Annotated in this window: 98 protein-coding genes, 5 tRNA genes and 1 other RNA gene; 36 read left to right on the top strand and 68 right to left on the bottom strand. The window is 33.4% G+C overall.

The annotated features are described in order from the left end of the window. Nucleotides 1-6,341 (bottom strand): DUF7507 domain-containing protein (locus V1468_RS13080; RefSeq protein WP_331810680.1); only part of this gene is annotated, 6,341 nt, incomplete at its 3' end. Between the two features lie 472 nt (nt 6,342-6,813). Here V1468_RS13080 and V1468_RS13085 point away from each other — a divergent pair. After that, a complete protein-coding gene (locus V1468_RS13085; protein ID WP_331810681.1) occupies nt 6,814-8,403 on the top strand; it encodes a peptide chain release factor 3 in 1,590 nt (529 codons plus the stop codon). 140 nt (nt 8,404-8,543) lie between these two features. Continuing rightward, nucleotides 8,544-8,774 (top strand): (4Fe-4S)-binding protein, encoded by a 231-nt coding sequence (locus V1468_RS13090; RefSeq protein ID WP_331810682.1) that lies wholly within the window; start codon nt 8,544-8,546, stop codon nt 8,772-8,774. A 328-nt stretch (nt 8,775-9,102) separates the two neighbouring features. On the opposite strand, the gene V1468_RS13095 is transcribed toward V1468_RS13090, so the two are convergent. The 26 genes from V1468_RS13095 to V1468_RS13220 form a co-directional block, all read right to left on the bottom strand. Further along, nucleotides 9,103-9,420, bottom strand: coding sequence for a DUF3467 domain-containing protein (locus V1468_RS13095; protein ID WP_076617118.1), 318 nt, complete (start codon nt 9,418-9,420; stop codon nt 9,103-9,105). A 94-nt stretch (nt 9,421-9,514) separates the two neighbouring features. After that, the gene (gene rpoC / locus V1468_RS13100) at nt 9,515-13,816 is read right to left on the bottom strand and encodes a DNA-directed RNA polymerase subunit beta' (RefSeq protein ID WP_331810683.1); all 4,302 of its coding nucleotides are present in this window, start codon (nt 13,814-13,816) and stop codon (nt 9,515-9,517) included. A 76-nt stretch (nt 13,817-13,892) separates the two neighbouring features. Beyond that, nucleotides 13,893-17,705, bottom strand: a complete 3,813-nt coding sequence (gene rpoB, locus V1468_RS13105) for a DNA-directed RNA polymerase subunit beta (protein ID WP_331810684.1) — start codon at nt 17,703-17,705, stop codon at nt 13,893-13,895. A gap of 122 nt (nt 17,706-17,827) precedes the next feature. Beyond that, a complete protein-coding gene (rplL, locus tag V1468_RS13110; RefSeq protein WP_278003926.1) occupies nt 17,828-18,205 on the bottom strand; it encodes a 50S ribosomal protein L7/L12 in 378 nt (125 codons plus the stop codon). Between the two features lie 60 nt (nt 18,206-18,265). Then, a complete protein-coding gene (rplJ, locus tag V1468_RS13115; RefSeq protein WP_243472579.1) occupies nt 18,266-18,787 on the bottom strand; it encodes a 50S ribosomal protein L10 in 522 nt (173 codons plus the stop codon). 19 nt (nt 18,788-18,806) lie between these two features. After that, the gene (gene rplA / locus V1468_RS13120) at nt 18,807-19,496 is read right to left on the bottom strand and encodes a 50S ribosomal protein L1 (RefSeq protein ID WP_243472580.1); all 690 of its coding nucleotides are present in this window, start codon (nt 19,494-19,496) and stop codon (nt 18,807-18,809) included. A gap of 10 nt (nt 19,497-19,506) precedes the next feature. After that, the gene (gene rplK / locus V1468_RS13125; RefSeq protein WP_243472581.1) at nt 19,507-19,947 is read right to left on the bottom strand and encodes a 50S ribosomal protein L11; all 441 of its coding nucleotides are present in this window, start codon (nt 19,945-19,947) and stop codon (nt 19,507-19,509) included. Nucleotides 19,948-20,015: 68 nt separating this feature from the next. Continuing rightward, nucleotides 20,016-20,561: a transcription termination/antitermination protein NusG gene (nusG, locus tag V1468_RS13130; RefSeq protein ID WP_076617136.1), complete on the bottom strand. Its 546-nt coding sequence runs from the start codon at nt 20,559-20,561 to the stop codon at nt 20,016-20,018. Between the two features lie 18 nt (nt 20,562-20,579). Further along, nucleotides 20,580-20,774: a preprotein translocase subunit SecE gene (secE, locus tag V1468_RS13135; RefSeq protein ID WP_331810685.1), complete on the bottom strand. Its 195-nt coding sequence runs from the start codon at nt 20,772-20,774 to the stop codon at nt 20,580-20,582. Between the two features lie 44 nt (nt 20,775-20,818). Further along, nucleotides 20,819-20,891, bottom strand: a tRNA-Trp gene (locus tag V1468_RS13140). A gap of 64 nt (nt 20,892-20,955) precedes the next feature. Continuing rightward, nucleotides 20,956-22,143 carry an elongation factor Tu gene (gene tuf / locus V1468_RS13145; RefSeq protein ID WP_243472584.1) on the bottom strand — a complete coding sequence of 396 codons (1,188 nt, stop codon included), beginning with the start codon at nt 22,141-22,143 and terminating at the stop codon, nt 20,956-20,958. Between the two features lie 68 nt (nt 22,144-22,211). After that, nucleotides 22,212-22,283: transfer RNA gene (locus V1468_RS13150), tRNA-Thr, on the bottom strand. 55 nt (nt 22,284-22,338) lie between these two features. Continuing rightward, nucleotides 22,339-22,411 (bottom strand) — tRNA-Gly (locus V1468_RS13155). A 76-nt stretch (nt 22,412-22,487) separates the two neighbouring features. Further along, nucleotides 22,488-22,570 (bottom strand) — tRNA-Tyr (locus V1468_RS13160). A 53-nt stretch (nt 22,571-22,623) separates the two neighbouring features. After that, nucleotides 22,624-22,697: transfer RNA gene (locus tag V1468_RS13165), tRNA-Thr, on the bottom strand. Nucleotides 22,698-22,807: 110 nt separating this feature from the next. Next, a complete protein-coding gene (locus tag V1468_RS13170) occupies nt 22,808-23,116 on the bottom strand; it encodes an HPF/RaiA family ribosome-associated protein (RefSeq protein ID WP_331810686.1) in 309 nt (102 codons plus the stop codon). Nucleotides 23,117-23,191: 75 nt separating this feature from the next. Further along, nucleotides 23,192-24,082, bottom strand: coding sequence for a tyrosine-type recombinase/integrase (locus tag V1468_RS13175; protein ID WP_331810687.1), 891 nt, complete (start codon nt 24,080-24,082; stop codon nt 23,192-23,194). A gap of 107 nt (nt 24,083-24,189) precedes the next feature. Continuing rightward, nucleotides 24,190-25,356, bottom strand: a complete 1,167-nt coding sequence (locus tag V1468_RS13180; protein ID WP_331810688.1) for an acyl-CoA dehydrogenase family protein — start codon at nt 25,354-25,356, stop codon at nt 24,190-24,192. Nucleotides 25,357-25,371: 15 nt separating this feature from the next. After that, a complete protein-coding gene (locus V1468_RS13185; protein ID WP_331810689.1) occupies nt 25,372-26,253 on the bottom strand; it encodes a ComEA family DNA-binding protein in 882 nt (293 codons plus the stop codon). Between the two features lie 12 nt (nt 26,254-26,265). Then, nucleotides 26,266-27,942: an alanine/glycine:cation symporter family protein gene (locus V1468_RS13190; protein WP_331810690.1), complete on the bottom strand. Its 1,677-nt coding sequence runs from the start codon at nt 27,940-27,942 to the stop codon at nt 26,266-26,268. 86 nt (nt 27,943-28,028) lie between these two features. After that, entirely contained in the window at nt 28,029-29,060 is a 1,032-nt protein-coding gene (locus V1468_RS13195) for a potassium channel family protein (protein WP_331810691.1), read from the bottom strand. A gap of 3 nt (nt 29,061-29,063) precedes the next feature. Continuing rightward, nucleotides 29,064-29,291 (bottom strand): PspC domain-containing protein, encoded by a 228-nt coding sequence (locus V1468_RS13200; RefSeq protein ID WP_331810692.1) that lies wholly within the window; start codon nt 29,289-29,291, stop codon nt 29,064-29,066. A 13-nt stretch (nt 29,292-29,304) separates the two neighbouring features. Beyond that, on the bottom strand, nt 29,305-30,576 hold the full coding sequence (locus V1468_RS13205) for a DUF2851 family protein (RefSeq protein ID WP_331810693.1): 1,272 nt from the start codon (nt 30,574-30,576) through the stop codon (nt 29,305-29,307). Nucleotides 30,577-30,604: 28 nt separating this feature from the next. Further along, nucleotides 30,605-31,450, bottom strand: a complete 846-nt coding sequence (locus V1468_RS13210) for a T9SS type A sorting domain-containing protein (RefSeq protein ID WP_331810694.1) — start codon at nt 31,448-31,450, stop codon at nt 30,605-30,607. Nucleotides 31,451-31,573: 123 nt separating this feature from the next. Further along, nucleotides 31,574-32,554: a PLP-dependent cysteine synthase family protein gene (locus V1468_RS13215; protein ID WP_331810695.1), complete on the bottom strand. Its 981-nt coding sequence runs from the start codon at nt 32,552-32,554 to the stop codon at nt 31,574-31,576. A 68-nt stretch (nt 32,555-32,622) separates the two neighbouring features. Next, on the bottom strand, nt 32,623-33,855 hold the full coding sequence (locus tag V1468_RS13220; protein WP_331810696.1) for an ABC transporter permease: 1,233 nt from the start codon (nt 33,853-33,855) through the stop codon (nt 32,623-32,625). An 11-nt stretch (nt 33,856-33,866) separates the two neighbouring features. Between V1468_RS13220 and V1468_RS13225 the strand changes: the two genes are divergently transcribed. Then, the gene (locus V1468_RS13225) at nt 33,867-35,129 is read left to right on the top strand and encodes an exo-beta-N-acetylmuramidase NamZ family protein (protein ID WP_331810697.1); all 1,263 of its coding nucleotides are present in this window, start codon (nt 33,867-33,869) and stop codon (nt 35,127-35,129) included. On the opposite strand, the gene V1468_RS13230 is transcribed toward V1468_RS13225, so the two are convergent. The 6 genes from V1468_RS13230 to V1468_RS13255 all read right to left on the bottom strand — a co-directional run bounded on the left by V1468_RS13230 (nt 35,126) and on the right by V1468_RS13255 (nt 39,428). Next, complete coding sequence (locus V1468_RS13230; protein ID WP_331810698.1) at nt 35,126-35,557, bottom strand: hypothetical protein; 432 nt, start codon at nt 35,555-35,557, stop codon at nt 35,126-35,128. The genes V1468_RS13225 and V1468_RS13230 overlap by 4 nt on opposite strands. 155 nt (nt 35,558-35,712) lie before the next feature. After that, nucleotides 35,713-36,624, bottom strand: a complete 912-nt coding sequence (locus V1468_RS13235; protein ID WP_331810699.1) for a glycerophosphodiester phosphodiesterase family protein — start codon at nt 36,622-36,624, stop codon at nt 35,713-35,715. Then, nucleotides 36,587-37,081, bottom strand: a complete 495-nt coding sequence (locus V1468_RS13240) for a hypothetical protein (RefSeq protein WP_331810700.1) — start codon at nt 37,079-37,081, stop codon at nt 36,587-36,589. The genes V1468_RS13235 and V1468_RS13240 overlap by 38 nt, the downstream gene beginning before the upstream one ends. Nucleotides 37,082-37,126: 45 nt before the next feature. Continuing rightward, nucleotides 37,127-37,975, bottom strand: a complete 849-nt coding sequence (locus V1468_RS13245) for a sterol desaturase family protein (protein WP_331810701.1) — start codon at nt 37,973-37,975, stop codon at nt 37,127-37,129. Nucleotides 37,976-37,979: 4 nt separating this feature from the next. Further along, the gene (locus tag V1468_RS13250; protein WP_331810702.1) at nt 37,980-38,885 is read right to left on the bottom strand and encodes a hypothetical protein; all 906 of its coding nucleotides are present in this window, start codon (nt 38,883-38,885) and stop codon (nt 37,980-37,982) included. 48 nt (nt 38,886-38,933) lie between these two features. Further along, nucleotides 38,934-39,428, bottom strand: coding sequence for a YkgJ family cysteine cluster protein (locus V1468_RS13255; RefSeq protein ID WP_331810703.1), 495 nt, complete (start codon nt 39,426-39,428; stop codon nt 38,934-38,936). A gap of 56 nt (nt 39,429-39,484) precedes the next feature. Here V1468_RS13255 and V1468_RS13260 point away from each other — a divergent pair, with 56 nt between their 5' ends. Continuing rightward, nucleotides 39,485-40,189, top strand: a complete 705-nt coding sequence (locus tag V1468_RS13260; RefSeq protein WP_331810704.1) for a class I SAM-dependent methyltransferase — start codon at nt 39,485-39,487, stop codon at nt 40,187-40,189. Here V1468_RS13260 and V1468_RS13265 read toward each other — a convergent pair whose 3' ends face one another. The 3 genes from V1468_RS13265 to V1468_RS13275 all read right to left on the bottom strand — a co-directional run bounded on the left by V1468_RS13265 (nt 40,190) and on the right by V1468_RS13275 (nt 45,752). Further along, nucleotides 40,190-40,861, bottom strand: a complete 672-nt coding sequence (locus tag V1468_RS13265; RefSeq protein ID WP_331810705.1) for a hypothetical protein — start codon at nt 40,859-40,861, stop codon at nt 40,190-40,192. It abuts the gene before it with no gap. 90 nt (nt 40,862-40,951) lie between these two features. Next, nucleotides 40,952-42,679, bottom strand: coding sequence for a TonB-dependent receptor (locus V1468_RS13270; protein WP_331810706.1), 1,728 nt, complete (start codon nt 42,677-42,679; stop codon nt 40,952-40,954). 49 nt (nt 42,680-42,728) lie between these two features. Beyond that, entirely contained in the window at nt 42,729-45,752 is a 3,024-nt protein-coding gene (locus V1468_RS13275) for a tetratricopeptide repeat protein (protein ID WP_331810707.1), read from the bottom strand. A gap of 219 nt (nt 45,753-45,971) precedes the next feature. Here V1468_RS13275 and V1468_RS13280 point away from each other — a divergent pair, with 219 nt between their 5' ends. The 3 genes from V1468_RS13280 to V1468_RS13290 are packed head-to-tail and all read left to right on the top strand — an operon-like array spanning nt 45,972 to nt 48,478. Then, nucleotides 45,972-46,655, top strand: coding sequence for a cell division ATP-binding protein FtsE (locus tag V1468_RS13280; RefSeq protein ID WP_331810708.1), 684 nt, complete (start codon nt 45,972-45,974; stop codon nt 46,653-46,655). A 3-nt stretch (nt 46,656-46,658) separates the two neighbouring features. Then, complete coding sequence (locus tag V1468_RS13285; RefSeq protein ID WP_331810709.1) at nt 46,659-47,552, top strand: glycosyltransferase family 2 protein; 894 nt, start codon at nt 46,659-46,661, stop codon at nt 47,550-47,552. Nucleotides 47,553-47,554: 2 nt separating this feature from the next. Continuing rightward, nucleotides 47,555-48,478, top strand: coding sequence for a glycosyltransferase family 2 protein (locus V1468_RS13290; protein WP_331810710.1), 924 nt, complete (start codon nt 47,555-47,557; stop codon nt 48,476-48,478). Here the strand turns inward: V1468_RS13290 and V1468_RS13295 are convergent. Both V1468_RS13295 and V1468_RS13300 read right to left on the bottom strand, forming a co-directional pair. Beyond that, the gene (locus V1468_RS13295) at nt 48,463-48,906 is read right to left on the bottom strand and encodes a sugar 3,4-ketoisomerase (RefSeq protein ID WP_331810711.1); all 444 of its coding nucleotides are present in this window, start codon (nt 48,904-48,906) and stop codon (nt 48,463-48,465) included. The genes V1468_RS13290 and V1468_RS13295 overlap by 16 nt on opposite strands. Then, entirely contained in the window at nt 48,885-49,976 is a 1,092-nt protein-coding gene (locus V1468_RS13300; RefSeq protein ID WP_331810712.1) for a glycosyltransferase, read from the bottom strand. Before V1468_RS13300 ends, V1468_RS13295 begins: the two co-directional genes overlap by 22 nt. A gap of 37 nt (nt 49,977-50,013) precedes the next feature. Between V1468_RS13300 and V1468_RS13305 the strand changes: the two genes are divergently transcribed. Both V1468_RS13305 and V1468_RS13310 read left to right on the top strand, forming a co-directional pair. Further along, nucleotides 50,014-51,159 carry a glycosyltransferase gene (locus tag V1468_RS13305; RefSeq protein WP_331810713.1) on the top strand — a complete coding sequence of 382 codons (1,146 nt, stop codon included), beginning with the start codon at nt 50,014-50,016 and terminating at the stop codon, nt 51,157-51,159. A gap of 9 nt (nt 51,160-51,168) precedes the next feature. Continuing rightward, nucleotides 51,169-51,996, top strand: coding sequence for a glycosyltransferase (locus V1468_RS13310; RefSeq protein ID WP_331810714.1), 828 nt, complete (start codon nt 51,169-51,171; stop codon nt 51,994-51,996). Between the two features lie 20 nt (nt 51,997-52,016). Here V1468_RS13310 and V1468_RS13315 read toward each other — a convergent pair whose 3' ends face one another. From V1468_RS13315 to V1468_RS13335, 5 genes are read right to left on the bottom strand one after another with little or no spacing between them, the layout of a single operon-like run. Continuing rightward, a complete protein-coding gene (locus V1468_RS13315) occupies nt 52,017-53,294 on the bottom strand; it encodes an O-antigen translocase (RefSeq protein ID WP_331810715.1) in 1,278 nt (425 codons plus the stop codon). Nucleotides 53,295-53,305: 11 nt separating this feature from the next. Further along, nucleotides 53,306-54,613: an O-antigen translocase gene (locus tag V1468_RS13320; protein WP_331810716.1), complete on the bottom strand. Its 1,308-nt coding sequence runs from the start codon at nt 54,611-54,613 to the stop codon at nt 53,306-53,308. Further along, entirely contained in the window at nt 54,614-55,717 is a 1,104-nt protein-coding gene (locus V1468_RS13325) for a DegT/DnrJ/EryC1/StrS family aminotransferase (protein ID WP_331810717.1), read from the bottom strand. It abuts the gene before it with no gap. Then, nucleotides 55,714-56,691 (bottom strand): GNAT family N-acetyltransferase, encoded by a 978-nt coding sequence (locus V1468_RS13330; protein ID WP_331810718.1) that lies wholly within the window; start codon nt 56,689-56,691, stop codon nt 55,714-55,716. The genes V1468_RS13325 and V1468_RS13330 overlap by 4 nt, the downstream gene beginning before the upstream one ends. 58 nt (nt 56,692-56,749) lie before the next feature. Then, nucleotides 56,750-58,516, bottom strand: a complete 1,767-nt coding sequence (locus V1468_RS13335; protein ID WP_331810719.1) for a hypothetical protein — start codon at nt 58,514-58,516, stop codon at nt 56,750-56,752. Between the two features lie 126 nt (nt 58,517-58,642). Here V1468_RS13335 and V1468_RS13340 point away from each other — a divergent pair, with 126 nt between their 5' ends. Continuing rightward, entirely contained in the window at nt 58,643-59,605 is a 963-nt protein-coding gene (locus V1468_RS13340) for a glycosyltransferase family 2 protein (protein WP_331810720.1), read from the top strand. A 14-nt stretch (nt 59,606-59,619) separates the two neighbouring features. On the opposite strand, the gene V1468_RS13345 is transcribed toward V1468_RS13340, so the two are convergent. Both V1468_RS13345 and typA read right to left on the bottom strand, forming a co-directional pair. Beyond that, nucleotides 59,620-59,859 carry a uroporphyrinogen decarboxylase gene (locus V1468_RS13345; RefSeq protein WP_331810721.1) on the bottom strand — a complete coding sequence of 80 codons (240 nt, stop codon included), beginning with the start codon at nt 59,857-59,859 and terminating at the stop codon, nt 59,620-59,622. Between the two features lie 68 nt (nt 59,860-59,927). Further along, nucleotides 59,928-61,727, bottom strand: coding sequence for a translational GTPase TypA (gene typA, locus V1468_RS13350; protein ID WP_331810722.1), 1,800 nt, complete (start codon nt 61,725-61,727; stop codon nt 59,928-59,930). 600 nt (nt 61,728-62,327) lie between these two features. Between typA and V1468_RS13355 the strand changes: the two genes are divergently transcribed. After that, entirely contained in the window at nt 62,328-62,846 is a 519-nt protein-coding gene (locus V1468_RS13355) for a hypothetical protein (RefSeq protein ID WP_331810723.1), read from the top strand. A 68-nt stretch (nt 62,847-62,914) separates the two neighbouring features. Further along, nucleotides 62,915-63,727, top strand: coding sequence for a 3-deoxy-8-phosphooctulonate synthase (gene kdsA / locus V1468_RS13360; protein WP_331810724.1), 813 nt, complete (start codon nt 62,915-62,917; stop codon nt 63,725-63,727). 1 nt (nt 63,728) lies between these two features. Here the strand turns inward: kdsA and V1468_RS13365 are convergent, their stop codons facing one another. Both V1468_RS13365 and V1468_RS13370 read right to left on the bottom strand, forming a co-directional pair. Next, nucleotides 63,729-64,106: a DUF1801 domain-containing protein gene (locus V1468_RS13365; protein WP_331810725.1), complete on the bottom strand. Its 378-nt coding sequence runs from the start codon at nt 64,104-64,106 to the stop codon at nt 63,729-63,731. After that, a complete protein-coding gene (locus V1468_RS13370) occupies nt 64,107-64,469 on the bottom strand; it encodes a hypothetical protein (protein ID WP_331810726.1) in 363 nt (120 codons plus the stop codon). It abuts the gene before it with no gap. Nucleotides 64,470-64,581: 112 nt separating this feature from the next. Between V1468_RS13370 and V1468_RS13375 the strand changes: the two genes are divergently transcribed. The 7 genes from V1468_RS13375 to V1468_RS13405 all read left to right on the top strand — a co-directional run bounded on the left by V1468_RS13375 (nt 64,582) and on the right by V1468_RS13405 (nt 71,357). Beyond that, nucleotides 64,582-65,190, top strand: a complete 609-nt coding sequence (locus tag V1468_RS13375; protein ID WP_331810727.1) for a hypothetical protein — start codon at nt 64,582-64,584, stop codon at nt 65,188-65,190. 53 nt (nt 65,191-65,243) lie between these two features. Continuing rightward, a complete protein-coding gene (locus V1468_RS13380) occupies nt 65,244-65,537 on the top strand; it encodes a winged helix-turn-helix domain-containing protein (RefSeq protein WP_331810728.1) in 294 nt (97 codons plus the stop codon). 6 nt (nt 65,538-65,543) lie between these two features. Next, entirely contained in the window at nt 65,544-66,302 is a 759-nt protein-coding gene (locus tag V1468_RS13385) for an oxygenase MpaB family protein (RefSeq protein ID WP_331810729.1), read from the top strand. Nucleotides 66,303-66,351: 49 nt separating this feature from the next. After that, a complete protein-coding gene (locus V1468_RS13390) occupies nt 66,352-67,728 on the top strand; it encodes a DUF4153 domain-containing protein (RefSeq protein WP_331810730.1) in 1,377 nt (458 codons plus the stop codon). Between the two features lie 373 nt (nt 67,729-68,101). Then, the gene (locus V1468_RS13395) at nt 68,102-68,500 is read left to right on the top strand and encodes a ribosomal maturation YjgA family protein (RefSeq protein ID WP_331810731.1); all 399 of its coding nucleotides are present in this window, start codon (nt 68,102-68,104) and stop codon (nt 68,498-68,500) included. Beyond that, complete coding sequence (locus V1468_RS13400) at nt 68,463-69,122, top strand: DUF1361 domain-containing protein (RefSeq protein ID WP_331810732.1); 660 nt, start codon at nt 68,463-68,465, stop codon at nt 69,120-69,122. The genes V1468_RS13395 and V1468_RS13400 overlap by 38 nt, the downstream gene beginning before the upstream one ends. A 135-nt stretch (nt 69,123-69,257) precedes the next feature. Then, nucleotides 69,258-71,357 (top strand): M48 family metallopeptidase, encoded by a 2,100-nt coding sequence (locus V1468_RS13405; protein ID WP_331810733.1) that lies wholly within the window; start codon nt 69,258-69,260, stop codon nt 71,355-71,357. 1 nt (nt 71,358) lies between these two features. On the opposite strand, the gene V1468_RS13410 is transcribed toward V1468_RS13405, so the two are convergent. Beyond that, the gene (locus V1468_RS13410; RefSeq protein WP_331810734.1) at nt 71,359-72,567 is read right to left on the bottom strand and encodes an NAD(P)-dependent oxidoreductase; all 1,209 of its coding nucleotides are present in this window, start codon (nt 72,565-72,567) and stop codon (nt 71,359-71,361) included. Between the two features lie 171 nt (nt 72,568-72,738). Here V1468_RS13410 and ssrA point away from each other — a divergent pair. Next, nucleotides 72,739-73,136: a transfer-messenger RNA gene (gene ssrA, locus V1468_RS13415) on the top strand. A 59-nt stretch (nt 73,137-73,195) separates the two neighbouring features. Here the strand turns inward: ssrA and V1468_RS13420 are convergent. The 14 genes from V1468_RS13420 to V1468_RS13485 form a co-directional block, all read right to left on the bottom strand. Then, a complete protein-coding gene (locus V1468_RS13420; protein ID WP_331810735.1) occupies nt 73,196-74,572 on the bottom strand; it encodes a sugar porter family MFS transporter in 1,377 nt (458 codons plus the stop codon). A 10-nt stretch (nt 74,573-74,582) separates the two neighbouring features. Continuing rightward, a complete protein-coding gene (locus V1468_RS13425; protein WP_331810736.1) occupies nt 74,583-75,344 on the bottom strand; it encodes an endonuclease/exonuclease/phosphatase family protein in 762 nt (253 codons plus the stop codon). A 71-nt stretch (nt 75,345-75,415) separates the two neighbouring features. Continuing rightward, a complete protein-coding gene (locus tag V1468_RS13430; RefSeq protein WP_331810737.1) occupies nt 75,416-77,269 on the bottom strand; it encodes a family 43 glycosylhydrolase in 1,854 nt (617 codons plus the stop codon). Nucleotides 77,270-77,360: 91 nt separating this feature from the next. Then, nucleotides 77,361-79,085: a sulfatase family protein gene (locus tag V1468_RS13435; RefSeq protein WP_331810738.1), complete on the bottom strand. Its 1,725-nt coding sequence runs from the start codon at nt 79,083-79,085 to the stop codon at nt 77,361-77,363. Then, entirely contained in the window at nt 79,085-79,972 is an 888-nt protein-coding gene (locus V1468_RS13440; RefSeq protein ID WP_331810739.1) for an alpha/beta hydrolase, read from the bottom strand. Before V1468_RS13440 ends, V1468_RS13435 begins: the two co-directional genes overlap by 1 nt. Nucleotides 79,973-80,045: 73 nt before the next feature. After that, nucleotides 80,046-82,646, bottom strand: coding sequence for a glycoside hydrolase family 2 TIM barrel-domain containing protein (locus V1468_RS13445; RefSeq protein WP_331810740.1), 2,601 nt, complete (start codon nt 82,644-82,646; stop codon nt 80,046-80,048). A gap of 12 nt (nt 82,647-82,658) precedes the next feature. Further along, on the bottom strand, nt 82,659-85,001 hold the full coding sequence (gene bglX, locus V1468_RS13450; protein WP_331810741.1) for a beta-glucosidase BglX: 2,343 nt from the start codon (nt 84,999-85,001) through the stop codon (nt 82,659-82,661). 3 nt (nt 85,002-85,004) lie between these two features. Then, nucleotides 85,005-85,790 (bottom strand): carboxylesterase family protein, encoded by a 786-nt coding sequence (locus V1468_RS13455; protein WP_331810742.1) that lies wholly within the window; start codon nt 85,788-85,790, stop codon nt 85,005-85,007. Between the two features lie 9 nt (nt 85,791-85,799). Continuing rightward, nucleotides 85,800-87,143 (bottom strand): glucoamylase family protein, encoded by a 1,344-nt coding sequence (locus V1468_RS13460; protein WP_331810743.1) that lies wholly within the window; start codon nt 87,141-87,143, stop codon nt 85,800-85,802. Between the two features lie 10 nt (nt 87,144-87,153). Continuing rightward, nucleotides 87,154-88,527 carry a glucoamylase family protein gene (locus V1468_RS13465; protein ID WP_331810744.1) on the bottom strand — a complete coding sequence of 458 codons (1,374 nt, stop codon included), beginning with the start codon at nt 88,525-88,527 and terminating at the stop codon, nt 87,154-87,156. A gap of 113 nt (nt 88,528-88,640) precedes the next feature. Then, complete coding sequence (locus tag V1468_RS13470) at nt 88,641-90,362, bottom strand: LamG-like jellyroll fold domain-containing protein (RefSeq protein WP_331810745.1); 1,722 nt, start codon at nt 90,360-90,362, stop codon at nt 88,641-88,643. An 11-nt stretch (nt 90,363-90,373) separates the two neighbouring features. After that, on the bottom strand, nt 90,374-91,909 hold the full coding sequence (locus tag V1468_RS13475; RefSeq protein WP_331810746.1) for a RagB/SusD family nutrient uptake outer membrane protein: 1,536 nt from the start codon (nt 91,907-91,909) through the stop codon (nt 90,374-90,376). 12 nt (nt 91,910-91,921) lie between these two features. Beyond that, nucleotides 91,922-94,936 carry a SusC/RagA family TonB-linked outer membrane protein gene (locus V1468_RS13480; RefSeq protein ID WP_331810748.1) on the bottom strand — a complete coding sequence of 1,005 codons (3,015 nt, stop codon included), beginning with the start codon at nt 94,934-94,936 and terminating at the stop codon, nt 91,922-91,924. Between the two features lie 250 nt (nt 94,937-95,186). Next, nucleotides 95,187-97,979, bottom strand: coding sequence for a LuxR C-terminal-related transcriptional regulator (locus V1468_RS13485; protein WP_331810749.1), 2,793 nt, complete (start codon nt 97,977-97,979; stop codon nt 95,187-95,189). 169 nt (nt 97,980-98,148) lie between these two features. Between V1468_RS13485 and msrB the strand changes: the two genes are divergently transcribed. Together msrB and msrA are read left to right on the top strand one after the other, a co-directional pair. After that, on the top strand, nt 98,149-98,607 hold the full coding sequence (gene msrB, locus V1468_RS13490) for a peptide-methionine (R)-S-oxide reductase MsrB (protein WP_331810750.1): 459 nt from the start codon (nt 98,149-98,151) through the stop codon (nt 98,605-98,607). Then, entirely contained in the window at nt 98,600-99,136 is a 537-nt protein-coding gene (gene msrA, locus V1468_RS13495) for a peptide-methionine (S)-S-oxide reductase MsrA (protein WP_331810751.1), read from the top strand. The genes msrB and msrA overlap by 8 nt, the downstream gene beginning before the upstream one ends. Nucleotides 99,137-99,142: 6 nt before the next feature. Here msrA and V1468_RS13500 read toward each other — a convergent pair whose 3' ends face one another. Then, complete coding sequence (locus V1468_RS13500; RefSeq protein WP_331810752.1) at nt 99,143-100,504, bottom strand: NAD-dependent succinate-semialdehyde dehydrogenase; 1,362 nt, start codon at nt 100,502-100,504, stop codon at nt 99,143-99,145. A gap of 97 nt (nt 100,505-100,601) precedes the next feature. On the opposite strand from V1468_RS13500, the gene V1468_RS13505 reads away from it, so the two are divergent. Next, a complete protein-coding gene (locus tag V1468_RS13505; RefSeq protein ID WP_331810753.1) occupies nt 100,602-101,330 on the top strand; it encodes a nitroreductase family protein in 729 nt (242 codons plus the stop codon). Here V1468_RS13505 and V1468_RS13510 read toward each other — a convergent pair whose 3' ends face one another. From V1468_RS13510 to V1468_RS13530, 5 genes are all read right to left on the bottom strand, one after another. Further along, complete coding sequence (locus V1468_RS13510) at nt 101,331-103,295, bottom strand: protein-disulfide reductase DsbD family protein (protein WP_331810754.1); 1,965 nt, start codon at nt 103,293-103,295, stop codon at nt 101,331-101,333. A 131-nt stretch (nt 103,296-103,426) separates the two neighbouring features. Beyond that, nucleotides 103,427-103,837 carry a rhodanese-like domain-containing protein gene (locus V1468_RS13515; protein WP_331810755.1) on the bottom strand — a complete coding sequence of 137 codons (411 nt, stop codon included), beginning with the start codon at nt 103,835-103,837 and terminating at the stop codon, nt 103,427-103,429. A gap of 29 nt (nt 103,838-103,866) precedes the next feature. Then, on the bottom strand, nt 103,867-104,181 hold the full coding sequence (locus tag V1468_RS13520) for a rhodanese-like domain-containing protein (RefSeq protein WP_331810756.1): 315 nt from the start codon (nt 104,179-104,181) through the stop codon (nt 103,867-103,869). 125 nt (nt 104,182-104,306) lie between these two features. Further along, on the bottom strand, nt 104,307-104,918 hold the full coding sequence (locus V1468_RS13525) for a thioredoxin family protein (RefSeq protein ID WP_331810757.1): 612 nt from the start codon (nt 104,916-104,918) through the stop codon (nt 104,307-104,309). Nucleotides 104,919-104,925: 7 nt separating this feature from the next. Continuing rightward, complete coding sequence (locus tag V1468_RS13530) at nt 104,926-105,474, bottom strand: TlpA family protein disulfide reductase (protein ID WP_331810758.1); 549 nt, start codon at nt 105,472-105,474, stop codon at nt 104,926-104,928. A gap of 102 nt (nt 105,475-105,576) precedes the next feature. On the opposite strand from V1468_RS13530, the gene V1468_RS13535 reads away from it, so the two are divergent. From V1468_RS13535 to V1468_RS13595, 13 genes are all read left to right on the top strand, one after another. Further along, entirely contained in the window at nt 105,577-106,032 is a 456-nt protein-coding gene (locus V1468_RS13535; RefSeq protein ID WP_331810759.1) for a MarR family transcriptional regulator, read from the top strand. A gap of 59 nt (nt 106,033-106,091) precedes the next feature. Beyond that, entirely contained in the window at nt 106,092-106,724 is a 633-nt protein-coding gene (locus V1468_RS13540; RefSeq protein WP_331810760.1) for an NAD(P)H-dependent oxidoreductase, read from the top strand. Between the two features lie 22 nt (nt 106,725-106,746). After that, complete coding sequence (locus V1468_RS13545; RefSeq protein ID WP_331810761.1) at nt 106,747-107,316, top strand: YceI family protein; 570 nt, start codon at nt 106,747-106,749, stop codon at nt 107,314-107,316. A gap of 259 nt (nt 107,317-107,575) precedes the next feature. Continuing rightward, the gene (locus V1468_RS13550; protein WP_331810762.1) at nt 107,576-108,976 is read left to right on the top strand and encodes an anthranilate synthase component I family protein; all 1,401 of its coding nucleotides are present in this window, start codon (nt 107,576-107,578) and stop codon (nt 108,974-108,976) included. Between the two features lies 1 nt (nt 108,977). Then, nucleotides 108,978-109,544, top strand: coding sequence for an anthranilate synthase component II (locus V1468_RS13555; RefSeq protein ID WP_331810763.1), 567 nt, complete (start codon nt 108,978-108,980; stop codon nt 109,542-109,544). Nucleotides 109,545-109,671: 127 nt separating this feature from the next. Next, nucleotides 109,672-110,664 (top strand): anthranilate phosphoribosyltransferase, encoded by a 993-nt coding sequence (gene trpD / locus V1468_RS13560; RefSeq protein WP_331810764.1) that lies wholly within the window; start codon nt 109,672-109,674, stop codon nt 110,662-110,664. Further along, on the top strand, nt 110,661-111,446 hold the full coding sequence (trpC, locus tag V1468_RS13565; protein ID WP_331810765.1) for an indole-3-glycerol phosphate synthase TrpC: 786 nt from the start codon (nt 110,661-110,663) through the stop codon (nt 111,444-111,446). Before trpD ends, trpC begins: the two co-directional genes overlap by 4 nt. Then, entirely contained in the window at nt 111,443-112,093 is a 651-nt protein-coding gene (locus V1468_RS13570; RefSeq protein ID WP_331810766.1) for a phosphoribosylanthranilate isomerase, read from the top strand. Before trpC ends, V1468_RS13570 begins: the two co-directional genes overlap by 4 nt. 116 nt (nt 112,094-112,209) lie before the next feature. Next, complete coding sequence (gene trpB / locus V1468_RS13575) at nt 112,210-113,397, top strand: tryptophan synthase subunit beta (protein WP_331810767.1); 1,188 nt, start codon at nt 112,210-112,212, stop codon at nt 113,395-113,397. Between the two features lie 96 nt (nt 113,398-113,493). Next, the gene (trpA, locus tag V1468_RS13580) at nt 113,494-114,264 is read left to right on the top strand and encodes a tryptophan synthase subunit alpha (protein ID WP_331810768.1); all 771 of its coding nucleotides are present in this window, start codon (nt 113,494-113,496) and stop codon (nt 114,262-114,264) included. Between the two features lie 98 nt (nt 114,265-114,362). Then, nucleotides 114,363-114,506: a hypothetical protein gene (locus V1468_RS13585; RefSeq protein WP_299096232.1), complete on the top strand. Its 144-nt coding sequence runs from the start codon at nt 114,363-114,365 to the stop codon at nt 114,504-114,506. Nucleotides 114,507-114,561: 55 nt separating this feature from the next. Continuing rightward, nucleotides 114,562-114,777 (top strand): hypothetical protein, encoded by a 216-nt coding sequence (locus V1468_RS13590; protein ID WP_299096233.1) that lies wholly within the window; start codon nt 114,562-114,564, stop codon nt 114,775-114,777. A gap of 57 nt (nt 114,778-114,834) precedes the next feature. Continuing rightward, nucleotides 114,835-115,287, top strand: coding sequence for a tRNA (cytidine(34)-2'-O)-methyltransferase (locus V1468_RS13595; RefSeq protein WP_331810769.1), 453 nt, complete (start codon nt 114,835-114,837; stop codon nt 115,285-115,287). Nucleotides 115,288-115,343: the final 56 nt, after the last annotated feature.

The raw sequence follows: 115,343 nt of genomic DNA on the forward strand, positions 1-115,343 counted from the left end.
TATTCTACCGTATCCCCTAAACTTGCTCCGACTGGGGCAACGTCATTGGTGATCGCTACGGTCTTAACCGCCTCGATACTTGGGGACTCTATTCCGTTAACAGTTTCACTCTCATCATTATCAACAGGTGTATCTCCTGAACCATCATTTGTTGTATCAGCAGAACCATCAGCTTCAGCTGTATTTGTATATGAACCATTATCTAAATCTGTTTGTGTTACTGTGTGGGACACTATATATGTCCATGTTTCACCAACATCTAAAACTCCATCATTATTACCTGGAGCATCTACACCTCTAACTGGTGCTGCATCTGCTGTGGCATCAACCATTGTAGGACTGTAAACATCAACATTACCACTATTAGTTAATGTTATTGTATAATTAATCACTTCACCTACAGCACTATATTCTGTTGTTGAAGGATTTCCGTCTATATCTGCAAATGTTTTAACGGTTGTAATGCTAGGATTGATAACACAACTTGTTGCTATACCAGGGTCTGTAACAGCTGCATTAGTTCCTATAGAATAATCTACACCTGTTTCAGTAACTAAACCATTATTCGCATCTACTGAAGCAGGATCTGGCTCTCCAAATTGTCCACCATCTGAACCTGAAACAAATGGGTTGTCATAAGCTTCATTTGCATCTGGACACCCATCACCATCACTATCTGTATTTTGAAAATCGTAACTTCCATCAGATAATGTGTCTACAGGAGCGGTTGCCTCAGCAGTATCGTCTGCACCATTTCCATCACCATCATTGAAACCTGTGTCATTAGAGTCTAAAATTCCATCATTATTAGTATCTAAAGCTCCATTTCCAGCTTCATCAATATCATAGATTCCATCATTATCAGAATCTAAATCAAAGATATCATCAACACCATCTCCATCTGTATCTAAACCAAGACAATATTCAAATTCATAGAATTGTAATTCTACATCACCTACACTTCCATCTTGTTTACCAACTGTAACAATTATCTCTGTAACTGGACCTTGAACTTCAATTTGTATACTATTGAATGGTGCATTAGCATTTGCAGAAGAACCAGTAACAGCACTTTGTCCGTTAATAGTTAAGTTTGCACCTACATTAATATCTGAAATATTTACTGGTATATTCTGAGCACCATTGGTTGCAACAAAATCAGCTCTATCAAAGTCATCTATTCCACCTACTTTGAAGTTTACATTGTAAACAGGTTGAGTAAATGTAAAGTAATAATTTACAACTTCACCATTTGGAAAATCTGTACCATCTGGTATTGTATTAATGTATTCTCCATCAGGAGCAATAGCACCATTATTCTGGCTAGATACTCCTCCATTCCATGCAACACCACCTCTTAATTCATATCCAAAAGTTACACTTGCTCCATTATATGGGAATAAATTTGGGATATACTCTGGATTAAAATTAGAACCTGTTGCATCTGCAAAAGTTTGTCCCAAAGCTACTGGACCTGAAGAACAATCTAGTTCATATATATCTAAAATTCCATCGTTATCATCATCTGCGTCACAGATATCTGAAACGTTATCACCATCGTTGTCATCGTTTCCTGAAATAGTAGCATCACATGGGTTACATGCAGGTGAAAGTAATGGATTGGTAACAGCAGTATTTGTACCAATACTGTAATTGATTTCACCTTCTACTACTAAACCATCTGCATCTACATTTGCTGGATCTGGCTCACCAAATTGTCCGTTATCCGAACCTGCTGCTGTGACATTACCATATGCTTCATTTGCATCTGGACATCCATCACCATCACTGTCTGTGTTTTGATAATCGAAACTACCATCATTTAAGGTATCTATTGGTGTAATTCCTGTTCCTGCAGTTGAAGGTATACCTGTTAAAGGATCTACAGCGCCATCAGCCATACCATCATTATTTGCATCTACTCCACCTACTTCATCTACATCATATATACCATCATTATCTGAATCTAAATCTACAATATCATTAACACCATCTCCATCTGTATCTACAGCCACACAATATTGCATTTCATAGAACTGTAATTCTACATTATCTGCTTCATCTCCATCTTGCTTACCAACAGTAATTACGATTTCTGTTACTGGTCCATCGACTTGTATAGCTATGCTATTAGCTGGAGCATTTGCATTTGCTGATGCACCTGTAACTGCGCTTTGACCATTAATTGTAAGGTTTGCTCCTACATTAATATCAGAGAGATTAACCGGTACATTTTCAGTACCATTAGTTGCAAAAAAATCAGCTCTATCAAAATCATCAAGACCGCCTAGTTTAAAATTAACATTATAAACCGGTTGTGTGAATGTGAAATAATATCGAACGACATCGTTTCCTGGATAGGTTGTACCATCTGCAATTGTATTTATATATTCTCCATCTGGTAATATAGCAGGATTATTTTGGCTTGTAACACCACTAAGATTCCATGCAGATCCACCATATAGCTCATAGCCAAAAGTGACACTTGCACCTCCATAAGCATAAATGTTAGGAACATATTCTGGATTAAAATTTGACCCAGTATTATCAGAAAAAGTCTGACCTAAGGCTAATGGTCCTGAAGCACAATCAATATCATTACTATCTAAAATACCATCATTATCATCATCTTGATCACAATAATCACTAACTCCATCACCATCGGTATCTAAGTTACCCGAAGCTACGGCATCACATGGATCTATATATTGAACGACAATGGTTGCTATTGCAGAATCACATACGGTATTGTCTGCTTGTAAACATATTGTATATTCAACAAAATAAGTTCCATCAGGTGTATTAGGCGGTACAACTATAGTACCGTTATTATTAATATTAACACCTGTCATACCACCATCATTACTTATGCTAATATTATTTGAGATATTACTATTTGTAGCAGCAACACCATTAGCTAAATCTGTACCGCTTCCATTATCTGCAAATACACTTGGTGTTGTTGAACCAGGTATTAAGCTATTTATAGGAGTCGCTGAAAAATCATCATCATTAGCTATAATTGTAAAACAACCTGCAATAGTTGAATTATCTGTAACCGCAGAATTTGTTCCTAAAGAATAATCTACTCCTGCTTCTGTAACAAGACCGTCTCCGTCTACTGATGCTGGATCTGGTTCACCAAATTGACCATCATCACTTCCTGCTGCTGTATTAGTACCATAAGCTTCATTAGCATCTGGACATCCATCTCCATCACTATCTGTGTTTTGGAAATCGTAACTTCCATCACTACCTGTATCTATAGGTGTTGTAGCTTCTGCTGTATCATCTGCACCGTTACCATCTCCATCATTAAAACCAGCATCACTACTATCTATAACACCATCTCCATTTGTATCTAAAGCGCCATTACCTGCTTCATCTACATCGTAAATACCATCGTTATCTGAGTCTAAATCTAATTGGTCTGGAATTCCATCATTATCAGTGTCAATTGATACACATTCTAAGTAAACACCAAAAGCAAATCCTTGTCCTCCTTGACCTACTTGTCCTGCTACATTAATTGTTACCGTCAAATTTGATGTGTTGTTACTTCTTAAGATTGGTACACCTGCGCCTGTATTATTATACTCTACTATATTTGTATTAACACCTGATATATTATAACCTGTACCAAAAACACTTTCTATGAGCTCCCAATTTTCTCCATCCGTCAGGATACGTTGAAATTCTTCATCAGGAAAAGCAATATTGTTGGTCTCTTCGGTATCAGCAAAAATAATGTCAGGACTATACGTAAATCCATCTGCAGAAACAGCTGTAAAAGCAATATCAAATCTTATGTCGTTATTATCACCAGGACCTCCAAAATTAGCAAATATTGAAGCACCTGCTAAGTTGTAGTCAGTTTGTAACCTAGCACCACCAAAAGTATTAAAATCACTTAAAAAATAATCTGACGGACCATTACCATTATCTGCACCATAAGTAGCAGACTCGGTAATGTTTAAATCTTCAACATTACTAATTACCGCAGTAATAGTTCCACCATCTGGTAAAGTAAGTATAGCTGTATCACCATTATCTATACCATCGGCTAAATCGGTACCTGTCCAACTTAGCCAGAAAATTTCTGATGCAAAATCACCTGATCCAACTGTTGAGTTACCCAAAGTTATCGGTGTACAATTTTGTTCGAAAACATCTAGAATTCCATCATTATCATCATCCTCATCACAGGCATCGCTAATACCATCACCATCTGTATCTGTATTTCCTGAAGCCAAAGCATCACAGGGATCAACAAAGCTTCCGTTAATGGTAATTATTAAATCTGCTGTTGATGTGCTTCCTGAATTATCAATAGAATCTATTAACGTATAAGGAATAGTGTCTACTAGTGTTGAACCTACAGGCAGATTAGCTACTGTAGAATTAAAAGGATCTACATCATACGTATAAGAACCATCTGAGTTAATAGTAATAAAGCCATACGTTGTTGCTATAGTGGTACCAACATTTGTATCGACACCAAAAACCTCTGAAACGCGAGGCACATCTGTAGCTTGCCACAATAAATCGGTTATTGCCGCTATTTGTGTACCTTGATCTGGTACAGTAACATCTGGACCATAATTATATTCTAAAACAACCTGATCTACAGCACTAGGAAAGAAGAAATTAATATTACCATGTGCATCGTCTGCAGGTACAGAGCCTGTACCGTGAAATGTATTACTTGTCTGAATAACAGAACCTGAGACTTGAGCATTATAAGTTACTGGAACACCACCTAAAGTTGCTGTAACAGTTATTTGATCTTGCCATGTATTGTTCTGAGAATAGTCTATATCTGAGGCAGTAAAGGATAGACTTACCACAGGATTATCAAAATCTATAATTGTTGTTGTTGATGCCACTGGGTTTGTTGCACCATCAATAACATAACCAAAATATCCTGTATGACCACCATTTGTTGCTGTTTGATACACTACTTGGTTTTGATCCGCTACACCAATATTATCTGGATCTGTTGAAGTAAATGTAATGGTGATACCAGTAGTTGCATCTGTTCTACTTTGACCATCAACAGGTGTAGATATATTCGCAAAAGGACCAGTTGTTGTAAATTCGTTTTCCCATATAAAATTGGCAAAAGGTCTATCTGTATTATCTGGACCATTCCCATCATCATCTGTTATAACATTACCATTTGCTGAAGGCATTGACCCTACGGTTACTGAGTTGTTATTATCAGTAGCTACAGGAGGTTCTGTAACTCCATTAATTGTTATAGTGATGTAGCCGTAATCGATAAAACCTAAATCATCGGTAACAGCGTAAGAAATAACATCCTCTAAAATTTCACCATTTCTTATCCCTATTACAGCTATATTATTAACATCAACCTGATATGAATAGCTTCCGTCACTTAAAACAGTGATTTCCCCGTATGTAGAGGAGAATGGATTATTTACTGCTGCAGTATAACCATTTACTTCAAAAATGGATAGAACATTTCCTGGACCAGATGAGGCGTCAGTATCATTAGACAATAAATTTCCTGTAACTGGTACTACTGCATCTGCTGCAATAGCATCAGTATCATCAACTGCTAGCGGCTCATAACCTACATTAATATTAGACTGAGCACTAAGTGAATTATCTGGATCTGTTATAGTGACTGTCATCACTCTAACTCCCTCTGTTAAAGGTGTATCTTGATGACCGTAAAGAAAACCTGTTAAAAAAGTATTGAAATCTGCTACTGGAATTGGATTACTACCAACTTCAGTAATTATAAATTGTGTGTTTGTTGGATGTGTAACGGTAAATGTAGTTCCACCAGCAACTACAGTTGCCGTGACACCTGTGCTTCCTAAATCATAAAGCGTATTAAAAGTACCTGCAGGTTGATCAAATAATGCTACCCATTCTCTAGTGCCATCAACTGCACCAGTAAAATTTATCTCTGCCTGCGTAAATGTTCCAGTACTTGTTGACACAAATGCACCTGGCTCTACAGTTGCTCCTACCAACCCAGGTGTTGGCCCTGTATATATATTTGCATCAGTACCTGCTCCTGCCCCATTAAGGTCTACTGTAGTGACTGCTCTGTAAGCTAATTGACCAGATGATGTTTGAAATCCTCCATAAAAGCTTTTGAGACTTTTTCGTATTCTAGCTTGGTCATATTCACCATCACAAAAATTATGAAAATTACGTTCATAATTTATTGTTGGAATCTGACTAGATGTATTAGAATTTACCTGAGCATTAATCTCAGTATCAAACATGAAAAGAGCAAAAACAGACACAAGTAAAAACTTGTTTAATAAATTTTTGCCAAATGAGAATCGGGTAGAGATTTTCATATTATTATATAGTTTTAGTATAATTCAATTTTATTTGATGCAATTACAATTCAATTTTATCGATTAAAAGCAAATATATTCGACAAAATGTAAATAACAAATTATTTTGTAGGGTTTTTCTATTTAAATAAACCCCTTTAATTTAATATATTATTTAATAACATTCTAAAATGTCTACTATCATCTATAAAAATTCTAAATAATTAAGAGAAGAGATTCGCTATTAATCAACCTCAAATTTTATTTAGCAAGTACTTAAATCCAAATTTCTGTGAATGTGAAAAACATTCTAAAGAAACATTTGATTTTCTTTCGAAATATAATTACAAAATTACCAAATAGTTAAACTTCTATTTCTCTTTTAGCTGAACGACCATTATTTTAAGTTGAGTGGAAAGCACTATTCGATGAATGGTAAATTTTTAGCTTCAAAATATGAAGTAATTACTATTTTTGCACCTTTAATCAATATATGAGTTTTAAGGAAGAAATAAATAGGCGAAGAACATTTGGAATTATATCACATCCAGATGCAGGTAAAACTACTTTAACAGAAAAACTGCTCCTTTTTGGTGGTGCTATACAAGAAGCTGGGGCTGTAAAAAGTAATAAAATAAAGAAAGGGGCTACGAGTGACTTTATGGAAATAGAACGTCAACGTGGTATCTCTGTTGCTACATCGGTGTTAGCTTTTGAATATAACGGCATTAAAATCAACATTTTAGACACACCAGGCCATAAAGACTTTGCTGAAGATACCTTTAGAACTTTAACAGCTGTAGATAGTGTTATAGTGGTTATTGATGTTGCCAAAGGTGTTGAGGAACAAACCGAAAAATTGGTTGAAGTTTGTAGAATGCGCAACATTCCGATGATTGTTTTTATTAATAAACTAGATCGCGAGGGAAAAGATGCTTTCGATTTGTTAGATGAAGTTGAACAAAAACTTGGTCTAAAAGTTACTCCTTTAAGTTTCCCTATTGGTATGGGTTACGATTTTAAAGGCATCTACAACATCTGGGAAAAGAATGTTAATCTTTTTAAAGATGACAGCAAACAGCATATAAACGATACTGTTGAAATTTCTGATTTAAATTCTGAAGAATTAGATGAACTTGTTGGTAATAAAGCAGCACAAACTCTAAGAGACGAGATAGAATTAGTAGAAGGCATTTATCCTGAATTTGATAAGGATGCTTATTTAAAAGGGAACTTACAACCTGTATTTTTTGGTTCTGCCTTAAATAATTTTGGTGTACGCGAATTGCTAGATTGTTTTGTGGAAATTGCACCAAAACCAAGACCTAAGCAAAGTGAAGAACGCCTTGTACAACCTGACGAAAAACAATTCTCTGGTTTTGTGTTTAAAATTCATGCCAATATGGATCCAAACCATAGAAATAGGTTAGCATTTGTAAAAATCGTTTCTGGGGAATTTAAACGTAATACTCCATATTTACATGTAAGACATAACAAGAAACTTAAATTTTCTAGTCCAAACGCCTTTTTTGCTGAAAAGAAGGAAATTGTGGATATATCTTATCCTGGTGATATTGTTGGGTTGCAAGACTCTGGAAACTTTAAAATTGGAGACACATTAACAGAAGGTGAAGTGCTTAATTACAAAGGTATTCCAAGTTTTTCACCAGAACATTTTAGATACATTAATAATGCTGACCCAATGAAGGCTAAGCAACTTTATAAGGGTATTGATCAGTTAATGGATGAGGGTGTTGCGCAGTTGTTTACATTAGATTACAATGGTCGTAAAGTCATTGGTACTGTTGGAGCGCTTCAATATGAAGTTATTCAATATAGGTTAGAACACGAATATGGTGCTAAATGCACTTATGAAAACCTTAATGTACATAAGGCGTGCTGGGTACATACAGACAATGAAAAGAGCGATGAGTTTAAGGACTTCTTAAGAGTGAAACAACGTTATTTAGCTAGAGATAAGCAAAATCAATTGGTCTTTTTAGCCGATTCGATGTTCACCCTACAAATGACACAACAAAAATATCCGAGTATTACTTTTCATATGACATCTGAGTTTGAATAAAATGTAAGAAAGTTTTTCATTTTAGTTAAATTATAATGTTTTTTGTCGATATTTTTTGCGTTTAAACGATGTTTTGATTACTATTGGATAGTAATAATTTTATCTTGTAATAAGATTAACCCCAAACTAATCTACTTATTATGGATGTAAATGCAAACATTTTCAGTAACAAGGAAATTACTGTAACCTATGAACCAAGTTGTTGTGTAAACGCTGGTATTTGTGCTAGACAACTTTCTGAAGTGTTTAGAAATTCTGTGATTCCATGGATTGATTTAGATGCTGCAAAAACAGATGTGATTGTAAACCAGATTAAGAAATGCCCATCTGGTGCGTTAAAGTATCATCTTAATCAAAAAGATGTAGCTTAAGACTTACTTTATAAGTAATAAAAAATCCTTGCAGTGTTTTAATGCAAGGATTTTTTATTTTCATTAGATTTTCTTGTCTAAAACAGCTAAAAACTAATTTAAAGCGATTTAAGACATTTAAAATAAAATTCAATACTATCTGATATAAATTCTTTTAAAAGACACTTGAAGCAATAAAATAAACTGAATTACAATTGTTTTTATAAATACAAAACACTCCTTAAATAGAGGTATTCAATAAACCATTATACCTGACCTGTTGGTCCGAAATTTAGTGGAATTGGTAGTTGCTCCCCTAATAAATGTCGAGCAACCTCAAACTCTCAATTTAAGCCTGACCTGTTGGTCCAAAATTTAGTGGAATTGGTGGTTGCTCGTAATCTTTGATTTCACCATGAGCTTTTTCAAATCGCGCTACATTATCTCCTAAAGCTTTAAGTAAACGCTTAGCGTGCTGTGGTGTTAAAATTATTCTAGACTTTACCTTACTCTTAGGTGTACCAGGCATAATACTCACAAAATCAACTACAAACTCTGAAACAGAATGATTAATTATTGCTAAGTTAGAATATGTACCCTCAGCAACCTTTTCGTCTAACTCTATATTTATTTGTCCTTTTTTTGGATTCTTTTTTTCTTCTGACATATGTATTTAATTTAAAATTAAAAAGCCTTCAAACTTTTAAAGAATGAAGGCTTTTATTTATTTAGAGTCCTACCTTCGTAGGACAAACAAACTTCTAGTTAAAGTTCATTTCTTCTTTAGCTTTCATCATTTGGTCAAATTCTTCTTTAGAACCTACAATAATGTTATCGTAATCTCTAACACCTGTACCAGCAGGTATTCTGTGTCCTACAATTACATTTTCTTTAAGTCCTTCTAAAGTATCAACCTTACCATTTACAGCGGCTTCGTTAAGAACCTTAGTAGTTTCCTGGAACGATGCTGCAGAAATAAATGACTTAGTCTGTAATGAAGCTCTTGTTATACCTTGTAAAATAGGTGTAGCAGTCGCTGGTTGAGCATCTCTGGCAGTTACAAGATTTTTATCTTCTCTACGCAAGATTGAATTTTCATCTCTTAACTGACGTACAGTTACTATTTGACCTGATTTTAAATTCTCAGAATCACCAGCATCTTCAACGACTTTCATTCCGAAAATCTTATCATTTTCTTCTATGAAATCTGATTTATGAACTAACTGATTTTCTAAGAAAATGGTATCACCAGAATCAATAATTCTAACTTTACGCATCATCTGTCTTACAACAACCTCGAAGTGTTTATCGTTAATTTTTACACCTTGTAAACGATATACTTCTTGTACTTCGTTCACTAAGTATTGTTGTACAGCTGCTGGGCCTTTAATGTTAAGAATATCGTTTGGCGTTACAGAACCATCAGATAATGGCATACCTGCTTTAACAAAGTCATTTTCTTGAACAAGAATTTGACTTGATAACTTCACTAAGTACTTCTTAATCTCACCTAATTTAGACTCGATAATAATTTCACGGTTTCCACGCTTAATTTTACCAAATGAAACAACACCATCAATCTCACTTACAACTGCTGGGTTAGATGGATTACGTGCCTCAAATAACTCAGTTACACGAGGAAGACCACCTGTAATATCACCAGCCTTAGCAGATTTACGTGGTATTTTAACTAAAATCTTACCTATTTCAATCTTATCTCCATCGTCAATCATGATGTGTGCACCAACAGGTAAGTTGTAAGAACGGATAGTTTCACCTTTAGAATCTTCAATTAATAAAGTTGGAATTAACTTCTTATTTCTAGATTCTGAAATTACTTTCTCTTGGAAACCTGTTTGTTCATCAATTTCTACTTGGTAAGTTACACCTTGCTCAATGTTTTCATACTTCACTTTACCAGCAAATTCTGAAATAATTACACCATTATATGGATCCCACTGACAGATTACATCACCTTTCTTCACCTTATCGCCAGGCTTAACGAAGATATGAGAACCGTAAGGAATATTATTTGTACTTAAAACAATACCTGTTTTAGCATCAGTTAATTTTAATTCTGAAGTTCTAGAGATAACAACATCAACTTCGTTTCCTTCGTTATCTTTTGATTTTACAGTTTTAAGATCTTCTATTTCAGCAACACCGTCAAACTTAACTGTTAATTTATTTTCTTCTGAAATGTTACCAGCAATACCACCTACGTGGAATGTACGTAATGTAAGCTGAGTACCAGGCTCACCAATTGACTGAGCGGCAACTACACCAACAGCTTCACCTCGTTGTACCATTTTACCTGTAGCAAGGTTGCGACCGTAACATTTAACACAAATACCTTTTTTAGCCTCACAAGATAATGGAGAACGTACTTCTATAGATTCGATTGCTGAATCACCAATTTGTTTAGCAATTGCATCATCAATATGTCCGCCTGCTTCAACAATTAATTCTTCAGTTAATGGATCGTAAACATCGTTTAATGATGTTCTACCAACAATTCTCGCTTCTAATTTTTCTACAACTTCTTCATTCTTCTTAAGTGCAGAAACTTCGATACCTCTTAATGTACCACAATCTTCTTCGTAAACAATAACATCTTGTGAAACATCTACCAAACGACGTGTTAAGTAACCTGCATCGGCAGTTTTAAGAGCCGTATCTGCAAGACCTTTACGAGCACCGTGAGTAGAGATAAAGTATTCTAAAATTGAAAGTCCTTCTTTAAAGTTTGAAAGAATTGGATTTTCAATAATTGAACCTCCGCCTGAAGTAGACTTTTTAGGCTTTGCCATTAATCCACGCATACCTGTTAACTGACGGATCTGTTCTTTAGATCCACGAGCTCCAGAATCTAACATCATAAATACAGAGTTAAATCCTTGTTGATCTTCACGGATACGTTTCATAGACAATTCTGTTAATTCAGCATTTGTCGATGTCCAGATATCAATTACCTGATTATATCGTTCGTTATTAGTAATAAGCCCCATGTTATAGTTACCCATAATACCATCCACCTGCTTGTTGGCAGCGTCAATCATAGCATGCTTTTCTGCAGGTATGATAATATCACCTAAACTAAATGATAATCCACCTTGGAAGGCAAACTTATAACCTAAAGTCTTAATTTCATCTAAGAACTCAGCCGTTTCTGGTACAGAAGTAACTTTAAGGATATTACCAATAATATCTCTTAAAGATTTCTTAGTTAATACCTCATTAATATAACCTGCTGCTTCAGGCACTTTTTCATTGAAAAGTACACGACCTACAGTGGTCTCAATAATTTGGTTAGTTAACTCGCCTTCTTCGTTAAAATCTTTTGTTCTTACTTTAATACCTGCGTTAAGATCTACTTTCTTCTCGTTGTAAGCAATAGTTACTTCTTCTGGAGAGTAGAATGTTAGTCCTTCACCTTTTACAGTAAAATCTTTATCAGTCTTACGTAACTTAGTCATATAATAAAGACCAAGTACCATATCCTGAGAAGGTACTGTTACAGGCGAACCATTTGCAGGGTTTAATATATTGTGAGAAGCCAACATTAATAATTGTGCTTCTAAGATTGCTTCAGGTCCTAATGGTAAATGCACCGCCATCTGGTCACCATCGAAATCCGCGTTAAATGCCGTACACACTAATGGGTGTAACTGAATCGCTTTACCTTCGATAAGTTTTGGCTGGAAGGCCTGAATACCAAGTCTGTGAAGCGTAGGAGCTCGGTTTAGTAATACTGGATGTCCTTTAAGAACATTCTCTAAGATATCCCAAACAACAGGCTCTTTTCTATCTATAATTTTCTTTGCAGATTTTACAGTTTTTACAATACCTCTTTCAATTAATTTTCTAATAATAAAAGGCTTGTAAAGCTCTGCTGCCATATTTTTTGGCAATCCACACTCGAATAATTTTAATTCTGGTCCTACAACAATTACAGAACGTGCAGAGTAATCAACACGCTTACCAAGTAAGTTTTGACGGAAACGTCCTTGCTTACCTTTTAATGAATCTGATAAAGATTTTAATGGTCTGTTAGAATCTGTTTTTACAGCAGATGATTTACGTGTGTTATCAAATAATGAATCCACAGATTCTTGTAACATACGCTTCTCATTACGTAAAATCACTTCTGGTGCTTTTATCTCAACCAATCTCTTAAGACGGTTGTTACGGATAATTACACGACGGTAAAGATCATTTAAATCTGAAGTTGCAAAACGTCCACCATCTAATGGCACTAATGGTCTTAATTCTGGTGGAATTACAGGAACAGCCTTCATGATCATCCACTCTGGTCTGTTCTCTCTATTTTCGTTAGACTCTCTAAAGGCTTCAACAACTTGAAGACGCTTTAAAGCTTCTGTTTTACGTTGCTTAGATGTTTCGTTATTAGCTTTGTGTCTTAACTCATAAGACAACTGATCTAAGTCAATTCTAGCTAATAAATCGATAAGACACTCAGCACCCATTTTAGCGATAAACTTGTTAGGATCTGTGTCTTCTAAGTATTGGTTTTCTTGCGGAAGAGATTCTAAAATATTAAGATATTCTTCTTCTGTCAAGAAATCCATTTTTTGTACTGGCTCACCTTCAGCATTCATTGCATTACCTGGTTGAATAACCACATAACGCTCGTAATAAATGATCATATCTAACTTCTTAGATGGTAATCCAAGAAGGTAACCTATTTTGTTTGGTAAAGAACGGAAGTACCAGATATGAGCCACAGGAACAACTAAGTTAATATGCCCTACTCTGTCTCTACGTACTTTCTTTTCTGTTACTTCTACACCACAACGGTCACAAACAATACCCTTGTAACGTATTCTTTTATATTTACCACAAGCACACTCAAAATCCTTTACAGGACCAAAAATACGCTCACAGAACAAACCATCACGTTCAGGTTTGTGAGTTCGATAATTGATAGTCTCTGGCTTTAATACTTCACCGCGAGAAGCTGCTAAAACAGATTCTGGAGATGCTAAACCAATAGAAATTTTATTAAATTTCTGTACTGTATTCTTATCTTGTTTTCTTGCCATGTTTTTATTTAGTATTCAGTCTCAGCCTCAGTATTCAGTTACTGCTAACTGAACACTGCGACTGCATACTATAAATTTATTCTTCTAATCTAATATCTAATCCTAAACCTTTCAATTCATGCATTAATACATTGAATGATTCAGGTAGTCCTGGTTCTGGCATTGGCTCACCCTTAACAATAGCTTCGTAAGTTTTTGCTCTACCAATTACGTCATCTGATTTTACAGTTAAGATCTCACGTAAAGTACTTGATGCACCATAAGCTTCAAGTGCCCATACCTCCATCTCACCAAAACGCTGACCACCAAACTGTGCTTTACCTCCTAATGGCTGTTGCGTAATTAATGAGTAAGGACCTATAGAACGTGCGTGCATCTTGTCGTCAATCATGTGACCAAGCTTAATCATATAGATTACACCTACTGTTGCAGGTTGGTCAAAACGATCTCCTGTACCACCATCATATAAATAAGTATGACCAAATCTTGGCACACCAGCTTCATCTGTAAAGCCATTAATCTGATCTAATGTTGCACCATCAAAAATTGGAGTTGCATAAGTTCTGTTTAACTTCTGACCTGCCCAACCTAATACGGTTTCATAAATCTGACCAATATTCATACGAGAAGGTACACCAAGTGGATTTAGTACGATATCTACAGGTGTTCCGTCTTCTAAGAATGGCATATCTTCTTGACGAACAATACGAGCAACAATACCTTTGTTACCGTGACGACCTGCCATCTTATCACCTACTTTTAGTTTACGTTTCTTAGCGATGTAAACTTTAGCAAGCTTAATGATACCTGCTGGTAACTCATCACCAACAGAGATTGTAAACTTCTCACGTCTTAATGATCCTTGAAGATCATTTTCTTTAATCTTATAGTTGTGGATTAAATCTGCAACAAGCTCGTTTGTATGATCATCTGTTGTCCATTTACCAGATGTTAAATGCGTGTAATCATCAACTGCATTTAACATTTTTAAGGTGTACTTTTTACCTTTTGGTATAATTTCTTCACCTAAATCATTATAGATTCCTTGTGCAGTTTTACCGTTAACGATATTAAATAGTTTTTCAACTAAAATTGCTTTTAAGTCATCAAAACGGTTATCATAAGCATCTTCTAACTTCTCGATATCTTCTTTATCTTGAGCTCTCTTACGCTTATCTTTTACGGCTCTAGCAAATAATTTCTTGTCGATTACAACACCATTTAATGATGGAGATGCTTTTAAAGAGGCATCTTTTACATCACCTGCTTTATCACCGAAAATCGCACGAAGTAATTTTTCTTCTGGCGTTGGATCAGATTCTCCTTTTGGTGTAATCTTACCAATTAAGATGTCACCAGGCTTAATCTCAGCACCTACACGAATCATACCGTTTTCATCTAAGTCTTTAGTAGCCTCTTCAGAAACGTTTGGTATATCATTAGTTAATTCTTCGTTACCTAATTTTGTATCTCTCACTTCTAGAGAGTACTCATCGATATGAATAGATGTAAAGATGTCATCACGAACAACCTTTTCTGAAATTACAATCGCATCCTCAAAGTTATACCCTTTCCAAGGCATAAAGGCTACTTTCATATTTCTACCAAGTGCTAATTCACCATTTTGAGTTGCATAACCTTCACATAAAACCTGACCTTTAGAAACTTTATCTCCTTTTCTAACTATTGGTTTTAAGTTAATAGATGTACCTTGGTTTGTTTTTCTGAATTTTACTAATGGATATTCTTTAATATCGCTATCAAAGCTTACCATTGCTTCTTCTTCTGTACGCTCGTACTTAATTACTATTTTTTGAGCATCTACATACTCAACAACACCTTCCCCTTCAGCATTTATTAATACTCTAGAATCTGATGCTACTTGACGCTCTAATCCTGTACCAACAATTGGTGCTTCAGGACGTAATAATGGTACTGCCTGACGCATCATGTTAGATCCCATTAAGGCACGGTTTGCATCATCATGCTCTAAGAATGGAATTAATGATGCCGAAATAGATGCAATTTGGTTTGGTGCAACGTCAGTATAGTTAACACTTGTTGGCTCAATAACAGGGAAATCACCTTCTTGACGTGCAATTACTTTATCGTGTTGAATTTTACCACTCTCATCAACATCAACAGTTGCCTGAGCAATCATCATTTCTTCCTCTTCCTCAGCACTTAAATATGTCGGAGCATTCTTAATATCAACAACACCATTTTCTACTTTTCTGTAAGGTGTTTCAATGAATCCCATTGAATTTACCTTAGCATATACACCTAAAGAAGAAATCAAACCAATATTTGGACCTTCAGGTGTTTCAATAGGACATAAACGTCCGTAATGCGTATAGTGAACGTCACGCACCTCAAAACCAGCTCTTTCTCTTGAAAGACCACCTGGTCCTAATGCAGATAAACGACGTTTGTGGGTAATCTCTGCTAACGGATTGGTTTGATCCATAAACTGAGATAACTGGTTTGTACCAAAGAAAGAATTAATTACAGACGATAATGTCTTAGCGTTAATTAAGTCTATTGGAGTAAATACCTCGTTATCACGAACGTTCATACGCTCACGAATAGTTCGTGCCATACGAGCTAAACCAACACCAAACTGAGAAGATAACTGCTCACCTACTGTACGTACACGACGGTTAGATAAGTGATCGATATCATCAATCTCTGCTTTAGAGTTAATAAGCTCAATTAAATATTTTATGATAGTTATGATATCTTCTTTGGTAAGAACTTGCTTATCCATTCCGATATCTAAACCTAATTTCTTGTTCATTCTGTAACGACCTACTTCACCTAAAGAGTAACGTTGGTCTGAGAAGAATAATTTGTCAATGATACCACGTGCAGTTTCCTCATCTGGCGGCTCTGCATTACGTAATTGACGGTAGATATGTTCAACAGCTTCTTTTTCAGAGTTTGTTGGATCTTTTTGTAATGTATTGTGAATAATTGCGTAATCTCCTTGTTGAGCACTTTCTTTGTGTAAAAGAATTGTTTTTACACCAGCTTCAAGGATTTCTTCGATATTATCTTTATCAATGATTGTATCACGGTCCAATACAATTTCGTTACGTTCGATAGATACTACTTCACCAGTATCCTCATCTACGAAATCTTCGTGCCATGTATTAAGTACACGTGCTGCTAGTTTACGACCGATTACTTTCTTTAATCCAGATTTAGAAACTTTTACTTCTTCTGCAAGATCAAAGATTTCTAAAATATCCTTATCACGCTCAAAACCGATAGCACGGAAAAGCGTAGTAACTGGTAATTTTTTCTTTCTATCAATGTAAGCGTACATCACACTATTGATATCTGTAGCAAATTCAATCCAAGACCCTTTAAAAGGAATTACTCTTGCAGAATATAACTTAGTACCATTAGCATGGAATGACTGGCTAAAGAATACACCTGGTGAACGGTGCAACTGAGATACAACTACACGCTCTGCTCCATTGATACAAAAAGTACCACTAGGCGTCATGTAAGGAATTGTACCTAAATAAACATCTTGAACGATTGTTTCGAAATCTTCGTGTTCAGGATCTGTACAGTATAGCTTTAATCTAGCTTTTAAAGGAACACTGTATGTTAATCCTCTTTCTATACACTCTTCTATGGTGTAGCGCGGAGGATCGATAAAGTAATCTAAAAATTCTAATACAAATTGATTACGAGTATCTGTAATAGGGAAGTTTTCCATGAAGGTATTGTATAACCCTTCATTTTCTCTTGCTTCTGACTTTGTTTCTAATTGGAAAAAATCCTGGAAGGATTTAATTTGAATATCCAAAAAGTCTGGGTAATCTGTTCTATTTACAATAGAAGAGAAATTAATTCTTTCAGCCTTTTTTGCTAACATTGATGAACGAGATTTTATTAAATAAAAACTAAAAAATGTATATAACGTTTATATACACAAAAGGGTTTAGGTCTTGGAGGGACTCTCCAGACCTAAACCATATGTTGTAGGTTAAGCTGAGCTTACTTAAGCTCAACCTCAGCTCCAGCTTCTTCTAAAGAAGATTTTAAGCCTTCTGCTTCGTCTTTAGAAACACCTTCTTTAATTGTACTTGGTGCATCATCAACTAAACCTTTAGCATCTTTTAATCCTAAACCAGTTAATTCTTTAACTAACTTTACAACTGCTAATTTAGAAGCACCTGCTGACTTAAGAATAACGTCGAATTCAGTTTGCTCTTCTGCAGCGTCTCCACCAGCAGCAGCTCCACCAGCAGCAACAGCTACAGCTGCAGCAGCAGGCTCAATACCGTACTCGTCTTTTAATATTGTTGCTAATTCGTTAACTTCTTTTACTGTTAAGTTAACTAATTGTTCTGCGAAATCTTTTAAATCTGCCATTTTCTATTGTTTTAATGTGTGTGTTTTTATTTTTATTTCTAAGTGTGTACTTGTTATAAATTATCCTTCTCTTTCAGATAATGTTTTAACTAAACCAGCGATTGTACCTCCACTTGATTTAAGCGCTGAGATAACATTCTTAGCAGGCGATTGTAGCAATGTAACAATCTCACCAAGTAATTCTTCTCTAGACTTAATTTCAACTAATGTGTCTAATAAATCATCGCCAATGTAAATTGCTTCTTCAATGAAAGCACCTTTCAATAAAGGCTTTTCAGACTTCTTACGAAATTCCTTTATAACCTTTGCAGGAGCATTTCCTGTTTCAGAATACATTACAGAAGTGTTTCCTTTTAGAGTTGTTGGTAGGTCACCGAAATCTTTTTCCGATGCTTCCATAGCTTTCTCTAAAAGCGTATTCTTTACAACAGCTAACTTAATGTTAGATTTGAAACAAGCTCTTCTTAAATTTGAAGTTGTTGCTGCATCTAATCCTGAGATATCTGTTAAATAGATATTAGTATTATCTGCTAATTGAGCAGTCAACTCTTCAATTACTACCGATTTTTCTTCTCTTGTCATAATATTCTAAGTTTAACTACTATCCTATTTTTGTGTCTATTGAGATACTTGGACTCATAGTACTAGACATGTAAATACTCTTCATGTAAGTACCTTTAGCTGCAGTCGGTTTTAATTTCATTAAAGTAGTTAACAATTCGTTTGCGTTACCAACTAGTTTGTCAGCGCTAAAAGACGCCTTTCCTATTGGAGCATGTACGATACCTGTTTTATCTACTTTGAAGTCAATTTTACCAGCTTTTACTTCGCTAACTGCTTTTCCTATATCCATAGTTACTGTTCCTGTCTTAGGGTTTGGCATAAGACCTCTTGGTCCTAATACTCTACCTAATGGTCCTAACTTACCCATAACGCTTGGCATAGTAACGATAACGTCAACATCTGTCCAACCGTCTTTAATTTTTTGTAAGTATTCATCTAATCCAACATAATCAGCACCAGCTTCTTTAGCTTCTGCTTCTTTATCTGGAGTAACTAATGCAAGAACCTTCATATCTTTACCTGTACCGTGTGGTAAAGAAACTACACCACGAACCATTTGATTGGCTTTACGTGGATCTACACCTAATCTTACTGCTAAATCTACTGAAGCATCAAACTTAGTGTATGTGATTTCTTTTAGTAAAGCTGAAGCTTCTTCTAAAGAGTAAAGTTTATTTTTATCAACTTTAGCTCTTGCTTCTTTTTGCTTTCTTGTTAATCTTGCCATTTGTAAAAATTTAGTTTGGAGCTTCACCTCCTTTAACAGTGATACCCATCGATCTTGCAGTACCAGCTACCATTTTCATAGCTGATCCGATTTCAAATGCATTTAAATCTTGCATTTTATCTTCTGCAATTGCTTTAACTTGATCCCAAGTTACTTTTGCTACTTTACGTCGGTTAGGTTCTCCAGATCCTTTCTTTACTTTGGCCGCTTCTAATAATTGTACTGCAGCTGGTGGTGTTTTGATTACAAACTCAAAAGATTTGTCTTTGTAAACTGATATTACTACGGGTAATACCTTACCTTGTTTATCTTGAGTTCTAGCATTAAACTGCTTACAGAACTCCATGATGTTAACTCCAGCGGCACCTAAAGCGGGTCCAACCGGTGGCGATGGATTCGCAGCACCTCCCCGAACTTGTAACTTAACTACTTTGTCTAGTTCTTTTGCCATTTTTTAAAATTTAGTGCGCTTATCTATGTTGGAAGCTTAGACTAACGCTATCTTTAATGTAACAATTATTATAACTTTTCAACTTGCATGTAACTTAATTCTAATGGAGTCTTTCTTCCGAAAATCTTTACCATTACTTCAAGTTTACGCTTTTCTTCAAATATTTTTTCGATAGTACCATCAAAACCATTGAATGGTCCATCTATAACTTTTACAGTCTCACCTTTTGTAAATGGAATTGCAATATTAGCATCCGCCTCAATTGCCAATTCATCAACTTTACCTAACATTCTGTTTACCTCAGACTGTCTTAATGGCACAGGATCACCTCCTTTTGTTTCACCTAAAAAACCAATAACATTAGTAATTGATTTTATAATGTGAGGAATCTCACCACTTAGGTTAGCTTGTATCATTATATATCCAGGAAAATAAACTTTTTCCTTATTAATTTTCTTACCGTTACGGATTTGAATTACTTTTTCAGTAGGAACTAAAACTTGGTCTACATAGTCTTCTAAACCTAATCTTGCAATTTCGTTTTCTATGTAGGTCTTTATTTTGTTTTCCTGACCACTTACAGCTCTAACAACATACCACTTTTTATCTGACATCTCCCTTGTTGTATTTTGTTAGTTTAATAAATCGAAATAAGCTTTTACTGCTTTACTAAAAACAGTATCCACACCCCAAATAGCTAACGAAAAAATAATTGAAAATACTGCTACAATCACAGTCAATCTTTGAGCCTCTGGCCAAGGTGTCCAAGACACATTGTTTTTTAACTCTTCGAATGATTCTTTTATATATGTTATTAATCCTGCCATTTGTTTATTATTTAAAGGTTACTTTAACCTGTTATCTAATTTCGCACGGGTTGAGAGACTCGAACTCCCGACACCTGGTTTTGGAGACCAGTGCTCTACCAACTGAGCTAAACCCGTAAACAATAATCAAGGCATCCTGAAATATCAGGACACCTTAATTAATTTATTTTAACTATTTTGTTTAGTCTAAAATTTCAGTTACCTGACCAGCACCAACAGTTCTACCACCTTCACGGATAGCGAAACGTAAACCTACGTTCATTGCAATTGGTTGGATTAACTCAACAGTAATAGTTAAGTTATCACCAGGCATTACCATCTCAACTCCGTCTGGAAGAGAAATGTTTCCAGTTACGTCAGTTGTACGTACGTAGAACTGAGGACGGTAGTTATTGTGGAATGGAGTGTGACGTCCACCTTCTTCTTTCTTAAGGATATAAACCTCAGCTTTAAATTTTTGGTGAGGAGTTACAGAACCAGGCTTAACAATTACCATACCTCTTGAGATTTGAGTTTTCTCAATACCTCTTAATAAGATACCCGCGTTATCACCAGCTTCACCTCTATCTAAGATTTGACGGAACATTTCGATACCTGTAATAGTAGATGTCAATTTCTCAGCACCCATACCGATGATTTCAACAGGGTCACCTGTGTTAGCTACACCAGTTTCTATACGACCAGTTGCAACAGTACCACGACCTGTAATTGAGAATACATCTTCGATTGGCATTAAGAAAGGCTTATCCATATCACGTACTGGCTCTTCAATCCAGTTATCACAAGCTTCCATTAATTCCATTACAGTATCAACCCACTTTTGTTCACCGTTTAATGCACCTAATGCAGAACCAGCGATTACAGGACCATTATCACCATCGTACTCATAGAAAGATAATAAATCTCTGATTTCCATCTCTACTAATTCTAATAACTCTTCATCATCAACCATATCCACTTTATTCATGAATACAACGATACGAGGAATACCTACCTGACGACCAAGTAAGATATGCTCACGAGTTTGTGGCATAGGACCATCTGTTGCAGCAACAACTAAAATAGCACCATCCATTTGAGCAGCACCAGTTACCATGTTCTTTACATAATCCGCGTGACCTGGACAGTCAACGTGAGCATAGTGACGATTAGCTGTTTGATATTCTACGTGAGATGTATTAATTGTAATACCTCTTTCTTTTTCTTCTGGTGCATTATCGATTTGATCGAATGCTCTTGCTTCAGATAAACCTGCATCAGCTAATACTTTAGTAATAGCAGCAGTTAAAGTTGTTTTACCGTGATCTACGTGTCCAATAGTACCTATATTTAAGTGTGGTTTTGAACGATCGAAAGTTGCCTTTGCCATGTTTAATTTATTTAATCTTATTTAATATTAGTGTTCAATTGCTATTCTAAGTTTCTCTTAGAAAAAAGAGCCAATGACGAGATTTGAACTCGTGACCTCTTCCTTACCAAGGAAACGCTCTACCCCTGAGCTACACCGGCGTAAAGTGTTTAATATCTCAACTAAGAGACACCTGCCTTCGCAGGTTTTTTTTTGAGCGGGAGACCGGGTTCGAACCGGCGACATTCAGCTTGGAAGGCTGACGCTCTACCAACTGAGCTACTCCCGCTTTTATAATTAAGCTTCCTTAATTAATGTTTTACAATATTTCAAAAAGAACCAAATAATTTATTGGTTCAAATAAGTGGGGAGAGCAGGATTCGAACCTGCGAAGTCGAAAGACAACGGAGTTACAGTCCGTCCCATTTGGCCGCTCTGGAATCTCCCCTAATTGATTTCAAAATTTCAATTTAAAAACACTTTTAAATTTAGTGTTTTTAGAGCCGATGGAGGGACTCGAACCCACGACCTGCTGATTACAAATCAGCTGCTCTAGCCAGCTGAGCTACATCGGCTTTTTGAATACTTTTTACCAACAATTTCTTGCTATAAAAAAGCCCGCCATTTCTAACGGACTGCAAATGTAGTATTTTATTTTTTTATTCAAAACATTTTCTAAAAAATTTTATGCTTTTATTCTAGCTCTTAATTTTTGCTTTCGTTTTTTAATTTGCCTTTCTAATGATGCAATAGCGATATCTGCACCTTCTTCGAAGGTTTTGCATTGCTTTTTTACAATAAAACTATCACCAGGAACGCTTACTTTTGCTTCAAAAACTTTATTTTCTTTATCGCTAGTATTTTCAACTTTCAAATAAACATCGGACTGAATTATTTTGTCGTAAAATAAATCTAGTTTATCCATTCTCTTCTGAATGAAATCAATCAACTTTCTGTCAGCTGTGAAATTTACGGATTGGGTGTTTACTTTCATACGTTACTTTTTAAGTTAAACATGTGTATCGAAAAATATCAGTTTCAATACCTATTTTAATGTTAAGTATAGTTCTTAACGTTTATTTCTTGGGTGTGATTTAGCATACACTTTTTTTAATTCTGATATACTATTGTGAGTATATACCTGTGTCGCCGCCAAACTGGTATGCCCAAGAAGTTCTTTTACTGCATTTAAATCTGCTCCTTCATTTAATAAATGTGTTGCAAATGAGTGCCTTAGTACATGTGGACTACATTTAGCTTTTGAGGATGCTACACTAAAATACTTATTTATTATTCTATAAACAAGCATTTCGTAAATCTTAACACCCTTTTTTGTTAAAAACAAATGCTCTTTATCTATAGTTTTAGGTAAAGTATTTCTATAATTTAAATAGATGTCTAAAGTTTCTACCAAAGAACTAAGCAGTGGCATATAACGCTCCTTGTTTCTTTTACCTAGTACTTTTATTTGATTTTTACTTAAATCTAAATCAGATAATTTTATGTTCACCAACTCAATCCTTCTTATACCTGTAGCATAAAATAGCTCTATAATCAACCTATTTCTTGCACTTTCAAAATCTACTACTTCAATAGAGCCTTCTAAAACTTGTTTTAACTCTTCTTTAGAAAAAGGCAATTGCACCTTCTTACCTACTTTCAGAGCCTTATGCTTTCTTAATGGATTAGCTTCTAGCTGCTGAGATTTTTGTAAAAACTTATAGTATGAATTAAGTGAGGATACTTTTCTGTTAATAGTTCTATTGGACAAACCACCATTTACCAACTCAACAATCCATTGTCTGATTTCGGAATAATCAACATTTTCAATTATTTCTGAGTTATGGTTTTCATTTAAAAACTCTTGAAACATTTCTAAATCTCTAATATATGCCAATACGGTATGTTGAGAATAATTCTTCTCTAATGCTAAATATTCTGAAAATGCTTTTAAGCTCATTTCTTTCTTCTTGAATTTTAAATATAGCTTTTTTACTTTGTATAAATTATTTACAAATAAAAAAATCCTGCTAAAAGCAGGATTTTGAATGATTATAATATTAAATTTTAAGTAGCTGGCTTGTATGATTTTTTGTCTATAATAATTTTAGAAAGAATCTCTTTTAGAATTTCTGATGTACCTCCACCAATAGGTCCCAAACGACTGTCTCTAAATATTCTTGCCAGTGGATACTCTTCCATATAACCATAACCTCCAAGGAACTGAAGGCAGTTATAAGCTACCTCATCTGCCATTTTAGTAGATTTTAACTTAGAGATCGTTGCTTCTTCTACAACATATTCACCTTTATCTAAACGATCTGCCACCATGTAATTGTAGTGTTTACATAACTGCATATCTGCATGCATATCTACATATCTATGACGTAAAGCCTGATATTTATCCAAGGACTTTCCAAAAGTTGTCCTTTCAGACATATATTGCAATGTGTACTCTAAAGCATACTCTGCTCTGGCATGAGCATTTATTCCCATAATGAGTCTTTCTAAAGCAAAATGCTGCATTATATAAGCAAATCCTTTTCCTTCTTCACCCATTAATTGATTGACTGGAATCTTGACATTATCAAAGGCAATTTCACCTGTATCAGATGCTCGCCAGCCTAACTTATCTAATTTAGTTGCCGAAACACCTTTTGCACTACTATCTACAACAAACATACTAATACCCTTGTTACCAAGTTCTGGATTAGTCTTTGCTGCAACCACCATATAATCACTATAAACACCGTTGGTAATAAACGTCTTAGATCCATTTAAAATGTAATGATCACCTTCCTTAATTGCAGTAGTTCTCATGCCTGCCACATCACTACCTCCAAATGGCTCAGTGACACAAAGACAACCTATCATATCTCCGGCAATACTACCTGCTAAATATTTAGACTTTATAGTATCATCACCTTCTTTATTAAGGTGCGTCATTGCCAAGTATGCATGAGCCCAAATTGCTGCAGCAAATCCACCTGAATTGATTCGTTGCAACTCCTCTAATAGAATTACAGTGTAGAACAAGTCTAAATCCAATCCACCATATTTTTTTGGGTAGGCTAAACCAAAGTAACCCATATCACCAAATTTTTTCCAAATGAATTGTTCAATAGTACCTGTTTCCTCCCACTTTTCAATATGAGGCACAACTTCCTTTTCTAAAAAATCTCTTAAACTCTCTCTGAATAAATTGTGCTCTTCGGTGAAGTATATATTTGACATAAATTATATTTTTCTTTATAAACGCAAATATAATTTAATTATCTCTAATTTTTTAATAGGAAAATCTTCAATTTTTGTTAATTCTTCAAAAGATTCAAATCCTTCTCGAAGTGTTCGTTCTTCTATAATATTATTAGCAATTTCATAATCTATGTATTTAATAAGCACGAGTTCATCTCTTGTTGCTGTATTGAGATTATAAGTCTTAATTGTTCTCGGAGTCTTTACTGTAAAGTCGTTTTTAATTCTATCTACTACTTCTGGCATAAGACCATAAACCTCCATTAATTCAACATCTGCAATAAAACCACCATACTTAGTCCTATACTTTACTATACGTTGAGAAAGTTTTTCACCAACTCCATAAACTTTCTGAAGCTGACTGACTGTAGCTTTGTTTAAATCTATTTTCTGGTCAAAAGTTTTTGGTTTGTCGTTGTTAGAAAAAGGATTCTTAAAAGTATTTGTCTTAGCTTTTGGATTAGTAACCCAATCTGGAAACTTAAAGTAAGGTGAAATTTTATTAAATAAGGAATCTGATACTTTTGTAACTTCTTGAAACTGTTTTGCAGAATTAACCCATTGATTGCTTTCTCTAAATTGATGAAGCCTATCAATTTCCTCAATAGTCATACCTAAAGTATAACCTTTATAATCTGTTATGTAATTTGGATTGAAGGGGTAAATCTTTGGTTTGCTATTTTCTATCTCTACTAAACGAAGTGAATCTAACTCCTTCCTTAACAAGTCTATTTCATTAGTTTCTACTGGAGACGTATTACTTGAAAAATCTACAAAAGCATAGATACATTGAACTGCAATTATAATTATGAACAATAAAAAAATCCCATTCCGTTGTTGGTTAGAAAACTGGAAATGGGATTTTATTTTCTTCATATTAAACTTTAATTACATATGCTTAGATAGATCTTCGTGTCCGTCTTCCAAAGCTTCAGCTTTTTTATTAATCGCTCCCATGTATCTCGCCATTTCTTGTCTAACTTTTGGAAACAACAATAGTAAACCAATCATGTTAGGGAACACCAAGGCCAAAATCATGGCATCAGAGAATTTTATAACTGCGTCTAGTGTTGCAGCTGCACCAATGATTACAAACAATAAGAATAAAACTTTATAAACTAAATCTGCTGCTTTACCTCTACCAAATAGATACTTCCAAGACTGCAAACCGTAATAGGACCAAGATATCATAGTTGAAAATGCGAATAAAACGATAGCTATCGTTAAGACATAAGAGAAACCTGGAATAACCGAATCAAAAGCTTCTGATGTAAGATCCACACCTCCTATTTGCTCACCAGTTGCAGTAATCATAACATTACTTCCTTCTACGGCTCCATATTGAAATACGCTTTGCATATTAGCACCATCTATATTAAAAAAGATGATAACCAATGCGGTCATAGTACAAATAACTACAGTATCTATAAATGGCTCTAACAGAGCCACTACACCTTCTGAAGCCGGATATTTTGTTTTTACAGCAGAATGCGCAATTGCGGCTGAACCAGCACCTGCTTCATTTGAAAAAGCCGCTCTTTGAAAACCAACAATAAGAACACCTACAAATCCACCCAGTCCAGCCATTGGTGTAAACGCTCCTTTGAAAATTAAACCAAATGCGTCGTCAATATAGCTGATGTTAGCAAAAATTATTATTAAAGATGCCAGAACATAAATCCCAGCCATAAATGGAACAATCTTTTCAGTAATTTTTGCAATCCTCTTAATACCTCCAATAATTACTATCCCTACAAGTATAGCTAACACTATACCTATTACAAATCCAGAACTACCGCCTTCTAATCCCATTAGAGAAGATAACTGCACAGTAGCTTGGTTAGATTGAAATGCATTACCACCACCGAAAGAAGCACCTACACAAAGTATAGCAAATAATGCCGCAAGAACTTTTCCTAATCCAGCTTTACCTGTTGCTTTAAGTCCTTTTGAAAGATAATACATCGGTCCTCCATAAATGGTACCATCCTCTCCAACATCTCTATATTTTACACCGAGTGTACATTCAACAAATTTTGTAGCCATTCCTAACAAACCACAAACAATCATCCAAAATGTTGCACCTGGACCTCCCATTGCTATTGCTACCGCAACACCTGCAATATTACCCAAGCCAACAGTACCAGAAACTGCCGTTGCTAATGCTTGAAAGTGAGACACCTCACCTGCTGCACTTTCATCTCTTATAGTATCTTGAATATCCTCCTCTGCAAGAGGCTCATCATTCTCATATAGTTTGTCTACTCCATGCTTTTCTATATCCACATATTTTCCTCTTACTGTATTAATTGCAGTTGGAAAACGTGTAATACTAGGTACCTTAAAATAAATTGTAAAAAATGTGGCACCAAGAACTAGCAGAATTACTACTATTGGCACATCTAAGCCTGCAATTGGTACAGATGTAAGAATTAGACCTTCCCACCATTCTGCAAAAGGCATAAAAGCATCATTGACGCGTTCATCAATTCCTTTTTCTGCTTCTTGAGCAAAGTTCAACAAAGGTAAAATTAGTACAAAAATAGACAGAAGATATTTCTTCATGAGTTTAGTATTAGTTAGTTTTATTGATTATTGCCGACAAGATGCTAAAAAAAAATGAGTTTTTAAAGCCAGTGACGTTAAAAAGCCTAAGCTTCTTGTTCTATGTTATATTTAGAATTGAGCCTTTCTATCTGTTCCGGACGACCCAAAACAATGATTTTTGACCCAGGAACGAGCCTAGTATCTGCCTCAGGATTAACTATATATTCGCCTTTTTCATCTTTAAAACCAATTACAGTACATCCTGTTTTTTTTCTTAAATCTAGTTCTCTAATGGTTTTAATATTTGCTATGTCATATAGTTGCTCGGCCTTTATTTCTTCAATATTAATATTGCGTTCACCAACAATACCAAGATTATCTATAAATTCTACTAAATCTGGTATCACAACCAAAGATGCCATATGATCTCCTCCTATTTTGTCTGGTAAAATAACATTATTAGCACCTGCTAATTTCAATTTATTGTAAGACGTTTCTTGTGAAGCTCTACTTATAATACAGAGCTCCTTTTTTATCTGTCTTGCAGAAAGCACAACAAACAAGTTATCTGCATCACTTGGTAGTGCAGTTATTAATGTACTTGCACGCTCTATACCTGCCTGAACCAAAGTTTCATCTTCATTAGCGTCACCAAACACATAAGGTAAACCTTCTTCTTGTAAACGCTCAATAATGTCTTTATCACGCTCGATAATAACAAAGGGTTTACCATAATCTTGCAGTTTCTTTGACGCTTGTTTTCCGTTTCTCCCAAAACCACAAATGATAATGTGGTTAGACATGGTTTCAATCTCCTTTTGCATTTTACGCTGTTTTATATCTTCAAAATTATTTTTACTCAAAATATATTCTGTAATTATAGAAATGGCATAACCAACTATTACCACACTTGCCAGTATAAGAAATATCGTAAAGATTTTTGCAGGAACACCCAAAGGTTGTACTTCTCCAAAACCAACTGTTGTAATTGTTATTACAGTCATGTAGACTGCATTTATCCAGCTTAAACCCGAAATTGTTCTGTATCCAATGATACCAACACATATAAGTATCACTAGCATTACTATTGCCGTATATATTTTGGATCTGAAAAGTCGTATTAAGGGGTTATTCATATATTACAAATCGAAAACAGATGTACGCTTAGTATAAATTATATCTTTTATTCGCATCCAAAAGGCTAAAAATAAATATAAGGCAAATCCAAAACCTACAGTTACAAAAGTGAGATACATAAATGAAGTTCTTACAATCTTTGCTCTTATACCCAAACGGTCTGCAATACGCTGACAAACATAGTAGCCTCGTTTTTGGAAATAGTGTAGTAAAGTATAGAAGATATTCATAGGTGCAATTTACTTATTTTTTGATGATTAAGCTATTTCCAACTGCACACTGTAAACATTTATTGTTGTCACAATAGTACTGTTTTAATTGAAGTAATCCTTGAGAACTTAATGCATTCTTTTTTATGGGTTTAAGCTCCATATATTTATTTACTATACTATTGTTTTCTTGCTTAAGTTCACTTAGTAAATCAAATATCTCTTCGTTTATATTATTTCCAAGGTATTTAGCATAGCTGAACTTTAAAGGAATTACGGTATTGATTAGTAGTAAATCTATAAAAGCTTTTGTTATTACTTTTTTAAAACTCTTTGACTGCTTACTAAATGTGTAATGTGTCATCCAAAAACTACTAACACCTTTGCTGAACAGCTCATAAAATTCATCTTTAGTTTTTAGATCTAATACCTTGGAGAACAGTTGTTGCTCCGTCGTGTAAAGATTTGCGAATTGTGACAAACGAATGGTTGGAAAATTTGGCGGTCGCAATCTGAAGAATTGCAAAGGCAAAACTCCTTGATTACTTAATTGAAATTTTTGAACCAAAAACTTATAACGCTCTTTTAAATCTAAAAAATATAACTTTTGAATATCATCCTCTAACAAACTTGCTTGACCAAAAAGTAAAGCTTCTAAATCTAGTATATTATTCTGAAGTTTTCTGACTACAGCATAGTCAACAGAGTTTGCAAGACTAAAAAATGCTTCGCCATTTACCTTGAGTCCAAAGTTTTTTAAAAGCATTTTGAACAAAACTGCTTCCCAATCGTTTTTAGACGCTTTCAGTAACTTTAAAATATCGTTAGATTTTCTTTCTAAACGCTCAATATATAATCGCTCTATCCAATTGTTTAAAATAAAATCATCAACATCAGGATAATGTGTTTCGCAATTAATCCAGGATTTCGATTGTATTAAAGCTCTATAGTTAGCTAAAAGATTAACATTAACGTAATGCTTTAACTCTAAGGTAGGAATTACAGAATTATCACTTCTAAACACTTCAGTATCGTGTTCCCAAACGACGTGTAAAATTACATTGTCGTAAGCTTTGTCCTTTTCATGACCATGCACATACCAATCCGACGATTTAATATGAATTTCAACATTACCAGCCCATAACTGATCATCTATATTTAATTGCGCATTAAAAAAATCTGGGCCTGAATTATGATTATGTTCGCCTAATTTTAAGATAACAATAGTTTCACCACTCGCAGTTTTAAGCGATGTTGAAGAAAAAGCTTTGTGTTTCCAGATGTAATGAAGAAAGTCTTCTTGCATTTACCGAAAATAGAAAAAACATTTTAATTTAAGACTTTATTAATTTTTTGGTCAATGTATTCCTATCTTTAGTCGTAATCTTTAAAAGATACACACCGGACTTTAATGTTGAAGAATAATTTTCTACCTCAGATACAGAGCTAGATTTATAAATTGACTTTCCTAAAATATCATAAATCTCAATAGACTCTATTGGTTTATTAATTTTAACTGAAATTTTATCTTTAAATGGATTTGGGTGAATACTTATATTTGTTTTGGTAATTTCATTTACAGAAAGTAACATCATATAATTAACATCTGAGACAAAGCTGATAACAGAGCTGTAATCATTTAACTCATTTTTTAATAATTGTGCATCACAGTCGCAAACCAAAGTATATTGATTAGTATTAGGTTCAGGATATTCTATGTATTTTCTAACATTAAAATCTATAAAAATTTGATTTAGTCCAGCATCGTTAGTTACAATTAAACCTTCTGTTGTGGTACCAGTTTGCACTCCAGTATTTGCATCGATCAAATTTAGATTAAGAACATTAACCGATACTCCACCTACAGTTTCTTCCGCAGCATATTTAATAACGGTATTATAAGCACTTAAATCTGTCAATAAGCTTTCAACATCGTTGCTTGAACAATAAATCTTATAAAAATAGCCTGCACCATTTTCGCCTAGATAAGTATCTGGTTCCATATAATCATATCCAAAAAGATTATAGTTGGCAAATATTTGATTTAAACCGTCGTCATTAGACACACTTACACCACAAGAATTACAACCACCATCAGAAACACCAATAGTATTATCTACCAACTCAACTTGAATAGAGCTATTTTGAGAATATCCATTGGCACAGACACATAGAAACATAAAAAACAAGTGCAAACATCTCATATAAAGCAATTTATACTGATAAAGTTAATAAAAAAATCCTGAGTATAGCTCAGGATTTTATATGAATTAATTTAGATTCCTGTCTACACCGGAATTTGTTTATTCTATATACCCTTTTTCACGCATCCAATCGTCATTAAACATTTTACCAACATAACGACTACCATGATCGTGATACAATACCACCACAACATCTTCAGGTTTAAAATGCTCTTTTAATTGAAGTACACCTTTTATAGCTGCACCTGCAGAATTACCTAAAAACATGCCTTCTTCTTTTGCCAATCGTTGCGTGTAGATACAAGAATCTTTATCTGTTACTTTGGTAAAACCATCAATAATACTAAAATCTACATTGGCTGGCAATATATCTTCACCTATACCTTCTGTTACGTATGGATAGATTTCATTTTCATCAAAAACACCTGTTTCATGATATTTTTTAAATACCGAACCATAAGTATCTACTCCCCAAACTTTAATATTAGGATTTTTTTCTTTTAGATATTTACCTACACCAGAAATTGTTCCTCCTGTACCAACGCCAACCACAAAATGCGTGATTTTGCCATCAGTTTGTTTCCAAATTTCAGGTCCTGTAGATTCGTAATGCGCCTTTGCATTACTTGGATTGTCATATTGATTAACATACCAAGAATTTGGTATTTCCTTGCCTAATCTTTTAGAAACAGAATAGTAACTTCGTGGATCTTCTGGCTCTACAGCAGTAGGACAAACAATAACCTCAGCACCAACAGCTTTAAGAATATCTACTTTTTCTTTAGACTGTTTATCTGCCATTACAAAAATACACTTATAGCCTTTTATGGCTGCTGCAAGTGCTAAGCCCATTCCTGTATTTCCAGAGGTTCCCTCAATGATTGTTCCACCAGGTTTTAGACGTCCATCAGCTTCTGCATCTTCAATCATTTTTAACGCCATACGATCTTTAACCGAGTTTCCTGGATTAAAGGTTTCGTATTTAGCCAAAACCAAACATGGTAGTTCTTCTACCAACTTATTCATTTTCACCAAAGGTGTATTACCAATGGTTTCTAATATATTTTCTGCGTATTCCATAAAATCAATTTGCGCAGCAAATTTAAGTATAAAGTAACAAGTAGAAAGTTAAAAGTTGGTTATGTTTATTAATCAAAGCGAATGGCTTTAACTGGCGAAATTCTAGAAATGATTACTGATGGAATTAAAAGCATTAACAGACACGCAACAAAAGTTCCTATATTCAAAATAAAAATATAGTCCCAATTTAAATAAACTGGTGCTTCACTAACATAATATGTATCTGGATTTAACGGAAATAATTTAAAATACTTTTGAGCTAACAACAGTCCTATCCCTATTAAATTTCCCCAAAGCAAACCTAATCCTATTAGATAAGATGCATTGTACAAAAACACTTTCCTTACGGACCAATTAGAGCTTCCTAATGCTTTAAGAACTCCAATCATGTTGGTGCGTTCTAATATTAACACAAGTAAGGTTGTAATCATATTAATACCTGCTACAATAATCATGATAACAATGATAACGTTAATATTAGAATCAAAGATTTTTATCCACTCAAAAACAGTGTAGTATTTTTGGCTTACTGGTGTTGCATTTAGTATTGACGGGATTTCTTTAAAAACTTTTTCATATGTTTTGTCTATATCAGAAAAGTCATCTATAAAAACCTCAAAGCTCCCAATTTGATTGGCTTCCCATTTATTTAAACGTTGGATGTGACGCAAATCTGCAATGCAGAATTTTTCATCTAATTCTTGAAAGCCTGAATTATAAATACCCACTATTTCGTAATTAATAATACGAGGCATTTTATTAAGGTTTTCACCAAACAAGGTTTGAAATTTATCTCCGACTTTAAAACCTAATCGATTGGCTAAATAGCTTGATATTAATATTTCCTCATTCCGTTTTCCTGAAAAATCTGGTAATCGACCATTTACTAAAAACTCTTTAAAGTAATCCCATTTATAATCCGATCCTACGCCTTTTATAACGACACCTTCAAAATCGGTTTCAGTTCTAATTACTGCAAATTTTGTGGCAACACCTTGTATATGCGACACCTCCTCTACAGCATTAAATTTTGGATAAAAATCCTGATCTCTTAAAATAGGCACCTGAGATTCGTCCGAAGCATTTGTATCGTAATTAGTAATTTCTATATGACCGTTAAATGCTACAACTTTATCTCTGATTTTTTGTTGAAGCCCTAAACCTGTTGCTATGGCAATAAGCATTACTATAATACCGATAGCAATTGCAGCAATACCAATTTTAATTATTGGTGCCGAAACACTACTTTTATACGCTTTATTGCCAATAATGCGTTTAGCTATAAACAACTCTAAATTCAAATCTTCGTTTTATGCGTTTTAAGGTTTTCAAAAATACAGTTTTATTATTTGTCTTGGTAGTGATTTCTTGTGCAGGAAAAGGTAGTAATGAAACTTTAAAAAATGAACAAACCAATGAGATCCTGAAACAAGTTCAGAATGACAAAAGTATTGTAGTTGGCGCCAACCGAACTGAAGTTTACTTACCTTTATTAAAAGGGAAACGTGTTGGTGTTGTTGCTAATCAGACAAGTGTTATTTTTAGAGAGACAAGGGATGAGAGACAAGAGATAATAGATTATACTCATTTGGTAGATTCTCTATTAGCATTAAACATCAACATTAAAAAAGTATTTTCACCAGAACATGGTTTTAGAGGTACTGCTGATGCTGGTGAAAACGTAAAAGATGGTATAGACGTAAAAACACAGTTACCTATTTTTTCACTTCATGGGAAACACAAAAAACCAACAGCCGAGCAACTTGAAGATTTAGATATTATGATTTTTGATATTCAAGATGTTGGTGTGCGTTTTTATACGTACATCTCTACCTTACATTATGTAATGGAAGCTTGTGCTGAAAATAATGTAAAACTTCTGATATTAGATCGTCCTAATCCTAATGGTAATTATATTGATGGCCCTACATTAGAAAAAGAGAACAGTAGCTTTTTGGGCATGCATACCATTCCTTTGGTGCACGGCATGACGATTGGCGAATATGCTGAAATGATTAATGGCGAAGGTTGGTTAAAAGACAATGCTAAATGCGATATTACTGTTGTTGAGATGGAATACTATAACCATGAAAACACCTATAGTTTACCAATAAGACCTTCTCCAAATTTACCTAATGACCAATCGATAACTTTATATCCTAGCTTAGGATTGTTTGAAGGCACGAACATCAATGCTGGTCGTGGCACTGAGTTTCAGTTTCAGCGTTATGGTGCTCCTTTCTTAGACGCATCACATTATACCTTTACATATACTCCACAACCTAACTTTGGCTCAAAATATCCTAAACACAAAGATGTACTGTGTTATGGTGAAGATTTATCAGAGATTAAAGCTGAAAGACATTTTACATTAAAGTATGTTATTGATGCTTACACTAATGCTACAGACAAAAGTAAAGTGTTTAATACTGCTAACTTTACGAAACATGCTGGCACGGAAAAACTACAAGAACAAATAGAATCTGGAATGAGCGAAGAAGCTATTAGGGCGACTTGGAAAGATGATTTAGAAGCTTTTAAAGCAATTAGAGCTAAATATTTAATCTATGATTAATTATTTTTAGTTACCACGACTTTTTTAGATTCGGTAGCGACTATTGCCTCAGAGGGTAATTCTAACGGATCTTCTTTAGGGATTTCTTTTAAGATTCGCACAACAAAAACAATTCGTTTTGGCGACTGTACAGCCACCAACACATGTTTCCCTTTTGGCAATTTGTTTAATGGAAATTTATAAAATGTAGTATCTACATAGACATCAAAATCTCTTCCGTAGTCTTTATTAATAGAATAGAGATAATTGATCTTTTTATCACTTTGCAAGATTAAAGTATCCTTAGTTTCATTCAACTTATGAATTAAACCTTTTGCTTGGATATTTCTGTTTGGTTCTAATTTAGCGTATTGTTCTTGAGCCTTTAGCGTAAAACTCAATAAAAAAACGAGGACAACAATGAGGAGGATTCGGATTAAATTTTTCACTACAGCAAAGCTTTACGTTAAACTTGGTTTGTTTAGCTCAACAGTATTTAATTAATTAATCCATCGCAAACATAAACGGATAATTGAATGAAGGGATAAAATATCCACCAACTACACAGAAATTAGAGGAATTACTATTTTTTGTTGATAAGTTGTTAATAACGTTCGTTAGAACGAATCTCTAAAAGCCTGTCTGGATAATCTGTAATAATGCCATCTACATTCCATCTTAACATTTTAAATAAGTCTTGTTCTTCATTAACTGTCCAAGGAATGATTAGATAATTTTGAGCATGATACTCATTAATAATTTCTGAAGTTAACAATCTAAAATATGGACTGATTATTTCTGGTTTGTAACATAGTTTTTTAAGCTTTGTTGCTATAGTTTCATCTTCATCTATCAAAAGTGCAACTGGCATATTTGGAGATTGTTTCTTTATTTCTTCTAAAATCACCAAATCAAATGACTGCAAATTTACATTAGAGAAAAGTCCACTTTCTTCAATTTCATCTAAGACTATTTTTACATATTTATCTGGCTGTGGTGTATAAATACCATAATATTCTGGCTTAGATTTAATTTCAATATTAAATTTAACATCAGGATTTTTAGTCTTTGCAAGTTTAAAAACTTCAGACAAAAGTGGTTTGTAGGTTTTTAGTTTCTTTTGGTCTGGATATTTCGGATGAAGCTTTGTACCACAATCAAATTGCTTAATCTCACTGTGTGTCATTTCATAAAGATTATGTTTCATATCCATCTCCTCAGGAATCTTTCCGCCTTCAGGATTAAAACAAATAGTTCTACTCATAAAAGGCTCATGAGACACTATAACTTCCTTATCTTTTGTAATGGCTATATCTAACTCTAAAGTCGTAACACCAAGTTCAATCGCTTTATTAAATGCAGGTAAAGAATTTTCAGGGTATAGACCTCTACAACCTCTATGTCCTTGTATATCTAATTGTTTTTCGGAATTGCAGCTCATTAGAAATATCAATAAAATTACAAATAAATACTTGCTGTCAGTATGAACTTGTTGAGGATGTTTGAGGTTTCTCATATTCTGAGTCATTTTTTGAAAAACTTTCTAAATTATTCCAATTACCCTTGTTAATATAGTATTTTTCTTTGCATTCTACCGGAACAAATACTGTTTGTCCTTGTTTTAAAGTATCTGCATCAAAAAAAATTCCACCACATGAAATTTCTTTATTGTTAATTAAAACCTCTACCTCATAACTTTTAGATTTTCTTAATCTAAATGAAACTATTCCTTCTTCATTAGGTCTCACTTCAGCCATTTGCATTGTCATCCACATGTAATACCATGGTTTTTCAATTCTAGAAAGAATAATATCAGTTTTATCAAATGAAATCTCTTTCTCGTTCTTATGTATTTTTAAGTAAATTTCAACTTCAGAGTTGGCAAGTATATTGTAATGTTTGATATAAAAAATTACACCAAGCAAAATCAATCCAAAAGTGATTAAATGTTTCTTCTTTAAATCTACAACCAACTGACTTATATTTTACATTCTTTCTGAATCAATAATTATAAAATGCTACTCCTCAACATCCGCAGAGAGTGTCGGTTTTTCATATTTCTGAAAAGGTTGTTTCAATAGTTCTTTTATCTGACCATTCTTTACCTCATCTGGAAAAACATCTACTCCATAAACCAGATTTTCTCTGTCCATATACATATAAGTACCAAGTAAACGATCCCAAATACTGAAAATATTACCATAGTTAGAATCGGTATAAGGTAATCTGTAATGGTGGTGAATCTTGTGCATATCTGGCGATATAATAAAGTAACTTAATGCTTTATCCAAACCTTTAGGTAATTTGATATTAGCATGCGTAAACTGTGTAAAGATTAAAGACATTGCCTGGTATAACATTACCAAAGCAAATGGTGTACCTACAGCAAAGACACCAAACAAGGTAAATGCAAAACGAATAACACTCTCAATAGGATGATGCCTGTTGGCTGTTGTGGTATCCACTTTGTGATCTGTATGATGCACTAAATGCACCATCCAAAGTGGTTTTACTTTGTGCTCTACAAAATGTGCTAAATACGCACCAAAAAAATCTAGTAACAAAACACCAAGAAACGCATAAAGCCATAAAGGCTGCGTATCTGGAAACAACCAGTTAATAATACCAAAATTGTGCGCTACAACCCAACTTGATGACCAGTATAACAACGATGCTAATGCGAAATTCACAATAATCGTGGTTAATGTAAAGAACAGATTAGGCAAGGCGTGTTTCCACTTATTGTACTTGTACTTAAATAATGGTAAACCTCCTTCTAACAGCCAAAAAAGGGTTAATCCACCAATTAAAATTAAACTTCGATGCGAAGACGGAATCGTTTCAAAATAGTTAATAATAGTTTCCAAAAGATTATCTATTGAGATTAATAAGCAACTGTGCTTTCTTCAAATTTACAGAAGAAATTTGAGATTTCCACAGCTCAGCATCTTCAGATTTATCTGCACTCATGTAAGCTGTGTAGTATAAAAATGCTATAAATGCCTTATTACTATCTACAATTTCTTCATCTTTAAGTCGCTTTAACTGGCGTATTACTTTTCTTGGACGCTTTAACACTAATTCTTGTTGAAGTTCTAATAAATCGCATCGTTGTTGTAAAGCGTTGTGCTCAGTTTGTTCTTCTTCTTTAATAAGTCGTTCTGCTTCCTCAAGATAAAGATTAGACCATTCCACAATTTCTGCTCTAGAATCTTTGTTTAAATACAAGCTTAAATCTAAAAGTTTTGACGATAAAAAATAAGCAGAATAGAAGTTCTTGTTTTTTTTATAATCTCGTAATTCTTGCGCTACATAAGACGTATTTATAGCATAGCGTTCAATAAGAGTGGTAATATTCTGAAAATCTTCAGTGTAGTAATTAACATTAAGAATATTACCATTAATGTCCAAAATCTTAATACTATCGTCATTAAACTTATCGATGTATTTTTGACTGCGCTTGTCTTTTATTTCTTCGTACCAATCCGCATAATTGTATTCTGAAACGATAACCGGAACAAAATGTTCCCAAATTAAAGGACTTACATTTTCATCTTCAAAAAGGTTATTAATAAATATCGTTCTACCATATTCATCTTTTACAATAACAGGATATTGATACGTTGTGGTTTCTTCCCAAACCATAAGCACCATTTTATTTTGAACTTTTGCCAAAGTTTGTGCTATTTCTAGATTTGTCATCCATTCCTGAGAAGAAACAGTAGCTGTGTTTACCATCAAAACAACAAGCAACAATTTTAGTAGAACGTTTTTCATATTTAGATTTTTTCTAAAGTTGTATCAAAAATTATTCCGAAGCTAGTATTACAGTTTTATTTGTTTTTTCATTTCTTCAACAATGTTATATGCTGCAGGACAAATAGCTACATTTTTTAAAGTTAAATTAGAAATTTGCTGAAACTTTTTACGGTCTGTATGTGGAAATTCTCTGCACGCTTTTGGTCTTACATCATAAATCATACAGTAATTATCCGCATCTAAAAACGTGCAAGGCACAGATTGCAACACATAATCATTATCTTCATCAACGCGCAAATAAGCATCAATAAATTGCTGCTCTTTCATTTTGAAAGATTTAGATATGCGCTGAATATCCTTATCCGTAAATAAAGGTCCTGTCGTTTTACAGCAGTTAGCACATTGCAAGCAATCCGTACGTTCAAACTCTTCCTCATGCAACTCTTGCATAATGTAGTCTAATTGTTTTGGTGGCTTTTTTCTAAGTTTTGCAAAGAAGGTTTTGTTTTCCTTATGCTTATCTTTGGCCAGCTTTGGCAGATTATTGATTAGGTTTTGCATATTGTAAATATAATCAGAATGAGATGCTGAATCAAGTTCAGCATAACAAAAATACTATGACGAAAGACATCTTTGGAAAAGCACTATTAGACTATCAGAATGATAATTATTCTGAAGATATTATCACATGGACCAACATATCTGATAAGGACGAATTACCACTTCCCTATTTATTCAGAACTTATTCTGAAATGCCAAAACTAGAGCAAAAAGCTTTACAGCTGAGTAAGGGTAAAATCCTTGATGTTGGCTGTGGTGCAGGCAATCATGCGCTTTGGTTACAAGAAAAAGGATTTAATGTAAAAGCAATTGACTGCTCAAAAGGAGCTATTGACGTCTGCAAATTACGAGGTCTAAAAAATGCTGAACATATAGCGTTATTAAATGAAACAGATACATTTGATACCATTCTACTTTTAATGAATGGTACTGGTATTTTTCAGGAAATATTTCAGATTGCTAAATATCTAAACCATCTAAAATCTTTATTGAAACCTAACGGACAAATTTTAATCGATTCATCTGATATATCCTATATGTACGAAGATGAAGATGGTGGCACTTGGCTAGACTTAAACAGCAGCTATTATGGTGAACTCGATTATTTCTTTAGCTATAAAGGTGAAGAAGAAGCACCAATGAAGTGGCTCTACCTCGATTTTGAAACACTAAACACACCTTGCCAATCCGTAGGTCTTAAATGCGAAAAAGTTATGGATGGTGAGCATTTTGATTATTTAGCGAGGATAACCTTAATCTAATCATAAACAATTTGAATTATAATACTTTACAATCTCTTGAAGATCTTTCATTTTGAATTCTTTATTGTCTAATTTAGATCTTAACGACGGACAGTCTTCAAAATATTCCATTGCTCTTTTCCTAAACGACTTTAAAATATTAGCTTGATTGAATACTACAGGTTTTTCTCCTTCTCTAAGAAACATAACTTGATTATGACTACCCATAAAACCTGGCTGATATACTGGCGCAGCATTAACACCTGGTCCAGGAACCCACATTCCACCAGATTGCACCATTACAGTTCTACCTACTAATCTAAGCTTTCCTTCTACCAGTACTTCAACAAAGCCTTGCTTAGTCTTTTTCTTATTTAAAAAAACAGGGATATAGGTCTCTATCCTCGTCTTTTCAACCTTCTTTTTATTAACTCGCTCTGTATAATGTATAGTAAATACAATACTATCTATTTCTTGAGGCTTGTATTTACTCTTCTTCCCCTTTTTATCTTTTCTATATTTTAATTGCTCTTTCTTTAAATTAAGAGCTGCGCTCATCATAGGTATTTTAGCTTCACCAACAAGTGTTTTTCCGTTTTTCAAATAAACTTCTGCATCTGTCCATCCATATTGAGCGAAAGAAAGGTTTAAACATAATAGAAACGCTAATAAGAAGAAAATCTGTTTATTCATGGTAGTAAATTGATTGTCTAAATATACATAAAAGAGAACCTGAAACAAGTTCTTAATGACTATAAAAAGATTCCTGCTTTCGCAGGAATTTTAGAAATCAAACTGATACGTAGCTCCTGCTAAAATCTGAATGCCTTGAACAGGGAAGTTTAAATAGCGTTCGTAATCCTGATTAAGAATGTTATTTACCTTTCCAAATACAGATAATTGATCGTTGATTTTATAACCTATATGCGCATTAGCATCAAAATAACTATCCAAACTTATAACAGGACTTGGATCTTGTGGCAATAACGTAGCTACTAAATCTTGTTGGTCTTTTCGTTCTCCAACATAAATAGCACTTGCACCTGCATACCATTGCTCAGATATTTGTAAATCCATAAAGATAGAACCTGTTACGTTTGGTAAATTCCATGCTTCGGCTTCATTATCCATATCATAGTTAAAGTATTCCCCTTTAAAGCCAAGTGTAAAGTTTCTATTTACATCAATATTTAACTCACCAGCAACCGAAAAGGTAGTAACATCATCATACACCACACCAAAAGAGTTACCATATTGGTAATCTGCTGTTGCATCACCTCTGGCATCATTTGCTTTTAATAATGCTTTATTCTCCTCAGCGTAATAATTTCCTTTAACGTTATAACTTACACTATTAGACAGCTTTCCTTTTAGTCCTAAAAACCCTTTATAGCGTTGGTCTGTTGGAGCAACATAAAGTGTTGGAGATACAAATGGATTTTCTGTAGCAAAATCGTAGTAAGAGTTTTGTTGTAACTGCCCTGTGATTCCACCATAAGCAATTAATATTTCGTCTACTAAACGGTAAGATGCATCAATATTAGGGTAGATAAAAAACTTATTATCGCTTAGTTCGGTATCGTTAAGATAGACTAAACTTAAGCCTAAATTGACCGTTAAATCATCTTGGGTTAATTGATACGAAGGAGACAAACCAACTGTAACATTTCCGTAATTAATGTCACCTAAATTCTCGTAATCAGTATCAAAGCTTCCACCAATGTAATCCACATATAATTTTGTTTTTATAGCTTCTCCTTGCACAGGAATATCAAAACCTGCTTTAGCTACAAATCGGTTTTCACCAGAATCTTGATTGTCACCAAAACGTCTAAAACGCACACTACCATCATTGATAATAGCATCTTCAAAATTAATTTTTCCGCCTAAATAAAAACTATTAAACGTGTGGCTAGGATCTATCATATCAGCTTCCGTTTGTCCAAAGAAATTCTGCGGCAAACCATACCAGTTGTACGTCATTAAGTCGAAACCTCCATCTACTTTCCATGAAAAGTCTCTTAACTTTTGAGAGTAATGCGCATTTAAGTGCGTGGTAGAAAAATCATCATCTAACAATAAATCTTCAATTCCGCCTTGAGAAGAATGGTGACTGAAATAACCACCAACATTTTCAGAATTACTTAGCTCATGATTAAGATATACTTCTCCTAAGATTGAAGTATAAGTACCCACACCAAGCGATGCGTAATTATCATATAACTTCACAGCTTTTGCTTTATCAACCGTTGCTGCTTTACCTTTTGCAGGCGTAAAAGTTGAAGCCACTGGAATTGAAAAAATATTATACTTCACCTCTTTTTTCTTTACCAAATTAGAGTCTTGCAATTTTGGAGTATCCTTAATTTTAAAAGCATCTGAAATTGTAGGCTTGTATGGTGTTACAACATTTACCACTTGGTCATCAATGGTATCCTTTGCTCGTTCTTGAGCTACTATCGATAAACTGCTTGATATGGTGATTATAAAAATTAAAAACTTGATTTTCATTTGTAATGTTTTGAAGTTTCGACTCTAAGGTTCCTGCCTGCGCAGGAATTTAGTTATCGTCGGTTTCGATTGATGAATTTGTTTTAGCTTCTTCGGTTTTAATCTTGTTAAGTTCTTGCTGTGCTTCTTGCACCACATCATCAAACTCTGGGAAATTAGAAATCACACTTTCTAAAATATAATTGGCCTGAAACGCATCACCCAAAGCATAGAAATTCTTCGCCATAACTACCAAACCTTTTGCACTATAATACTTGTAACTGCTATAATCCTTAGCTAATTTCTGAATCGTTGTGTTTGATGCTTCATACTTACCTTCCTTATTTTTAAAATACGCATTGTAGTATAGAGCTTCTGCTGCTACGCTTCCTGTAGCAATTTTTTCTACATCAGCATAGGCTGTTTTTGCTTTGTCTTCGTTTCCTGTTTTTATGGCAGAACGTGCAATGATGATTTTAGCATCACTCTTCACTTTAGTATCTAAGTTAGAATTTGCCAATACCTTTTCGGCATAATTTTCAGCACTAGAATAATCCTCTGTTTGGTAGTACGCATTCATTAAGTTAGACTGCGCATACAATACATTCTGAGGATAGTCTGCTTCAGCTTCTAAAGTTTTTAAAACCGGAATCGCCTGAGACCAGTTAGACTCTTTCAGATAAATTTCACAAAGTTTCACTGTTGCCTGCTCTGTATATTCACTTCTAGATGCATCAACAACATATTTGTAATGTGGCTGAGCAGTTTCAAATAAATCCTTTTTGTAATACAATTGCGCAATGTAGAAATGTGATTTTAACGCATGAATACCATTAGGAAACTGATTTAAATATTTATTAAACTGACGAATGGCATTCTCAGTATCGTTTTCTAAGTATGGCTTTTCGGCTGCCAAATACATCGTATTATCCAACTCTACATCAGACACCTCAACATAATCTAAAGACTTTACCCAAGCTGCGTAATCATCTACTCGACCTAAATCGATATAAATTAAACGCGCTGTAGATACTGCCTGAACAGCTTCACCAGAATTTGGAAAATCGGATGCTACTTTTTTAAACTTAGTTAATGCACGCTCATTATCATTGGCATTGTAGTACACCAAACCTTGACGTAACAAGGCTTTTGAAGTGAAAGCTCCACGTTTGTATTCCGAATTTAATCGGTCATACATCTGCATTGCTTTATCAGTCTCATTAGATTTTACATAGGAATTTGCCAACTCGTACATAGCATCGTCTCGTAATGCTGACTTTGGATACGTGTCTATAAACGTATTAAGCTCAGAAATTTTTATAGATCCTTTTCCTAAATAGCCATTACTCATCGCTTTTTGAAACGCTGCATAATCGGTTTCAATTTCATTAATCTGAATGGCTTTATCGTAAGCATTGATAGCATTTTGGTATTTACTAGATACAAAATAACCATCTGCCAACCTTAAATAAGCATCGTTTCGTCGTAGTCTGTCACCAGAATTATTATCAATAAATTTTTGAAAATATTTTGAAGCATTGGTGTAATCTTTCAATTTGAAATACGTGTAAGCTAAATTGTAATCTAAGTTTTCATTCTCAGATAATCCTGAAGCTTCAGACATGCCAACAAATTGTTTAAATCCAATTAAGGCATCGTTATAGTTGGTTAAATTATATTCGGTTTCGGCTTTCCAAAAGGTAGCTTTTGCTACAAAAATTGGATCTCTCGGTTCTTTTAATGAGTTATTAAACAGCTCTAAAGCCTCGCTGTACTTGGTTTCATTATACAATTCAATTCCTCTGAAAAAAGCTACTTTTTGGTAAGCTACTTTGTTTTCAAAACTATTTTTACCTTTTAATAATTCTAAGGCTTCTTTGTAATTTTTTGACGTGATGTAAGAATCAATCAGTAAGGTCTCAACTTCTTCTCTGTAGCTTGTATCTGGATATTTATCTAAATAGCCTGCTAATACTTGCGGTACGGACTGGTAAGGGTTACCTATTTCGTAACTAATCTTAGCATAGTTTAACCAAGCATCTTCCTGAATTTTTAAATCGTAATCCATTTCAGATGCATTTCTAAACGCGTTTAATGCTTCTTGTTTTTTCTCTAGGTTAATGTAGCTTTCACCCAAATGATAATAAGCATTCTGTGCCACAGAATTGTTACCATCTATAATTTTATTGAATTCTGAAATGGCTTTTTCAAAATCGTTTTGCTTGTAATAAGCGTAACCTATTTGGTAATAATCTGTATTGCTCCACTTTCCTTTTTTGCCTTCATAAGCTTGAAGATAAGGAATGGCCTCTTCGTATTTTTCTAGGTTAAAATAACTTTCACCTATAATTTTATTAAGTTCAGATGCTTCTACACCTCTGCTACTTGGCAATTGCTCTAAAGCAAGTTCTATGGCTTTTTCAAACTTTCCTAATTTAAAATTTAAATCGGCTTGATAGTACGATAACTTTTCCTTGTACTTTTCGTTATCACTTACCTGATCAAAATACTCATTCGCAGTATCGTAATCATCGCCTTCGTAAGCCATATAACCAATGTAATACTTAGCTTGCGAGCCATATTCTTTAGAATCTGCTACACGATTAAGGTACTTTGTTGCTTCTTTTTTGCTATTTGTAGAATATAAGGTGTAACCGTAATTAAAATTGAAACGCTCGCGCTCAGTACGTGCTATACTAGACTCATCTACTTTTTGATACCATTTGCGAGCATAAGCGTATTTACCATTTTCAAAATAGTAATCTGCAACATCTAAAAACGCAGTATTTCGCTTTGTACTTGTTGGGTATTCTTCAACAAAATCTGTTATAAGATCGTCTGCATTTCGCTGGTTTAGTCGTACAGCACAATTGGCAATGTAATACGAACAGTCAGACTTTAAAACAGCATCATCTGTGTTATACTTAATATCGTCGAACAAGGATTGTGCAGCTTTATACTGTTTATTGTTATATAAGGTTAATGCCTTTTGGTAATCTTTTAACTCACTTGTATATACTGCAGATTTCTGAGCAAATCCCAGCATTGCAAACGTAAGAAAAACGATAAGTAATGGTCTTTTTAAAACTAGCATCAGCGTCGTCTTTTGATTAATATTTATTGATGATAAGTTATCACTATTCAAATATAATTGAATACAAAATTTATAACGATAGAAAAGCTGCATAATTATAAAATAGGGTTTGGTTTTATATTTTCTTTAACGCTTTTTGTACTTAAACAATATGATTAGCGTTTGATTATTGAGCGAATTAATAATACATTTACAATTACAAATTTTTCAATTTCAACTATGTCCGAAACTGTTTTACAACTTAAAAATGCAACGATATATCAAGGTGGCAATATGGTCTTATCTGATGTTAACTTTGAGATGCAAAAAGGTGATTTTGTTTACCTTATAGGCAAAACAGGAAGCGGCAAAAGTAGTTTTATGAAAACGCTTTATGGCGACTTAGAACTTACTGAAGGTGATGGCACTATAGTAGATTTTAACCTAAGAACCATGAAGGAAAAAGACATCCCTTTTTTACGTAGAAAACTGGGTATTGTTTTTCAGGATTTTAAATTATTACCAGACCGAACTATAAATAGTAATCTTGAATTTGTTTTGAAAGCTACTGGTTGGAAAGACAAAGACAAAATAAAAGAGCGCATTGAAAAAGTGTTAGATAAAGTTGCAATGAAAACTAAAGGTTTTAAGTTTCCCCATGAACTCTCTGGTGGTGAACAACAACGTATTGCTATTGCTAGAGCGCTGCTTAATGATCCTGAGTTAATCTTAGCAGATGAGCCAACTGGTAACCTAGACCCTCAAACCAGTATTGAGGTGATGGAAGTACTACAAGACATCAATAAAAATGGCAATACTATTTTAATGGCCACCCATGATTATGCTTTGCTTTTAAAGTATCCGAGCAAAACCTTAAAGTGCGATGAAAATAAGGTTTTTGAGGTGGTGCAGAGAAAGAATTAATCTATGCTCTCTATTCTTATACCTACATATAATTACGATGTGGTATCGTTAGTAACGACAGTGCATGCGCAATGTTTAAAGCAACTCAATCAAAACTTTGAAATTTTAATCTACGATGATTGCTCTACCGAGAATAACATTGTAGCTAAAAATGAATCTCTTAATGCTTTAGAAAACTGTAACTTTAAGATACTTCCCAACAACATTGGCAGAAGTGCTATAAGAAACAAACTCTCTCAAGATGCCAAGTACAATTGGTTATTGTTTTTAGATGCAGACGTAATGCCTATATCAGAAGACTTTATTCTAAACTACATATCTGTCATAGACAAAGAACCTTGTGTTGTATATGGAGGTATTTTGTACCCAGAAACTGACCAAGATGACTTAAAAACACTGCGATGGCATTACGGTAAAAAACGAGAAGCTTTAAATTATTTAGATAGAAACAAGGATGTATATCTTAGCTTTTTGACATTAAATTTTTTAATTCACAAAAGCATTTTTAGTACGGTAAAATTCAATGAGGACATACCTAACTTTAGACACGAAGACACCCTATTTTCATACAATCTAAGACAACACAACATACCTGTAAAACATATAGACAATCCAACCTACCACCTAGGTATTGAAGATAGCAAAACCTTTATAAAAAAATCTTTAGAGTCTATAGAGGCCATTAATTTATTTATAAAAAATGATCTCATAGATCCAAATTACACTCTAATTTCACGCACGTACAAAACCATAAATAAATTCCGATTAGGCTTTATTTTTAGTTTTATTTATAAACGCTTTAAACCTAATTTTGAAAAGAATCTTCTAAGCAATTCACCTTCGTTATTTATTTTTGATATCTATCGTTTGTGTTATTATTGTCATCTAAACTCTTAAAAATGAGTGTTTCCTTTTCGGTAATCATATCTGTCTTTAACAAAGAAAAGTACATTAAAGCTACAATTGAAAGCGTACTAAAACAATCGTTTAAAGATTTTGAACTCATTGTTGTTAATGATGGCTCCACAGACAATAGTCTTGATATAATCGAAGGGTTTAAAGACGAAAGATTAAAGATAATTAGCACTAACAATCAAGGTGCCTCTCAATGTAGAAACACAGGAATAAACGCTGCAAGTAATGCTTTTATCGCTCTACTCGATGGTGACGATCTTTGGGATGCCGATTATCTTAAAAAAGTAAACGATTGCATTATTTCATTTCCTAACGAATCTGTTTTTGCTACCGCAGTTGCACACAAATATGAAGACAAAATAGTTGCTGCTACGTATAATTTTAAGCAAGAGAAAACTTATGCAGTTCGAAACTTTTTTGAATCTAGCTTAGACCATACCATCATTACAAGTTCTAGTGTAGTTTTTAAAAATGAGATACTCGAAAAAACCGGTTACTTTGATACCTCAATTGTTTCTGGACAAGACACTGATCTTTGGATACGTATTGGACTTAACTACAAGGTTGTATTTATAAATCAAATATTAGCTTATTATAATTACGTTCCTGAAAGCTTAAGCAACACTGTTTTTAGTGTAAGGAACAAACCGAAATACGACAAGTATTTTGAATTAGAAAAATCAAACAAAAGTCTTAAGCGTTATTTAGACAGAAACCGCTTTCCTTTAGCCATATTAAGTAAGCTTGAGAAAAACACAGAGCGTTTTGAATTTTACTGCAGCCATATAAATCCAAAAAATCTTCGCCCAGAACAACGTATCATTTTATTTGCTCCAAGATGGATCGTTAGATTATTGCTTAAGTTAAAATCACTTAACGGAGAAAAGCTTTATTATCCTGTGACGTGATTTTTAAAATCCTGATAATCTCTTATGTATTCTGCTTCATTATATGTGGTTGAAGCCAGCACCAAACAAACAGCACCAGAAGAAAAATTATCAATTTCTCTCCAAACATTTGTAGATATAAACAAACCTTGTGTTGGTTTATTTAGCATAATTCGCTCTCTGGAAAAACCGTCATCCACTATAACTTCAAAACTACCACTAAGCGCAATTATAATAGACTCTTGCTCCTTATGTGCATGACCTCCTCTGTAACTGCTGCTAGGCACATCAAAAAGATAATAAACACGTTTTATTTCAAAGGGCAACACGTCTTTTTCAATGACGGCCAATGAACCACGCTCGTCATGCACCTTTGGTATTTCTATGAATTTTATATGTTTCACATTACTCATGCTGTGGTTATTTTTTAATTTAAAATCGCTTGCCATTGTTTTGCGATATTTGTCATTGATAGTGCTCTCACACTTTCTCTTGCATTAGACTTGCAATGTAAGTATAATTCCTTATCGAATATCATTCTATTAAGTGCATTTGCCATGGCTTCTTCATTATAATTTTCTACTAGAAGTCCATTTTGTTCACTTATAATTATTTCACTTGGTCCAGATTTACAATCTACAGAAACTACTGGCACATTTAAAGATAATGCTTCTGGTATAGCCATGGGAAACCCTTCGTACCTACTTGTTAAAACAGAACATAAAGCTCTTTTTATGTATGGATAGGGATTCTTTTCAAACCCATGAAAAACTACATTATCATCCAGATTTAACGATTTTGAATACTCTTGCAGCATAGCTTCATCCGGACCGCTACCTAATATTAGCAAGCTTACATTAGCTTCAGGCAATTGAGATATTTTATAAGCGTCTAATAGTAATTTTAGGTTTTTATGTTCATCATCTAATCTACCAAAGTAAATAATGTAATTTTCTATTTCAACACCAACCTTCTTGTTAGATTGCTTCAAAATCTCTTCAAAATTAAATCCGTTATAGATTGTAGAAATATCATTTAGTTTATAAGTTGTTTTGTATAGTTTTTCCGCAGCTTTTGAGACAGCAACCATTTTTTTATTCTTGTACAACAATCTGTTTAACCAGCTGTATTTTGTAAATGCTTTTTTGTAATTGTAATTATGCAATATATAAATAGCAGGAAGCTTGTATATAAATGTTGTAATAATAAACTCTCTGTAGGCCTGCACTCTAGCTCTACTGTCTATAACAATATCTATGCTGTTAGTTTTTAAATATTTTTTAAAGATTAAAAGTCGGTTTAACCTTCCTAACAGTGTATCGTTTTTTTGCTTTAATTTACCCAGATTAAACAACTTACCCTTATAAGGATAATCTATTTTATCTAATACAGAAACAATGTGCACATCATACCCTAAATTATCTAACATTTGAGATAAAAGCGCTGAAGAACGCTCGGCACCACCACCACCAAGGCAAGTAACAACAATACATATTTTTTTGGTGTTGGTTTTAATCATTTACAACTATCTTTGAAAAGCAAATGTAACGATATAAATGAAGATTTTACTGGTTGGTGAATATAGCAGACTACACAATTCGTTAAAAGAAGGTTTAGAGAAATTAGGCCATGATGTTACCTTGGTCGGAAAACAAGATGGGTTTAAAAAATATCCTGTGGATATTAAAGTACAATCGGTTTTACCTCGCGAGGGATTAACAAATAAAATAATTCAAGCAACATACAAAATAAGTAAAGTCAATATTTATGCTCTAGAAAATGCCTTAATGTGGTATTTACAACTTAGAAAGCTAAAAGGTTTTGATGTGGTTCAAATCTACAACGAAAGCATAGCAAAAACTCACACAAATCTTGAAATAAAGCTTTTTAACGTACTTAAGAAAAACAATAAATCAATCTTTTTGTTATCCTGCGGAATTGACTACATCAGCGTAAATTATGCCTTTACTAAAAAGTTTAGATATTCTATTCTAACACCTTTTCTTAAAAACACTAAATTAAAAAATGAATTCAGATTTATTCTAAACAAACTAAAGCCAAATAGCAAAAGACTAAGTGATTACATTACAAATAATGTAAATGGTATCATAGCATCGGATATGGACTATCATCTACCGTTAAAAAATCATACTAAATATCTAGGATTAGCACCCAACCCAATAAATACAGATCTGATACAATACCAACCCTTAGATGTGAACAAAAAAATAATTATTTTTCACGGTATAAACTCTAGTGCTTATGTAAAAAAGGGTAATATATATTTTGATAAAGCGCTTAAAATTATAGAAAAAAAATACCCAAATAAGGTTGAAATAATTATTACTAGAGACTTACCATACAGCAACTACATACAACATTACAAAAATTGTCATATTCTTTTAGATCAAGTATATGCTTACGACCAAGGCTATAATGCTTTAGAGGCTATGGCTAGAGGTAAAGTAGTATTTACTGGTGCAGAAACAGAATGGTTAGAGCATTATGATTTAACTGAAGATGAGATTGCAATAAATGCATTACCTAATGAAAATAGTATTGCAAAAAAATTAGAGTGGCTCATTCAAAACCCAGAGAAAATTTTAGAAATTTCAAGTGCAGCAAGGAGATTTATTGAAAAAGAACACGATTATATTTTAGCTTCGGAAAAATATATTAATATGTGGACTAAAGTATTGTAAACAGAATAAATGAAGCATTTTATAATCACAAGATTTAATTTAAAAAATGAGGATTGGAAATCTAACAATTCTAATACTCCAAAGGGCATAAGTGAATCTTGGCTTACTAACAGGTTACAACTTTTTCAAAAATTCTGTTTACCATCTGTAAAAAATCAATCTAATCAAAATTTTATCTGGATTATAGCGGTTGACATTGATACACCTATATATTTTAAAAATAAAATTAACGAAATACTCAAAAACATAGAATATATTAAGCTCATCTATGTTGATGGGTTTAATGGTTTACCTACCGAATTAAATAATAAAATACAATCACTTCTTAATCCTAAAGACCATTTTATAATTACAACACGGTTAGATAATGATGACATTATCCATCGAGATTTCGTAAAAACCATTCAAGAGCTTTACACTCCAAGCCATAACACCATTATTGATTTGAAAAATGGCTACCAGCTAAGCCTTAACAACTCTAAAGATATTAGATATTTAGGTTATGCCTTTAATCCATTTATAAGTCTAATCGAAGCTTCTGATAATATTAAAACTGTATTATTTAAAGAGCATATTTCTTGGAGGTTTAATTGCGAAAAACATATAATATATACTAAAAAAAGATTGTGGATTCAATTGATTCATTCAAAAAATCAAGCAAATACAACAACACGATATCTAAAACGAATGCGAACGTTCGACTCAGAAGAATTTGGGATTAACATCCTTACCAAAACCTACTCTAATTTCGAAAATGCCATATATAATTTCAAAATTCTTCCATATCGATTTTATGGGGCCATTTTTATGTTTTTCAAGTTACGTATTAACAAATAAAAAGTTTTAATTACTATTTATTACTTGCTAGACTTAAAAGATCTAAATATTAATATACTAACAAGAATAAGATATATAACATACCTTACTAAATGCGCAATCACTACACCTTCTGTGTTAAAATAATTTAAGAATAAAATTGTAAGAACATAAAATAGAACAAGCGAAATAATTTCTGTAATCACAAAGCTTTTAACCTGTCGTTTTGCTAAAAATTGATGTGCAATAATCAAACTACAAAGTCTAACAAAATCACCCAGCAACTGCCATTTGAATAAAGGAGCCATGCCTTTAAAATCTGGATAAATAACATCTATTATCACGTGCCTTAACAGATAAACCAAAATCATTCCTAAACCAAAGATTGGTAATATCGTTTTGTAGATATTAAAAACTTCATTTTTAAAGGCTTCCTTAGTATGAATATTAGCAAACCTGGGAATTACATACAACGTAAATAAACCTGAAGCAAAAACCATATAATTTTTTGATATAAAACTTACGGCTGTCCAGTAACCTGCTTCATTAATATTAATTTTATTTTCTATGAGACTAATAACATTTAACTCTATATAGTTAAGTAGAAATGTAGACACAAAGGACATTAATGTAAAAGCTAATAAACTATTCCTGTAGTCTAAGCTCAACGTTAATTTCTTGAAGTCAACATAACGTTTTAAAACTTTTCCGAACACAATTATGATGACTCCCAATTGAATTACTGGTGCAATGGCTATGGCCAAAATTGCTGCTTCTAAATTACCATTGTATAACGCTGCCACAAAGAGCACTGCCGACAACAAATAGCTTATTAACTCTATTCTTGCATAATTTTTATATTCAGATAAGCCATTAAGAACACCATATAGTGCACGGTTTAAAGCTATGAATGGTACAATAAAAGCAATGACTCTAAACACAAAAGTAAAGTCATTGGATTTGAATAAAATCTCTGAAAAATGATCAGCACAAAAGAAGAGAACTACTCCTGAAATAAAAGAACCTATGGTAATAAAAACTGTTGCTGTTGAAAAAAGCTTACTTAATTCTGTCTTATTATTTTTATGCTCAGCAACATATTTTACAATACCATTAAAAATACCGAGAGAAGAAATACTGGTTAACATGCCCATAATATTTCTAACCTGACCAATTCTGGCAATTCCAGCTTCCCCAAAAGTAATTGCCAACAACCATTGTGTAAAACCCGAAATAACTAACCTAATAGCAATAACAAATGCATTAAGCGATGTAATCTTAAGTATAATATTGTTTCTTATGAATCCAGGAAGTTTCATGCACAATGCTATTAATAATCATCAATGCTTTCATCATTTATTACACCAAATAAAGAACTACCAAAAATTAGCAAAACAATTCCAAAGTGCATTAAATAACTTAAGCAATGTCCCATTACGGCACCTTTTATCCCAAAAGCATCAATGAGATAAATGCTAGAAAAGTACATAATAACAAACAAAAATACTTCTATAATGATAAAGTGTGTAAACATCTTTTTGGCCAAGAACTTATAAGCAATAACCATAGACATTACACGCATAAAGTCGCCCAGAATTTGATAACCCATTAAATCTTCAATAGGTCTAAATTCTTCAGTAAAGAGTAGATTAACAAGTAAGCTTCGGCTTAAATAAATAACACCAAGAATAACAGCAAAAATTGGCAAAACAGTTTTATAAAAACTAAACACTTCTTTTCTAAACTCAGTTTGGGTTTTTAATTCTGCAAATCGAGGTAAAATATACAATGCCATTAATGAGTTAATAAACATTAGATAGTAATCTGAAACTCTTGTTACAGCAGTCCAATAACCTGCCTCCTTAATTCCTATTTCTGAAATAATATAATTTCTAATTATAATATATACAATTGGCAAAGCAATTGATGACACTAATGCCATAATCATATTCGGAGTTAAGTTTCTAAGCACTGAAATCTGAATATTCGTAATATTGATAATTGACATTAAATTTTTTCTAAATGCAATACCTACTATTGTTATCAGAAGATTAAGTGCAGGAGTAATTACTACTGCAATTAAAGCGCCGTCGATGTTTTCTTGCTTTATTAATAGAAGTGTTACAAGTAAGCCTAAAATTTGACCTATTATATTTATAACTAATAATATCCTGTACTTAGAGAAGCCATTCATTATGGCAAACACAAACATATTTAAGGCATAGAACGGCAGTACAATAGCCATTTTTTCAATAATATAGACATAATTATTATTGAAGAAAATAAGTTCATTAACAAACTCTGCATTATAATAGCATAAAAAAGCCAAAATTAATGACGCAAAAAAGCCAAAGTAAAATACTGTAGAAAGTGTATTGGTTAACTCCTTCTCGTTATTCTTATGCTTCCCAATAAGCTTAACAAAACCATTGTATAAACCTGCTATAGATATGGATTGAATTGTACTTAGAAAATTTCTTAAATTTCCAATTAATGCCATACCCTCTGGGCCAATAAATAATGCTATAAACTTAGATATTAGTATTCCTGCAAGAATCTTGATACTAATATTAGCCGTATTAAGACTTGCGGCTTTTACTAAAACTTCATTATTTATGTAGTGAAAAAACTTTTTCAATTAATAAGCATTTATAACCTCTATCACAGTATTTACCTCTTTGTCAGATAATACAGGACTTATTGGCAAACTTATAATTCTTTTATGAATTTGCTCTGTTATTGGTAACTTTAAATAAGAAAATCTTTGCAAAGCTTTTTGTTTATGTGGTGGAACTGGGTAGTGTACCAGCCATTCTATACCATTCTTATTTAAATGATTAATAAAAGCATCTCTATTTTCTACCTCAACTACAAAAGCATAAAACACATGATTTTTAGACTCATCATAGAAAGGTAAACTTACTTTAGGGTTTGCAATTTCTTTAAGGTAACATTTTGCTATAAACCGTCTTCTGGCATTATCAGAATCTAGAGATTTTAGCTTTATACTTAAAAATGGAGCTTGTAAATCATCTAATCTACTATTGTATCCAATAACTTCATTTTTATATTTTAATTTGCTACCGTAGTTTCTTAATAAACTAACTGCTTCAAACAATTCTTTATCGTTAGTGGTTACCGCACCTCCATCACCTAATGCTCCAAGATTTTTACTTGGATAAAAACTAAATGCTGCTGCATCCGCTAAATTACCAGCTTTAATATTTTTAGAACTAGAAATAGCTCCATGTGCTTGTGCTGCATCCTCAATTAGCAATAAATTTTGCTTCTTTGCTATTGTTTTTAAATTTTCATAATCTGCTAGCTGCCCATAAAGATGAACCATTATTATTGCTCTTATATCTTTTGTTAAAGCATTTTCAACCTCGTTTATTGAGATATTATAAGTTTTAGAATCTGGTTCAACTAATACAGGCTCTAAATCAGCATGAATTACAGACAAAATGGTTGCAATAAAAGTATTTGCTGGCACCAAAACCTTGTCTCCTTTTTTTAGCTTTCCAATTTCTATGTATCCCTTTAAAATAAGTGTTAAAGCATCCAAACCATTAGCAGTTCCTATACAATAATTTGTTCCGCAGTAGTGAGCAAACTCACTTTCAAATTTCTTAACATTAGGACCAAGAATGTAATAAGAAGTATCCAAAGACTGAGTAAAAGATGCTTGGAGCTCTTCTCTAAATCTATTATTGATTTTATGTAGGTCTAAAAACTTAATCATACATAAATATCTTCTAAGTGCTTGTATTTTGAAGTTTCAATTTTATAAAACCCTTGTGTAATTGAATGTGCTCCATAGCCTTCTTTCCAATACTGCAATCCTTCATTAATATTCTGACCGTTATTTTCATTAGAAATCCCAAAATTAAAATACTTTTTATCAGCAAAAACCTCTTCTAAAAGGTAATGATGTAAAAAATCTAAGCTACCCAGTGTGTTCTTATCTTCATTACCAGAAATATACTGGCTGTGTGCCACATATTTTGTTTCAAAAATAGTTGTTCCTGCTACAATAGTATCATTATGATAAACATTAAATTGTCTTATTTGCTTTGGAAATCTGGATTTTAAAAGCTGAATTTCATCTAAGCTATGAACTGGTTTTACATCATGTTTATTATCAAGATTTGGTATCAAAATTTCATTCCAAAAACTTTTAAATTCGTCCGTCTCTCTAACTGTAAGGTTATTTTTTAAACCTCTCTTATAACCGTTTTTTCTACTTCTATTATACCTTTTGAATTTTAGTTCTAATGTAGAATGCAAATCCATACGCTGTAATTGCGCCTTAAGTTTAAAACACAAATAAGCTAGTGGATTATTGGTCTGATTATCTAAGAAAACGAAAGGCAATTCTTTTATCATGAGAGTTTTAATTCCATTTTCTGATAGATACTCTAAAACTGATTTTAAAATGCTTATAACCTCTTTACTCTTTAGGTTTGGTTTATAAATCAATCCTCCATAGGTTAATCCTTGATGAGAATAGATTTCATGATCAACTTTATTTGCAGGTAGTAATGCCGTTAGTTCACCATTGTTATAGATCATCAATGAAAAATCTTGAAATCTATCACTATGATAATCCATAAACCCTCTTTGGAATAAGAATGTTTGCTGGTTACTTTCTAAGAGAAAGGTGTTCCAGTTTTCTTTTAATGTTGATTGATATAATTTAATATCAAATTGTTGCATTTAGCTAAGATATATGATTTATTTCTACCTGTTATAAAAGACTCCTTACAAAAACAATTTATCGCTTATTGTTTGGTTCATAAATGATGAAATAATCATTACTCCACACCTCCTTGTAGTTATTTCTACTTAAAAAATTATTCATTGCCTTGGAACGTGTATTGCTATGTAAATTATTTTCAACTCCATTTTCTGACATGTAATTATCAAGAGGTTCTGAAAACGCTACAATAGTTTCAAATTTTTGTTGAACAACTATTGGTAGTATATCGATTTCCTTTTCAGCCTTTTTGAGCTTTTCTTCAAACATTTGACCACTATAAACCCAAACCCAAGGTGTGTTCATGTAAGGTTTTGTTTGAGACAAAAAATGTATCATTGGAATTTTATCATAAGCTAACAGATAATCATCCGGTTTTACATAATCACTCATATTTTCCAAAAGATCGTTTATAATAATTGACCTTCTTTCGGTAGTGTATATATTATTAGCCAATGGAGCATTAATACTATATGTTTTCTCCAATCTACTTCCATAATCAAAGTAGGCCTCATTACTTATTTTATATATTTTAAGTGAAGCATAGGCAACTAGAGTTATAAAAAACAGCATGGAAACAGAGGATTTATTAATCTTAATTTTATAGTCTTTAAAGCTTAACTTCTTTAAAAAGCTTAAATCCGTATCGCTTAGAGAAGCAATAGCTAATGGTATTGCTAACCAAACAGAAACGTAGCCCATATTATGTAATGCGCCATCACTTCCCAAAGGCAAAACTAAAGCAACAATTAAAGCCATTACAGACAATAACTTAAGAGATAAACTACTATTTCTGTTTATTAGCAAAAGCGCATTACCTAAAAAAATAAAAAAGTACAGCTCAAAAATATCTTGTCCTTTAAAAAATCTTAGAAAAACCAAAAGAAAAATAACGTTGATAGCAACATTCAGATACTTGTTTTTTACAACGCTCTTAGATACTAAGCATACTAGTGCAATAAGTATATATTTTATCCCTGAAATTAATACAATCAAATAGCTTTCAAAATATTTCATTAAAAGTGCCCAAACATTATGATTTCCATCACTCGCTGTTCCATGACCAATTGTACTGTACAATGAATTTAGTAAAGAATTCTGATGATTTAATAAAAATGCGATAAGCAAGAAGCATAATATACCAGCAGTGATACCTAATATGTAATACTTAAAGAAATTGAATACAAGTTGCTTTTTCTCTTTTGTGTCTTTTTCACTAAAATAGGGATAGAAAAATGTAATGCACAGTGCTAATAAGGTAATATTAGGCAACCTGCTTAAGATGCAAAAAACGGTTAAAAACCCAGCAAAAAACAGATTTAAGAACCTCTTATTTAAAATTCCTCTATGTAAGCAGAAAACAATTAAAACATAAAGCAATATGGTAAGATGATTATGATAAAACACTAAATAACCAAAATCACTTATGAAAGCAGAAAGAATGACTCCAATAGCTATTTGATATGGCTTTATATAACCTTTAAATAACTTAAACACAAAATATGCTGAAACTAAAAAGCTTAATACAGTTAAAACTCTAAATGACCATATTCCACCATCTGGAAAAATTAGATACCACAAGCCGCCTGAAACAGCAGCAAACCATCTGTAAAAATTAAACTCAATACAACTTGGACAATTAAAAACTTGCTGATACACCGTAAGCGCTAACCCTTCGTCACAAACATCAAAACCTTGAAAGGACAATAAAACACCAAATAAGGCTATAAAACAGAAGGTAAATATAACTGCTCTTTTGTACGAAATAGAGTTTAAAATAGACATCAACATAGATAATAAATTACGAATTTATACTTTCTTTTTTTTTCTATAAGCATGAAGAATTATTTTTCGAACAACACAATGATACATTAATTAAAAAATAATAGCTTTGTGTTACACAGCTAATTCATGAACTCAGAAAAAATTACTCTCTCTCTGGTAATACCTCTTTATAATGAAGAAGAAAATATTGAACCACTACTTCATAACATAAATAACGCTCTAGAGAATTACCATTTTGAAATTATTTTAGTTGATGATTTTTCTACAGATAAGACTGTGAATACCATTAAAACTTTAAATCATCCAAAAGTAAAGCTCATTGAACTTCGTAAAAATTACGGACAGAGTTCGGCTTTAGCAGCAGGTATAGATAATGCAAGTGGTGAGTACATCGTAACTATGGATGGCGATTTACAAAATGATGCATTTGACATACCAACAATGCACCAAAAATTACTCAGCGAAAATTGGGATGTAGTTGTTGGTATTAGAAACAATAGAAAAGACAGTTTTTTAAAAAGATTACCATCTAAGATTGCTAATTTCTTAATTAGAAAAGCAACCAAACTGAATATAAAAGATCATGGATGTGCTTTAAAGATTTTTAAAAAGAATATTGCTAAAGAATTAAATCTTTATGGCGAAATGCATCGGTTTATAGGATTGCTTGCATATTTAAATGGAGCTCGTGTAGGAGAAATAAATGTAAACCATAATCGAAGAATATATGGAAAGTCTAAATATGGCTTAGGAAGAACTTTTAAAGTTATAAATGATATTCTTTTAATATCGTTTCAGCGCAATTATCTACAAAAACCGTTGTATCTCTTAGGAAACCTTGGAATTTTATTTTTTGCTATTGGCTGTATAATTAATATTTACCTATTGATTGAAAAAATACTTGGTAATGATATTGGAGATCGACCACTTCTTATCTTAGGTGTACTATTGTTATTAGTAGGTGTACAACTCTTCACGACAGGTATTGCAATAGATTTACAAATGCGAACCTATTACGAAACACAAAATACAAGGCCATATAAGATAAGAGAGATCACAAATTTTGAACACAAAGGTGAACTACTCTAAATACACCTCTTCTTTTAATTTTTCCTCTTAACTAGATAAAACATATTTACACCCAAAATAGCAGCATTAGCAATAATAATTGGCAAACCAACACGAAGAGTTGGCATTAGAAAACCGTAAATAACAAACAAAACACAACCTGTCATATTTACCATTCGAAGTTTCTTTACATCTTTCATCGTGAACGATAGAAGTACCATAAAAGAGGCTAAATAACCAACATATTCTGTTCCTGTAATTCCTAATAACTCCATGTTTGTTGACTAAAAAAAAGAGAAACACTCTTGAGTATTTCTCTTTTAAAATTATAATGAATTAATTCCTATAAACTTTTATTTCGTTTACGATCTACTTCTTTTAATAAAATCTTACGAATTCTAAGATGGTTTGGTGTTACCTCTACATATTCATCTTTTTGAATGTATTCTAAAGCTTCTTCTAACGAAAACTTAATTGCTGGTACAATCTTAGCTTTGTCATCCGCACCTGCAGAACGTACGTTACTTAACTTTTTGGTCTTGGTAACATTAACCGTCATATCATCTTGACGAGAGTTTTCTCCAATAACTTGTCCTTCGTAAATATCTTCACCTGGATCAATAAAGAATTTTCCTCTTTCCTGTAGTTTGTCAATAGAATATGGAATTGCAGTACCATTTTCCATAGATACTAACGAACCGTTTTGACGTTCTGGAATACCACCTTTTAACGGTTGATACTCTTTAAAACGGTGTGCCATAATTGCTTCACCTGCTGTTGCTGTCAGCAATTGATTACGCAAACCTATAATACCACGAGAAGGCACTATAAACTCACACACCATACGGTCACCTTTAGCTTCCATACTTAGCATTTCACCTTTACGCATCGTCACCATTTCAATGGCTTTACCAGATACGTTTTCTGGCAAATCAATTGTCATTTCTTCAAAAGGCTCGCATTTTACACCATCTATTTCTTTGATGATTACTTGTGGCTGACCAATTTGAAGTTCGTATCCTTCACGTCGCATTGTTTCTATCAATACTGATAAGTGCAATACACCACGACCAAATACCATAAACTTATCTGCACTATTGGTTTCTTCTACTCTAAGTGCTAAGTTTTTTTCAAGCTCTTTTGTCAAACGATCTTTAATATGACGAGATGTTACAAACTTACCATCCTTACCAAAGAAAGGCGAATCGTTAATGGTAAATAACATACTCATTGTTGGCTCATCAATAGCGATAGTTTTTAAACCTTCAGGATTTTCAAAATCGGCAACGGTATCACCAATTTCAAAACCTTCTAAACCAACAATAGCACAAATATCACCTGCTTGTACTTCTTCTACTTTTAAACGTCCTAAACCTTCAAACGTATGAAGCTCTTTTATCTTGCTCTTTACTATAGAACCATCTCTTTTTACCAAAGAAATTGGCTGACCAGCTTTTAATGTTCCTCTTGTTAAACGACCAATTGCAATACGTCCTGTAAAGCTTGAAAAATCTAAAGAAGTAATCAGCATTTGAGTTGTACCTTCTTCGATTTTTGGTTCAGGAATATGCTCAATCACCATATCTAACAATGGCTCTATATTTTCAGTTGGCTTTTGCCAGTCTTCACTCATCCAGTTGTTCTTTGCAGAACCGTAAACTGTCGGAAAGTCTAACTGCCACTCTTCTGCACCAAGTTCAAACATTAAGTCAAAAACTTTTTCGTGTACTTCTTCTGGTGTACAGTTTTCTTTGTCAACTTTGTTTACAACAACGCAAGGCTTTAAACCTAAATCAATAGCTTTTTGTAACACAAAACGTGTTTGAGGCATTGGCCCTTCAAAAGCATCTACTAAAAGTAAAACACCATCAGCCATATTTAATACACGCTCTACCTCACCACCGAAATCGGCGTGACCAGGTGTATCAATAATATTGATTTTAGTGTCCTTATAAACCACAGAAACGTTTTTAGAAGTAATTGTTATACCTCTTTCACGTTCTAAATCATTGTTATCGAGAATTAAATCTCCTGTGTTTTCGTTTTCACGAAACAACTGACAATGGTACATAATCTTATCAACCAAGGTGGTTTTTCCGTGGTCTACGTGCGCAATAATTGCAATGTTTTTAATCTTAGTCATAACTGATGCTGATTTTAAGCGCGCAAAGGTACATCATATTCCTTTCAAATCGTTAATTATATGTTATATTTTAAAAATGAGACAATTTCAGTTTGTATCTTGTCGTTCTAGAATTGATTAATAGTAAAAGCCTTTTCATACAACCGCTAATTGGGCTATTTACGTCTGAACCCTAAAATTTAACAACAGATGAATGCAATTAGCAAGTACACCAAGTTTATTCCGTACCTTTATTTTATTAGTATTGTCGCTTATTGGTTTACAATTATAAATAGAAGCGATGGTATTTCTGCGTATCCAATTTTATTATTTGGCATACCATTTTTATGGCAAGTTATTAAGCCAAACAGGAATCTTAATTTTTCATTAGGCATTGTGTTTGTTTGCTTGTCGTCTTATTTAATTCTCGCCTATTTATTTAATTTATTGAACATTATGAATTGGTCAGAATCTTCTAAACGTTTGCTTTTTTATGGTGGATCATTAGTTTTTGGCAACTTTGTAATGTCACTATGGATTATACGAAATAGTATAAAAAAGGTGTTTTGATTTTTATATATTTAAAGCCTAATTTCACTTAAAAAAACAGGCAACTTTCTTTTGAAAAAATTAAAAATTATATACTTAATCATACCGATTATAACTTTTTTCGGATGCTCATCTGAAGATGCATGCACCAAAACCATTACTTTACAACAAGTGTATTTAGTAGGCAATCATCAATACTACTACAATGATATTGAACAAGAAGTGCCTTGTAATTTTCCTGAGCCGGAAGACCCAGAGGTTATTGATCCTCCTAAGCTTGAGAATTTTTCTTATCAAATTTTAAGTTTTAATTACGAGCCAGATACAGGAAATAATACTTCGTTATTACAATTTGAAATTCAATTAAATAACAATAACGATTTTGATGTTACTGGAATTCCATATTTTACAGTATATACTAATATTGAATTTTCTACGGCTAACTATGTAAATGACGCTTCAAATTCTTGTCTAGAAATACCTGCAAACTCTAATTGTATCTTTACATATAGTTTGGAAGAACCTATAACCAACGTTGGTGTACCAGATAACTTTGAAATTTTAAACGTTGAATATATTATTACCAACTAAGGTTACTAAAGCTTTATGCATATTCATATTAATATTATCTTTGCGACTTAACAATTAAGTCTTAAGCTTTGATAACAGTTCCTAAATTAAAACACACAGATTCTAACAATTTCTTTTTGCTTTGTGGCCCTTGCGCTATTGAAGGAGAAGACATGGCGCTACGCATTGCAGAAAAGGTAGTTTCTATTACAGATAAGCTACAAATTCCATACGTTTTTAAAGGTAGTTTTAAAAAAGCCAACCGAAGTAGAATTGATAGTTTTACAGGAATTGGAGATGAAAAAGCTCTAAAAATTCTTAAGAAAGTTTCTGAAACTTTTGATGTCCCAACAGTAACTGACATCCACGAAGTATCTGATGCAGAAAAGGCAGCTGAGTATGTTGATGTTTTACAAATTCCTGCTTTTTTAGTAAGACAAACGGATTTAGTAGTCGCAGCTGCTGAAACTGGTAAAGTGGTTAATTTGAAGAAAGGACAATTTATGAGTCCAGAATCTATGAAACATGCTGTACAAAAAGTAAAGGACTCTGGCAGTGACAAAGCATGGATCACCGATAGAGGGACCATGTTTGGTTACCAAGATATGATTGTAGATTTTAGAGGTATACCAACCATGCGTCAGTATGCTCCTACAGTTTTAGACGTAACCCATTCTTTACAGCAACCTAACCAAACTGTTGGTGTTACAGGTGGCAGACCAGATATGATTGAAACTATTGCTAGAGCTGGAGTGGTTAATAATGTAGATGGCCTATTTATTGAAACGCATTTTGATCCTGCTAATGCTAAAAGCGATGGTGCAAACATGCTACATTTAGATAATCTTGAAGGATTACTAACAAATTTAGTAGCTATAAGGAAATTAGTTTCTAGTTTTTAAGCTATTTTTTCTTACCCAAAATAAGCTTAAATGGATTAGTATTAATCTCTAACTGCTTTTGTAGCACATAGACAATAACCTCATCATTAATATCTTCAACAGATTTAAACCGAAGAGAACTTATAGATTTTCTGTTAGCATCTACAAAATGTTCATTATGCTTTTCTAATTTTTCAAAATGCCAAAAGGCTAGATCTACATAGTCTTTTGATTTATTTAGAAAACATATAGGAATACCGTCATTATAGTAAAACGGGATTCGCCATTTGTAAAGTAATTCTGCATTGGGTAAGACTGCCTCTATTATGGCCTGAAGTTGTAACAAAATAGTTTTGTATGGCTCTTCTTGTTTTAAAATATAGGCTTCCGCAGGATTCAATTAGAAAAATAACTGAATAATTCCAACAACAATTAAACCAATACCTATTATAGCTTTAAACGGCATTAATTTAGCGGATAGTTTTCTCAGACTAGTCTCTAGTGACGGCACTTTACCAAAGGCATGTGTTAATAATAATATACCTCCTAGTATACTAGCAATATTATATATTAGTCCATCCCAAAACTCAAGAATAGCCAAAATAATGAGACCAAGCCCTATAGCTGTCTGAAACGGAGCTAAAAAACCAGCAATCTTATTAAAAAAGTTACTCTCTCCATCCCATTTATCAAGAGTTGCAAGTCCTAATAATATACCACCAGAAATATTTGCAATTGCTAAAAGTAATTCAATTAAATCCATAATTATTGTTATAAGTTAATTCTTAAAACATAAATTTAATCAATATCTTCTAAAATGTTTTGCTGAATTCAAATAATTTAATTTACTTTGTATTTCAAAGTACTTTACAACTATGAGTAACGAAGATTATTTAAAAGACATCAGCGAGATTAAACATTTAATGAACAAATCTTCGCGTTTTATTTCATTAAGTGGATTATCTGGTATTCTAGCTGGTATATATGCTTTAATTGGTGCAGCAATAGCATTCTGGCTTGTAGACACCTATAGCTATGGCAAGTTATATATATTTCATGGTTGGGTGTTTTGGACTTGTATGGTTATACTAATGATGGTTGCTTTATTGAGTGCTTTAACTGGTATAATTCTCACTGTAAGAAAAGCTAAGAAGAATGACGAAAAAATTTGGGATAGTTCTTCTCAACGGTTGTTATTAAACTTTCTTATTCCTTTACTAGTTGGTGGTTTATATTGCCTTATTATTTTAGACCAAGGACGGTATGGACAAACTGGCGGTTTAATGCTCATTTTTTATGGTTTGGCCTTAGTTAGTGCTTCAAAATATAGCTTAGGAGATATTAGATATTTAGGGTATATTCAAATAGTACTTGGATTAATTGCAAGCTATTATCCTGGCTACGGGTTTTGGCTTTGGGTTATGGGTTTTGGTATTATGCACATTATTTATGGCACGTGGATGCATTTTAAGTATGATAGGTAATACCGTAATACATAAATTTTTAATTACTTAGAGTCTAAGCTTAATACTAAACATTGAGTATAATTAACAACATAAATAAACTTTTTGATCATAGAATACGACTTGGTATTATGTCTGTTCTTATGGTGAACGAGCATGCAGATTTTAAAACATTAAAAGAGCTGCTTGGAGCTACAGATGGCAATCTGGCAAGCCACACCAAGGCTCTGGAAAATGCAGAATATATTTTGGTTGAAAAACAATTTATTGGTCGCAAACCAAACACCAGATATAGTGCTACAAAACTTGGAAAAGCAGAATTTAAAAAACACATTGAAGCACTAGAAAAATTGATTAGTAAGACTTAAACAGTAATGGAGCATTTTGTAGATAAAGATTCGATTGTTAGAGAAATTTGGGGCAAAAGCGATACCATTTTAATGGTTTTTGCTGGTGCATCTGCCGAATTTGCTCTGAACAAAACTGTAGACTGGCTCTATTATACAAGCAAACTACCAAAAGATCCATTAGGCAGACTGTTTTCTACAGTTAACTATGCCAAAGCCATAGTATTTTCTAAAAATGAAACCGCTCTAAAAGCCATTGACACCATTAATAATATTCATAGCTCAGTAGAAAATAGTCGTGGCAAAAAAATACCTGAATGGGCCTACAAGGATGTACTCTTTATGCTTATAGATTATTCTATTCGTTCTTATGAGTTGTTGCAAAGACCTCTAACAAACAATGAGAAACAGGAAGTGTTGAATGTGTTTAATCGAGTTGGTAGTAGAATGAAAATAAACAATCTTCCACTAACCTGCTCAGACTTTCAGTTGGCTAGAAAAGCACATTTAAACCAAAATTTAGATAACAGTACTTTAACCAAAGACCTTTACAAACAATATAGAAAACATCTTGGCATTTTTAGATATCATTTGCTATTAGAATCTCAAATTTTGCTACTACCAGATTCTGCGAGACAAATGCTTAACCTACGAAAAATATCACTGTTAGTACCAATGATTTCAGTTTATAAATTCTTTAGAAGCATAAAGCTAGATTGGATGATAAAAGAAGTGCTTTTGCCTTCTGCTTACAAACAAGACATAAAACAAATGAACATCACATAATTTTTTTAATCTTTTACTTTGAAAAACAAAGTACTTTACAATCTATAAAATGAAAAAAATAATATTATTTATCGCTGCTCTTATATTCAGTACGCTTTTCTACGGCAAAAGCATTGGCTTAAACCTTTCTTTATTTAGCATTTTAACACTTGTCATTCTTATCATTAACAATAAAGAAAATTTCAAAATTAAAAGGACTTTAATCTATTCTGCCATGTATTTAGCTACAGGAATTGCTGTCTTTTTTCATGACTCAACACTTACGATAATTGCCAATATTGTGTCCTTTTTTACGCTCATTGGACTATTATCAGAACACAAAGCCTCTATTTATGTTAATTGGCTTAATGGTTTATACACAACCATTGCAGGATTCTTTCATAGAAATTATACTGTTAATGAGGCTACGCAAACTGTAGAACCAAAAAAAGAAATTGATTACCTCCACATAGTAAAAATTGTTATTATTCCTGCAGCGATTGTCATCGTATTTATTGGGCTATATCAAAACGGAAATCCAATTTTTAATGAGCTTATTGAAAAAATTGATTTTAGTTTTATCAATATTCAATGGTTACTATTTGCAGGTCTTGGTTACTATTTATTTGCAAATATTCATAAACCAATTGAAGTAGAGCCAGCCACATCACAGGACTTAAAAACTGGCAACCTTTTATTTAAAACAAAAGATTTTTCTATTCCAATATTAAAACAAGAAAACCAGCTAGGCATCATCCTAATTGCCTTACTAAACGTGCTTATTGTAATTTTTCTAATAACAGATATCACTTTTATCTTAACAAACGAAGAAGTTCGTGGTTCGGTTTTTTCAAGTCAGGTGCATAGTGGCATTAACGCTTTAATTGCATCTATTGTTATAGCAATAATTATTCTCCTTTATGTCTTTAGAGGTAATCTTAATTTTTATAAAGAGAATAAGACGGTAAAAAAATTAGCCTTTACATGGATCATTCTTAACTCAATATTAGTGCTAAGCATTGCAGTAAAAAACAGTCAATATATCTATTATTTTGGGTTAACCTATAAGCGTATTGGTGTTTTAGTCTACCTTATTTTAACTTTAACAGGACTTGTTACTACACTCGTAAAAATCAACAAAACAAAAAACATTTGGTATTTGTTTCGATTAAATACTAAGGCTGCATTTGTTGTAATGGTTATCGCAGCAATGGTTAATTGGGATTACCATATTACTAACTACAATTTTAATTATGCAAAATCAATGGATATTAATTATCTGATTGACTTGTCTGATAACAACACCTTACTATTAAAAAATCATCTTGAAAAAAGTAAGCTAAGTGACGAGAGTATTCGATTGATTGAAAACAAGTATTACCACTACATAATTAAATTAGAAAATTCTTCTTGGCAAGAATTACAATACGACAATTTTATAAACTAAAACTTAAGTAGTATGATAATATTAATGATTCTTGGCATATCATTTATTTTGTTGGCAACTTATACCATCATAAGAATCAGTATTGCTTGTGTGTTTTGGTCGTTCAATACATCAACTGAAACCAAATACATTTTTAAACTCTGTTTCCCTTATTACATCATTGCTCTAACAATGATTTGTATGGCGTTTATTATCACTTTTAACAATTCAATCCTTGTTATTTACTATTTCTCTACTGTCTATTTTTTAGCATTATTTCTTTGGAGAAGAAAGATTAAACCTTCTAAAAATAAAAAACTTGCCGTTGAACCAAATCAAACCCATCTACCTTGAACAGCCTAAAATTTTAAAAGAAAAAAAGAAATCTACTATTATGAAACTTCAATTCAACAAATACTATCTAGCTATAGCTCATTTTCTGTTATTAATTGAGCTAGCCATAGCCTTTATTATAAAAACCGGATTTATTCGCTACACCTTTGGCGACTATCTCGTGGTTATTTTACTGTATGCAATATTTAGAGGATGCACCAATATGAGTGTGAGGGCCTCTGCTTTGGTCGTCCTCTTTATTGCTTATGGTATAGAGTTGCTTCAACTCACTCCATTCTTAGCCTACTTTAATTTAGAAAGCAGTACAGCTGCAAATCTCATATTTGGAAGCACATTTCAGTTCGGAGACTTAGTAGCTTACACCTTAGGAATCTTTACCGTTTTAATCATAGAATACTACAATGGAAACTATAAAAACACTCATACAATCAAAGTTTAAAACGCTATCATTAGTCATAGTTGCATTAACCTTTAGCATTATCGCTTTAATGGTAAGAATAAAACTGAATAAATCATTCTTTTACCTTTTCCTAGTTTGGAATGTTTTCTTAGCCATTATACCATACACCATTACAATGTATCTCAACACCAAACAAAACCTAAACAAACTGAAATTCGGGTTTTGGTTTTTAGTTTGGTTAGCGTTTTTACCAAACGCTCCGTACATCGTTACAGACTTAATTCATATTAGAGTTGGCAATAACACTTGGCTTTGGTTAGATGTTTTGGTCGTACTGTCATTTGCTTTAAGTGGGTTACTTATCTTCTATTTATCGTTACTAGATATGCAAAAGTTGACAGCCTTATATTTCAAAAAGATTCCTATTGAAACCTCAACAACATTTATCATCTTTTTGTGTGGTTTTGGTGTTTACTTAGGTCGATTTCTCAGATACAATTCTTGGGAAATCATCAGCAATCCACAAGTGTTAATTTCTGATGTATTTGAAATTATGTTTTCACCATTTCAAAATTCTGACGCTTGGCTATTTACTTTAGGATTTAGTGGGTTTTTGGTGGTTGGGTATTGGATGGTGAAAAATTTTAAATTGTCAAACTAGTATAAAATACCGTTAAAAGAAGTTTCAAATAAAGCAATCATTTTATAGAATAAAACAGTCCTTTATCCATAATCTTTTGTGGAAGATTTAACTTTGTCCTAAAATTTCTATATTTCTGTCTCTTAACAAAAAAAGATGACTACAAATTTATATCCACCTAGTCCTGTTGAATTACCAAAAAAATTAACTGCACTACCAGCTTCTTATAAAACTAGAGCATTATTAGCAATACTATCTATTTTATTGTTCTTTTTACTATATGGTGCTTTAGTAGCTGTGCTAGGATATCTTGTATATTGGGCTTTTACCTATGACATAGGTCATATAAATAAAATTACAATTTTAGGTAAAATAGGTGCTATCGCTGGTTCTGTTATGCTTTTCTTTTTTACTTTAAAATTTATATTTAAGTTAAAAAATCATAAGCGTGAAAACCGAATAAAACTTAATAAAAAAGATTACCCAGAACTCTGGAGTTTTATTCTAAAAATATGTGATGAAACAGGTGCTCCAAAACCTAAAGCTATATACGCAGACCCAGATGTTAATGCATATGTATCTTATACAAATATGTGGCTTAGTCTTTTTTTACCTGTTAAAAAGGAGCTTACTATTGGCCTAGGGTTAGTTAGTTGTGTGAATCTATCAGAATTTAAAGCAATTATGAGTCATGAATTTGGTCACTTTTCACAAAGAAGTATGAAAATTGGTAGTTATATCATTTCTGCAAACACAATAATTCACGATATGATTTTCTCTAGAGACAAGTGGGATGACCTTTTAGATCAGTGGAGAGCCTCAGACTTAAGACTATCATTTGCCGCATGGATTATTACTCCTATTATTTGGCTAATTAGGCAAGTCTTAAACTTGTTCTACCAGTTTCTCAACATCATGTATTCTTCACTTTCAAGAGAAATGGAATTCAATGCCGATAAAGTTGCCATAAGTACTTCTGGTAGCGATGCTATAATTTCTGGATTATGGAAGTTGGACAGCGGTTTTGAAAAATGGAATAACACTATAAATTATGCTTATCTAGCTTCTCAAAAAAAACTATTCTCTAAAAATCTTTATACCCACAACAATCTTAGTTTAGATCGTATTAAGGAACAGCAAATAACTTTGCTTACTGCTTTACCAAACGACAAAAGAGGTGGTAAAACCTATTTTGTAGGCTCCGAACACTCTAAAGTAAACATGTACGCAAGTCATCCACCAAACGATATGCGTCAGGACAATGCTAAAGTACCATTTGTAGCCTGCGAAATAAATGAAGATTCCCCTTGGTTGCTGTTTAATAACAAAGAAAAACTTCAACAAGAAATGACGAATTTAATATATGAGCAATATATCAATAAAAAAGCTGAGAGTTTCTGTAATGTTGAAGAGTTTGAAAGTTTTATTGCCTCTGAAAATCATGGTAAAGAATTATTAAGCGAATTTGGGAATGCCTTTGAAAATAGATTTATCAATATTCCTGAAATAGACAGTATTGATAAAGAAACAGACAATGTAGAACTAAAATTATCAGCTTACGAAAATCTTAAGAACAAGCTAGATGAACTAATGAAGCCTATAAAAGAAATTGAAGTACTAATGGTTAAAGCAAGTGAAATTGCTCAAGGGACTACAAAAGATAATTCATTTGCCTTTAAAGGTAAGACTTACAAAAAGAAAACGGTTCAACAAGGTTATAATGAGCTTTTTGCTGAAAGAGAAAAAATATTTAAAGATAATTTTAATGATTGGGACAAAGACTTTTGTACTTTTCATCTTGCTCTAGCAAAAAAACAAGGTAATCACGACCACTTAAAAAAACTATACCTTCAGCATAAAGAATTAATTACATTTTATAAAAAAGCCCTTAGTATTAAAAGTACCATTTATAATGAGTTAAATCAACTTCAGACTAAAGAAGTAACCGAAAACGACGTAAGACGTTTTGGTTACAGAGTTAATGACTTAGCTGTAAGTCTTAATAACGATTTAGAGAGTTTTGACAAAATAGAATTCATTGAGCTACCAAATATCGAAAATACTGAGGTGTTAAAACAAATATTAATCGAAGGTGGCAAAATAGAAAAGCGAACAGGAAATATCTTTGAAAATGGTGGGTTCCAATTGATAATGACTGATATTGAGAACACAATAATGCAATGTAATCGTGTAGACCAAAAAAATCTTGGAGTTATTTTAGATTATCATAAAAAATTACATGATGCACTAGATTAAATCAGTCTTTCCCATCTACATAATCCTGAAGATATTTAAAACGATCTGTCAACTTACCATCGGCTGTTGTGATTTTTGCTCGTTTTAAAACACCACGTTCATCATTATTAAAAAATGCAGGAATGACATGCTCAACAAAGGTTTCTCCGAAGCCTTCACTGGCATCTTTTGGAAGCTCACAAGGTAAGTTATCTACAGCCATAACGGTTATAGCATCTTTATAATCAAATGCAACTTCTTGCTCAGTTTGTGGATTGTAACCATAAAATGGCTCTGCTATAGTTGATGGACGAATAGTTGAAGCCACAGGACCATCAATATCGCAAGATACATCTGCTACTAAATTAATTCTGAAATCTGGATGCTTGGCATCTTCTCTTGTAAACAAATAAGGTGCATTATTACCATAGAAATGACCTGCTATAAAGTAATCCGTTTGCTTTGCGTAAGGCATAAAATTACTCTCGTAACCTGTTGGGTCTTTATAGAATTTGTACTTATCTCCTACTTTACCATCTTTACGCTTAGCATATTCCATAACGTCTGCCATAACGTAAACTGGCTCTGTAAAATCAGACGTTAAGTACAAAGCATCGCTAACTTGTTTTATACCCAAATGGTCTAAAATTTCTTTGGCACCATATGCTACTTTTCCTGTTCCGGTAAGTAAAATTTTTATATTAGGAATTGTGATTTTATCCAATTCAGCTTTTACTTCTTCCAAGTCGGCAAGGGTTTCAACTTTAGGCAAATTGAACAAACCATCTCTAAGTCCTAACGCTCTAAAACCATTGTATGCGCCAACCAAACCTGCATAACGTCCAAAACCAATTAAACGAGCACCACTCTGCTTTACTATGGTTTCGTGGTCGTACATTTCTATGTTTCTCTCTAGCATTGCCTTTAGCAACTTACGGTTGTACGGCTGCTTTTTAATGGTATGCGAAAAATAGAAATACTTTTTATTCGGAATTAAATTTTCAACAGGAACTTCCTTTACACCAATCATAACATCTGCATCAGACACATCATCTGTAACTGTAAATCCTAATTTAGCATAAGCCTCATCCGGAAACACACGTATATCGGAAGACTCAACAACAAACTCAGCTTCTGGAAACTTTTCTCTGGCTTTTGCTAAAGTTTCTGGTGAGAATACAACTCGTCTGTCTGGTGGATTTTTACGTTCTTTTATGATGGCGAATTTCATACTAATGTGGATTTGTTTAATCGTTTATTCGTTTAATTGTTTTTTGGTGCCTGAAAACTGACACTGTGAACTGTAAACTGTAAATGGAATAATTTTTGCACGAAAATAAATGGATTTAAGAGGTTGCACAACTTTTTTTGTAACTTCGCGCTCCTTTACCTTTAAAATTTTGGGGTCGACTGGTTTTGACAGCGAGATTAATTAAATGGTAAGCACGTCGTGTAATGGTTTTGAAACACGTAAAAGGCTAGACCAAATTTTAAACGGCGAGAATAACTACGCTTTAGCTGCTTAATCTGAATTATAGTAAGATTTCAAGCTACATTCCTACAAGGTAGGAAGGCTAAATGTCTCCAGAAAGCCTTGGTTAGTGGCGTTCTTTTTAGAGGCATCGTAAAAATTGACCAAGATTGGGTAGTGCTTTGATGCCCTTTTGAGATTAAAAAGCTAAGTGTAAAGTAGGCTGTCTTTAGCCAGCTTTGCATCGAAAAAATAAGAAAAGACTAAACGTGTAGAAAGCTCTTTGGTTACTTGTTTGGACGAGAGTTCGATTCTCTCCGACTCCACGAAAAAAAACCCATTCATAATATTATGAATGGGTTTTTAATTGTAATACTTCAATTTATGTTTATTCCCAAAAAGCTTCGATCTCTTCTAATGATTTTCCTTTTGTTTCTGGAATAAACTTATAAGTTAAAAAGATAATGACTAAAATGAATGCTATAAATATAAAATATGGCATTGAGCCATTCCAAGGTGCGCTATTATTAGCTTCACTTTCCATAACCATTGGAAATGTTTGTGATACTAAATAATTTGCAGCCCATTGTGCTGCAACAGCTACTGACATTGCTACACTTCGTATTTTATTAGGGAACATTTCCGATAATATGACCCAAACCACTGGTCCCATTGACAAGGCAAATGAACCAATAAAAATTAAAACTCCAATTAAAGACACTACACCAACTGCATTTTGCTGTAACGAAACACCTAGTAACAAGAATCCTAATATCATACCTATAGAACCAACATATAATAATGGTTTTCTACCATATTTATCTACAGTGTACATGGCTACGAATGTAAATACAAGATTCACAAATGCTAATAGTATTTGTTGTGCCAATACGTCCTCTTTACCAAAACCTAAAGCTTTTTCAAAAATATCTGCTCCGTAGTATAATACTGCGTTGATACCTGTAAACTGCTGTAAAACAGACAAAGCTGTTCCTATAATTATAATAGCCAATATGGCTTTAGAGAAATAATTGACCTTTACCTTAGGCTCATCTGACTTAAGTGATGATTTAATTTCTATCAACTCCTTTTGAGCCTTATCTTCTCCGTGAACCTTACTTAAAATATCTAACGCTTGGTTGTCTTCGCCTTTTATTGCTAGCCATCTTGGGCTTTTTGGAACAAAAAACAATAACACCAAAAACAGTAAACTAGGTACAAGCTCTGACCAAAACATTCGTCTCCACCCGAATTGTAAATTCTGGGCTTCCGTTAAACTATTTCCTATAAAATAGGTTGCCAAAAACACCACAAAAAATCCAACTACAATAGCCAATTGATAATAGGTTACCATTTTACCTCTAATGTTACTTGGTGCTATTTCGGCAATGTACATTGGTGCGTTCATTGAGGCGATTCCGATTCCTAAACCTCCAATAATTCTAAATACCACTAACATTGTTACGGTTTCGGGAAGCATTTCTGGTAATCCTGAACCCCAAGCTGACACTGAGAACAAAATAGCTGACATAATTAATGACCATTTTCTACCAAATTTAATACTCATTGGACCTGCTACAATAGCACCAATAAAGCAACCTAGTAAGGCACTACCAACAACCCAACCTTTAAGTGTAGCGTCGAGTTCAAAATATTTACTCAAATAAAATTGCGCTCCATTTATTACACCTGTATCGTAACCAAATAGCAAACCACCAAGAGCAGAAATTGCGGTAATTAGCAGTAAAAATGTCTTTTTATTCATTGTTATATAATTAGTTAGTTAGTTTAGCTTCTATAAAAACAGGTAGATGATCTGATGGATATTGCATATTCCAATTGTCACTTAACACTGCATATTTGTTAACTTCAACATCTTCTGAAACGAAGATATAATCGATTCTTCGCTTTACAGGTTGGTCAAAATGAAACCCATTAAACGTTCCTTCTGGACCAAATTCCAATTCTGAAACCGCTTTAGAATCTTTTAAAGTCTGCGAAATATAATCAATACTTTCGTGATTAGGTTCCATATTAAAATCGCCAGTTAAAAACACTGGATAACCTTCTGTATTTAAGCCCTTTATTTTATCCATAATCAAAACAGCACTTTTTGAACGTGCCTCTTTACCCACGTGATCAAAATGTGTGTTGAAAACCCAAAACTTCTTCTTAGTTGTAGTATTCTGAAACAAGGCATAGGTACACACACGATTACAAACTGCATCCCAACCCATACCGACTTTATCTGGTGTTTGTGACAACCAAAATGTTGAAGATTGAAGTACTTTTAACTCCTTATTTTTATAAAAAATTGCAGAAAATTCGCCTTCATTTTTACCATCATCTCTACCAACACCAACAAAACTATAATCTGTCAATAGACTATCCATATCTTTCATTTGATTTGGCATAGCTTCTTGCACACCTAAAACATCAGGCTCATAAAACTTGATTTGATTCACCATGAATGGCTTACGGTTTGTCCAACTGTTTTTGCCTTCTTTTGGGTAATCTAATTTTATGTTGTAGCTCATTATTTTCAGGTCTTGAGATAAGACCGAAAATGAAGTTAAAACAACTAAAAGTGTTATAAAATTTTTCATCTTTATTCTACATAAATAGTTTCAGTTTGTTCCGAAATTCCGTTTTCATTATATGCTTCAATGGTAAAATAATACGGCGTATCTCTATCTAAGCAGCGTATAAAGTGAGAATTAGTATCGTAAACTTGCCAAGACTGATACAGTTTGTTTGGTGCAATTCCCCAACGTATGTTATAACCTTGTGCACCTTCAACTGTATCCCAAGAAAATGAAATGTCTCTACGGTCTTTTTCGCGATTAATTTTGAAGTTAGACACATTGTTTGGTGCTTCACCTAAACCTAATCCAAAAACTCTAACTTCGGACATGGCAAAGTTGTTTCCTGGTACTTTAATGTTATTATATCTAACGTATTTTGCTTTTACAGGTTTGTCTAAAACTAGATAAGCGTTTGGTGCGTCAATCTCAGATTTACTTCTATCCACAACTGTTTTCCATTTTTTTCCATCTTCAGAAGTTTCAATAGTAAATTGATGTTTTAATCCTTCAACACGTGTGTAAATTCCAGAGTCGTGATCGTGGTAATTTAGTTGAATGGCGTGTACGGTTCCTTCATTTAACAATTCGATTGTGATCCATTGTTTATCGTCATTAGCTTCGGCAACCCAAAAGGTTTTTGGGTTTTCGTCGGTTAAAACTTTTGAAGTTATTTGTCCTTCAGCATTGGTTTCTGTTGGGATTTCTTTGACTTCAACTTCATCATCATTAGATGTAAATTTCATTATTTGTTGAAGTGAAGACGAAACCGTTACATTGCCTTTATACGATAACAGCATCCAACCATTATGCTGTCCAGCTTTTGTTGGGTGATTAGCGCCATAACGCGGATAATCGCCGTAAGATGTGATGCTGTACATTAAACCATCATCATCAAAATAGGTAGGAAACATACATAAACGACGTTCCCATTGTGCATTAGATGCCAACGCCATCGTCGCAAAATGCCAGTATTGACCGTTGGTTTGCTTTACTGTAATACCGTGACCTGCACCATTGGTAAATCCGCCAGGTTTAAAACTCATCGGATTATTTTTCATATACGTGAAAGGTCCAAGTGGCGAATCGCCAACATACACACCATCTGCATAAACGTTAAATTGTGTACCTGGTGCTGCGTATTGTAAATAGTATTTTCCGTTGTGCTTAGTCATTGACGCACCTTCCATATACCCTTCTTTTAAGGTTGGATGAAAGTTGTTTTCGCCAAAACGTTCCCAACCGTGCTTTTCTTCATCTAAATTTATTAGCTCTTTTCTTACGCCAGTTTCTAAAAAGCGGTCATCTTTATTCAACATTTTTACACGAATAGGATGCACGTTAGAACTTCCCCAATATAGATATGACTTGCCATCATCGTCAATAAATAATTCGGAATCTTGAATATTGTTTGAAATGGAAGCTGTTGGTGTCCACAATCCTTTTTTAGGATCGTTGGTATATAAAATACTTCCGTAACCAGCAGGATCGCCAGCAAAATAAACTAGTGAATCTTTATAATTGAAAGCTGTTGGTGCGTTGCTACCTTCAAAAAACCATTGTTGCGGTTTTATAAATGTCCAGTTGACTAAATCTGTGGAATGCCAATAGCCAAACGAACGCGTGACGAACATATAATATTCGCCTTTAAACTCTATAACCGCTGGATCTGCACCAGAACGATAGGATTGGTTTCTGGCAGAATTGTAAACCATATAGGTATAATCAATATCTAACGGATTGATGTAAGTTTGTGTGGTATCTATTACTGTTGTTTCAGTTTTATTATCTTCTGAAACAATAGTATTTTCTTGTTTTTGTTTACAAGATACCATTGCTATAATTAGGAATGCGAGTTGTATGCTATGTTTTAATTTCATCTGTTAATTTTTATTGTTTTTCAATCGTCAGATGGAACATCTTAATAATATGTTCACTAAGTGACTTGAGATTAACCAGAGATGTTTCATTTTAATGATGATGATATTTTGATCCTGTGTTACCTCTTAATCTTTCAAATTGCTTGTAAGCATTATCTACACGTTGCTTTGGCGCCTTTTCAAATTCTTTCTCGGTAACCTTGTATTGTTGTTGTAATTCGGCTAAACGTGTTCTTAGTTTGGTTTCAATCTCGTCGTAATTTTCGTCATCGATAAGATTAGTTAACTCTTTTGGGTCGGTTTGTAAATCGTATAATTCCCACTCATCAATATCGTCGTACACATGAATTAATTTATAACGATTGGTACGTATACCATACATCTTTTTTACCATATGGAATGCTGGATAATCGTAATAATGGTAGTAAACCGCATCTCTAAAATCTTCATTGTTTTCAGTGCCATCTAATAAACCTGCAAAGGATTTTCCTTGCATATCATTAGGAATGTCAACATCTGCAAAATCTAAAAAGGTTTCAGCAAAGTCTAGGTTTTGGGTTAAGCCTTCAACAACAGTTCCTGGTTTAATTTTTTCAGGATATTGCATTAATAATGGCATTTTTAAAGATTCTTCATACATAAACCGCTTATCAAACCATCCTTTTTCACCTAAATAAAAACCTTGATCAGATGTGTACACAACAATGGTGTTTTCGGTTAAACCATTAGCATCTAAATAATCTAATATCTTCCCGATACCTTCGTCTACCGAAGCTATCGTTGATAAATATTCTTGCAGATAACGTTGTCCTTTCCATTCCGCTAACGCCTTTCCAGATAAATTAGCATCGTGGAAGGCATCATTTTTTGGTTGATACGCTTTATCCCAAGCAGCACGTTGCTCTGGTGTCATTCGTTCAAAATCTGTTTTCCAAGGATTCCAAGCCAATTCTGGACTGCCTTTTTCCTTAGTCATTTTAAGGTCGTGACCTTCATACATATCACGATAAATAGTTTGCAATTGTTCTTTTGATGCTGTTGAATTTTCGTGCTTTGTAAAATACGTATCAGGTAATGGAAATTGCACCGAATCGTACTTATTAACATGACGCAACGCTGGCATCCAATTACGATGTGGTGCTTTGTGATGCACCATTAAAAAGAAAGGTTGGTCGCTGTTTTTCTTTTCATCTATGTAATCAATTGCGTAATCCGTAATTAAGTCGGTTGCATAGCCTTTAACTACAGTGGTATCTGGTAATTTGGTTGTCCAATGTGCAGTAGTATCAATGTGTTTTTTGTTGATGTGAACCGTATCTTGAATCTTAATAAACTGCGGATTATAATAGTTTCCTTGATCGTTTAAAATATTCCAGTGGTCAAAACCTTCAGGATAACCGTGTAAATGCCATTTACCAACAATTGCAGTGTTGTAACCTGACTTTTTTAATAATTTTGGAAGTGTTTGTTGTGAACCATCAAAACGGTCGCCATTCATTCTAAATCCATTAACGTGACTATGTTTTCCTGTTAACACTACAGCACGACTTGGTCCGCAAATAGAGTTGGTGCAAAAGTTATTTTTGAAAATTGCACCGTTTTTTGCCAATCTATCAATGTTTGGTGTTGGTGCCAGTTGACCAATTGGATGACCATATGCGCTAATGGCTTGTGCAGCATGGTCGTCTGCCATAATGTAAATGATGTTTGGTCGTTTTGAGTTTTCAGTTACATCTGTGTTGACCGCTTCTGACTTGTTTTCTTTGCAAGACTGAAGCATTAATAATGAGATTAATATAAAAGAGATGTATCGCATTACTGTTTAGTTTTTATAATTTTTGTTTGAATGACTTCATCATTAAGGACTGTACGTTCAAAAAAGTTGAACACAATATCTAATTCTTCATAAGGAATTCTGGAAATTTCGTGACGTGCTTCTTTGACAATATTGAAATAGAAAGACATTTCAAATTCCTCTAATTTATCAGCAATAATTTTAGAACCATCTAACATTATATAACCGTCTTTTGTTGGCGCACAATAATGGTGTGGTGCATTTCCGTAAGGCACTAGCTGGTCCTTTGTACCGTGATATAACACCGTTGGTACAGCGTTTTTTGGTGTCATATAATTTGCATCTACAATAGCACCAGCGCAAGAAAAGGCACCTGCAAATTTTACATTGCTGTAATCTTCAGCATTATCTACAAAATACTCGCGCATAAAAACTGCATTTAGAATACCTTCAGCACCAGCACTACTTCCACCAGCAATGATTTTTGTAGTATCGATTTGAAGCTCGTTAGCGTGTTCAACCACATATTTTGCAGCATCCATATAATCGATAGCAGCTTGTTTAAAAGTTTCCAATTTTTCGTCTTTAGTACAATCGCAACCAAAACCAGTTGTCGTGCCTTTTCTTAGCAAACGGTACGAAATGGAAATACCAATATAATTCTGCTCTTTGGCTGCATATTTCACTAAATTTTCATCGTCTATATAATCTCTATGACCAACTGCAAATCCTCCACCATGCATCCAAAGCAACACAGGTAACGTATCTGTTTTTTTGATGTTTTCTGGTGTGAAAACATCTAGCTTTAATGTGTCTTTTCCTTTGATGGAATAGGTGTAAGTTGCTTTATTTTGTGCTGAAAGGGAAAAGCCTATTAGTAAGATTAATAATGTTAGTATGTTTTTCATATTGAGTTATGTTTGTCAGGTTGAGCGCAGTCGAAACCTTTTAAACACTTCGACTGCGCTCAGTGTGACAGTATCAGTCTAGTTTTTCAATTAAAATGCCGCTAATAACTGGCAAGCCTTCAATAGCGTTGAGTTTTAAAGTTAATCCTTTTTTTGTTTGAATATTTGCCTGAATAGTTACACCATATTTTTCTGGATATGCTTGAGCTAAATTCAATTGCTTTTCTATTAATGCATTATTAATATACAAATCAAAAATGCGCTGTGTTTTAGTGTTTCTTGAAGTTTCCTCTGAAAGATTATAAATATTTTCAGTTGGCTTAATTTGTGGTTCTACGAAGTATAATTTCACCTTATAGTTGCCTTCAGGAACGTCTAGTTGATATTCTGTACAACCTTCTAACAAGGTTTGAAATAACGGTTCGGCATCGGTGTTTTTAATGTTATGTGGCAAACCTTGATTTTTATCTTTGGTTATCCCAAAAGCTGAACCATCTTTAAATCCAAACCATCCTTTTTTATATTCTTGGTCTGGTACAAATGTGATGTTTTGTGCTTTATCATAAAAGTTAAAATGCGCACCTAAATTGATCCCGAAACGTTTGAAGTTTTTAAAGTCAAAAACTTCAATACGATTAACATTGATTGCTTTTTCTTCGGAAATAGTTTCAGTTGAAACTCTGATAGAATTATTACCATCTTTGAAAGACATATCAATCGAAACAACACCGTTTTTTACTTTAAAATTGCCTAAGCTTTTACCATTCAAACTAACATTGACTTCATTTTGATTGGAATAGACTTGAACAGGAAAAGCTTTATCTTCAAACAAAGTCAATCCTTTTAAATTATCTGTTGAGATATGAATAAATGGTGCATCTTCATCTAAAACAGATTTGTACCAATAGTAAATGTCTTTTGGTGTTCTGTCGTATTGTACAAGTCCTTTTTGGTTGACATGTGGAATAGCATCACCACGAAATTCTGAACCAAAATCGGCAAAATTCCAAGCTGTCATTCCTGTCATAAATGGTCTTTTTTTAATCTGTTTGTAATACGATTGATGCAGTTTTGCTTGATAATTGGTAGAAAAATCGAATTTTTTAGGTGTTTTGGTAAAAATTCTAACATCTGCACCAGGACCATATTCCGACAACAATAACGAGCGTTTTGGAAAACGTTGATGTTGTTGGTCTAAGAATTTACCTAAATCTTCAATCTGCCCATCATACCAACCAAAGTACAGGTTCCAACCAAACAGCATTGGTAAATCTGCTATACCAGTATCGTTATAAACTTCGTTTAAATGACCAGCCATAACTGTAATATGGTTTGGTGCCAGTTCTCGGTTTAAATTCTCTAGCTGATTGGCCAATTTTAAAGTCGTTGATTTTAGAGCCTCTTTTTCTTTATCAGTCGATTTTCTATCGAATGCTAAACGCAGGAAAATTTCATTCATATAACCAAACATTACTACACTTGGGTAATTGAAATATTGTTTGATGTGCTCGTTTTGCATTGTATGTGAGACCTCAAAAAAGGTTTCTGAATCCGTCACTTTATTTACGATAGGAATTTCTGTCCATACTAAAATCCCAAGTTCGTCACAAAGTTTGTATAATTCTCTAGAATGCGGATAATGTGCAAAACGTATCACATTTGCACCCATATTTTTAATAAGATGAATATCTTGTTTTTGCAGCTCAATTGGTACTGCATTGCCATAATCTTTATAATCTTGATGACGATTTACACCAATTAATTTTATTGGTTTTCCGTTAAGAAAAAAGCCTTTTTCAGGATCTACAGTTGCCCAACGAAAGCCTAAATTAGACTGTTTTTTATCTAAAATGATTCCGTTTTTATCACTTAAGGTTAGTTGTAGTTTGTATAAATATGGATGGTCTGGCGACCATAATTTTGGGTTTTTAATTTCAGGGAATGTGACCTTAACGGTTTCGGTTTTATTAGATTTTAAAGTTAATCCTTGATGTTCTTCTCTAATACGATTTCCTTCGGCATCTAAAATTTCAAGATATAAATGTGCATCGGTTTTGGTTTCAAAATTATCTATCAATATATCAACTTTTACACCAGCTTTGTCGCTGGAAACGTTGTAATAATTGACATAAAAACCATCGGATGCAAAATCCTTTAAACTAAAATGCTGTTTTGGGACTTTTATCAATTCCACATCACGATAAATACCACCATAAAAGGTGAAATCTGCATCTAATGGCGGAATGTTGTCGTTGTGAGAATTATCGACTTCAACTTCAATTAAATTATAAGCATCAAAATTTAAAAGCGATGTAATTTCTACATTAAATGCTGTGTAACCACCTTTGTGATTGGTTGCTTTTTTTCCATTAATAAAAACAGTAGCTTCTTGATTTACAGCATTAAATTTTAGATAGAAAATCTGGTCTTTATCTTGAGAAGACACATAGATTTGCTTTTTGTAATAGCCTAAACCACGACGGTAACCAGACTCGTCATCAAAAGCATCTTTATTGTTCCAAGTATGTGGAATATTTACGGTTTGCCAATGGGTTTTATCCTCGGAATATTGCCAACCAGAATTGATGATTTTAGATTGTGCGTGACTTAAAAAAAGGGAAGCCACACACGCCATTAAAACTAGGGAAAACGTCTTATATTTTATGTGTGGCATAATAATTAGCTATTAATCTAAAAGTTTGAATGAATTTTTAAGTGCAACATCAGAGTTTGTTCCGATAGCAATTAGGAATTCACCAGGTTCTGCAACAAAATCTAAATTAGAGTTGTAGAATTTTAAGTCTTCAACCGAAATTTTAAAAGTAACTGTTACAGTTTCGCCCTTTTTAATGAATACTTTTTGGAAGCCTTTAAGCTCTTTTACAGGTCTTGTTACACTACCAACTAAGTCTCTTATGTATAATTGAGCTACTTCTTTTCCGTCGTAATCACCAGTATTTGTAATATCTACCGAAACATTAATTGTGTCGTTTTGAGACATTGATGTTTTATCTAGTTTAAGCTCACCATACTCAAAAGTAGTGTAGCTTAATCCGTAACCAAATGGATATAAAGGCTCGTTACGAACATCTAAATAATTGGTTTTGAATTTTTCAAAATGACCTTCGTCGTTTCCTAATGGACGACCTGTATTTTTATGGTTGTAGAATAACGGAACTTGACCAACATTTCTTGGGAATGTTGCCGTTAATTTTCCTGAAGGGTTAACATCACCAAACAAAACATCTGAAATGGATAAACCAGCTTCGCTACCAGGAAACCAAACATTAAGGATAGCCGGAACGGTTTCACTCTCTTCAACTAACGTTAAAGGTCTACCTGTAAACAGTACTAAAACAACAGGTTTTCCTGTTTTTAATAAGGCTTGTAATAAATCTTTTTGTACTTGTGGAATGCCTAAATCTGTACGACTACTACTTTCGCCACTAAACTCAGCAGACTCACCAATAGTAGCTACAATAACATCAGATTTTTTAGCGATTGCTAAAGCCTCATTAAGCATTTGCTGATCAGTTCTTCCATCTCTTGGGATATCTTTACCAAACATTGTAGCACGCTTTTCTAAGTCTAAATCGTAATCTACGTTACTTCCTTTGGCATATAACAAATTAACATCGTTACCAACGGTTTGTTGTAAACCGTCCCAAACCGAAATGGAACTTTGATGATCTGTAGATACAGACCAAGTACCAGCCATATTACTATTAGCTTTAGCTAACGGACCAATAACAGCAATAGTACCAGACTTTTTTAATGGTAAAAGCTGATTGTCGTTTTTTAATAATACTGAAGATTCTGCACCAACAAGACGTGCATAATCTCTATTTTCTTGTGTGTAGGTTTCGTTTTTAGCACGTTCTTCGCTACAATATTTGTAAGGATCGTCAAATAAACCTAATTGGTATTTTGCGGTTAACACACGTGCAACCGCAGTATCAATATCTTCCATAGAAATTCTACCTTGGTCTAACGCACCTTTTAAAGCATGCGTAAAAGAGGCTTTAATATTTGGCGAATCACCAGCCATATCCATATCTAATCCAGCTTTTAATGCTAGCGAGGTTACATCGTATTCGTCACCCATTCCGTGTGCACGCATTTCGTAAATACCAGTATAATCAGACACTACAAAACCATCAAATCCCCAATCATCACGAAGTAAATCGGTTAATAACCATTTGTTTCCAGTTGCAGGAACACCATCAATTTCGTTAAACGATGCCATTACAGAGCCAACACCTTCGTCTACAGCAGCTTTGTAAGGCGCTAAATATTCGTTATACATACGAATACGACTCATATCTACCGTATTGTAATCTCTACCTGCTTCTGGCGCACCATATAATGCAAAGTGTTTTACACAAGACATTAAGGTATTATTTGCAGCCATATCATCTTGCTGATAGCCACGAACCATAGCGCGAGCAATAGCGCTACCTAAAAACGGATCTTCACCATTTCCTTCGGAAACCCGTCCCCAACGTGGATCGCGAGAAATGTCTACCATTGGGGAAAAGGTCCAGTTAATACCGTTTGCACTAGCTTCATTAGCTGCAATTTGTGCTGTTTTTTCAATCATTTCCATATCCCAAGAGGCAGATAAACCTAACGGAATTGGGAATGTGGTTTTAAAACCATGAATTACATCCATTCCGAAAATAAGCGGAATACCTAATCGGCTTTTTTCAACTGCAATTTTCTGAACGTCATAAATATTTTTTGGATCTTTAATATTGAAAAGACCACCAATTTTTCCGTCTTCAATCTTTTTTACAACATCAGTACTTTTTGAAGCACCTGTTGTAATTGGACCTGTAGCAGGAAGGTTTAATTGACCAATTTTTTCATCTAAAGTCATTAACCCGATAATGGAATCTACTTTAGTTTGATATGGGTTATCGCTTTTTGCCGATGTAGTTTTGTTGCTATTGGTATTGCACGATATAGCAGTTAATAACCCAAAACCTATTGCTAGGGATTTTATGTTAGTAAGTTTAAGCGTTGTCATTATTTATTTTTTTGATTTAGAGAAAAGCCATGTTAATAATTCAGGTTCTGCAAACGTAGAATCCCAGCTGTTATGATTATCGTCTGCATATAAGGTAAAATTTGGTTTGCCGCCATGTTTTAAAATAGCACTAACCATATCTATTGAAAGTTTAGGATCTACCACATCATCCTTAGCACCGTGAAATACCCAAACATCGATTTTGTCCGCATACTCTTTAGCAGACTCAGGATCGCCTCCACCACATATAGCAAAAGCTGCCGCAAACATTTCTGGTCGTCTGTAAAGGATTTCAAAAGTTCCCATGCCACCCATAGACAAACCTCCAACATATATTTTTTCTTTCTTTACAAATGGCTTTTCTGCGAATTCATCCATTAAATCCAACACCAATCCCATTGAAGTAGTTGGACCAGTTTCGTATTTAAAATTCAGTCCTATTGGGTTTGTTGATCTATCTACATCTACTTTAGACCAATAATCAATTTTAGGACACTGTGGAAAAATTACAATAGCAGGAAACGCTCCTCTGTTGGTTTGATCTGCAAACAATTTGCTACCGTGAACAAGTTGTTTTTTATTATCCTCACCACGTTCTCCTGCTCCGTGAAGAAACAGTACAACAGGATATTCTTCGTCTTCAGAAAAATTTTCAGGATACATAATGCGATATTGCAACGTATCGTTCTCTTTAACATGAATTTTTTCTTTGTATAAATCCTCTTGAGCATTAGTCAAGTTTATAAAGACTAATAAGCAAAAGATTAAAGTGTTTTTTAATAGTTTCATCTTAATATTTTAATATGTAAATCCTAAAGCATCCAAACCATTTTGAACGTCTTCATTTTGCATAAACAAATTCCAAAGCAGTCCTGAACGGTGATTTTCTATCATAATAATTTGTGGTCCTTGGTCTATTGCCAAGTAGCGTTCTGTAACCCAACTGTATTGCGGACTAAATGCGTCGTAAAAACCTGCCGGACCCATTAAATCATTTTCGTAGAAAAAGTGCATTGCTGCCAGAGATTGTGCTGGAGTGTAAGGAATAGAACTTACAGCAGCCGTTGGTGAAATGACACCTGTATCATTTTCTGGATCGTGAGCAGAATACCCAACAGAACCATCTGCATTTCTGGTATAACTTGCTGTTAATCCCCAACAATCTTGTCCATAACTCACATAATTACTAGGATTATCAACACAGTATTGATAATTTATTCTGGTATGATTAACATTTAGATCCCAATAATTGGCATACTGATCTGAAAGATTACTTGGATCTAATCCTAAATAAGAATAGTGTGCCCAAAATAAAGGTCCTGTGCCTGTGCCAGCATGATCTAAAATTAAAGGAATGTTATACTGCGTTGCAGAAGACACAATATTACCACTACTTGCCCAACCTTGATGATAAGCCTCTGATGGCATTGTATGGTCTGGTGACGCTGCTCCAAAAATAAAAGCTAATAAGGTTTCGTTGTAACCTTTTAGCTCAAGGTTAATTGCAAATCCGTTGTTTGGGCTCCAATGCCACAATAATTTATTTTCGTTGTTGGTATACCAATTCCACTCTACACCCTTCCAAAGCGCATCTGCTTTAGCTGCTAAAGCATCTTCTTCGGTTGTACCTCCTTCAAAATATTCTTTTACACAAATTAAACCTTGTACTAAAAATGCTGTTTCTACAATATCGCCACCATCATCCTGCGAACTAAACGGAATTACATTACCAGTACCTCCATCTAACCAATGTGGCCAAGCTCCGTGAAAACGATCTGCACTTTCAAAGAAATTTAATATTTGTGTTAATCTTGTGACACCTTCGGATTGAGAGATATAACCTCTTTCAATACCAACTAAAATTGCCATAAGACCAAATCCGCTTCCACCGACAGTTACCACATTTTGGCTGTTTGATGGATCATTAGGATGGTATCTTTCTCTCGCTGCACCAGAATTACTTTCAGCATAATCCCAAAAGTATTTAAACGTTTGTTGCTGAGTTAAATCCATTATTTCATCATCCGTTAGCTGTACAACAGGATCATCATCATTTGGATTGTAAGGTTCTTGATATCCTGGTCCATCATCTTTTCCACAGCTTATAATGAGCAATAGTAATATGAAACTAAGTTTCTTCATTGTTAAATTTTTAGTATTTAAAGCCAAGCTTATCTAAACCAGCTTGAACATCTTTGTTTTGCATGAATAATTTCCAGAATAAACCTGTTCTATAATTTTCTATCATAACAGGTATTGGGCCTTGATCGATAGCTAAATATCGTGGCAAATACCAATTATATTCTAAACTAAAAGCATCATAAGGCCCATATTTTCCAACCAAACTATCGTGATTTTTATAAAGATTTTTTAGCATTTGCATGCTCTCTTTTGGTGTGTAAGGAAAAGATGATAGTGCTGCTGTAGGTGATACAACACCAAGATCGTCTCCCGGTCTATGACCAGCGTAACCTTTTATAGAATAACTTGATGTAAAACCCCAAAGACTATCTCCATAGCCCTTATAATTTTTAGGATTATCGATTGCATATTTGTAATGAATTTTAGCGTGATTTTGAGTTAACTTCCAATAATCTGCGTATTGATCTGACAGTCCTTTAGGATTAAGACCTAAGTATGAATAATGTGCCCAAAATAGAGGTCCAATTGGAGCTTCACTATGCTCAAAATAGTCTAAAACTAATTCTTCATCATAATAGGATTGGTCTGAAACTATCTCTCCATTTCTTGTCCAACCTTTTTCATAAACTTCTTTAGATATTGGATATGTTGGCGATGCTGCCGCAAGCACGTACATAATTAAGCACTCGTTATAACCACCAACAGGAAAGTTCATTTCCCAGCCGTATTCTGGCGACCAATGCCAATACAGCACATCTTCACCTCCTTTAGTATACCAATCCCATTCTACTTCTCGCCACAATTGGTCTATTTTAGCAACTAATTCTTTTTCTTGTGCATTTCCGTCTTTAAAATATTCTGCAACGGTTAGCAGACCTTGAACCAAAAAGGCGGTTTCTACTAAGTCTCCTCCATTGTCTTTTTTTCCAAAAGGATACATTTTTCCTGTTTCGCCATCTATCCAATGGGACCAAGCTCCATGAAAACGGTCTGCGTTTTCGAGAAAATTTACAACCCTCCTATATCTATTAAAAGCTTCTTGTCTGGTAATCCAACCGCGTTCTACACCAACTAAAATAGCCATAAGACCAAAGCCACTTCCACCTGTTGTAACTGTGTTTTTTGGGGATGTTGGATATTTATTATCCATATGCAATCGCTCTCTTGCTAAACCTGAATTTGGTTCTGCTCCTTCCCAAAAATAATTGAAGGTCTGGTATTGTAATGTATCTAATAATCTGTCGTTTGATAAATCAGCATATTTGTGATTGCCTACCTCATTATCACCAAATCCATCCTGATCATTTTTTTGACCAGTTGAATTACAGCTTACTAAAAAACAACAAACTACAATTGCAAAAAGTATATTAAAGAAATATTTCATTTAAAATTTAGAGTAAGAATTTAGCGGCATTTTAAAGTGTAAAATGCCGCTAAAATTAAAATAAGGATAGTTGAAAAATTTAGACTTAAACCAATTAATTAAAATATGAAATTTTAAAGCATATCCTGTATTTCCGCTTCAGTTAAAGCAACATTGTATAATCTTAATTCGTCAAATGCGCTTAGGTCTGATAGATGTCCCCAATAATCAAATGTTGGTCCACCAGCACCGATTACTATTTCACTACAACCCGTCCAATCTACACTAGATGCAAATGTTGAAGACAATTGTTCTACACCATTGAAATAAATTTTACTTTCAGTAGCAGAAACTGTAAGTGCTACATGAACCCATTCTCCGGCAGTGACATCAATAACTCCGCCATCATTCCAGCTTTCACCTCCACCAATGCCTACATTGACTTTTATTCTTTGCTCAGTTGCACTACCTTCTCTAAATAACCTGAAACCTTGGTTTCTATCATCGGCATCATCACCCACTGTTAAAATACCTGATCTATCCGGTGTAGACTCAACTTTATACCAAAATGTAGCACTGAATTCCTCATCACCAAACAAACCATCTATAGGATAGGTTAAATAAGAATCTGCAGCTCCCATGTAAGCATCAGATCCTTGATAGCTTGTACCTGCATAACCTGGCGCACCTACCTCAGTTGCCATACCTAAACTTATAAGTTCTGTATATGAACCATCAAAAGGCATATAGAATGTTTCACCGTTATACATTGGTTCATAAGGATTAGTAACATTTATAATATTCAATACTTCTGCCTGAGAAAGTGTTGTATTAAATAAGCGCAATTCATCCATGGCGCTATCATCAGACAAATGGTTCCAATAGCTAAAAGTTTCACCTCCTGCTCCAATGGTAATTTCGTTACAACCTGTCCAATCAATAGGAGCCGACGGTGAACTTGTATTAACAGGCATACCATCTAAGTAAATTACAGTTTCTGTAGGAGAAATCGTAAAAGCTACATGAACCCACTCTCCAGCGGTAACATCGATTAATCCTCCATCATTCCAACTCTCACCACTACCTGTTCCTACATTAAGCTTTATTCTTTGAGAATCAGCAGACCCTTCTCTAAACAGTCTAAATCCTTGAAGCCTATCATCAGCATCATCGCCAACCGTTAAAATACCAGATCTATCTGGAGATCCGTTGACTTTATACCAAAAGGCACCACTCATATTAGAACCAAACATTAAATCATTTATTGGAAATGTTAGATAAGAATCTTCAGTGGCTCTAAATGCATTTGATCCATCAAATGCCTCACCAGCAAATTCAGGAGTACCAACTTCATCTGGATCCGTTAAAGATATTAGCTCAGTAAAAATCCCATTGAATGGCATGTAAAACACCTCTCCTGGGAAAACCGCTTCATAAGGTGGAGCTTTTTCAAAAGTTACAGAACTAGTTGTAGAGTTACCTGCTAAATCCGTACCAGTTACAGAAATTGTATGCATTCCTGTTGTTACATTATCATAAGTTAGTTCTCTTTCTACGATTCTGTAATCTAAAAATGTATCATTGCTACCGTTGAAAGAAGCTATTTGAACACCGTCATAACTTACTGTTATTGATGCTACTTCTATATCGTCTTCTACCTTGAAGGCAATGTCGATTGGTACAACGAGCTCTATAGTGTTTATTTCATCTCCCTCAGAAGGGTAAAGTATATCTACAATAGGCGCACCAGCATCTGGTCCTGGATCCACCTCTGTTATAGGATCTATACCTTCATAACAAGATGTTGCTATTATTAAAACAGCTAGCAGTGTTATATATTTTTTTATTGTTTTCATATTCATTTTTTTTAATTGTCTTCTAGAGGTAAAAGATCTAGTTGATCTTGTGGATATCTTAAATACTCTTTATCAGCTGAGAACGTACGTCCGTCGTAACTTAATTCATCATATTTATTTAATCTTATCATATCGTAATAGCGAATTCCCCATTCCATTCCTAATTCGGCAAACTTTTCATCCATTACCATATCTGTTGTTACACCAGATAATGGAGGCATATCCACTCTAGCTCTTACAAGGTTTACTGCCTGATCGGCTGTTAACCCACTTCCACTAGCACCATGTGTTAGGGCTTCTGCATACATTAATAAAATCTCAGCGTATCTTATTACGATAAAGTTCTTACCTGAACCATAGCTATTTCTACCAGGAGTTAAATCTGTTGATGGCCAATAGTGTTTTCCACTGGCAAACATAAATCTTGGTGTATCGTTGAATGTATCTCCATCTGGAGTAGTTGTAGACACATAATTTGGTAAAGTAGCATAATCTGGATCTAACATTAACTCATCTAAACCACGAGGCGTAAAACATACACTTGTTACCAAGCGTGTTTCATCTCCTCTATCTATCATAAATTTGATATACTTTAAGCTAGGCTCATAAAAACCCCAACCACCTGAAGCACCATCTACAGCTGGTGTCCAGCTTGGTGGACCAAAAGGGGCAAATAAGTGATTATTTACATCACCAGAATCTGAGTTGTAATCTGAAAATTGGAATTCGAATAAGTTCTCATTGCTTAATTGACCATCTTTTTTGAATAACTCATAGAAATCATCATACAACATAAACTTGTTAGAATTAATTATTTCACCACAAACATCTGCTACAGCTTGGTAATTTTCTAATTCTAACTGTGCCATAGCTTTAACTGCCAAGGCTGTATATTTAGTAACACCACCAGTAATATCTGTTCTCTCGTTTGGTCTTGAATCTGGTAAAAACGGTATTGATTCATCCATAAGGTCAGACACATATTGCATAACTTCTGCCTTAGTGTCTAATCCATTATCTATATCTTCTGATACACTTGATGTAGTGATAATAAAAATATCTTCCCACATGCGAGACATTTGTAAGTGTTGGTAACCACTTAATACATTGGCTTCTGCTATATATTGATCTGCTAGGGCAACATCACTACCTGTAGCAAACTCCTTATAGCGCTCAATTGTTTCTTTAGCGTTAACCACATCAACAATATCACCATAGAAATTACTCCAAACTTGATTGAACATCCAATAATTATTATCGTAATTATAAAGGTCTGCTTCTGTAAGTCCGTTTTGAGCATCACCTACACCACCTGCATTTACATCATCACCTCTTACACCTACTAGTATAGGATCTTCCCAACCTCTTCTATAAACTTCGGCATAAGCACCTATTAAAGGTAACACCATATCGTCTGTTATTGTAAAGTCTAAATCATCAGCTGACAACTGTCCGTCGTTTTCTTCTAATTTATCTGTGCATCCATAAAATACCGCACAGACGGTTAACAATAATGTCAACCACTTTAATTGTTTTAAATTTTTCATATCAAGCATTTTTTATATTTTAATATTAACACCAAAAGTATAAACCGCTGGTATAGGATAAGTTTCTCTGTCAATTCCGTTGGCAACCTCAGGATTAAATCCGTTATAATTAAATAAAGTTAATGGTCTATCTGCTGTAAAAATTAGTTTTACTTCAGGCATATTATCTCCTAACTTATTAGAAGGAATTGTATAGGCCAACTGTACATTTTGAACTCTAAAGTAAGAGCCATCTTCAACAAAAAATGTACTCATTCTTTGGTTCCATGCTTTTCTTCGTCCTTCTGAAGATGGATAAGAATTTGAGGTTCCTTCACCATGCCATCTATTGATTGCAAAGTCAGCATCCATGTTTGTATCATTAGTAAACAATACTTCTCCTCGTTTTCTATTTAAGATATCATTACCTGTTTGCCCAGCGAAAGAAACGGATAGATCAAATTGCTTATAAGAAACTTGTACATTACCACCATATACAAACGATGGTAGGTAAGAACCTAAAACAACTCTATCATCTGCATCTATATCTCCATCTCCATCAACATCTCTAAACTTAAAGTCCCCTGGAACCAAATCATTAGCTACAGCAATTGGATCATTTTGCACTTCTTCATTGTTTTGGTATACGCCTAACACTTCCCATCCAAAGAAAGCTTCAATAGGTTCCCCAATCATTGATCTTTGACGAAACTCTGCCTGACCAGTATCAAAATAACCAGCGTCACTATTTATCTTAGTCATTTCATTTTTTAGCGTTGCTATGTTAGCACCGACAGAAAAACTCCAATTATCATTTAAGGTTTGAGACCAATTTGCAGCAATTTCTACACCTTGGGTTCTCATTTCACCAACATTTTCTAAAATAGTATTACTAACGATTGGTTGATCTACAGGTATTACAAGTTTTTTTGTATCTCTTATGTAATAGTCTGCTTCTAAAGATAATCTACTATCAAAAAGTCTTGCTGTAATACCAAGGTTAGTTTCCTCAAGTATTTCTCTTTCCAAGTCTGTATAATTACTTGAACTAATAATACCAGCTGTAGCTACATCATTAATTGCTGTTGTAATTGTAGATACCGTTCTTGTACCAGAACTATCACCTAATGAACCGTTGGCTAACTGTCCCCAACTTGCTCTTAACTTCAAGAAATCGAAAATACCATTGTCTTGCATAAAATTTTCTTCGGTTAACACCCAACCTAAACCAACGGCTGGTGTTGTAACCCAAATTTCTTTAGGGAATTTTGAATCTCCTTCTGCTCTCAACGTAGCATTAAGAAGGTATTTGTTTTTGTAGTTATACTCTACTCTTCCGAAATACGCCATGGCGTAAAAACGATCACCAATTTCACTAACTTGATTAGAAAAAGAGGTTGGATCTGCAAAATTTAAATACCAAGAACTCTCTAGTCCAATGCCTTGAATATTATTACCTGTAGCAGCAAAATCGTTTACTTGTTCATCTCTATATGAAGAACCTGCAACAACAGTTAAATTATGATCTCCAAAACTATCTGTATAGGTTAAAGTGTTATCCCAAATTTGATTAGAATATTCTACATTAGCTCTTCTTATGGAAGACACCTCTCTTTGAGAATTCTCAGTAATATAATAAGGTAACCTAACGTTTCTTTCTGATATATCTGAAAAGTCATGACTGTAAGCAGATCTAAACTTTAACTTATCTGGTATTATTTGATACTCCATATTAATACTGGCAAGTATCTTTTTAATCCTTAAACGATTATTATTAAATGTCATCACAGGAAATGGATTTTGAGAACCACGATAGCCTAATACTCTAGCATCAGAAAATGGAATTGGGTCAGCATCTACATTTAATTCGTCATAAACAGGTAATATCGGAACGGCAAAATACGTTTGAAACCAAGCGCTGTTTTCGGGATTATATTTAGTAGCATTACTAAAAATAGCATTGGTTCCTATTTTTAATCTATCTGACACTTTCACATCTACACTAGACTGAATATTGAAACGCTCATACTCATTCTTCATGTCTAAGATACCTTCTTGAGAGAAGTAACTAGAATTAATACTATAGTTAACATTTTCTGATCCGCCTGTGACACCAATGTTATGACTTGTGATTGGCGCAACCCTCAATACCTCTTTATACCAATCTGTGTTAACGTTTGGTATATTAGGATTAACTCTACTTCTACCGTAACGCTGTATTGCATTTTCTACGAATTCTATATCTGCAGCTGAGCCAGACTCGTAAGCCATAGTTACAAACTGCTCTGCATTAGCCATCTTAACTACATTTTGCGCATTTTGAAAACCAGTGTATCCATTATATGTAAATACTGGCTTTTGCTCGCGACTCCCTCTTTTTGTCTCAATGATTATTACACCATTGGTACCTTTCTGTCCAAAAATAGATATAGATGAAGCATCTTTTAAAACTGAAAAACTTTCAATTTGACTACTATCTAAAAAGTCTATATTGTCGTAGAACATACCATCTACAACATACAAAGGATTATTACCTGCAGCATAAGACCCTACACCACGAATTCTTACGGTTGGCGAATCACCTGGTGAACCGTTACTAGTAATTTGTACACCTGCAACTCTACCTTGTAGTGATTGCGCCACGTTGCTATTAGGTGTTCTTTCAATTTCTTCAGATTTTACGGTTGCAATTGCTCCTGTTAAATCTGCTTTCTTTTGAGTACCATAACCAATGACTACAACTTCGTTCAAAGATTCTACGTCTTCTTCCAAAGTTACATCTACTGTAGTTTGATTTGTTATAGCTATGGTTTGTGTTTTAAAACCTATATAGCTAAAACTTAACTTTTGACCACTTTGCACACCTATAGTGTACTTTCCATCAAAATCGGTGACTGCACCTATTGAGGTACCTTCGACAAATACACTTACACCAGGCAACGGAATTCCATCACTTGCTGAAGTTACTACACCACTTACCTCTATTTGTTGTCCCCAGGAAACGAGTGCAAAAAATAAAAGTAATATTAAACTGAATTTAGTTTTCATACATTAACATTTAGATTGAAATAGTTAGTTTTTTTCTAAACATAAAGTTAAAACCTTAACCTGAATTTAATAAGTGGTCCATTTACATTTTAATTACACCAACAAATATTAGAAGCTCTGAAAAGCCCGTAAAATCGCAATTTGACGTAGTTTAAATATAAACGAAAACGTTGTAAAATGTAAAGTTTTTAACAAAGTGACGTAGTAATGACGTAGTTGAAAATATTAATTTAACAACTTTAAGTAGCTATCATTTAATATTTAGTAAATAATCCGTCAAAGAAATATCATTTTCTAAACTCAATTTCTTTTTTAGCCTGTATCTGTGGGTTTCTACACCTCTAACAGAGATATTCATTAGTGGCGCAATTTCTTTATTGGCTAAATTCATTTTGATGTAGGCACAGACTTTCAAATCTTTAGGTGTTAATACTGGATGACGTGACTTTAACTTTGTAAAAAATTCATCATGTACCTGATTAAAATTTTCCTCAAACACTTCCCACTCATCCTTATGCTCTATGGAATTATTTAACTTCTTCACAAGCTTTTTGTAAGAATAATAATCTTTAAATCCTTCTTTATTAACAGCTAACTCTCTTTTGATGTCTTGAAGTACCTCATTCTTCTTAACCAATGCCATAGCATTGTTTGCTAACTGCTTGCTCTTTATTTTTAATTCATTCTGTAAGGACTCATTCTTTAGTTGAACTATATTCTTTTCATTTTCAAGTGTCTTTTCACGCAATAATTTATGCTGTTCTCTTTGATATTTAACTCGAATTAATCGCTGTTCTTTTTGAATTTTTTTGTGATGTAAGTAATAAAACAACCCTATAAAACCAAACAATAACAAAACATATAATATAAAACCTAAAGTTCCTTTATACCATGGTGGACTAACATCTAAAAACAATTTTTCAACTGTTGACGTATTTCCAGAATCATCTCTGGTTCTTAGTAATAGATCATATGTACCGTGATTAATGTTATTTAACTCTAAGTTTCTATTATCTACTTTAAACCAATCTTTACTTAATGACGGTATACTATATTCAAAATAATGATTGCTAGATTTAGATGAAGAAAGTTCTAAATTTATACTCCCATTATGTTTTAATTTAATCGTTCTATCATCGTTTATAGAAGATAACTGAATAGACTTTCCATTTAGCTTAATAGACTCAACTTGTGGTTTATAAATCGCTATAGAGTCTCTAAAAGTTTCATCTATAAGCATAAAACCATTATCTAAGTTTAGCGCAAATAGCGCTTCATCAATTTTAGAAACATGTTCGTAATCTATTATATATCTATTCTTTATTAGCTTGTTGTTTATTTTCCGTTCTATACTATCATTGTTTATATACTTAAAACTTATAACTCCACTTTTATCTTTAAGCACTATAGGACTCATAGATTTTTCTGAAATGATGTAGGCTTCTTTACCAAATTTTTTATTTAACAATTCAAAAGGAACAATAGAATCTAACAGAGGTTCGTATTTTTGCCAGCCGTTATTAGTTTTAAATACTATATCGTTTTTAAGATTGTATACTCTTGGGTTATATTCTGAATCTAATCCTTTACTTCCATAATTGGTAATCTTTGTAATTGTGTCATAAGAACTATTAAAATTAACCTTATAGACTCCTTTATAAGCATGTGCAACCCAAGCTGTAGAGGGATTTTCAAACACTAAAAATCTCGAAGGAATTGTTGTTTGCCCCATATGCTTGGTTTCCCAACTACCATTCTTTTGTTGAAATTTAACCAAACCAGCATAAGTACCTTGTATATATAAATCATCATGCTCTGGCACCTTTTGTATTGTCCACCCTCCTGTAAAATCTGAAATTTTCTGTATCTGATTCTTATTGACTAGAAAAGTTCCTTCATTATGACCGCAAAAAAGATTTCCATCAATAATCTTTAAGTCCCAAACCTGTCCTTGCGAACCATCTATAAAGTTTAAATCATTATTTTTATCGAGATAGAAAAGACCTGTGTTAGTGCCTATGTAAAGTAAATCTTGATACTTTACAATATCATACACTGCTCCTAATTTCCCTGATACATCATTAAAAAAGTAGTTAGTATTCTTTAAATCTATAGTTGATATTCCATTATCTAAACCAAGCCATAACTTATTATTCTGATCCAAAAACTGGCTTAAAACAGTATTATTAACTAATCCATTTTCTTTACTAATATGAAATTTAATGTCTCCGTTAGCATCAGCAACATATACACCATCCTTTATAGTTCCAAAAACCATATCGCCATTTTCTAGCATGGAGAACTTATTTAATTGATGCTGCTTAATATCGTCGTTAAAAGAATATTGTGTTGGTCTTAACCTATTAGAACTTAAATGAAAACTTCCTCTTAAGGAAGTCATTATTAGATATGAATTTTCTTGTTTTACAATGGATATTATTTTAGTATCTCGCAAGGCAGCATCAGAAAAGAAAGAAATTAAATTCTTATTTTCTAGTTTATATATTCCGTTATTTAAGGTAGACACAAACAAATCATCATCTACTAAACTCAGAGATATTACTGCAGAACTAGGGTGAATACGCTCTACAGTTTTAAAATCATAAACATAAATGCTAGAAAAAGATCGAAATACAACCTTATCCTTGTAGCTTAAAATTTGCCATATTTCCTCATTAGGCGAAATTTCAGATTCTATCAGCTCGCTCAAAGAGGTATAAACCAAACTGCCGTAATCATCTTCTTTCCAGTAGCCAAACTCTTCAAAAGAACCCGTAAAAATTAAATCATTAAAAACCCAAACCGACCTTACTGTAGTTTTATTAGGTAGCTGAAATAATTTCCAATCTATTCCATCATATTCTAGTAACCCAATATTGTTTGCTACGTAAACTTTCCCATTATTTGCTCTGCACAAATCCCAATTTTGGTTACTTGCCTTATACTCAGCAATAGAATAATTATAAATGTTTGGGGAAAATTGACCAAAACTAAAAAACGAAACAGTTAACGTAAGAAGTAAAAAAAATAAGGATTTCTTCATTAAATAAAGTAACACTATTAAAACGATTTAAAAATAAGGATTTCTCTAGAGCTAATGGCAAAACTTAAAATCAATAAAGAATTTTTTACTACCAAATTCAGGCACTTAACTAAAGTATAGTAAGATAAACTGAGATACTTCGACTATCTTTACATAAAAACTAATAGCTATGCTTACCTGGAAAGATGTTATAAATTTTGCGGTTAACGAAAACCCTACACCAGACAAAACGGTAGAAAAAACTGAAGCACAATGGAGTGCTGAACTCACACCAGAACAATACAGAATTACAAGACAAAAAGGAACAGAACGTCCTCACAGTGGTGCACTATGCACAACTTATGAGGATGGAAAGTATAATTGTGTATGTTGCAATGCTCCTTTATTTGACTCTACCATAAAATTTAGCTCTGGTACAGGTTGGCCAAGCTTTACCCAACCTATTAAGGAAAATGCCATTAAGTATGAAAAAGACACGTCTTTTGGAATGGTACGCGTAGAGGTAATGTGCAACACTTGCGATGCGCATTTAGGCCATGTGTTTCCAGATGGTCCTGAACCAAGCGGTTTAAGGTATTGCATAAATTCAGAATCTATGGTTTTAGAAAAAGAAAGTGTAAATGAGTAAGAATATACAGATTGCTACCATTGGCGGAGGCTGCTTTTGGTGCACAGAAGCTGTTTTTGAAGAAGTTAAAGGTGTTGAAAAGGTCGTTTCCGGGTATTCTGGCGGAACTGTTCCTGGCAGACCAACTTACAGAGAAATTTGTTCGGGTTTAACAGGACATGCTGAAGTGGTGCAGGTTACATTTGATGCTGATGTAATTTCGTATCAAGATATTCTTATCATCTTTATGACAACTCATAATCCAACAACTTTAAATCAGCAAGGTGCTGACAGAGGAACACAATATCGTTCTGTTATTTTTTATCATAACGAAGAACAGAAAAAAACCGCTAAACTCGTTCTGAATGAATTAGCGGTTTATTTTGAAAAACCTATAGTAACAGAAATCACTAAAGCTCAAACATTTTTTGAAGCCGAAAAAGAGCATCAGGATTTCTACAAAAACAATCCAGATTATGGCTATTGTACGTTTGTAATAGACCCTAAACTTCATAAGCTAAGACAACTCCATTCAGATAAATTAAAGTGATTTTTCTTATTTACTACTGTAAACAGTTTTAACGTTCACAAACTCCATAATACCCTCCTTAGAAAGCTCTCTTCCATAACCTGAAGCTTTGGTTCCCCCAAATGGCAATCTAGGGTCGGATTTTACAAGTTCGTTAATGAAGAATGCTCCATCAGCGATCTCTCCTATTCGCTTTTTGGCTTTATCTGTATTCTTCGTAAATACCATACTCCCTAAACCAAATCTGGAATTTGATGCCGTCTCGTATGCTTCATCTTCATCTTTTACCTTTATAATTGCAGCTACAGGACCAAAAACCTCTTCTTTAAAAACTGGCATTTCTGCAGTGACATTTTCCAAAATTGTGGGATGGTAAAGTGCATCTTCGCGTTTATTTCCATAAACAACTTTAGCACCTTTGTCTAAAGATTTTTTGACTTGTTGTTCTACTTCTTCAGCCAAGCTAACGGAAGCCATTGTTGCTACTTCTGTTTTGTCTTCCATAGGATTTCCTACGACATAAGATTCTACTTTGGCTTTAAACTTAGTTAAGAATTCATCATAAATATCCTCAACTACTATAAAACGCTTGGCAGCAATACAGCTCTGACCTGCGTTTTGCATACGTGCCCAAGCCATAGTATCTATATGCTCATCTAAATCTGCATCCTTAAGAACGATGCAGGCATTATTTCCACCAAGTTCTAAAACTACTTTCTTTAGGTTTTTACCTGCTATTTCAGCTATTTTACGACCTGCGCCTTCGCTTCCTGTAAGACTTACAGCCTTTACAATATCATTACCTATAATAGTTTCAATCTGATCGTGTGAAACCAATAAGGTCTGAAAACAACCTTCAGGAAAACCTGCATCTTCAAATAATTTTTCAATTTCTAAAGCACACTGTGTGGTACTCGATGCATGTTTTAACAGCGCTGTGTTACCTGCCATGAGGGTTGGTGCTGCAAAACGCATTACTTGCCAAAACGGATAATTCCATGGCATAATTGCTAAAATAACTCCCAACGGATCGTAACTGATGAAGCTTTCTTCAGCATCTGTCTCTATTAATTGATCAGCCAAAAAGTCTTCGGCATTTTTGGCATAAAAATCACAAACCCAAGCGCACTTTTCGATTTCTGCAATACCTTGAGTTATCGGTTTACCCATTTCATCAGTCATTAAATTAGCATAGCTTTCTTTTCTTTCTATTAAAAGTTCTGCAACCCTAGACATTAAGCTACTCCTATCTTTAATTTCAGTTGTTTTCCAAATTTGAAATTGTTTATCTGCCAGATTTAACTTCTGTTTTAAATCGGCATCACTAATTAGATTATATGTTTTTAATTCTTCTTGAGTGTAAGGGTTTATAGTTGTTATTGTACTCATAATTTTTCTTTATAAAATAAGAGATTTTTGAATTCTTAAAGCACAAACCCTGACATTTAGTATAACTTTAGTATTTTGAAAGCTAAATGTTAATTAAATGGAAAAGACGGTTTCTGAAGCTATAGCGTATAGAAGATCTACACGTGTATATAAAGATGAAATAATTGATACAAACAAGGTAAAAGAGTGCTTGGTTAATGCTTCCTTAGCACCTACAAGCAGTAATCTTCAACTTTGGGAATTTTATCATATCACCAATAAAGATGTTTTAGAAAAAGTAGCAAAAGCGTGTTTTAACCAAAGTGCAGCAAAAACAGCTCAACAATTAGTTGTTGTGGTTACCAGAAAAGATCTATGGAGGCAACGCGCCAAAGCCAATATTGCTTTTTTAAATAAGGTATATGATAAAGAAAATCTTACTGAACGAGAAGAAAAACGCAAAAAGATGGCCACCAACTATTATAAGAAATTAATCCCAACAGTATACGCTGACTTTTTTGGTGTTTTAGGAATTCTAAAATATATAGTATTTCAGATTGTTGGACTTTTTAAACCTATTTACAGACAAGTTAGACAAAGCGATATGCGTATTGTAGCACATAAAAGTGCTGGTTTAGCTGCCCAAAACTTTATGACCAGTATGGCTGCTATTGGTTATGATACTTGCCCTATGGAAGGTAGCGATACACTTAGAGTAAAACGCATCTTAAATCTTCCTAGAGGTGCTGAAATCAACATGATTATTGGCTGCGGCATTAGAGACGAAAAAGGCATCTACGGTCCTCGCTTTAGAGTAGAGTTTGAAGATGTCTATTTTGAAGTATAATTACTTCTTAAAATTCTCTAAACCGGTTTTTAACCAATCGTAATATTCTTTTTTATTTGGAGTATTCCCTCTTGGGTGGTTTAAGAGGTTCATATCGTGATCTAATAAAACATAATAAGGCTGGGAATTATTTCTAAAATTAATGGTTTGCAACGTCCCCCATTTATCTCCAATAGTTTCAATATCCTTTACAGTTCCGTTGGTTCTTAAATATTGAAATTGTTCTTCTTTTGGCAATTCTTTTCTATCGTCAACATACAGTGATATAATGACATAATCATTAACCAAGATTTCATTTACATTATCTTCTGTCCAAACTTGTTCTTCCATTTTTCTACAATTTACACAAGCCCAACCCGTAAAATCTAACATAATTGGTTTATTTAAACTTTTAGCTAAAGAAATGCCTTCTTCTAAAGATTTTGTTATTGTAAATTCTTCTGGCTTATCATAAATACTGTATGTCAATGGAGGTGGAAATCCACTCAAAAGTTTCAAATTAGCCCATTTTGTATTAGTTAATCCTGGTATTAAATAGATGACGAAAGCTATTATCAAAATTGCAGTTGTGATTCTTCCTTTACCTAGCTTTTGCAGAGGACCATCGTGTGGAAATTTAATTTTTCCAATAAGGTATAATACCAATCCTATTCCTATAATTATCCAAATCCCGATAAAAACTTCGCGCTTCAAAATCCCCCAATGCTCTACTAAATCGGCATTAGATAAAAACTTTAAAGCTAAAGCTAATTCCAAAAATCCTAAAACCACTTTTACTGTATTAAGCCAACCTCCAGACTTTGGTAATGAATTTAACCACTTTGGAAACATAGCAAATAATGTAAATGGAAGTGCTAAAGCAAAGCCAAAACCTCCCATACCCATACTAAGTTGCATTGCACTTGCATCTGATGCCATAGTACTACCTAACAAACCCCCTAAGATTGGTCCTGTACAGGAAAAAGACACTATTGCTAATGTTAAAGCCATAAAAAAGACACCAACAAAACCTCCTATTTTATTTGCTCTATTATCCATAGCCGCACTCCATGATTGCGGTAGTGTTAACTCAAAATAACCAAAGAATGAAAAAGAAAAGACCACAAAAATCACAAAGAAAATAATGTTTAATGTGACGTTGGTTGATATTGTATTTAAGATACCTGAGTCTAAAGAATCCATTATATGAAATGGCAAACTAAGTAGTACGTAAATTAAAAAAATGAAAATGCCATATAGAACAGAGTTGAATAACCCTTTTTTAGAATCTTTAGAACTTTTGGTAAAAAACGATACAGTTAAAGGAATCATTGGAAACACACATGGAGTAAGTAGTGCTATAAGCCCTCCTAAAAAACCAAGTAAGAATATTGTAAAATAGCTTTTGCCTTCAACATCTTGTGATTCATAATTATCCCAACCTGCCACATTAAGGTTAAGACCTTCTGATAGTTGTTTACTTTTTTCGTCAATTACAATGTCTTCTTTAACGATTTCTGAACCGTCTAAAGAAAAATTAAATAGAAAATCACTAGGTATACATTTTGAATCGTCACAGGTTTGATAATCTACCTTAACATCTATTTGCTTTAAGTCTTTATTTATAAGAGTAACTCTTTGCTTAAAAACAGCCTCGTTTTTAAACTTTTTTACTTCTTCTTGAAAAATCTTATCATAAATAGTTGGTACATCTGGCTCTGATGTTTTTCCTTCTAATTGATAGTTACCCTCAACATCTTGAAACTCAAAATAAGTTGTTGGTGCAAAACTCTCTTCAGAAGGTTGCTCTTGTGAATAGATATACCAGCCTTTGTCTACATTGGCTTTAAAAACTAAAATGAATTCTGTATCAGAAACTTTTTCAACCTTATAATCCCATTTAACAGGTTCTAATTCCTGAGAAAATAAATTGATTGAAAAAAATAAGGATAGTAGGCTAAATAGAAAGACTTTTTTTGCGGTCATAAATAAAGCATTAATACGCAAATGTAAAATTTGCGAATTTATTATTTCTTAAGAGTCGTCTAATTTATAAAAACCTTAAGAATTATGACCAAGGGAATAAAAAAAACCGAACAAATGTTCGGTTTTAGTTTTTATGACTTTACTTCAATTTTTAGTTTATCTGAATGCTTCCATTTAGAAATCCCTCCTTCTAAATCGTAAATTTTTTGAAAGCCAGCATCTTTAAGTTTTTTAGCACATTTAGCACTTCTTGTGCCGCCCTTACAATAGAGAATTACAGGTTTTGCCTTATCTAATTTTGCAATATCTTCATCAAAAGTAGGTGAATTATAATCTATGTTCTGAGAATTAGCTATACGTTCTTCATCATGCTCTTTTGGAGTACGAACATCTACCAACTGCACATCTTCCAATTCTAGAATAGACTGCATCTCTTCTGCTGTTACAAGTTTTACTTCAGCGTTCTCTATTTTGCTGTCTACACAGCTCGTCCCAAAACTAATAGCCATTAATAAACAGCTAAGTATTAATAATTTTTTCATATGTAAACAGCGCTTTAAGTTAATTATACTTACTCTTTATGGGCCACATCACCCTGCCATTCATTAAAACCACCAACTAGGTTATAGGCATTTTTAAAACCCAACTGATTCATAATAGAACATGCTTGTGCACTTCTACCACCAGATCTACAATAAACATAGTAATTCTTAGATTTATCTAACTTTTCTATTTCATAGATAAAGCCTTGTCCTTTGTATATGTCTACATGAATAGCTTCTGGTATAATACCTTCATCAACTTCTTCTTGCGTTCTAACATCTAAAACAACAGAATTATTATCTTCCTCTAGTTGTTTTGTCCAATCTTTTTGAGATAAATCCAATTTTTTAGCAATTTTAATTAGGCAAATTTAACATTTCCTTATGATATAGACGTAAAAAAAACCAAAGTGTTACAACTTCGGTTTTAATTTTAACATTTTTCTTTTATAAAAGTATCCTTCAATCACTATACTTTGATAGTGCAACCAATGGCGCGAGTTTCTTTAACTTCGATCTCCTTTCCTTTTAATAAGGCATCTACAGCATTTTCTACGTACTTGGTTTTTACTTCACTAGCATCTTTATAGTTGTCATCTATAGCACCAATATACTTTACAACATTTCCTTTTTTAGTTTTTTCTAACAAGTAAACATGTGGTGTTTTTGTTGCTCCATATTGAGGATAAATTTTTTGTCCCTTATCCATTAAGTATGGAAACGTAAAGCCCTTTGCTTTTGCTCTTGCCTTCATAGCTTCCATATTGTCACCTGGTTTTACATCTGTATTGTTTGGCATAATTGCAATTACGGGATAACCCTTATCAGCATACTTTTTATTTAGAGCTTCTACTCTATCCTCATAGGCTACAGCATACGGACAAGTATTACAGGTAAAAACTACAATAAAGCCTTTTGCGTCCTTAAAATCTGATAAAGACACCATTTTGCCATCAATATTTTCTAAACTAAAATCGGTAGCTACATCTCCAATTTTATAACCATCTTCATCAGTGATTGCGGTAAAAGCAGACAATGTCAATGTTAACACCATTACTGCAAGTAATTTTAGCGTATTCATAAGTTTATTAATTTAAAAATTGTTTTAGTTCGGTTTCTAACTCTTCTTTTGTAAAAGACTGTTCGTAAAATTTACGCTTATCTTTATTGTAAATTATTGTTGCTGGTATAGCGCCAGACCAATCTTTGTCTATAGCTGGTATCCATCGGTTTTGATCTACATCATCAAAAGCTACAACTTCTGATTGTAAATTTCTTTTAACAATAAATGGTTTCAGTTTAGATTCATAATTCCTAGGAAAATCTAAGCTTACCAATAAGACTTCTACATTTTTATCCTTGTATTCTTGATTAATCTCTTCAAAATAAGGCAGCTCTTTTACACAAGGTGCACACCATGTAGCCCAAAAGTTAACCACATGCACTTTATCATCGTTTTTGTTAATTAATGGTTCTAAACCATCATAGTCATAGATCTTTAAATGATAATCTGCTGAATTCTCGGCTTCTTTCTTTTCATTTAAAGAAATCTCAGGCTCTTTTGTCTCTTTAGTATCTTCACTCTTATTCTTACAAGAGCATATTACTAATAAGCTTAAAATTAATAATCGCTTCATGATATAAATTTATTAATACGTAAGCACTTCAATAAATAATTAACAAAAAATTAATTGTATTAATCCAATAAAAACATACATTTGTATATACAATTGTTGTATATGAAAGATATAACCGAAATTTTAAAAACAAAATCAAGTTTACCGCTAGCAAAAAGAACAGTATTGAATGTTTCTTTAACCAGTATAAATTTTAAAGACGGTATTTTATCAGTTTTAAAATCTTACGAAATATCTTTAGAGCAGTTTAATGTTTTAAGAATTTTAAGAGGAAAAAACGGAGAACCATCTAACCTAAAAGATATTCAAGATAGAATGATAAGTAAAATGAGTAACACTACTCGTTTGGTAGACAAACTCATACTTAAAAACTATGTAGAACGCTTTATCTGCGAAAAAAACAGAAGAAAAGTAGATATTTATATTACCAAAGAAGGTTTAAAACTTCTAGATATTCTTGATCCGATTATCGATAAAAAGGAGAAAGAATTAACAAGTAATTTAAACACTGACGAATTAGAAACTTTAAATCTTTTGCTTACTAAAATGAGAGGTTAAAAAATTTTAAAATAACAATTGTATATACAATTAAAGTACAAACAACTAAAAACAATAACATGAGTAATACAGTAGAAAACTTAAAATGGCGCTACGCCACAAAAAAATTTAACAGTTCTAAAAAAATATCTAACGAAGATTTTGAAACGCTAAAAAAGGCTATTCAATTAACAGCATCTTCCTACGGATTGCAGCCATACAAAATCTTAAATATTGAGGATAAAGAGATACGTAAAAAATTAAGAGAAGTATCGTGGAATCAACCACAAATTGAAGATGCTTCTCATATGATAGTACTTGCCAATATCACTGACTTTGGAGATGAACTTGTTGACGATTATTTTGAAAATGTTATTGAAACCAGAAATGTAACCAAAGAAGATGTTGAAGATTATTCAAATACTATAAAATCTACAATTGGTCAATTGAGTCAAGAACAGAAAGCTCAATGGACCGCTAAACAAGCCTATATCGTTGTTGGTAACTTACTATCTGCTGCGGCACAACTTAGAATAGATGCTTGCCCAATGGAAGGATTTCAAAATGAAGAATACAATAAAATTCTAGATCTAAATTCTAAAAATCTTAATGCTGCAGTGGTTGTTACTCTAGGTTACAGGTCTGAAGAAGACGATACACAGCACTATGAGAAAGTAAGAAAACCAGAAAACCAATTATTCATAAATTTTTAAACTCAACAAACAAATTATTAAAATGAAAAACAGAAATTCAAAATTCGCCATGCTATTTATCTTAGCATTATCTTTTATGTCATTTACAGTCTTAAAAGATAAAAAAGTAGATGTATCAACAAGCAAAGTAACTTGGAAAGGCTATAAAGTTGGTGGAGAACACGAAGGAACAATCAACCTGAAAGAAGGTTCTCTATCATTTAATGGCGAGACTTTAGAAGGCGGTTCTTTTACAATCGACATGACTTCTATTAACACTACAGATTTATCTGGTGACTATAAAGACAAACTAGATGGTCATTTAAAATCTGATGATTTCTTTGGTGTTGAAGAATATCCAACAGCAACTTTAAAAATCACTTCTGTAAGTGGTAAAAATGGCAAGTACACTGTTAGAGGAGATATTACCATAAAAGGAATTACAGAATCTATTTCTTTTCCTATGACAGTATCTGAAAATTCTGCAACTGCTAGTTTAAAAATAGACAGAACAAAGCACAAAATTACTTATAAATCACCTTCATTATTAGAAACATTAAAAGATAAAGCTATATATGATGAATTTGATATTAATGTAGAATTAAAATTCTAATTCCCTAAGGATTAATAACAATCCATTTTATAAAGATTCTTGTTCAAGCGTATAACATATGAGGACAAGAATCTTTTTTTATGATATAGTTTGAAATAAAAATTTTCATTTCTATATTTGACACATAAATGAAAACAATAACAAATCATACTTGGTGGTGGAATTTTGCAAACTTATGTTCGTGAAAGAAACCTTGTATGTAATATTATAGAAAAAGGCTTGTCATTCACGACAAGCCTTTTTTAATTTTAAATCATAAATGAAAACATTCAGTTTATACACACATTACAAAAAAATACTTGCAGATACCATTACTCCTGTGAGCATTTATCTTAAGATACGAGATAAATTCCCTAATAGCATTTTGCTAGAGAGTAGTGACTATCATGCCAATGACAATAGTTTTTCTTATATCTGTTGCAATCCAATTGCTTCAATAAAAGTTAAGGATGGTTTAATTTCCCAAACTTATCCAGACGGAAGCTCTAAAAACAACTTTGCAGAATCTATATGTGTGGTAGAAGAAATCAACAAATTCACACGACGATTTAAAGTAGATTCTAATGAAAACTTCAAATTTATAAATAATGGCATCTTTGGCTATACCGCTTACGACGCTGTAAAGTATTTTGAAGACATCGAAATTTCTAAAAAAGAAAATTCTATTGATATTCCAGACATTTATTATGCGGTATATCAAAACATCATCGCCATTAATCATTTTAAAAACGAAGCTTACATTTTTGCGCACTGTTTTGATACTGATAATAACATTGATGAGATACACCAAATTATTCAGACAAGGCAATATGCCTCTTACAACTTCAATGAAAAAGGAGATATTCAATCTAACCTAACGGACGATGAATATAAGCACCACGTTGAACTTGCTAAAAAACATTGTGCCAGAGGTGATGTCTTTCAATTGGTATTATCTAAACAGTTCTCACAAGAATTTAGTGGAGATGAATTTAATGTGTACAGAGCATTAAGAAGTATTAACCCTTCCCCTTACCTATTCTATTTTGATTACGGAAGTTTTAAAATCTTCGGAAGTTCACCAGAAGCACAACTTATCGTTAAAGAAGGTAAAGCAGAAATTCATCCTATTGCAGGTACCTTTAAGAGAACAGGAAATGATCTTAAAGATGCTGAACTAGCAGAAAAGCTCATTAACGACGACAAAGAAAACAGTGAACATGTAATGTTGGTTGACTTAGCAAGAAATGATCTTAGTAGGCATGGTTCTAACGTTACAGTAGAAAATTATAGAGAAGTACAATTCTTTTCGCACGTTATTCACTTAGTAAGCAAGGTCACTGGAACAAAACATAAAGGGGCTGATACTATGCAAATTGTGGCAGATACGTTTCCTGCAGGAACATTAAGTGGTGCACCAAAACATAAGGCTATGCAACTTATAGAAAAATATGAAAAAACAAGCCGTAGTTTTTACGGAGGTGCTATAGGTTTTATGGATTTTGAAGGCAATTTTAACCATGCCATTATGATTAGAACATTTTTAAGTAAAAATCACAAACTATTCTGGCAAGCAGGTGCTGGATTGGTCGCAAAATCTAGTCCAGAAAACGAACTACAGGAAGTCTATAATAAGTTAGGTGCTTTAACAAAAGCTATTGAACTTGCTAAAGAAATTTAATATGAAAAAGGTTTTAGTAATCGACAATTACGATAGTTTCACTTACAATTTAGTTCATTATTTAGAAGACTTAAATTGTGAAGTCACTGTAAAACGAAATGATAAATTAGCACTTGATGAAGTTGATGCTTTTGATAAAATAGTGCTTTCTCCAGGTCCTGGAATACCAGACGAAGCCGGACTTTTAAAGGAGATTATTGCTAAGTACGCACCAACAAAAAGTATACTTGGTGTTTGTTTAGGACAACAAGCTATAGGTGAAGTGTTTGGTGGTACATTAGAAAATCTAGATACAGTTTATCATGGTGTTGCAACACATGTAACGCTTTCTGTTGATGATGAGTCATTATTTAAAGGTATAGATAAAACCTTTGAAGTTGGCAGATACCACTCTTGGGTAGTGAGTAACAATTTACCAGAAGTATTAGAAGCAACTTCTTTTGATACTAATGGGCAAATTATGTCATTAAGGCACAAAGTCTATGATGTAAAGGGTGTACAATATCATCCAGAATCTGTATTAACTCCAGATGGGAAAAAGATTTTAGAAAATTGGGTAAATAGTTAATGCCCATCCTAAACCCTTCCCAAAGGGAAGGACTTAAAAACACAAACAGATAGAAAAATTGACTAACAGAATATTTAATTAAACAAACTAAATTCTCTTTCCTTCGGAAAGGGCTAGGGATAGACCTATGAAAGAAATTTTAAACAGACTGATAAATCAAGAAAGCATCTCAGCAGAAGAAGCCAAGAAAGTTTTAGTGAATATCTCAAATGGTGTTTACAATCAAAGCCAGATCGCTTCTTTTTTAACCGTCTATATGATGCGAAGTATTACCACAGAAGAACTTCGTGGTTTTAGAGATGCCTTACTAGAGCTTTGTATTCCTGTTGAGTTAGACGGTTATAATACTATTGATTTATGTGGTACAGGTGGTGATGGCAAAAATACGTTTAATATATCGACATTATCCTCATTTGTCACCGCTGGTGCTGGAGTACATGTAACAAAGCATGGTAATTATGGTGTCTCATCTGCATCAGGCTCTTCTAACGTTATGGAGCATTTAGGTATAAAATTTTCTAATGACATCGATTTTCTAAAACGCAGTTTAGATGAAGCAGGAATTTGTGTTTTGCATGCACCTCTTTTTCATCCTGCCATGAAAAATGTGGCACCAATACGTAAGGAGCTTGGTGTAAAAACCTTTTTTAATATGCTGGGTCCAATGGTAAATCCTGCATTTCCAAAAAATCAAATGGTTGGAGTTTTTAATTTAGAATTACTCAGACTCTATGGTTATTTATACCAAGAAACTGATAAAAACTATGCTATTGTCCATGCTTTAGATGGTTATGATGAAATTTCATTAACGGGAAAAACAAAAACAATAACCAATACTTCTGAAACTTTATTTGAAGCTCAAGACATTGGCTTAGACCAAATAGACGCTTCAGAAATTTACGGTGGAACTACTGTAAAGGAAGCAGCAAAAATTTTTAAAAAGATTATTAACGGAAAGGGAACCGAAGCACAAAATAACGTGGTATGCGCCAATGCTGGATTGGCCATAGCAACGGTAAAACAGATTTCGCACAAAGAAGGTATTGAAATGGCTGAAGAATCATTAAAAAGTGGTCTTGCAAAATCTAGCCTAAAAAAATTAATTGAACTTAGCAAATGAACATCCTAGATAAAATAGTAACTGACAAACGCAAAGAAATTGCACTTCGAAAAAGCCTGATTCCTTTAAAACAATTGGAAAATTCAGTGATTTTTGAAAAATCAACAATTTCACTTTCTGAGCGTTTAAAAAATAGTAGTTCAGGAATTATTGCAGAACATAAAAGACGTTCACCATCAAAATCTACAATCAACCAAAACCTGAATGTGCAAGATGTTGCTAAGGGTTATGAAGATGCTGGTGTTTGTGGCATGTCTGTGCTTACAGATGGTAAATATTTTGGTGGTTCTTTAGACGATTTATTATTAGCGAGAGCCAGTTGCAATTTGCCACTATTACGTAAAGAATTTATAATAGACACTTATCAAATTCTTGAAGCAAAAGCTTATGGAGCTGATGTCATTTTAATGATTGCTGCAATCCTGACCAAGGAAGAAATAAAGCATTTTTCAGAATTCGCAAAAAGCTTAGATCTAGATGTTTTGCTTGAGGTTCATAATTTAGAGGAGCTTCAAAAGTCCATTATGCCAACCATTGACATGCTTGGTGTTAATAATAGAAATTTAAAAACTTTTGAAGTAAGCCTAGAAACATCAAAAATATTGAGCAACCACATTCCTGATGATTTTGTAAAAGTTTCAGAAAGTGGCATCAGTTCTATTGAAGCCATAAAAGAATTACAACCTTATGGATATAAAGGCTTTTTAATTGGTGAGAATTTTATGAAAACTGATAATCCAGGTCTTAGTGCAACAGAATTCATTAATACTCTAAACTCATGAAACTTAAAATCTGTGGAATGAAATATAACATAGCCGAAGTTGCAGCACTGCAACCAGACTATCTTGGCCTTATATTTTACGACAAATCACCGCGAAATTTTGAAGGTATCATTCCAGAGTTACCAAAGTCAATCAAAAAAGTTGGTGTTTTCGTTGATGAAGCAATTGACAAAATTCTGCAAAAAATTGAAAAGTATGAACTTGATGCAGTTCAACTTCATGGTAATGAATCTCCTGATTATTGTAAAGAACTAAGAAAGTACTGTTATGCTGAACTTGATTCAGCATCTCAAAATGAAATCATCAAAGTATTCAGCATCAAAGACGAATTCGACTTTAGTCAACTGCAACCTTATGAAGATGTAGTAGATTATTTTCTATTCGACACCAAAGGAAAGTTACCAGGCGGAAACGGTTACACCTTCAATTGGGATGTATTAAAAGACTATCCATCAACAAAACCTTACTTTTTAAGTGGTGGTATTGGGTTAGAAGAAATAGACAATGTTATATCATTCCTTCAGAGAGAGGAATCTAAATATTGCTATGCTGTAGATATCAACAGCAAATTTGAAATAAAACCAGGATTAAAGGCTATTGAAAAACTAGAAGAATTTAAAAAGTACGTCAGCTCGAGTGATTTTTGAAGAATGAAAAAATTGTATCGAGAAGTATCTGGTTCAAACAGAAAATTCTATCAGATTTAATTCGATCTGACAAAACAAAATAAGATCCTGAAACAAGTTCAGGATGACATAAGACTATGAAAAACACATACAACATCAACGACAAAGGTTACTACGGCGAATTTGGTGGTGCCTTTATACCAGAAATGCTCTACCCAAATGTAGAAGAACTACGTCAAAACTATCTGAAAGTGATGGCAGAATCGTCTTTTCAAGAAGAGTTCAATCAATTGCTAAAAGATTATGTTGGTCGTCCTTCTCCACTCTATTTTGCCAAACGCCTTTCTGAAAAGAACAATACCAAAGTATATTTAAAACGTGAAGATCTCAATCACACTGGTGCACATAAGGTTAACAACACCATTGGTCAAATATTAATGGCAAAACGCTTGGGCAAAAACAGAATTATTGCCGAAACTGGTGCAGGACAACATGGTGTTGCAACAGCAACAGTTTGTGCACTTATGGGAATGGAATGCATTGTTTACATGGGAGAAATTGACATAGCCAGACAAGCTCCAAACGTTGCTCGTATGAAAATGCTAGGTGCAGAAGTAAGACCTGCATTATCAGGAAGTAGAACATTAAAAGATGCTACAAACGAAGCTATTAGAGATTGGATTGGTAATCCCGTTAATACACATTACATTATTGGCTCAGCTATTGGACCTCATCCTTATCCTGATATGGTGACGCGATTTCAATCTGTAATTTCTGAAGAAATAAAATGGCAACTCAAAGAAAAAGAAGGTAAAGAAAATCCAGATTATGTTGTGGCTTGTATTGGTGGTGGCAGTAATGCAGCCGGAACGTATTATCACTTTTTAGACGATGAAAATGTTGGTATTATTGCTGTTGAAGCTGCTGGTAAAGGCATACATTCTGGTGAAAGCGCAGCGACGTCTGCATTAGGTAAAGAAGGTATAATTCATGGTTGTAAAACCTTGTTAATGCAAACTGATGATGGCCAAATTACAGAACCCTACTCAATTTCTGCAGGTCTAGATTATCCTGGTGTTGGTCCATTACATTCGCATTTGTACAAATCTGGTCGTGGAGAATTTTACTCTGCAACAGATGACGAAGCTATGCAAGCTGGATTAGAATTAACCAAATTGGAGGGTATTATTCCTGCAATAGAAAGTTCTCATGCTTTGGCTGTTTTTAAGCATAAAACATTTCAACCAGATGATATTGTTGTCATCAGCTTATCTGGTCGTGGAGATAAAGATTTACAGAATTATATTGATTATTTCAAGCTTTAAAAGACTCTAGATGTGAGAAAACAGACATAAGACTAAAAAGCACGCTTTCAATAAATGTCTAATATCTAAATTCTCATATCTCATTTCTATAATATTATGAACAGAATAAACCAAAAACTAAACAACGACAAAAAGCTATTGTCCATATACTTTACAGCAGGCTACCCAAATATTGATGACACCGTTTCTATTATTCAAAATTTAGAACAAAGTGGTGTTGATATGATTGAAATCGGTCTACCGTTTAGCGATCCACTTGCTGATGGACCAACCATTCAAGCTAGTTCAACAGCTGCACTAAAAAATGGTATGACTACCGAAAAACTATTCGATCAGCTTAAGGATATTCGCAAATCGGTTTCAATTCCATTAATCATTATGGGCTATTTTAATCCTGTGTTGCAATATGGTGTGGAAGCTTTTTGTAAAAAATGCCAAGAGATTGGTATTGATGGACTAATACTTCCGGATTTACCTGCAGATGTCTATGACGAGGAATACAAAGCTATTTTTGAAAAATATGGTCTTATTAATGTGTTTTTAATCACGCCTCAAACTTCAGAAGAACGTATTAGATATATTGACTCTATTTCAAATGGATTTATTTACATGGTAAGTTCTGCTAGTACAACAGGTGCACAATCTGGTTTTGGAGAAGCGCAAACGAATTATTTTGATCGTGTTGCAAAAATGAACTTAACTAATCCTCAAATTGTTGGGTTTGGTATTTCAAACAACGACACATTTACCCAAGCTACAACTCATACCAAAGGCGCTATTATTGGTAGCGCTTTTATTAAATATATTTCTGAAAACGGAATAAACGAATTAAACAACTTTGTTAACCCAATACTTGGTAAGAATTAATAGTTTTTAACAATTAAAACTTAGATTTTAAGATGCTTTTGGGACCTAAAAATGTCATAATTCCTTATATTAAAACGAACAAAAAAAACAAATGAATTATGGGAATTATAGCAGATAAAAGAAAGTTTAAACCAACAAAAGAACAAAACAATCCAACAAATCCTACCGGTAATATTAATCAAGCTACAAATGAATTTGATATTGATGAAAGTACCATTAAGGATCAACAGAAGAAAAAATAAGGATTAAACCATAAAATGAAAGAGCCTGTTCATATCTTTGAACAGGCTTTTTATTATGAAAACACTAATAAACGACTGGAAACTTGTTATTCTTCTATGTCTAACGCTTGGCTTAGCGCCATTCTTCCCAGAACCACATATTGTTGGAAAGGTAAGATGGCTTGCAGGAGGTGCTGTTGGCATGTCTCCGATGGATTACTTTGATGTATTGCTTCATGGATTTCCGTTCATATTATTATTGAGGTTGATAATCGTTAAACTTAAAAAGTGAAATTCTGAAACAACACTTCGACTGCGCTCAGTGTGACAGTTCAGAATGACAATTATTATGGCATTAAACATTGTCCTTATAGAACCCGAAATACCAAACAACACAGGTAATATTGGTCGATTAGCTTTGGCTACAGGATCTCGATTACACTTGGTAAAACCTTTTGGTTTTGAAATTGATGACAAACGTTTAAAACGTGCTGGCCTTGATTACTGGCAGCATCTTGAAGTTATATATTACGAAAGCAAAGAAGAATTCTTCAAAAAAAACGCTGATAAAAAGATGGCTTTTTTGAGCAGTCATGGCACCAAATCGCATTGGGATATTATTTTTGAAGATGATATGTTTCTTGTTTTTGGTAAAGAATCTGTTGGTCTTCCAAAATCTTTAATTGAAGAACGCAGAGAAGACTTGTTTCAAATACCTATGTATAGTGACAATATTAGAAGTCTTAATCTATCAAATGCTGTGAGTATTATAGTTTATGAAGGGTTACGGCAACTTCGTTAAAAATATCACAAAACGAGTAATACAATTAAACGCTTTTTAAATATAGAAGTCATAGT

The sequence above is a fragment of the Winogradskyella poriferorum genome (genome assembly GCF_036553625.1).
In the GTDB taxonomy this organism is placed as follows: Bacteria; Bacteroidota; Bacteroidia; order Flavobacteriales; family Flavobacteriaceae; genus Winogradskyella; species Winogradskyella poriferorum.

What these genes read in the sequence shown, in the direction of transcription:
- trpB (WP_331810767.1), top strand. Translation starts at nt 112,210, where the DNA reads ATGAAAAACACATACAACATCAACGACAAAGGTTACTACGGCGAATTT.
- V1468_RS13260 (WP_331810704.1), top strand. Translation starts at nt 39,485, where the DNA reads ATGACGAAAGACATCTTTGGAAAAGCACTATTAGACTATCAGAATGAT.
- V1468_RS13085 (WP_331810681.1), top strand. Translation starts at nt 6,814, where the DNA reads ATGAGTTTTAAGGAAGAAATAAATAGGCGAAGAACATTTGGAATTATA.
- V1468_RS13480 (WP_331810748.1), bottom strand. Translation starts at nt 94,936, where the DNA reads ATGAAAACTAAATTCAGTTTAATATTACTTTTATTTTTTGCACTCGTT.
- V1468_RS13485 (WP_331810749.1), bottom strand. Translation starts at nt 97,979, where the DNA reads ATGAAGAAATCCTTATTTTTTTTACTTCTTACGTTAACTGTTTCGTTT.
- V1468_RS13595 (WP_331810769.1), top strand. Translation starts at nt 114,835, where the DNA reads ATGGCATTAAACATTGTCCTTATAGAACCCGAAATACCAAACAACACA.
- V1468_RS13095 (WP_076617118.1), bottom strand. Translation starts at nt 9,420, where the DNA reads ATGTCAGAAGAAAAAAAGAATCCAAAAAAAGGACAAATAAATATAGAG.
- V1468_RS13295 (WP_331810711.1), bottom strand. Translation starts at nt 48,906, where the DNA reads ATGGCAAGCGATTTTAAATTAAAAAATAACCACAGCATGAGTAATGTG.
- V1468_RS13170 (WP_331810686.1), bottom strand. Translation starts at nt 23,116, where the DNA reads ATGAAAGTAAACACCCAATCCGTAAATTTCACAGCTGACAGAAAGTTG.
- rplA (WP_243472580.1), bottom strand. Translation starts at nt 19,496, where the DNA reads ATGGCAAGATTAACAAGAAAGCAAAAAGAAGCAAGAGCTAAAGTTGAT.
- V1468_RS13440 (WP_331810739.1), bottom strand. Translation starts at nt 79,972, where the DNA reads ATGAAAAACATACTAACATTATTAATCTTACTAATAGGCTTTTCCCTT.
- V1468_RS13200 (WP_331810692.1), bottom strand. Translation starts at nt 29,291, where the DNA reads ATGAATATCTTCTATACTTTACTACACTATTTCCAAAAACGAGGCTAC.
- V1468_RS13465 (WP_331810744.1), bottom strand. Translation starts at nt 88,527, where the DNA reads ATGAAATATTTCTTTAATATACTTTTTGCAATTGTAGTTTGTTGTTTT.
- V1468_RS13545 (WP_331810761.1), top strand. Translation starts at nt 106,747, where the DNA reads ATGAAAAACAGAAATTCAAAATTCGCCATGCTATTTATCTTAGCATTA.
- typA (WP_331810722.1), bottom strand. Translation starts at nt 61,727, where the DNA reads ATGACTAAGATTAAAAACATTGCAATTATTGCGCACGTAGACCACGGA.
- V1468_RS13530 (WP_331810758.1), bottom strand. Translation starts at nt 105,474, where the DNA reads ATGAAGCGATTATTAATTTTAAGCTTATTAGTAATATGCTCTTGTAAG.
- V1468_RS13090 (WP_331810682.1), top strand. Translation starts at nt 8,544, where the DNA reads ATGGATGTAAATGCAAACATTTTCAGTAACAAGGAAATTACTGTAACC.
- V1468_RS13270 (WP_331810706.1), bottom strand. Translation starts at nt 42,679, where the DNA reads ATGAAAATCAAGTTTTTAATTTTTATAATCACCATATCAAGCAGTTTA.
- V1468_RS13315 (WP_331810715.1), bottom strand. Translation starts at nt 53,294, where the DNA reads ATGAAACTTCCTGGATTCATAAGAAACAATATTATACTTAAGATTACA.
- V1468_RS13435 (WP_331810738.1), bottom strand. Translation starts at nt 79,085, where the DNA reads ATGCGATACATCTCTTTTATATTAATCTCATTATTAATGCTTCAGTCT.
- V1468_RS13265 (WP_331810705.1), bottom strand. Translation starts at nt 40,861, where the DNA reads ATGAATAAACAGATTTTCTTCTTATTAGCGTTTCTATTATGTTTAAAC.
- V1468_RS13345 (WP_331810721.1), bottom strand. Translation starts at nt 59,859, where the DNA reads ATGGAGTTATTAGGAATTACAGGAACAGAATATGTTGGTTATTTAGCC.
- rpoC (WP_331810683.1), bottom strand. Translation starts at nt 13,816, where the DNA reads ATGGCAAGAAAACAAGATAAGAATACAGTACAGAAATTTAATAAAATT.
- V1468_RS13460 (WP_331810743.1), bottom strand. Translation starts at nt 87,143, where the DNA reads ATGAAGAAACTTAGTTTCATATTACTATTGCTCATTATAAGCTGTGGA.
- V1468_RS13215 (WP_331810695.1), bottom strand. Translation starts at nt 32,554, where the DNA reads ATGGAATACGCAGAAAATATATTAGAAACCATTGGTAATACACCTTTG.
- V1468_RS13475 (WP_331810746.1), bottom strand. Translation starts at nt 91,909, where the DNA reads ATGAAAAATTTAAAACAATTAAAGTGGTTGACATTATTGTTAACCGTC.
- msrA (WP_331810751.1), top strand. Translation starts at nt 98,600, where the DNA reads ATGAGTAAGAATATACAGATTGCTACCATTGGCGGAGGCTGCTTTTGG.
- V1468_RS13175 (WP_331810687.1), bottom strand. Translation starts at nt 24,082, where the DNA reads ATGAGCTTAAAAGCATTTTCAGAATATTTAGCATTAGAGAAGAATTAT.
- V1468_RS13510 (WP_331810754.1), bottom strand. Translation starts at nt 103,295, where the DNA reads ATGACCGCAAAAAAAGTCTTTCTATTTAGCCTACTATCCTTATTTTTT.
- bglX (WP_331810741.1), bottom strand. Translation starts at nt 85,001, where the DNA reads ATGACAACGCTTAAACTTACTAACATAAAATCCCTAGCAATAGGTTTT.
- V1468_RS13525 (WP_331810757.1), bottom strand. Translation starts at nt 104,918, where the DNA reads ATGAATACGCTAAAATTACTTGCAGTAATGGTGTTAACATTGACATTG.
- V1468_RS13310 (WP_331810714.1), top strand. Translation starts at nt 51,169, where the DNA reads ATGAAGCATTTTATAATCACAAGATTTAATTTAAAAAATGAGGATTGG.
- V1468_RS13395 (WP_331810731.1), top strand. Translation starts at nt 68,102, where the DNA reads ATGAAACTTCAATTCAACAAATACTATCTAGCTATAGCTCATTTTCTG.
- V1468_RS13455 (WP_331810742.1), bottom strand. Translation starts at nt 85,790, where the DNA reads ATGAAACTATTAAAAAACACTTTAATCTTTTGCTTATTAGTCTTTATA.
- V1468_RS13375 (WP_331810727.1), top strand. Translation starts at nt 64,582, where the DNA reads ATGAGTAACGAAGATTATTTAAAAGACATCAGCGAGATTAAACATTTA.
- V1468_RS13180 (WP_331810688.1), bottom strand. Translation starts at nt 25,356, where the DNA reads ATGTCAAATATATACTTCACCGAAGAGCACAATTTATTCAGAGAGAGT.
- V1468_RS13305 (WP_331810713.1), top strand. Translation starts at nt 50,014, where the DNA reads ATGAAGATTTTACTGGTTGGTGAATATAGCAGACTACACAATTCGTTA.
- V1468_RS13585 (WP_299096232.1), top strand. Translation starts at nt 114,363, where the DNA reads ATGGGAATTATAGCAGATAAAAGAAAGTTTAAACCAACAAAAGAACAA.
- V1468_RS13500 (WP_331810752.1), bottom strand. Translation starts at nt 100,504, where the DNA reads ATGAGTACAATAACAACTATAAACCCTTACACTCAAGAAGAATTAAAA.
- V1468_RS13570 (WP_331810766.1), top strand. Translation starts at nt 111,443, where the DNA reads ATGAAACTTAAAATCTGTGGAATGAAATATAACATAGCCGAAGTTGCA.
- V1468_RS13370 (WP_331810726.1), bottom strand. Translation starts at nt 64,469, where the DNA reads ATGGATTTAATTGAATTACTTTTAGCAATTGCAAATATTTCTGGTGGT.
- V1468_RS13515 (WP_331810755.1), bottom strand. Translation starts at nt 103,837, where the DNA reads ATGAAAAAATTATTAATACTTAGCTGTTTATTAATGGCTATTAGTTTT.
- V1468_RS13505 (WP_331810753.1), top strand. Translation starts at nt 100,602, where the DNA reads ATGGAAAAGACGGTTTCTGAAGCTATAGCGTATAGAAGATCTACACGT.
- rplL (WP_278003926.1), bottom strand. Translation starts at nt 18,205, where the DNA reads ATGGCAGATTTAAAAGATTTCGCAGAACAATTAGTTAACTTAACAGTA.
- V1468_RS13590 (WP_299096233.1), top strand. Translation starts at nt 114,562, where the DNA reads ATGAAAACACTAATAAACGACTGGAAACTTGTTATTCTTCTATGTCTA.
- V1468_RS13330 (WP_331810718.1), bottom strand. Translation starts at nt 56,691, where the DNA reads ATGCAACAATTTGATATTAAATTATATCAATCAACATTAAAAGAAAAC.
- V1468_RS13390 (WP_331810730.1), top strand. Translation starts at nt 66,352, where the DNA reads ATGAAAAAAATAATATTATTTATCGCTGCTCTTATATTCAGTACGCTT.
- msrB (WP_331810750.1), top strand. Translation starts at nt 98,149, where the DNA reads ATGCTTACCTGGAAAGATGTTATAAATTTTGCGGTTAACGAAAACCCT.
- V1468_RS13280 (WP_331810708.1), top strand. Translation starts at nt 45,972, where the DNA reads ATGTCCGAAACTGTTTTACAACTTAAAAATGCAACGATATATCAAGGT.
- V1468_RS13235 (WP_331810699.1), bottom strand. Translation starts at nt 36,624, where the DNA reads ATGAGAAACCTCAAACATCCTCAACAAGTTCATACTGACAGCAAGTAT.
- V1468_RS13325 (WP_331810717.1), bottom strand. Translation starts at nt 55,717, where the DNA reads ATGATTAAGTTTTTAGACCTACATAAAATCAATAATAGATTTAGAGAA.
- V1468_RS13290 (WP_331810710.1), top strand. Translation starts at nt 47,555, where the DNA reads ATGAGTGTTTCCTTTTCGGTAATCATATCTGTCTTTAACAAAGAAAAG.
- V1468_RS13190 (WP_331810690.1), bottom strand. Translation starts at nt 27,942, where the DNA reads ATGAAGAAATATCTTCTGTCTATTTTTGTACTAATTTTACCTTTGTTG.
- V1468_RS13210 (WP_331810694.1), bottom strand. Translation starts at nt 31,450, where the DNA reads ATGTTTCTATGTGTCTGTGCCAATGGATATTCTCAAAATAGCTCTATT.
- V1468_RS13405 (WP_331810733.1), top strand. Translation starts at nt 69,258, where the DNA reads ATGACTACAAATTTATATCCACCTAGTCCTGTTGAATTACCAAAAAAA.
- V1468_RS13335 (WP_331810719.1), bottom strand. Translation starts at nt 58,516, where the DNA reads ATGTCTATTTTAAACTCTATTTCGTACAAAAGAGCAGTTATATTTACC.
- V1468_RS13540 (WP_331810760.1), top strand. Translation starts at nt 106,092, where the DNA reads ATGAGTAATACAGTAGAAAACTTAAAATGGCGCTACGCCACAAAAAAA.
- V1468_RS13195 (WP_331810691.1), bottom strand. Translation starts at nt 29,060, where the DNA reads ATGAATAACCCCTTAATACGACTTTTCAGATCCAAAATATATACGGCA.
- V1468_RS13400 (WP_331810732.1), top strand. Translation starts at nt 68,463, where the DNA reads ATGGAAACTATAAAAACACTCATACAATCAAAGTTTAAAACGCTATCA.
- V1468_RS13420 (WP_331810735.1), bottom strand. Translation starts at nt 74,572, where the DNA reads ATGAATAAAAAGACATTTTTACTGCTAATTACCGCAATTTCTGCTCTT.
- trpA (WP_331810768.1), top strand. Translation starts at nt 113,494, where the DNA reads ATGAACAGAATAAACCAAAAACTAAACAACGACAAAAAGCTATTGTCC.
- V1468_RS13425 (WP_331810736.1), bottom strand. Translation starts at nt 75,344, where the DNA reads ATGAGCTACAACATAAAATTAGATTACCCAAAAGAAGGCAAAAACAGT.
- V1468_RS13255 (WP_331810703.1), bottom strand. Translation starts at nt 39,428, where the DNA reads ATGCAAAACCTAATCAATAATCTGCCAAAGCTGGCCAAAGATAAGCAT.
- rplJ (WP_243472579.1), bottom strand. Translation starts at nt 18,787, where the DNA reads ATGACAAGAGAAGAAAAATCGGTAGTAATTGAAGAGTTGACTGCTCAA.
- V1468_RS13300 (WP_331810712.1), bottom strand. Translation starts at nt 49,976, where the DNA reads ATGATTAAAACCAACACCAAAAAAATATGTATTGTTGTTACTTGCCTT.
- secE (WP_331810685.1), bottom strand. Translation starts at nt 20,774, where the DNA reads ATGGCAGGATTAATAACATATATAAAAGAATCATTCGAAGAGTTAAAA.
- trpC (WP_331810765.1), top strand. Translation starts at nt 110,661, where the DNA reads ATGAACATCCTAGATAAAATAGTAACTGACAAACGCAAAGAAATTGCA.
- V1468_RS13225 (WP_331810697.1), top strand. Translation starts at nt 33,867, where the DNA reads ATGCGTTTTAAGGTTTTCAAAAATACAGTTTTATTATTTGTCTTGGTA.
- V1468_RS13535 (WP_331810759.1), top strand. Translation starts at nt 105,577, where the DNA reads ATGAAAGATATAACCGAAATTTTAAAAACAAAATCAAGTTTACCGCTA.
- V1468_RS13275 (WP_331810707.1), bottom strand. Translation starts at nt 45,752, where the DNA reads ATGCTAGTTTTAAAAAGACCATTACTTATCGTTTTTCTTACGTTTGCA.
- nusG (WP_076617136.1), bottom strand. Translation starts at nt 20,561, where the DNA reads ATGTCAGATAAAAAGTGGTATGTTGTTAGAGCTGTAAGTGGTCAGGAA.
- V1468_RS13470 (WP_331810745.1), bottom strand. Translation starts at nt 90,362, where the DNA reads ATGAAAACAATAAAAAAATATATAACACTGCTAGCTGTTTTAATAATA.
- trpD (WP_331810764.1), top strand. Translation starts at nt 109,672, where the DNA reads ATGAAAGAAATTTTAAACAGACTGATAAATCAAGAAAGCATCTCAGCA.
- rpoB (WP_331810684.1), bottom strand. Translation starts at nt 17,705, where the DNA reads ATGTTAGCAAAAAAGGCTGAAAGAATTAATTTCTCTTCTATTGTAAAT.
- V1468_RS13340 (WP_331810720.1), top strand. Translation starts at nt 58,643, where the DNA reads ATGAACTCAGAAAAAATTACTCTCTCTCTGGTAATACCTCTTTATAAT.
- V1468_RS13250 (WP_331810702.1), bottom strand. Translation starts at nt 38,885, where the DNA reads ATGAAAAACGTTCTACTAAAATTGTTGCTTGTTGTTTTGATGGTAAAC.
- V1468_RS13445 (WP_331810740.1), bottom strand. Translation starts at nt 82,646, where the DNA reads ATGCCACACATAAAATATAAGACGTTTTCCCTAGTTTTAATGGCGTGT.
- tuf (WP_243472584.1), bottom strand. Translation starts at nt 22,143, where the DNA reads ATGGCAAAGGCAACTTTCGATCGTTCAAAACCACACTTAAATATAGGT.
- V1468_RS13430 (WP_331810737.1), bottom strand. Translation starts at nt 77,269, where the DNA reads ATGAAATTAAAACATAGCATACAACTCGCATTCCTAATTATAGCAATG.
- V1468_RS13410 (WP_331810734.1), bottom strand. Translation starts at nt 72,567, where the DNA reads ATGAAATTCGCCATCATAAAAGAACGTAAAAATCCACCAGACAGACGA.
- V1468_RS13285 (WP_331810709.1), top strand. Translation starts at nt 46,659, where the DNA reads ATGCTCTCTATTCTTATACCTACATATAATTACGATGTGGTATCGTTA.
- V1468_RS13550 (WP_331810762.1), top strand. Translation starts at nt 107,576, where the DNA reads ATGAAAACATTCAGTTTATACACACATTACAAAAAAATACTTGCAGAT.
- V1468_RS13385 (WP_331810729.1), top strand. Translation starts at nt 65,544, where the DNA reads ATGGAGCATTTTGTAGATAAAGATTCGATTGTTAGAGAAATTTGGGGC.
- V1468_RS13185 (WP_331810689.1), bottom strand. Translation starts at nt 26,253, where the DNA reads ATGAAGAAAATAAAATCCCATTTCCAGTTTTCTAACCAACAACGGAAT.
- V1468_RS13555 (WP_331810763.1), top strand. Translation starts at nt 108,978, where the DNA reads ATGAAAAAGGTTTTAGTAATCGACAATTACGATAGTTTCACTTACAAT.
- rplK (WP_243472581.1), bottom strand. Translation starts at nt 19,947, where the DNA reads ATGGCAAAAGAACTAGACAAAGTAGTTAAGTTACAAGTTCGGGGAGGT.
- V1468_RS13205 (WP_331810693.1), bottom strand. Translation starts at nt 30,576, where the DNA reads ATGCAAGAAGACTTTCTTCATTACATCTGGAAACACAAAGCTTTTTCT.